General features: G+C 64.9%; 96 protein-coding genes (1 of these 96 cut by a window edge). 74 read left to right on the forward strand and 22 right to left on the reverse strand.

Annotated elements, in window-relative coordinates:
• Positions 1 to 38: 38 nt before the first annotated feature.
• From C1877_RS00980 to C1877_RS00990, 3 genes are read left to right on the forward strand one after another with little or no spacing between them, the layout of a single operon-like run.
• Positions 39 to 962, forward strand: coding sequence for a branched-chain amino acid transaminase (locus C1877_RS00980; RefSeq protein WP_015539136.1), 924 nt, complete (start codon positions 39 to 41; stop codon positions 960 to 962).
• Between the two features lie 14 nt (positions 963 to 976).
• Positions 977 to 2,563, forward strand: a complete 1,587-nt coding sequence (gene cimA / locus C1877_RS00985) for a citramalate synthase (protein WP_015539135.1) — start codon at positions 977 to 979, stop codon at positions 2,561 to 2,563.
• A 1-nt stretch (position 2,564) separates the two neighbouring features.
• The gene (locus C1877_RS00990) at positions 2,565 to 2,867 is read left to right on the forward strand and encodes a YerC/YecD family TrpR-related protein (protein ID WP_015539134.1); all 303 of its coding nucleotides are present in this window, start codon (positions 2,565 to 2,567) and stop codon (positions 2,865 to 2,867) included.
• Positions 2,868 to 2,876: 9 nt separating this feature from the next.
• Here the strand turns inward: C1877_RS00990 and C1877_RS00995 are convergent, their stop codons facing one another.
• Positions 2,877 to 3,839, reverse strand: coding sequence for a hypothetical protein (locus tag C1877_RS00995; protein WP_114568110.1), 963 nt, complete (start codon positions 3,837 to 3,839; stop codon positions 2,877 to 2,879).
• Between the two features lie 223 nt (positions 3,840 to 4,062).
• Here C1877_RS00995 and C1877_RS01000 point away from each other — a divergent pair, with 223 nt between their 5' ends.
• The 8 genes from C1877_RS01000 to C1877_RS01035 all read left to right on the forward strand — a co-directional run bounded on the left by C1877_RS01000 (position 4,063) and on the right by C1877_RS01035 (position 11,963).
• On the forward strand, positions 4,063 to 5,025 hold the full coding sequence (locus C1877_RS01000; RefSeq protein WP_041240092.1) for a DUF5692 family protein: 963 nt from the start codon (positions 4,063 to 4,065) through the stop codon (positions 5,023 to 5,025).
• 99 nt (positions 5,026 to 5,124) lie between these two features.
• Positions 5,125 to 5,823 (forward strand): TetR/AcrR family transcriptional regulator, encoded by a 699-nt coding sequence (locus C1877_RS01005; RefSeq protein ID WP_015539132.1) that lies wholly within the window; start codon positions 5,125 to 5,127, stop codon positions 5,821 to 5,823.
• Between the two features lie 139 nt (positions 5,824 to 5,962).
• Positions 5,963 to 7,033: a C40 family peptidase gene (locus C1877_RS01010; RefSeq protein ID WP_114568111.1), complete on the forward strand. Its 1,071-nt coding sequence runs from the start codon at positions 5,963 to 5,965 to the stop codon at positions 7,031 to 7,033.
• 120 nt (positions 7,034 to 7,153) lie between these two features.
• A complete protein-coding gene (locus C1877_RS01015) occupies positions 7,154 to 7,714 on the forward strand; it encodes an NAD(P)H-dependent oxidoreductase (RefSeq protein WP_015539130.1) in 561 nt (186 codons plus the stop codon).
• A 34-nt stretch (positions 7,715 to 7,748) separates the two neighbouring features.
• Positions 7,749 to 8,744: an HD-GYP domain-containing protein gene (locus C1877_RS01020; protein WP_227153688.1), complete on the forward strand. Its 996-nt coding sequence runs from the start codon at positions 7,749 to 7,751 to the stop codon at positions 8,742 to 8,744.
• A gap of 30 nt (positions 8,745 to 8,774) precedes the next feature.
• The gene (locus C1877_RS01025; protein ID WP_114568113.1) at positions 8,775 to 9,086 is read left to right on the forward strand and encodes a hypothetical protein; all 312 of its coding nucleotides are present in this window, start codon (positions 8,775 to 8,777) and stop codon (positions 9,084 to 9,086) included.
• 65 nt (positions 9,087 to 9,151) lie between these two features.
• Positions 9,152 to 9,709 carry a cysteine hydrolase family protein gene (locus C1877_RS01030; RefSeq protein ID WP_041239123.1) on the forward strand — a complete coding sequence of 186 codons (558 nt, stop codon included), beginning with the start codon at positions 9,152 to 9,154 and terminating at the stop codon, positions 9,707 to 9,709.
• 100 nt (positions 9,710 to 9,809) lie between these two features.
• A complete protein-coding gene (locus tag C1877_RS01035) occupies positions 9,810 to 11,963 on the forward strand; it encodes a molybdopterin-containing oxidoreductase family protein (protein WP_015539126.1) in 2,154 nt (717 codons plus the stop codon).
• A gap of 46 nt (positions 11,964 to 12,009) precedes the next feature.
• On the opposite strand, the gene C1877_RS01040 is transcribed toward C1877_RS01035, so the two are convergent.
• From C1877_RS01040 to C1877_RS01050, 3 genes are all read right to left on the reverse strand, one after another.
• Complete coding sequence (locus C1877_RS01040; RefSeq protein WP_114568114.1) at positions 12,010 to 12,717, reverse strand: NUDIX hydrolase; 708 nt, start codon at positions 12,715 to 12,717, stop codon at positions 12,010 to 12,012.
• A gap of 135 nt (positions 12,718 to 12,852) precedes the next feature.
• Positions 12,853 to 13,602: an NAD-dependent protein deacylase gene (locus C1877_RS01045; protein ID WP_015539125.1), complete on the reverse strand. Its 750-nt coding sequence runs from the start codon at positions 13,600 to 13,602 to the stop codon at positions 12,853 to 12,855.
• Positions 13,603 to 13,719: 117 nt separating this feature from the next.
• A complete protein-coding gene (locus C1877_RS01050) occupies positions 13,720 to 14,184 on the reverse strand; it encodes an Hsp20/alpha crystallin family protein (RefSeq protein ID WP_015539124.1) in 465 nt (154 codons plus the stop codon).
• 1,210 nt (positions 14,185 to 15,394) lie between these two features.
• Between C1877_RS01050 and C1877_RS01055 the strand changes: the two genes are divergently transcribed.
• The 5 genes from C1877_RS01055 to C1877_RS01080 all read left to right on the forward strand — a co-directional run bounded on the left by C1877_RS01055 (position 15,395) and on the right by C1877_RS01080 (position 22,336).
• Positions 15,395 to 16,090 (forward strand): cytochrome c3 family protein, encoded by a 696-nt coding sequence (locus C1877_RS01055; RefSeq protein WP_015539122.1) that lies wholly within the window; start codon positions 15,395 to 15,397, stop codon positions 16,088 to 16,090.
• On the forward strand, positions 16,083 to 17,822 hold the full coding sequence (locus C1877_RS01060) for an FAD-dependent oxidoreductase (protein ID WP_114568115.1): 1,740 nt from the start codon (positions 16,083 to 16,085) through the stop codon (positions 17,820 to 17,822). Before C1877_RS01055 ends, C1877_RS01060 begins: the two co-directional genes overlap by 8 nt.
• Before the next feature lie 1,113 nt (positions 17,823 to 18,935).
• Complete coding sequence (locus tag C1877_RS01070; protein WP_041239117.1) at positions 18,936 to 19,541, forward strand: helix-turn-helix transcriptional regulator; 606 nt, start codon at positions 18,936 to 18,938, stop codon at positions 19,539 to 19,541.
• On the forward strand, positions 19,538 to 20,056 hold the full coding sequence (locus C1877_RS01075; RefSeq protein ID WP_015539119.1) for a metallophosphoesterase family protein: 519 nt from the start codon (positions 19,538 to 19,540) through the stop codon (positions 20,054 to 20,056). Before C1877_RS01070 ends, C1877_RS01075 begins: the two co-directional genes overlap by 4 nt.
• 969 nt (positions 20,057 to 21,025) lie before the next feature.
• Positions 21,026 to 22,336, forward strand: coding sequence for a S41 family peptidase (locus C1877_RS01080; RefSeq protein WP_181813762.1), 1,311 nt, complete (start codon positions 21,026 to 21,028; stop codon positions 22,334 to 22,336).
• A 14-nt stretch (positions 22,337 to 22,350) separates the two neighbouring features.
• On the opposite strand, the gene C1877_RS01085 is transcribed toward C1877_RS01080, so the two are convergent.
• A complete protein-coding gene (locus C1877_RS01085) occupies positions 22,351 to 22,923 on the reverse strand; it encodes a beta-class carbonic anhydrase (protein WP_015539118.1) in 573 nt (190 codons plus the stop codon).
• A 239-nt stretch (positions 22,924 to 23,162) separates the two neighbouring features.
• Positions 23,163 to 23,771: a nigerythrin gene (gene ngr, locus C1877_RS01090; protein ID WP_114568118.1), complete on the reverse strand. Its 609-nt coding sequence runs from the start codon at positions 23,769 to 23,771 to the stop codon at positions 23,163 to 23,165.
• A gap of 744 nt (positions 23,772 to 24,515) precedes the next feature.
• Between ngr and C1877_RS01100 the strand changes: the two genes are divergently transcribed.
• From C1877_RS01100 to C1877_RS01110, 3 genes are all read left to right on the forward strand, one after another.
• Entirely contained in the window at positions 24,516 to 26,006 is a 1,491-nt protein-coding gene (locus C1877_RS01100; protein ID WP_015539116.1) for an aminopeptidase, read from the forward strand.
• A gap of 232 nt (positions 26,007 to 26,238) precedes the next feature.
• Positions 26,239 to 27,630 (forward strand): sodium-dependent transporter, encoded by a 1,392-nt coding sequence (locus C1877_RS01105; protein ID WP_015539115.1) that lies wholly within the window; start codon positions 26,239 to 26,241, stop codon positions 27,628 to 27,630.
• 228 nt (positions 27,631 to 27,858) lie between these two features.
• Positions 27,859 to 29,379 carry an IMP dehydrogenase gene (locus tag C1877_RS01110; RefSeq protein WP_114568120.1) on the forward strand — a complete coding sequence of 507 codons (1,521 nt, stop codon included), beginning with the start codon at positions 27,859 to 27,861 and terminating at the stop codon, positions 29,377 to 29,379.
• Between the two features lie 130 nt (positions 29,380 to 29,509).
• On the opposite strand, the gene C1877_RS01115 is transcribed toward C1877_RS01110, so the two are convergent.
• The gene (locus tag C1877_RS01115) at positions 29,510 to 30,436 is read right to left on the reverse strand and encodes a LysR family transcriptional regulator (protein ID WP_015539114.1); all 927 of its coding nucleotides are present in this window, start codon (positions 30,434 to 30,436) and stop codon (positions 29,510 to 29,512) included.
• Between the two features lie 537 nt (positions 30,437 to 30,973).
• On the opposite strand from C1877_RS01115, the gene C1877_RS01120 reads away from it, so the two are divergent.
• From C1877_RS01120 to C1877_RS01140, 4 genes are all read left to right on the forward strand, one after another.
• Positions 30,974 to 32,230 (forward strand): MFS transporter, encoded by a 1,257-nt coding sequence (locus C1877_RS01120; RefSeq protein ID WP_114568121.1) that lies wholly within the window; start codon positions 30,974 to 30,976, stop codon positions 32,228 to 32,230.
• Between the two features lie 314 nt (positions 32,231 to 32,544).
• On the forward strand, positions 32,545 to 33,882 hold the full coding sequence (locus tag C1877_RS01125; RefSeq protein WP_015539113.1) for a phenylacetate--CoA ligase family protein: 1,338 nt from the start codon (positions 32,545 to 32,547) through the stop codon (positions 33,880 to 33,882).
• 205 nt (positions 33,883 to 34,087) lie between these two features.
• Positions 34,088 to 34,747: a LysR family transcriptional regulator substrate-binding protein gene (locus C1877_RS01130; RefSeq protein WP_015539112.1), complete on the forward strand. Its 660-nt coding sequence runs from the start codon at positions 34,088 to 34,090 to the stop codon at positions 34,745 to 34,747.
• A 359-nt stretch (positions 34,748 to 35,106) separates the two neighbouring features.
• A complete protein-coding gene (locus C1877_RS01140; RefSeq protein WP_114568122.1) occupies positions 35,107 to 36,381 on the forward strand; it encodes an ATP-binding protein in 1,275 nt (424 codons plus the stop codon).
• Here the strand turns inward: C1877_RS01140 and C1877_RS01145 are convergent.
• The gene (locus C1877_RS01145) at positions 36,370 to 38,214 is read right to left on the reverse strand and encodes a lipopolysaccharide biosynthesis protein (protein WP_244909761.1); all 1,845 of its coding nucleotides are present in this window, start codon (positions 38,212 to 38,214) and stop codon (positions 36,370 to 36,372) included. The two genes, C1877_RS01140 and C1877_RS01145, sit on opposite strands and share 12 nt — an antisense overlap.
• Positions 38,215 to 38,869: 655 nt before the next feature.
• On the opposite strand from C1877_RS01145, the gene C1877_RS01150 reads away from it, so the two are divergent.
• The 9 genes from C1877_RS01150 (at position 38,870) to C1877_RS01190 (ending at position 50,383) form a co-directional block, all read left to right on the forward strand.
• A complete protein-coding gene (locus C1877_RS01150; RefSeq protein WP_015539110.1) occupies positions 38,870 to 39,952 on the forward strand; it encodes a 2-oxoacid:acceptor oxidoreductase family protein in 1,083 nt (360 codons plus the stop codon).
• Positions 39,949 to 41,157: a pyruvate ferredoxin oxidoreductase gene (gene porA / locus C1877_RS01155; RefSeq protein ID WP_114568123.1), complete on the forward strand. Its 1,209-nt coding sequence runs from the start codon at positions 39,949 to 39,951 to the stop codon at positions 41,155 to 41,157. Before C1877_RS01150 ends, porA begins: the two co-directional genes overlap by 4 nt.
• A 2-nt stretch (positions 41,158 to 41,159) precedes the next feature.
• Positions 41,160 to 42,080: a thiamine pyrophosphate-dependent enzyme gene (locus C1877_RS01160; RefSeq protein WP_114568124.1), complete on the forward strand. Its 921-nt coding sequence runs from the start codon at positions 41,160 to 41,162 to the stop codon at positions 42,078 to 42,080.
• Between the two features lie 41 nt (positions 42,081 to 42,121).
• On the forward strand, positions 42,122 to 42,916 hold the full coding sequence (gene yaaA, locus C1877_RS01165; protein WP_114568125.1) for a peroxide stress protein YaaA: 795 nt from the start codon (positions 42,122 to 42,124) through the stop codon (positions 42,914 to 42,916).
• Between the two features lie 314 nt (positions 42,917 to 43,230).
• Positions 43,231 to 44,352 (forward strand): protein kinase domain-containing protein, encoded by a 1,122-nt coding sequence (locus tag C1877_RS01170; RefSeq protein ID WP_114568126.1) that lies wholly within the window; start codon positions 43,231 to 43,233, stop codon positions 44,350 to 44,352.
• A gap of 86 nt (positions 44,353 to 44,438) precedes the next feature.
• Positions 44,439 to 45,461 (forward strand): FHA domain-containing protein, encoded by a 1,023-nt coding sequence (locus C1877_RS01175; protein ID WP_041239105.1) that lies wholly within the window; start codon positions 44,439 to 44,441, stop codon positions 45,459 to 45,461.
• 216 nt (positions 45,462 to 45,677) lie between these two features.
• The gene (leuS, locus tag C1877_RS01180; RefSeq protein ID WP_114568127.1) at positions 45,678 to 48,251 is read left to right on the forward strand and encodes a leucine--tRNA ligase; all 2,574 of its coding nucleotides are present in this window, start codon (positions 45,678 to 45,680) and stop codon (positions 48,249 to 48,251) included.
• A gap of 245 nt (positions 48,252 to 48,496) precedes the next feature.
• Positions 48,497 to 49,549, forward strand: coding sequence for an NADH:flavin oxidoreductase (locus tag C1877_RS01185; protein ID WP_114568128.1), 1,053 nt, complete (start codon positions 48,497 to 48,499; stop codon positions 49,547 to 49,549).
• Between the two features lie 189 nt (positions 49,550 to 49,738).
• On the forward strand, positions 49,739 to 50,383 hold the full coding sequence (locus C1877_RS01190) for a SanA/YdcF family protein (RefSeq protein ID WP_114568129.1): 645 nt from the start codon (positions 49,739 to 49,741) through the stop codon (positions 50,381 to 50,383).
• 63 nt (positions 50,384 to 50,446) lie between these two features.
• Here the strand turns inward: C1877_RS01190 and C1877_RS01195 are convergent, their stop codons facing one another.
• Positions 50,447 to 51,997, reverse strand: coding sequence for a helix-turn-helix transcriptional regulator (locus tag C1877_RS01195; RefSeq protein ID WP_181813779.1), 1,551 nt, complete (start codon positions 51,995 to 51,997; stop codon positions 50,447 to 50,449).
• Between the two features lie 211 nt (positions 51,998 to 52,208).
• Here C1877_RS01195 and C1877_RS01200 point away from each other — a divergent pair, with 211 nt between their 5' ends.
• The 11 genes from C1877_RS01200 to C1877_RS01250 all read left to right on the forward strand — a co-directional run bounded on the left by C1877_RS01200 (position 52,209) and on the right by C1877_RS01250 (position 67,026).
• The gene (locus C1877_RS01200; RefSeq protein ID WP_227154854.1) at positions 52,209 to 52,943 is read left to right on the forward strand and encodes a molecular chaperone TorD family protein; all 735 of its coding nucleotides are present in this window, start codon (positions 52,209 to 52,211) and stop codon (positions 52,941 to 52,943) included.
• A 100-nt stretch (positions 52,944 to 53,043) separates the two neighbouring features.
• Positions 53,044 to 55,245: a molybdopterin-containing oxidoreductase family protein gene (locus C1877_RS01205; RefSeq protein ID WP_114568130.1), complete on the forward strand. Its 2,202-nt coding sequence runs from the start codon at positions 53,044 to 53,046 to the stop codon at positions 55,243 to 55,245.
• 1 nt (position 55,246) lies between these two features.
• The gene (locus tag C1877_RS01210) at positions 55,247 to 55,783 is read left to right on the forward strand and encodes a 4Fe-4S dicluster domain-containing protein (RefSeq protein ID WP_114568131.1); all 537 of its coding nucleotides are present in this window, start codon (positions 55,247 to 55,249) and stop codon (positions 55,781 to 55,783) included.
• A 7-nt stretch (positions 55,784 to 55,790) separates the two neighbouring features.
• Positions 55,791 to 56,657 (forward strand): NrfD/PsrC family molybdoenzyme membrane anchor subunit, encoded by an 867-nt coding sequence (gene nrfD, locus C1877_RS01215; protein WP_114568132.1) that lies wholly within the window; start codon positions 55,791 to 55,793, stop codon positions 56,655 to 56,657.
• A 147-nt stretch (positions 56,658 to 56,804) separates the two neighbouring features.
• The gene (locus C1877_RS01220; protein ID WP_114568133.1) at positions 56,805 to 57,452 is read left to right on the forward strand and encodes a 4Fe-4S dicluster domain-containing protein; all 648 of its coding nucleotides are present in this window, start codon (positions 56,805 to 56,807) and stop codon (positions 57,450 to 57,452) included.
• Positions 57,453 to 57,466: 14 nt separating this feature from the next.
• Positions 57,467 to 58,900 carry an NrfD/PsrC family molybdoenzyme membrane anchor subunit gene (gene nrfD, locus C1877_RS01225; RefSeq protein WP_114568279.1) on the forward strand — a complete coding sequence of 478 codons (1,434 nt, stop codon included), beginning with the start codon at positions 57,467 to 57,469 and terminating at the stop codon, positions 58,898 to 58,900.
• The gene (locus C1877_RS01230; RefSeq protein WP_114568134.1) at positions 58,884 to 62,129 is read left to right on the forward strand and encodes a molybdopterin-dependent oxidoreductase; all 3,246 of its coding nucleotides are present in this window, start codon (positions 58,884 to 58,886) and stop codon (positions 62,127 to 62,129) included. Before nrfD (C1877_RS01225) ends, C1877_RS01230 begins: the two co-directional genes overlap by 17 nt.
• A gap of 460 nt (positions 62,130 to 62,589) precedes the next feature.
• The gene (locus tag C1877_RS01235; RefSeq protein ID WP_181813763.1) at positions 62,590 to 64,083 is read left to right on the forward strand and encodes a DHA2 family efflux MFS transporter permease subunit; all 1,494 of its coding nucleotides are present in this window, start codon (positions 62,590 to 62,592) and stop codon (positions 64,081 to 64,083) included.
• The gene (locus C1877_RS01240; protein WP_015539096.1) at positions 64,080 to 64,565 is read left to right on the forward strand and encodes a CBS domain-containing protein; all 486 of its coding nucleotides are present in this window, start codon (positions 64,080 to 64,082) and stop codon (positions 64,563 to 64,565) included. Before C1877_RS01235 ends, C1877_RS01240 begins: the two co-directional genes overlap by 4 nt.
• A gap of 443 nt (positions 64,566 to 65,008) precedes the next feature.
• Positions 65,009 to 65,809: a 4-hydroxy-tetrahydrodipicolinate reductase gene (gene dapB / locus C1877_RS01245; protein WP_114568136.1), complete on the forward strand. Its 801-nt coding sequence runs from the start codon at positions 65,009 to 65,011 to the stop codon at positions 65,807 to 65,809.
• A gap of 212 nt (positions 65,810 to 66,021) precedes the next feature.
• Complete coding sequence (locus C1877_RS01250) at positions 66,022 to 67,026, forward strand: DmsC/YnfH family molybdoenzyme membrane anchor subunit (protein WP_114568137.1); 1,005 nt, start codon at positions 66,022 to 66,024, stop codon at positions 67,024 to 67,026.
• A gap of 91 nt (positions 67,027 to 67,117) precedes the next feature.
• On the opposite strand, the gene C1877_RS01255 is transcribed toward C1877_RS01250, so the two are convergent.
• Positions 67,118 to 68,695 (reverse strand): helix-turn-helix transcriptional regulator, encoded by a 1,578-nt coding sequence (locus C1877_RS01255; RefSeq protein WP_114568138.1) that lies wholly within the window; start codon positions 68,693 to 68,695, stop codon positions 67,118 to 67,120.
• A gap of 223 nt (positions 68,696 to 68,918) precedes the next feature.
• On the opposite strand from C1877_RS01255, the gene C1877_RS01260 reads away from it, so the two are divergent.
• The 6 genes from C1877_RS01260 to C1877_RS01285 all read left to right on the forward strand — a co-directional run bounded on the left by C1877_RS01260 (position 68,919) and on the right by C1877_RS01285 (position 75,690).
• Positions 68,919 to 69,503, forward strand: a complete 585-nt coding sequence (locus C1877_RS01260; protein WP_041239097.1) for a 4Fe-4S dicluster domain-containing protein — start codon at positions 68,919 to 68,921, stop codon at positions 69,501 to 69,503.
• Positions 69,504 to 69,735: 232 nt separating this feature from the next.
• Positions 69,736 to 72,150: a DMSO/selenate family reductase complex A subunit gene (locus tag C1877_RS01265; RefSeq protein WP_015539093.1), complete on the forward strand. Its 2,415-nt coding sequence runs from the start codon at positions 69,736 to 69,738 to the stop codon at positions 72,148 to 72,150.
• Between the two features lie 25 nt (positions 72,151 to 72,175).
• On the forward strand, positions 72,176 to 72,796 hold the full coding sequence (locus tag C1877_RS01270; protein ID WP_015539092.1) for a 4Fe-4S dicluster domain-containing protein: 621 nt from the start codon (positions 72,176 to 72,178) through the stop codon (positions 72,794 to 72,796).
• Position 72,797: 1 nt separating this feature from the next.
• Positions 72,798 to 73,661, forward strand: a complete 864-nt coding sequence (locus C1877_RS01275) for a dimethyl sulfoxide reductase anchor subunit family protein (RefSeq protein ID WP_015539091.1) — start codon at positions 72,798 to 72,800, stop codon at positions 73,659 to 73,661.
• A 361-nt stretch (positions 73,662 to 74,022) separates the two neighbouring features.
• Entirely contained in the window at positions 74,023 to 74,676 is a 654-nt protein-coding gene (gene dmsD, locus C1877_RS01280) for a Tat proofreading chaperone DmsD (protein ID WP_114568139.1), read from the forward strand.
• Positions 74,677 to 74,685: 9 nt separating this feature from the next.
• Positions 74,686 to 75,690 carry a dimethyl sulfoxide reductase anchor subunit family protein gene (locus tag C1877_RS01285; protein ID WP_244909762.1) on the forward strand — a complete coding sequence of 335 codons (1,005 nt, stop codon included), beginning with the start codon at positions 74,686 to 74,688 and terminating at the stop codon, positions 75,688 to 75,690.
• Here C1877_RS01285 and C1877_RS01290 read toward each other — a convergent pair.
• Complete coding sequence (locus C1877_RS01290) at positions 75,581 to 79,012, reverse strand: EAL domain-containing protein (RefSeq protein WP_114568140.1); 3,432 nt, start codon at positions 79,010 to 79,012, stop codon at positions 75,581 to 75,583. The genes C1877_RS01285 and C1877_RS01290 overlap by 110 nt on opposite strands.
• 278 nt (positions 79,013 to 79,290) lie before the next feature.
• On the opposite strand from C1877_RS01290, the gene C1877_RS01295 reads away from it, so the two are divergent.
• Positions 79,291 to 80,649 carry an L-cysteine desulfidase family protein gene (locus C1877_RS01295; protein WP_114568141.1) on the forward strand — a complete coding sequence of 453 codons (1,359 nt, stop codon included), beginning with the start codon at positions 79,291 to 79,293 and terminating at the stop codon, positions 80,647 to 80,649.
• 47 nt (positions 80,650 to 80,696) lie between these two features.
• Here C1877_RS01295 and C1877_RS01300 read toward each other — a convergent pair whose 3' ends face one another.
• Positions 80,697 to 81,953, reverse strand: a complete 1,257-nt coding sequence (locus C1877_RS01300; protein WP_114568142.1) for a putative ABC transporter permease — start codon at positions 81,951 to 81,953, stop codon at positions 80,697 to 80,699.
• Between the two features lie 177 nt (positions 81,954 to 82,130).
• Positions 82,131 to 83,573 carry a helix-turn-helix transcriptional regulator gene (locus C1877_RS01305; RefSeq protein WP_114568143.1) on the reverse strand — a complete coding sequence of 481 codons (1,443 nt, stop codon included), beginning with the start codon at positions 83,571 to 83,573 and terminating at the stop codon, positions 82,131 to 82,133.
• A gap of 272 nt (positions 83,574 to 83,845) precedes the next feature.
• Between C1877_RS01305 and C1877_RS01310 the strand changes: the two genes are divergently transcribed.
• Entirely contained in the window at positions 83,846 to 85,663 is a 1,818-nt protein-coding gene (locus C1877_RS01310; protein ID WP_114568144.1) for an FAD-dependent oxidoreductase, read from the forward strand.
• Between the two features lie 94 nt (positions 85,664 to 85,757).
• Here the strand turns inward: C1877_RS01310 and C1877_RS01315 are convergent, their stop codons facing one another.
• A complete protein-coding gene (locus C1877_RS01315; RefSeq protein WP_015539087.1) occupies positions 85,758 to 85,952 on the reverse strand; it encodes a hypothetical protein in 195 nt (64 codons plus the stop codon).
• Between the two features lie 282 nt (positions 85,953 to 86,234).
• Between C1877_RS01315 and C1877_RS01320 the strand changes: the two genes are divergently transcribed.
• From C1877_RS01320 to C1877_RS01335, 4 genes are all read left to right on the forward strand, one after another.
• A complete protein-coding gene (locus C1877_RS01320) occupies positions 86,235 to 87,314 on the forward strand; it encodes a hypothetical protein (protein ID WP_114568145.1) in 1,080 nt (359 codons plus the stop codon).
• A gap of 572 nt (positions 87,315 to 87,886) precedes the next feature.
• Positions 87,887 to 88,483: a recombinase family protein gene (locus tag C1877_RS01325; protein ID WP_015539086.1), complete on the forward strand. Its 597-nt coding sequence runs from the start codon at positions 87,887 to 87,889 to the stop codon at positions 88,481 to 88,483.
• 18 nt (positions 88,484 to 88,501) lie between these two features.
• Positions 88,502 to 89,563, forward strand: coding sequence for an ATP-binding protein (locus C1877_RS01330; protein ID WP_147274489.1), 1,062 nt, complete (start codon positions 88,502 to 88,504; stop codon positions 89,561 to 89,563).
• Positions 89,553 to 89,843 (forward strand): hypothetical protein, encoded by a 291-nt coding sequence (locus C1877_RS01335; protein WP_114568147.1) that lies wholly within the window; start codon positions 89,553 to 89,555, stop codon positions 89,841 to 89,843. The genes C1877_RS01330 and C1877_RS01335 overlap by 11 nt, the downstream gene beginning before the upstream one ends.
• 126 nt (positions 89,844 to 89,969) lie before the next feature.
• Here C1877_RS01335 and C1877_RS01340 read toward each other — a convergent pair whose 3' ends face one another.
• From C1877_RS01340 to C1877_RS01365, 6 genes are all read right to left on the reverse strand, one after another.
• The gene (locus C1877_RS01340; RefSeq protein WP_114568148.1) at positions 89,970 to 90,689 is read right to left on the reverse strand and encodes a hypothetical protein; all 720 of its coding nucleotides are present in this window, start codon (positions 90,687 to 90,689) and stop codon (positions 89,970 to 89,972) included.
• A gap of 66 nt (positions 90,690 to 90,755) precedes the next feature.
• Positions 90,756 to 91,385 carry a hypothetical protein gene (locus tag C1877_RS01345; protein WP_114568149.1) on the reverse strand — a complete coding sequence of 210 codons (630 nt, stop codon included), beginning with the start codon at positions 91,383 to 91,385 and terminating at the stop codon, positions 90,756 to 90,758.
• Positions 91,382 to 92,674 carry a relaxase/mobilization nuclease domain-containing protein gene (locus tag C1877_RS01350; RefSeq protein WP_147274490.1) on the reverse strand — a complete coding sequence of 431 codons (1,293 nt, stop codon included), beginning with the start codon at positions 92,672 to 92,674 and terminating at the stop codon, positions 91,382 to 91,384. The genes C1877_RS01345 and C1877_RS01350 overlap by 4 nt, the downstream gene beginning before the upstream one ends.
• 2 nt (positions 92,675 to 92,676) lie before the next feature.
• A complete protein-coding gene (locus C1877_RS01355; RefSeq protein WP_114568151.1) occupies positions 92,677 to 93,093 on the reverse strand; it encodes a plasmid mobilization protein in 417 nt (138 codons plus the stop codon).
• A 269-nt stretch (positions 93,094 to 93,362) separates the two neighbouring features.
• Positions 93,363 to 94,271 (reverse strand): ParB/RepB/Spo0J family partition protein, encoded by a 909-nt coding sequence (locus C1877_RS01360; RefSeq protein WP_114568152.1) that lies wholly within the window; start codon positions 94,269 to 94,271, stop codon positions 93,363 to 93,365.
• Complete coding sequence (locus tag C1877_RS01365; RefSeq protein ID WP_114568153.1) at positions 94,258 to 95,025, reverse strand: ParA family protein; 768 nt, start codon at positions 95,023 to 95,025, stop codon at positions 94,258 to 94,260. The genes C1877_RS01360 and C1877_RS01365 overlap by 14 nt, the downstream gene beginning before the upstream one ends.
• A 222-nt stretch (positions 95,026 to 95,247) precedes the next feature.
• Here C1877_RS01365 and C1877_RS01370 point away from each other — a divergent pair, with 222 nt between their 5' ends.
• Positions 95,248 to 95,520, forward strand: a complete 273-nt coding sequence (locus C1877_RS01370) for a hypothetical protein (protein ID WP_114568154.1) — start codon at positions 95,248 to 95,250, stop codon at positions 95,518 to 95,520.
• 71 nt (positions 95,521 to 95,591) lie between these two features.
• On the opposite strand, the gene C1877_RS01375 is transcribed toward C1877_RS01370, so the two are convergent.
• Positions 95,592 to 95,978: a YraN family protein gene (locus C1877_RS01375; protein WP_114568155.1), complete on the reverse strand. Its 387-nt coding sequence runs from the start codon at positions 95,976 to 95,978 to the stop codon at positions 95,592 to 95,594.
• Positions 95,979 to 96,466: 488 nt separating this feature from the next.
• Between C1877_RS01375 and C1877_RS01380 the strand changes: the two genes are divergently transcribed.
• From C1877_RS01380 to C1877_RS01430, 11 genes are all read left to right on the forward strand, one after another.
• The gene (locus C1877_RS01380; protein WP_181813764.1) at positions 96,467 to 96,880 is read left to right on the forward strand and encodes a helix-turn-helix domain-containing protein; all 414 of its coding nucleotides are present in this window, start codon (positions 96,467 to 96,469) and stop codon (positions 96,878 to 96,880) included.
• 260 nt (positions 96,881 to 97,140) lie between these two features.
• Positions 97,141 to 98,145 (forward strand): permease, encoded by a 1,005-nt coding sequence (locus C1877_RS01385; RefSeq protein ID WP_114568157.1) that lies wholly within the window; start codon positions 97,141 to 97,143, stop codon positions 98,143 to 98,145.
• Positions 98,146 to 98,247: 102 nt separating this feature from the next.
• Positions 98,248 to 99,171 (forward strand): permease, encoded by a 924-nt coding sequence (locus tag C1877_RS01390; protein ID WP_114568158.1) that lies wholly within the window; start codon positions 98,248 to 98,250, stop codon positions 99,169 to 99,171.
• A 57-nt stretch (positions 99,172 to 99,228) separates the two neighbouring features.
• Positions 99,229 to 99,594, forward strand: a complete 366-nt coding sequence (locus C1877_RS01395) for a thioredoxin family protein (protein WP_114568159.1) — start codon at positions 99,229 to 99,231, stop codon at positions 99,592 to 99,594.
• A gap of 364 nt (positions 99,595 to 99,958) precedes the next feature.
• Positions 99,959 to 100,189, forward strand: a complete 231-nt coding sequence (locus C1877_RS01400) for an arsenic resistance protein (RefSeq protein ID WP_181813765.1) — start codon at positions 99,959 to 99,961, stop codon at positions 100,187 to 100,189.
• Between the two features lie 160 nt (positions 100,190 to 100,349).
• Positions 100,350 to 100,919 (forward strand): DUF5714 domain-containing protein, encoded by a 570-nt coding sequence (locus C1877_RS01405; RefSeq protein ID WP_114568160.1) that lies wholly within the window; start codon positions 100,350 to 100,352, stop codon positions 100,917 to 100,919.
• Between the two features lie 15 nt (positions 100,920 to 100,934).
• Complete coding sequence (locus C1877_RS01410) at positions 100,935 to 101,165, forward strand: biotin/lipoyl-containing protein (RefSeq protein WP_114568161.1); 231 nt, start codon at positions 100,935 to 100,937, stop codon at positions 101,163 to 101,165.
• Positions 101,162 to 101,953 carry a lipoate--protein ligase family protein gene (locus tag C1877_RS01415; RefSeq protein WP_114568162.1) on the forward strand — a complete coding sequence of 264 codons (792 nt, stop codon included), beginning with the start codon at positions 101,162 to 101,164 and terminating at the stop codon, positions 101,951 to 101,953. The genes C1877_RS01410 and C1877_RS01415 overlap by 4 nt, the downstream gene beginning before the upstream one ends.
• A 37-nt stretch (positions 101,954 to 101,990) precedes the next feature.
• Positions 101,991 to 103,013, forward strand: a complete 1,023-nt coding sequence (locus C1877_RS01420) for a DUF262 domain-containing protein (protein ID WP_114568163.1) — start codon at positions 101,991 to 101,993, stop codon at positions 103,011 to 103,013.
• Positions 103,014 to 103,092: 79 nt separating this feature from the next.
• Positions 103,093 to 103,752, forward strand: coding sequence for an arsenate reductase/protein-tyrosine-phosphatase family protein (locus tag C1877_RS01425; protein ID WP_114568164.1), 660 nt, complete (start codon positions 103,093 to 103,095; stop codon positions 103,750 to 103,752).
• A gap of 67 nt (positions 103,753 to 103,819) precedes the next feature.
• The gene (locus C1877_RS01430) at positions 103,820 to 104,140 is read left to right on the forward strand and encodes an ArsR/SmtB family transcription factor (protein ID WP_114568165.1); all 321 of its coding nucleotides are present in this window, start codon (positions 103,820 to 103,822) and stop codon (positions 104,138 to 104,140) included.
• A gap of 800 nt (positions 104,141 to 104,940) precedes the next feature.
• Here the strand turns inward: C1877_RS01430 and C1877_RS01435 are convergent.
• Positions 104,941 to 105,543, reverse strand: coding sequence for a hypothetical protein (locus C1877_RS01435; RefSeq protein ID WP_114568166.1), 603 nt, complete (start codon positions 105,541 to 105,543; stop codon positions 104,941 to 104,943).
• A 1,791-nt stretch (positions 105,544 to 107,334) separates the two neighbouring features.
• On the opposite strand from C1877_RS01435, the gene C1877_RS01445 reads away from it, so the two are divergent.
• From C1877_RS01445 to C1877_RS01475, 7 genes are all read left to right on the forward strand, one after another.
• Entirely contained in the window at positions 107,335 to 108,591 is a 1,257-nt protein-coding gene (locus C1877_RS01445; protein ID WP_114568168.1) for an MFS transporter, read from the forward strand.
• A 111-nt stretch (positions 108,592 to 108,702) separates the two neighbouring features.
• Complete coding sequence (locus C1877_RS01450) at positions 108,703 to 110,970, forward strand: molybdopterin-dependent oxidoreductase (RefSeq protein ID WP_114568169.1); 2,268 nt, start codon at positions 108,703 to 108,705, stop codon at positions 110,968 to 110,970.
• A gap of 8 nt (positions 110,971 to 110,978) precedes the next feature.
• Entirely contained in the window at positions 110,979 to 111,317 is a 339-nt protein-coding gene (locus C1877_RS01455; RefSeq protein ID WP_114568170.1) for an oxidoreductase, read from the forward strand.
• A gap of 81 nt (positions 111,318 to 111,398) precedes the next feature.
• Positions 111,399 to 113,798: a molybdopterin-dependent oxidoreductase gene (locus C1877_RS01460; RefSeq protein WP_227153576.1), complete on the forward strand. Its 2,400-nt coding sequence runs from the start codon at positions 111,399 to 111,401 to the stop codon at positions 113,796 to 113,798.
• A 2-nt stretch (positions 113,799 to 113,800) separates the two neighbouring features.
• Positions 113,801 to 114,289 carry an oxidoreductase gene (locus C1877_RS01465; RefSeq protein WP_114568172.1) on the forward strand — a complete coding sequence of 163 codons (489 nt, stop codon included), beginning with the start codon at positions 113,801 to 113,803 and terminating at the stop codon, positions 114,287 to 114,289.
• Between the two features lie 42 nt (positions 114,290 to 114,331).
• A complete protein-coding gene (locus C1877_RS01470; protein ID WP_147274491.1) occupies positions 114,332 to 114,763 on the forward strand; it encodes an FKBP-type peptidyl-prolyl cis-trans isomerase in 432 nt (143 codons plus the stop codon).
• Positions 114,764 to 114,985: 222 nt separating this feature from the next.
• Positions 114,986 to 115,343, forward strand: the 5' end (the start) of a protein-coding gene (locus tag C1877_RS01475; RefSeq protein ID WP_114568174.1) for an MFS transporter. 923 nt of this gene lie beyond the right edge of the window; 358 of the gene's 1,281 nt are visible here — the first part of the coding sequence; the start codon lies at positions 114,986 to 114,988; its stop codon lies beyond the right edge, outside the window.

Below are 115,343 nucleotides of genomic sequence, written 5' to 3' on the forward strand. Positions count from 1 at the left end.
GCGGCGGCGTCCGACCCGAGGCGAGAAGGGACGCGATCATGGCCGACATCACCGAAGTGGAGTACATCTGGAAGAACGGGGAGATGATCCCCTGGGCCGAGGCCACCACGCATATCTTGTCCCACTCGCTGCACTACGGCTCCGGCGTGTTCGAGGGCATCCGCTGCTACCAGAATCCCGAGAACGGCAAGAGCCATGTGTTCCGCCTGCGCGACCACATGGAGCGCCTGCACCGCAGCTGCAAGATCGCCTGCATCGAGCTGCCCTACACGGTGGACGAGCTGTGCGACGCCACGCTGGAGCTCATCCGCAAGAACAACCTGCCGTCGTGCTACATCCGCCCGCTCGTGTACCGCGGCTACGGCGTGATGGGCGTCGATCCCACCGGCTCGCCCACCGACGTGGCCATTGCCGTGTGGCCGTGGGAGAGCTACCTGGGCGCCGACGCGCTGGAGAACGGCGTGGCCGTGGGCGTGTCCTCGTGGCGCCAGCGCTCGAACAACGCCATCCCTCCCGCGGTGAAGAGCACGGCGTCCTACATGAACTCCATCTTGGCGAAGCTCGAGGCCAAGGAGCATGGCTACGCCGAGGCCATCATGCTGAACGAGGCCGGCCTTGTGTGCGAGGGCACCGGCGAGAACCTGTTCATCGTGCGCGACGGCGTGCTGTCCACGCCGCCCCTGTCCGACGGCCTGCTGGAGGGCATCACGCGCGACACGGTGCTCTGTCTGGCCGACGACCTGGAGATCCCCGCTATCGAGGAGAGCCTCACCCGTAGCGACCTCTACATCGCCGACGAGGTGTTCATGACCGGTTCCGCCGCCGAGCTCACGCCCATCGGCAGCGTCGACGGTCGCGAGATCGGCAAGCCGGGCGAGGTCACCCGCGCCCTGCAGGACCGCTACTTCGCCGTGGCCTACGGCCAGATCGACGACTACGCCGACTGGCTCGCGGAAGTATAAGCGCGACAAAGGCCATGACCCAGAAGATTCTCACCTACGACAGCACGCTGCGCGACGGGGAGCAGAGCGAGGGCATCACGCTCTCGCTCGAGGACAAGCTGCGCATCGTGGAGCGGCTCGATGCGTTCGGCATCGATGCCATCGAGGGCGGCTTCCCCGCGTCGAACCCCAAAGACATCGCGTTCTTCCAGCGCGTGCGGGAGCTGCCCCTTGCGCACGCGCGCATCGCGGCGTTCGGCTCCACGTGCAAGAAGGGCGTGGCGGCGGCCGACGACCAGGGGCTCGCCGACCTTGTGGCCAGCGGCGCGCCCATCGTCACCATCGTGGGCAAGACGTGGGATGCCCAGGTGACGCGCGCACTGCTCACCACGCTCGACGAGAACCTGCGCATGATCGCCGATTCGGTGGCGTTCCTGAAGGCGCAGGGCCGCGAGGTGGTGTTCGACGCCGAGCACTTCTTCGACGGCTACAAGGCCAACCCCGCCTACGCGCTCGCCTGCGTGCGCGCGGCCAGCGAGGCCGGCGCCCACTCTATCGACCTCTGCGAGACGAACGGCGGCGCGCTGCCGCATGAGGTGGGCGAGATCGTGGCCGCCGTGGCGGCCGAGCTGCCGGGGCAGCGCATCGGTATCCACTGCCACAACGATTCGGGCTGCGCCGTGGCGAACACGCTGGCCGCCGTGCGCGCCGGGGCGACCCAGGTGCAGGGCACCGTCAACGGCTTCGGCGAGCGCGTGGGCAACACCGACCTGCTCACCACGATCGCCGACCTGGAGCTGAAGATGGGCTGCTCCACCGTCGGCCCCGACAAGCTGCGCCAGCTGACCAGCGTGTCGCAGTTCGTGGCCGAGACCTGCAACATGGCCGTGCCCACGCACCATCCCTACACGGGCGCATCGGCGTTCGCGCACAAGGGCGGGCTGCACGCCAGCGCCATCGCGCGGTTTCCGGAAGCCTACGAGCACACGCGCCCCGAGAACGTGGGCAACGCGCAGCGCATGCTGGTGAGCGAGCTAGCGGGCAAGGCGTCGCTCGTGGCGAAGGCGGCCAGCCTAGGCGTCGACCTGGCCGCGCATCCCGAGCAGGCGCAGGCCATCCTCGACGACATCAAGGCGCGCGAGGCGCAGGGCTACTCCTACGAGGTGGCCGACGGCTCGCTCGCCGTGCTGCTGCAGTGGCACCTGGGCACCTACCGGCCGCACTTCACGCTGGAGAGCTTCCGCGTCATCGTGGACGACCACGAGGACACCGGCGCCCGCGCGAAGGACGCCATGAGCGAGGCCACCATCAAGATACACGTGGGCGACGAGCGCTTCGTGGCCACGGGCGAGGGCACCGGCCCCGTGGGCGCGCTCGACAACGCGCTGCGCCTGGCCATCACGCAGTTCTTCCCCGAGGTGGCGGGCATGGAGCTGGTGGACTACAAAGTGCGCATCCTCGACGAGAACGTGGGCACGGGCGCCATCACCCGCGTCGTCATCACCACGCGCGACGCCGAGGGCACCTGGGGAACCATCGGCGTCTCCGAGAACATCATCGAGGCGTCATGGAACGCACTGGTCGACTCAATAGAGTACGGCCTGATGAGAATGGGGAAGTAGCATGAGCGATCTCAGGACGCCGGAGGTGGAGGACCTGCTGCGCGTGTTCGCCGCGCTCGATGACGAGGACACCGTCTACACGCTGCTGGAGGACTTGTTCACCATCCGCGAGATCAAGGAGACCTCGCAGCGGTTGGCCGTGGCGCGCCTGCTGGATGCCGGCAAGTCCTACGCCGCCATCGAGGAGGCCACGGGCGCCTCGGCCACCACCATCGCGCGCGTGTCGAAATGCCTAAGCTACGGCTCCGGCGGCTACAACGCCGCCCTCAACGCGCTGGACGACGCTCAGGCCTCGGGCCGGTAGGCGCGCCCGTCACCCCGCGACGGGCGCGGCGTCGTCGTCCGGGAGCGCTGGGGCCTGCGGCTTGCCCGCAGCCGGCGCGGGCAAGGCTACCGGGTCGCCGTACTCGTCGATCGTGCCGTTCGCACGCCCTTCCAGGTAGACCGCGCGCGCCTTGCCGCGCCGGAACGCCACGTCGGCACGGCCTGTGTGCAGCTGGTAGCAGTACCAGAACACGAACGGGATGCCGATGATACCGTTGAACAGGCCCCATCCTGCCATGAAGTCGGGGTTGAACCACGCGGCGCTGTTCATGATGGTGGGGAACAGCAGCGGGAAGCAGCTGCGCAGCAGAAGGTGCGCGCCCAGCGTGTAGATGCGCCCGGTGATGTAGAGCTCCGGCCGGCGCATGACAATGGGGTACAGCTCGGCCGCCGCCAGGATGCAGCAGGTGGACGCGAAGAACTCATGGCCCTCGGCGTACACGAAGCAGGCGTTCCAGGTGGTGTAGAGGAAGTTCCACATGGGCACGGTGTAGGAGAGGATCTCGCCGTGGCTGGAGGTGTCGTACTTCCAGAACTTGTCGCCGAACGGCATGGTGACGCACAGGATGAAGCCGGCGAGCGCGTTCATCATGTTGCCCATCTGCACGTCGCGCAGCGTGGCCTCGGCGATGTTGCAGAACACGATGCCGTACAGCACCCAGCGCACCCAGCGCTTGCGCATGGTCCGCCAGAACGGCGTGTCCTTCTGCTCCACGGCGGCGATGCGCCCGAGGCCGGCGAAGATGAGCGGCAGGATGACGGAGAGGTTCTTGGCCCAGCGGAACCAGTCGTCCCCGGGGATGTTGGCTATCCATAGCGGAATGGTGACGAGCGACACCACCCACACCCACATCGACGTGCGGTAATGCCGTCGCATGAACTCGGTGAGCAGCATGAGCAGCACGGTGTAGACAACCATCGAGATCGGCGTGACCCACACAGGCACGGTCATGGCGAAACCCCTTCCCCCGGTGAAGCGGCAGCTGCCGTGGAACGGCATGCGATGCCGGCAACGTTGACGCCGCCAGTCTAGCATCGCCGGCCATGCCGCTTCTTTCACAAACCGCCCTCCCGTGTGAAAGACTTCGCCTGCGAGCGCCCCGTATACTGCGGGCAAACGCGCGGTGGGCGAGGGGCTCATACGTGCACGGACTCGCATGAAGGGGGCGATCCTCGTGGGTATCCTGTACCAGGCCGAAGATCCGCTGTACTGGGCCATCTGGCTGTTCATCCTGTTCGCACTCATGGCGTTCAACGAGCTGGGGCGCGTGAAGCTGTGGGCCGGCATCGCGCTGTTCGCGGTGGTGCCGCTCGTGCTCACCGTCTTCGTGTGGCCCACCACGGCAGCGCCCGGCAACCCGTACGGCACGGGCACGTGGTTCAACTGGGTGAAGACGTACTCGGCGCTGGCGGGCTGCCTCGGCTTCATCGCGCTGCGCTTCGTGAAATGGCGCGGCGCGGACGGCCGCACGCACCACCTCTACGAGAAGCGCTGGGCGCTCTGCTTTCCGCCGCTCATCCTGGCCATCAACATCGCCGAGGCCGTGATCCGCGACTTCCAGGTGTTCGGCTTCGGGTTGTGGCAGGGCGGCATCGTAGAGAACCTGTGGACCATCTCCGGGCCGTGGAACATCATGAACGGCATTGCCGGCATCCTGAATATCGTCACCATCTGCGGCTGGTTCGGCATCTTCATCTCGAAGGACTCCGCCCGCGACATGATCTGGCCGGACATAATCTGGGCGTGGATCATCGCCTACGACCTGTGGAACTTCGCCTACACGTACAACTGCATCTCCGACCACTCCGCGTACTGCGGCCTGGCGCTCTTGCTGGCGTGCACCATCCCCACGTTCTTCATCAAGAAGGGGGCGTGGCTGCAGCATCGCGCGCAGACGCTCGGGCTCTGGATTATGTTCGTGATGACGGTGCCGCAGTTCGCCGACGTGCTGGCGCCCATCCCCACCACGCACAATCCCGCGGCGTTCTTCGCGGTGAGCCTGCTCGCGCTCGCCTCGAACGTGGCGCTGGCCGTGTTCCAGTTCCGCCGCATCCGGCAGCGCAAGCTCAACCCGCTCACCGACGAGCTGTACGTCGACACCAAGGCCTACCAGCGGGTCGTGGAGGAGAACAGCTAGGCCGCGCGCATGTCCGGCGCCTCTTCCCTCCCGTATAATGGACGCGTGCAGGAGCACCCCGCGCGCGTCCATGCGCGCTTCGGAGCGAGGGGAGGGGCCATGCGGCTGGGCACCAGGCAGACCAGATACGCGCCCGTGCAGCGCGAGTGCGGTCGCTCGCTCGCCGAGAGTCGGCGCCTCACGGGGCCGGCCGGCGACATCATGCTGGCGGCGCGCTCCCTGTTCGAGCGCCAGGGCGTGGCGAAGACCACGGTGAAGGACGTGGCCGCCGAGGCCGGCGTCACGCGCGAGCTGGTGTACTACTACTTCGAGAACAAGCAGGCCGTCGTGGACGCCGTATTGGACGATTACGTGGAAGACCTGGTGGAGAGCGTCATCGTGTGGAACGAGTCGCGCCGGTTCGGTGACACGTCGGGGTCGCTGCGCGCGTGCATCGCCACGTTCCGCCGCGCGCTCTACGACGCCGAGGGCAACCAGCGCCCCATGATAGCCGTGCTGGAGGAGCTGGGCGTGCGCGACGCATTCGACGTGCGCGCCGTGCGCGAGACGGTGGACTGCATCAACGGGAATATCGTGGCCGAGTACGCGGCGTACCATCAGGTGGAGATAGAGTTCGTGTACGAGATGTTCTGCGTGGTCATCTTCGGCCTGGTGGGCCTCGTGAAGATCAACCCCGCCATCTCCGACGAGGCGCTCATGAAGGTGGTGGAGCAGGCGCTGCATCTGGACATGGAACCGCTCGACGCTCCCGACGAGATACGCCACCCCAACCCACCTGCGGCTACGTGCGAAGCGTGAAGATTGGCGCGCGCGTTGCCGGGGCGTGTTATAGTCGTCACCGACGCGTTGACTGTGGAACGCCTGGCATTTATATGCTTTGACCTCGTATTATACCGAGCGAGGCGGCGTATCCCGGATCGCGAGGGAGGTTTGACGAATGAGCGAATCCACGCGCGGCCTTGACCGCCGCACGTTTTTGACAGGCGCTGCCGCACTGGGCGCGGCCGTGCTTTTGAAGCCGGCTCTGGCGTTCGCCGAGCCCACCGCCGCCGACAAGCTGGCGGAGGCCGACGCCGTCCGCGCGCGCATCGTGGACATGCAGGCGCAGCTGGACGTGGTCACGGAGCAGTACTACAAGGCGCTCGACGAGCACGCGGCTGCCCAGCAGGCCGTTGCCGATGCCCAGGCGCGCATCGACGAGGCGACCGCGCAGATCGCCGGATTGCAGGAGAAGCTGGGCTCCCGGGCCCGCAGCATGTACCGCACCGGGCAGTCCTCGGTGCTCGACTTCATCATGGGCGCCACCACGTTCGAGGAGTTCGCCCAGAATTGGGATCTGCTGGAGAAGCTGAACGACAACGACGCCAGCTTCGTGCAGCAGACGAAGGACCTGCGCGCCGAGGTCGAAGCCGCCAAGGCAGAGCTCGAGCGCCAGGAGCAGATTGCAGCCGAGGCGGCTGCCGAGGCCCAGCGCATCAAGGAGGACGCCGAGCGCTCGGTGGCGGAGCTGCAGGCGCTGCTCGCCCAGCTGGACGCTGAGGCCCAGTCGCTGCTTGCGCAGGAGCAGGAAGCGGCACGCCAGTCCGAGATAGCCGCGGCGCGCTCGCGTTCGTACGGCTACTCGGGCACGACGTCGCCCGTTCCATCCCAGGGCTCCGTGGTGGACTACGCGCTCTCGCGCATCGGCTGCCCCTACGTATGGGGTGCGGCCGGGCCGGATGCGTTCGACTGCTCGGGCCTGGTTCGTTGGGCGTATTTGCAAGTGGGCATGTCGCTTCCGCACCAGACCGAGGCGCTGTACAACGCGGCGAAGGCTCGCCTTCCCGTTTCCCAGGCGCAGCCCGGCGACGTGCTGTGGGTGGGCTACGGCGACGGCTACAACGGCCACGTGGGCATCGCCTGCAATGCGGGCGGCACCCACTACGTGCATGCCCCCACGTTCGGCGCCCGCGTGCGCGATACCGACGGCCTTGGCTGGGCCGGCTTCACCCATGCGCTGCGGTTTTAGGCCGCCGCTCGGCCCGGTTCGCTTTTCGCATTGCCCGCACCCGCGCCGCTCCCGGCGCGGGTGCGCTATTATAGGATGTGCGCCCTCGGAGGCGCACGATGATATACCGAAGGAGCTTTCATGACTACGCTGTTCGTGAACGCCTGCATGCGCGGAGAGGACTCGCGCACGCTCGCACTGTGCCGTGAATACCTGCAGGACAAAGAAGAGGTCGTCGAAGTCGACTTGGCCACGCTCGGCCTCAAGCCGTTCGACGCCCAGATGGTGGCCTACCGTACCGAGAAGCAGAAGGCGAAGGCATGGGACGATCCCATCTTCGACCTGTCGCACCAGTTCGCCGAGGCCGATGAGGTCGTCATCGGCGCGCCGTACTGGGACCTGTCGTTCCCGGCGGCGCTCAAGGTGTATATGGAGCATGTGAGCGTGTGCGACATCGCGTTCCACTACACCGAGGACGCGCGGTGCGAGGGCATCTGCAAGGCGGACCGCCTCACCTATATCGCGTCGTGCGGCGGGTTCGTGGAGGGCGCGAACTTCGGCTACGAGTACTTCTGCGGCATCGCCAAGATGTTCGGCATTCCCGAGACGCGGTTCGTGGCCGCCGAGGGGCTGGATATCGTGGGTATCGATGTGGAGGCCCAGATGGACAAGGCCCGAGCCCAGATAGCCGCGCTCGACTAGCATGTCGTCGGCCGCCCATGACGCCGAGGGCCTCGTGGCCCTTGCACCTCCGCGCCTCGACCATCCGGTCCGGTTGTCCGACTACCTGGGTGCAGCCGGCGCGACCGTGATGATCCAGCGGGCGCTCAACTGCGTGGATTCCCGGTTGGTGGATCACGGCCTGCGGGTGGGCGCGATCATGGACGCCATGCTCGAGGCGGCGGGGTGGGAGCCGGCAAGGCGCCGCGACGCGTGCCTCATGGCGCTCATGCACGACATCGGCGCCTATTGCACCGAGGAGATCGATCGGCTCGTGGAGTTCGAGTCATGCGACGTGTGGGAGCATTCGTTCTACGGCTACCTTTTCTTCAAGGAGCTCTCGCCGTTGGCCGGCTATGCCGAGGTCGTGCTCTACCACCATATGCCCTATCGCCTGTTCACCGACCAAGATCCGGCGGTGCGTTTCCTCGCGCAGGTGCTGCAGGTGGCCGACCGCGTGGACATGCTGTTGCTGGAGCGTCCCCGGGCAAGCGCCGAGGAGGTGGCGCATGCGCTGGGGAGCGCTCCTGCGGGCCAGTTCTCGTTCGAGGCGACGGCCCTGTTCCAGGAAGCGGAGCGGCGCGCAGGCCTGCTCGGGCAGCTGCGCGGCGGTTTCGATGCGGGGGATGCGCTGCGCAAGGTGTCGGCTGCGGCCGATCCTGATGCCGCTGCGGCCTTCCTCGACATGCTCGTGCATGTCATCGACTTTCGCAGCCGCCACACCGTCACCCATACGGTGACCACGGCCTGGACGGCCTACGAGATAGCCCGCCGCCTGATAGCCGACGAAGCCGAGAGGGGCCGTGTGTACTGCGCCGCGCTGCTGCATGACGTGGGCAAGATCGGCATCCCGCTCGGCATTTTGGAGAAGCCGGGGCGCCTCGATGCCCGCGAGATGGCCGTCATGCGCACGCATGTGACCTTGACCGAGTCGATCCTGGCCGGTTGCGTGCCCAATGACATCGCCGCTGCGGCGGCCCGACATCACGAGAAGCTCGACGGCTCGGGCTAGCCGCGCGGCCTCGCGGCTGTCGAGCTGAAGATGGCGGACCGCATCATCGCAGTGGCCGACATCGTGAGCGCGCTGGTGGGCACCCGCAGCTACAAGGAGGCGTTCCCGAAAGAGCGGGTGCTGGAGGTGCTGGCCGACCAGCGCGACCGCGGGTTGATCGACGGTTCGTGCGTGGCGGTGATGGTGCGCGATTACGACGAGGTCATGGCCGTGGTGCAGCGCGCATGCCTTCCCGTCGCGGCGTTGTACGAGCGCGTGCAGCAGGAATACCGCTGGCTTTTGGACCAGCTGGCGCGCCATGAGGCGGAGCCTTTGACGGAGCCGGCCGCGCCGGTCGGCTGAACGGCGGGTACCGTGCGCCGCTCCAGGCCGATAATGACGGCCAGATGAAGGGGAGGAACAGGATCATGAAACGTTTGCTCATGGTGGTGGACTACCAGAACGACTTTGTGGACGGGGCCTTGGGTTTTCCCGGTGCCGAGAAGCTGGAGAAGCCCATCGCCGACAAGATCGCCGCGTACCGCGAGGCGGGCGACGAGGTGGCGTTCACCTTCGACACGCACCGGCGCGACTACCTTGACACGCAGGAGGGGAAGAACCTCCCCGTAGCGCATTGCGTGGAGGGCACGCCCGGCCACGACCTGTACGGCCAGGTGGCGGACTGCCTGCGCGACTCCGACACCGTGTTCTGCAAGCCGGCGTTCGGCTCGGCCGCGTTCTTCGAGCGCTGCCGCCAGTCGCAGCGTGCTGCCGACGCGGTGGGCAAGCTGCCGTTCGCGAGCATAGAGATCGTGGGCCTGGTGTCCAACATCTGCATCATCTCGAACGCCGTGCTGGCGAAGACCGCCTGCCCCGAGGTGCCCGTCATCGTGGACGCCGCCTGCACGGCCTCGTTCGACCCCGACCTTCACGAGAAGGCCCTCGACGTCATGGAAGGCCTCCAGATACAGGTGATCAACCGCTAGCAGCGCACCGTGGCGCGCCCTTGCGCCTGTGGCGTTGCGCGCGTATATTCTGCCTAGACGGGGGGATAGCGTGCCGGTGGACGACGTGCGAGGGGGAGCCATGGAGACGAAGTACACGACCTGCGTGTTCTGCGACGGGGGCTGTCGGGTCAAGGCCGAGGTCGACGGGGATCGGCTGCGCGTGCTGCCGGCTGATCCGGCATTCCCGGCCATCTGCCCGAAGGCGGGCATGGTGGATGCGTACCGCCTGCATCCCGACCGCGTGACCGTGCCGCTGAAGAACGTGGGCGAACGCGGCGAGCCGCAGTGGCAGGAGATGTCCTGGGACCAGGCGCTCGACGAGATAGCCGCGCGGCTGCGGGCGGTGGCGGACGCTTACGGCCCGGAGGCCGTGGCGTTCGCCGAGATGCCGCTCAACATGGGCTTCGGCGGCATCACCCGCCGCCTGATGAACTGCCTGGGCACTCCCAACTACACGGCGCCGGTGGCGCTGTGCATGGGCAACACCGCCCAGGTGCACCGGGCGGTGTACGGCTGGTTCGCCGGGGCGGACTGGGAGCGGACCGACTGCATCGTCTACTTCGGGCAGGACCGCGACCGCGAGCGCTGGCCCGGCGAGTACCTGGCTCTGAACGCAGCGCTCGAGCGCGGGGCGGTGCTCATCGAGGTCGACCCCCGCGAGACGGCCACGGCGAAGCGCGCGCACTACCACCTGCGCATCCGCTACGGCACCGATGCGGCGCTCGCGCTCGGGTGGATCAACGTCGTCATCGGGGAGGGGCTCTACGACCGCGCCTTCGTGGAGGGTTCGTGCACGGGCTTCGACGAGCTGGCCGCTCGGGCGGCGGAGTACCCTCCCGAGCGCGTGGCCGCCCTCTGCGGCATCGACGCCGAGCTCGTGCGCGAGACGGCGCGCGTGTACGCGCGGGCGCAGGCGGCCATCATCCCCTGGGGCGTGGTGGGCGACATGCAGCGCAACTCCACGTCGCTATTGCAGGCGCAGTGCATCCTGCGCGCCCTCTGCGGCTTCGTGAACAAGAGCGAGTCGGTGTGCGGGCCGGCGCTCGGAGGCGTGGGCAACGCCGAGCTGGCCGCGTTCGAGCTGCTGCCATCCGAGAAGCGCGCCCTCCAGCTGGGGCGCGGCGCCCATCCGCTGCTCACGTTCGCGGCCTCGGACCTCTACCGTCAGGCCAACGAGCGCGAAGGCGTGCCCTACGAGCCCGACCTGCTGGCCGAGTCGTGCGCCTGCGATCCGGCATCGCTGTTCGCCGCCATGCGCGGCGAGGGCCCCTACCCCGTGAAGGCCTTCTTCTCCGTGGCGAACAACACGGTGATGAGCTATGCGAACCAGCAGGGCATCGTCGACGCGCTCATGAACCAGGACCTCGTGGTGGCCTTCGAGCATTGGCTCACGCCCACGGCGCAGCTGGCCGACTACGTGCTGCCGGACGATATGTGGGCCGAGCGCGACGTGTTGGGGTCGCCGTTCGACGTGGGGCCGGCCTTCTCGACGGGGCAGGCGTTCCGCAGGCCGGCGGGCCAGTGCAAGAGCTGGTACTACGTGGTGAAGGGCCTGGCCGACCGCCTGGGCTTTGCGGAACGGTTCCCTTGGGCGAACGAGCACGAGCTGTACGATTGGCGGCTGGCGCCGCTCGGCCTCACGTGGGAGGACGCGTGCGCGCGGGCGCCGGAGCCCCTCCTACGCGAGCTGGCTGCGCCGGGACGGTTCGTCACGCCTTCGGGCAAGGTGGAGCTGGCCAGCTCCGTGCTGGCCGAGCTGGGCTTCGACCCGCTGCCCTCCTACGAGGAGCCGTCCGATCCCGGCTGCGAGGCCGCGCCGGAGGGAGCGTACCCTTACGTGGCGTTCGCGGGCTTCCGCGAGCGGAAGTCGTACAACACGAACCTGCACCAGATGCCCGAGCTGCGCGCGCAGGAGCCGGAGCCGCGGTTCTTCGTCAACCCGGCCGATGCGGCGGCCGAGGGCATAGGCGAGGGCGCCTGGTGCGTGGTGGAGACGGCGTACGGGCAGGTGGAGCTGTTGTCCCACCTGGATGAGGCGCAGCCTGAGGGCACGCTGCGCGTGCCGCACGGCTGGTGGAAGCCCGAAACGGCCCCGGGCGTCGCGGCCGGCTTGAGCGGCGCCTGCCTCCACAACGACGGCATGCTGTTCCCCGATGCGGATTGGAACCTCGATCCCGCCCAGGGCGTTCCGAACCTGCGCGGCGGCATCCATGCCCGCGTGAGGGCGAAGTAGCGGGCGGGCGTCGCTCGCTACTTCGCCCCAGCTGCTCGCGCGCCCCCTAGCGGCGGCGTGCGAACGCCTCGAGCACGAGCTGCGCGCGGGTGCCGATGGGCGTGTCGTTCTCGGCGAGGAAGCGCGGGACGTCGGCGATGGGCAGCAGGAACGGCTCGATGAGCTCGGCCGGCTCGGGTTGCGCGTCGGCCACGCGTTCCACCTGCGCGAACACCACCTGCACCGTCTCGTCGGTGAGGCCGGTGGACGAGAAGCCCGCCTGCGGCAGGGGGTCGAGCGCCGCGGCGCCCAAGTCGGCGCGCAGCGCGTAGCCCGTCTCCTCGCGCAGCTCGCGGTCCACGGCTGCCGCCAGGTCCTCGCCCGGGTCCACGAGCCCGGCGGGGAACGCGATGCACCAGCTGTTCAACGGATAGCGGAACTCGCGGATGAGCAGCAGCCGGCCGTCGGGCGTCTGCGGCACGATGCACACGGCGTCGGATGCCGCGCTCTCGCCGCGCGCGTGCGCCTCCAGCTCGGCGCGGTACGCCTCCGGCCCCTTGCGCGAGGCGCTCTCGTACTCATAGGTCGAGCCGTCGGGCATCGTGTACGTCAGCACGTACTTCTTTATCCAGCCGTCGGATACTTGGCGCAGGCCGGCGAACGTGGGCGTGGGCGAAGCGGCGCTGGCGGTGGGGGCATTTGTGGCGCTGGCGGCTGCGCTGGTGGTGCCGTCGATAGTGGGGGCGGCTGGGGAGTCGCTGGTGGTCTCGGGCATGGGGTTGCTCCTTCTCGGTAGCTTGACGTGCCGTCCCTCCGCGTTTCCGGGAGCAGGCGCCGATGTTTCACGTGAAACATTCGTTCGTGCTGTCGCGTTGCTCGCGGTGCGCGGGACGACGGGTCGCGGTTGCGGCTAGAAGTCGAACACGTCGCCCACGTTCGCGGCCAGGCAGAGGTCGGCCTGGCGGTCGCGCGGGGTGGGGGTGCGGTTCACGATGACCAGGTGGTCGCCCTGGAAGAAGTCGATGAGGCCCGCGGCTGGGTACACGGCGAGCGACGTGCCCGCCACCACCAGGAGGTCGGCACGGGCGATGGCGTCGACGGATGCCTGGAGCGTGTGCTCGTCGAGCGCTTCCTCGTACAGCACGACATCGGGTTTCACGATGCCGCCGCACGCGGGGCAGCGCGGAACGCCGTCGGCGGCCTCGTCGCGCAGGCGCAGCAGCTCGTCCACCGGGTACGCCGCGCCGCAATCCATGCAGAAGTTCCGCAGCACGCTGCCGTGCAGCTCCAGCACGCGCTCGCTGCCGGCCTTCTGGTGCAGGCCGTCGATGTTCTGCGTGACCACGGCGGACAAGGTGCCCGCCTGCTCCAGCTCCGCCAGCTTCCGGTGCGCGCGGTTCGGCTGGGCGTCCAGCGCGAGCATGCGGTCGCTGTAGAAGGCGAAGAACTCCGCCGGATGCGCGTCGAAGAAGCTGCGCGAGATCATCTGCTCGGGCGGATGGGGGTACTTCTGCGCGTACAGCCCGTCAGGGCTGCGGAAGTCGGGGATGCCGCTCTCGGTGGACACGCCCGCCCCGCCGAAGAACACCATGCGCCCCGGCTTCGTCTCGTCCACCCAGTTCCGGAACGCCTCGATCCCGCGCCGCGCCTCGTCGTCCATGGTCCCTCCTCGATAGTGCTGCGAATGGCTTGCGTCCCATCATAGCAGGAAGGCGACCTCGCGGTCGCCTTCCCTTGGTGCGCCGAGCATGCGCACTGGCTGTTGTGCCTCGTAAGGCTAGCCCTCGATGGCGATGGTCTTCTTCTCCTCGAGCTTCGGCTGCTCCTGCTTCTTCGGCACGGCGATCTTCAGCACGCCGTCCTCGAACTTCGCCTTGATGTCGTCTTCCTCCACGTCGTCGCCCACGTAGAACGTGCGGCTGCACTTGCCGCTGAAGCGCTCCTTGCGCACGTAGGTGCCCTGCTCGTCCTTGTCCTCGGACTCGCCCTGCGTCTGCGCGTTGATAGTGAGGTAGCCGTCCTTCAGCTCGGCCTGCACGTCGTCCTTCTTGAAGCCCGGCAGGTCGATGGTCAGCTCGTAGCCGCCGTCCGTCTCCTTGATGTCGGTGCGCATGAGCGTGGGCGACATCTTCTGCATCGCCTGCATCGGGGCCGAGGCCGCGTTGAAGAACGCGTCGAACGGGTCGGTCATCAGCTCGCTAAGCAGGTTGCGGTTCCTCCGCATGGGTACCATCATGGCCATACTAATCACTCTCCTACGTGTCGTGCGAGGCTTGGGCTCTCTCCGACGGCGCGTCCGGCTTGTTGGCCGGCCTGGGTCGATTGAGAAAACCTAAGCCTCTTTCTGTGCGGTTTTCTCTGTACATGACTGTTATAAAACGTTGTATTAGCACTGTCAAGCAACGAGTGCTAAAAGTTACGGTTTCGTCAACTTCCGAGGGCGAAAGCGAAGGCGCCCGCAACCCTCGTCCCAGAATAGCCCCCGTCGCGCCGACCTTCCCGCCCGCCCGTCCGGAACCCCCAAAGCGAAACCCCTTCGCCACAACCCTGTCATGCGGAAGCTCCCTTGGGATGATAGAGAAGGATAGGAGACGGGGTTGCCGGTCTTGTTTCAGCAAGAACTGGTTCCTTGGACGGTTCGGGCTTCAGCGGGCATCCGACTGCCGAAGATGAATGTGGAATGCAGGTATGGATGTGCTCAAGATATCGATATAAGTGGCATGCGCTTTGGTTTTTTGCTATCATGCAAGACGAGCCGCAGGGAGCTGTTGACTCCCCACGGCTCTCGAATCGCTTCGGCGGTTTGGTTTCTTTTACTGCTCCTTGCCCTTACGGACGGGGAGCCTTTCTATTATAGCCGCAGCTAGGTGCACTGCGCTGGCGATCAGCTCAAGGATTGCCGTAAGCAAAACCAAATCGGTCATGGTTGCCACCTCCTTCCCGTTTCGCCCCTGCAAGAGGGGATAAGGTTGGAGAGGGATGTGGCACCGCGCCGCCTCTGCGCTCCGTTCCCCCATCCTACTGCCGCAACCTTGCCGGGCGACCGCAATATCGCCGTCGGGGAGTCGCCCCGATCTTGCCCGGATCTTGCGAATCCGCCGCGCGGGCCTTGCCGGTATCTTGCCTATCCGCCATGTACACCTTGCCGTTTTCTTGCACGCCTCTGGCGCGGTTGCCGCTTGGTGCGTCGACGCCCTTGCGGCCGTAGGCGAAACGAGGCCCCGCTGCCGTTGCGGCGAGTGGTTTCGGCCGTGTACCCCCTCATCGGCAACGGGCGGCTGCTTCTTCGGAGGGCGGATTCCCCTATGTGCCTCTCCCTTTCCAATTAAACCTTTCACCAGCCAAAACGTAAAAATGCCCCCACGGGGGTAATGGTCGGTTGTCCCGCTGGCCTGCATGATGTGGCCGAAGGGTTTCACCGATCGAACCAAAAAAAGGAGAAGGAGGAGGACATGGTCGACAAGGAAAGCGCCAACGGCGCGAGCGGGGCTCCGAATGCCCCGGCTGCTCCCGGTGCCGACAGCGCCCCGGGCGCCTCGGGAGCCCCTGGCACCCCGGCTGCCGGTACCTCGCAGGAAGCCGATCCCGCCGCCCCTGCGCCGAAGCGCGTGCGGCGTGGGGCCATCGTGGCCGCCGTCATCGTGGCGGTGGTGCTGGTGGCCGGCATCGGGGCATGGGTGTGGCACGAGCAGCCGAGTTTCTGCAACGCCATCTGCCACAGCCCGATGGACAAGTACGTGGAGACGTACGGCGCGGGCGACCCGGGCATGTTGGTCACGCAGCACGCGGCGGCCGGCGACACGTGCCTGAGCTGCCATGAGGCCGAATTCGCCACGCAGGTGTCCGAGGCAATGGCATGGGTGTCGGACAGCTATCCGATGGACGAGGCCACGGGCATGCTGGCCACGGGCAAGGAGTTCGCCACCGAGGAGTTCTGCGCGCGCAGCGGCTGCCACAGCATGGACGAGGTGGTTGCCGGCACCTGGGGCTTCGAGGGCAACGACGAGAAGTACAACCCGCATTCCAGCCACCAGGACTATGCGCTTGAGTGCGGCGACTGCCACAAGGTGCACGAGAAGAGCACGCTCGTGTGCAACGAATGCCATGCGTTGACCGCGCCCGAGGGATGGGAGGCCCCTAATGAGTAACGAGCGCAGCGGACTCTCGCGCCGCAGCTTCCTCAAGGGAGCAGGCATTACCGCGCTGGGCGCCGCAGCGGCGGGCGCGCTGGCCGGGTGCGGCAACGGCTATGCTGTCGATGCCGCCGCAGCTCCGGCCAACGCGCGCGTCGGGGAGGCGGGCACGCCTTCCTGGCTTGGCTTGGCGCCCGAGGTGCCCGAGGCCGACATCGTCGAAACGCTGGACGTGGAGGTGCTGGTGGTGGGCTGTCGCACGGGCGGGCTGCCGGCCATCATCTCCGCTGCCGAGAACGGCGCGCGCGTGCTGGGCATCGACCGCGTGTCCAAGGTGGCGAACCCGCGCGAGGATATCGGCGCCATCGACTCCGCCCTGCAGAAGGCGTCGTTCGCAGAGTACTCCCAGTTCGAGATCGACAAGATGGAGGCCGTGGAGGACATCGTCCGCTATGCCAACGGCTTCATCAACTACGACCTGGTGAAGCTGTGGGCGAACGAATCCGGCCCTATGCTGGACTGGATCACCGGCATCGTGGAGCGCGACGGCCGCATGGTCATGAACTTCGAGGGATCCATCGGCACGACGGGACAGGGTGCGCGCGACAAGGCGTGGGCCACCGGCCATAGTCCTGCGAAGACCGCGCTTTCCAAGGACGACAAGAGCTTCAGCTTCGGCGTATCGCTCATGGAATACGCGCAGGAGAAGGGCGCCGAGTTCCGTTGGAACACCGAGCTGGTGAAGTGCGAGCAGGACGGCTCCGGCCGCGTGACCGGCGTAATCGCCCGCGATGTCAACGACCGCCACTACCTGCGCATCAACGCCAGCAAGGGCGTCATCCTGTCCACGGGCGGCTACGGCAACAACCTTGAGATGATGGAGGCGCGCCAGCCGTGGAACCAGGCGCTGCGCATCGCGGCTCCCGGCAAGGGCGGCAACCCCACGGGCGACGGGATCAAGGCGGCTCTGTGGGCAGGCGGCCAGATGGACCCGCTCGGCGCGGCATGTACGTTCAACCGCGCGTGCTGCAAGCCCGACCAGACGGCCGGCAACGGCACAGTGGGCGAGTGGTTCTGGTTCGGCGAGCAGCCGTTCATGAAGGTGAACCTGAACGGCAACCGCTTCTGCAACGAGTCCGGCCCCTACGACTACATGCTGCATTCGGCCTATATGCAGCCGCACCACACATACTGCGATATCTGGGACGCGAACTACGCCGAGCAGGTGCGCCAGATGAACGAGGTGGGCTGCTGCCGCCTGTACCCGTTCGACAACGGCGCGCCGTCGAACCGTACCATCGAGTCCATGGCATCCGAGTTCGAGAAGCTTATCGAGGCCGGCTACATCCAGCAGGCCGACACCATGGAGGAGCTGGCCGAGAAGCTGAACATCCCCGTGGAGAACACGGTGAAGTCGTGGCAGCGCTACAACCACCTCGCCGAGCAGGGGCGCGACGAGGACTACAACAAGGAAGCGTACCGCCTGATGAAGCTGGACACGCCGCCGTTCTACGGCGTGCGCACCGGCGCTTGGTTCCTGGCCACGCTCGATGGCGTCATGATCGACACGGATATGCATCCCGTGCGCGAGGACGACACGCCGGTGGAGGGCCTGTACCTGACCGGCGACTGCTCGGGCGGCTTCTTCAGCGTGAGCTATCCGAACCTATTCACGGGCCTGGCCTGCGGACGCACGATGACGTTCGGCCGTCGCGCCGGCATGTTGGCGGCCACGGGGCAGGCGTAGGGTCTGCCGGTTGCATCCAGGCCGGCGATCACGGCCAGGCAAATCTCTGCGGCCTTCGGGCGGTGCGCTTTCCCTTCGCACCGCCCGTACCGCACGGCGGCGCCGTGCGCCCCGTGCCACCCACCAATCCCTGCGGCGGCTCGGCTCCTTTCCCTCTTTCGCCCGAGCCTGCTGCTTTCCCTCCCTCTGGCGGCGCCCCGCTACTCCTCCGGGGCGCCGCTGCCGGTAGCAGCCGGCTGCTGCGACTTAAGGCAGGTCCTTGCGCGCCTTTCGATGAAACCTCGCATGCTACAATGGCGGGCATGACCGCCTCTTCGGAACAAGCTCCCTCCCTGTTCGCCGCGCCGTTCTGGCGGGTGTGCGCGGCACTTCTGTGCGTGCTGCTCACCACGTCGCTCATGAACGTGGTGGTGTTCCCGCGCTTTGACGCGGTGTTCACCTACGCTCGCGACGCGTCCGTGCTGGCCAACGCTACCACGCTCATAGCGGTGGGCCTTGTGGCCACGTTCAGGCCGCAGCTTCTGCGCATGCGAGCGCTCACGGCGGGATGCCTCGTGCTGCTTGCCATGGGCTCGGCACTGCTGCCGGTAGGGCTGTACACAGGCAGCGCAGTGGCGCTCACTGCCGCAGCCTGCGCGCTGTCCATCGGGCGTGGATGGGCCATCGTGATGGTGGGCGCGGCGGCATCGCGCTTGGGAGTGCGCCAGGCGGGGGCTTGCAACGCGTTGGCGTTCGTCGCGGAATACGCGGTGACGGCCCTGGTGTGGGTGATTCCGGCAGGAGCCGGCACGGTGCTGGTGTGGCGCCAGGCGCTGCCCGTGCTGCAGGCCACGGAAAGCGGCGAGGCTCCGGCCGACTTCTCCGTGACCCAGCCTTCCACGTTCCTGCCGCTGGCCAGCCAGCTGTTCGTGTGCCTGTTCCTGTTCCGCGTGGCGTTCGGCTACTCGCTGCGCTTCGGCGAGGTGGGCGGCGTGCCGGTATCCGACTTCCTGGGCATCGTGCCCGTGGCCGCGGTGGCGCTGTACGTGCTGCTCTCGCGGCGGGCGTTTCCGGCCGATCTGCTGGCGCAGGTTTCGGTGCTGCTGGTGGTCGGCCGGAGGCGCATACGCGGCGGTGGGGAGCGTGACGCTGCTCGCGGCCGGCAATGCGCTCTTCGACATGGTGGCGTGGCTCGTGCTCATTGCCGTGGCGGGGCGCAACCCGCGTGCGGCCGTGGCCACGTTCGCCTGGGGCCGCGGTGTGTCCGGGCTGGGTTCCACGGCGGGCGCGGCGCTGGGCGTGTGGTCGAACGACCTGTTCGGCGCGGGGTCTCCGGCGGTCGACTTCGTCACGGGCGCGCTCATCCTCGTGTTCGTGGGGTACGCGCTCATCGGACTCAAGCATTTCAGCTTCGCCGAGACCATTGCGGGCGTCACGCCGGTGGACCAGGCGGTTGCGAAGTCGCCCGAGCAGGAGTTCGCGGAGCGTTGCCGCACGCTGGCCGAGCGCTACGGCTTGAGCCCGCGCGAGCTGGAGGTGTTCATGATGCTGGCGCGCGGGCGCGACCGCGCTTACATCCAAGAACAGCTGGTCGTGTCGCGCAACACGGTGAAGGCCCACGTCAAGCACGTGTACGCCAAGCTGGACATCCACACGCACCAGGACTTGATCGACCTGGTGGAAGAGGAGCGCGTCGAAAGCGGGTGCGCGTCAGGCGCGTCAGAAAGGAGTGCGATATGACCGTCATCGGGATCATCTCGGATACGCACGGGCAGCTGTCGGAGGCGGCGTTCGCGGCGCTCGCGGACAGCGACCATATCATCCACGCGGGCGATATCGGCAACCCGGCCATCCTGCGCGAGCTGGAAACGCTCGCGCCCGTGACGGCGGTTCTGGGCAACAACGACTTCGACGAGTACGGGCAGGCGGTCGGCCGTTTCGCGCGCCCCGTCATCGACGGCGTGAGGTTCCTGGTGGCCCACTACCCGCGCGACGTGAAGATCAGCTTTGCAGGCTCGGGGGCGCTCGCGCCGGGCGACCCTATCCCGCAGGTGTGCGTCCATGGGCACACACACGTGCCCGAGATCGTCACCGGGCCCGAGGCGCGTCCGGCCACGTACGTCGTGTGTCCCGGCGCCGCGTTCCGCCCGCGCGGCGGGTTCCCCCGCTGCATTGCCAAGATCGACGTGTCCGACGGCTGCGTGAACAGCGTGCGCGTGGAGGCGCTCACCGGAGAGACGCTGCTGGAGGCGTGAGGCGCGGGCGCTTTCCGCTTGCCAGGCGCGCCTGCTGGCAGGTAATGGTTGCAAGTTCGGCGGCTTCGAAGGTGATAGGGGTGCAAGGGGGGCTTCGCGACGGAAGAGCGGGTTCCTCGTACAGCGAGGCGAGGTTCTGCGTGCGGACGGGGCGCAGCAAGAGACGTTCTGTCTTTCTCGGAATGTCCTCCTGCTTCGTGCCCCCCCCTGCTTCGTACCCCCCCTGCTTCGCCGCCGTCCTTGCATCTGTCGTCGGTGGGCTCGCATGGGCCCTTCGGTTTGGTGCTGCACGCAGGCTGACGAAATGCGCGCTGCCCTGGCGCATGCCATTAACAGCGGAGGCTGGCTTGGGGAACCCCTGCCATGACGCGGAAACGGCCGGTTTCTGTCAAAAAAGGGCCGGTTTGGCAATCGCAGAGAGCGGCAGGTGCCGGATTCCGGGGATGACGATGGGGCTGCGCAAGCGTTTCCCCAGGTGGCGCTTCGTCCGAATAAACATAGCAAGACAGTATGGATTGCTAAACCGCCTTCTTTTTGACCATTCGGGAGCGCGGCGGGTTCTTGAACCGCGGGGCGCGGAGGCGGAATGAGCTCCCGGCGAGAAAATCGCTGCAAACCTGGAATTGGCCGCATTTGACCTTCTGCGCGGAGCGTCCCGATCGTCCTCCGTCGCCAGCTCGGCAGTATCCGATGTCTATCATAGCGGGTCGATGCAGCGAGACAGGGAGCGTGGCGAAGCATTGCGCTGGGGCGTAAAGCGCTTCGAAGGGAGCCGCACGGCACGGGAGCTCATGATGGGGCTTTTCGGAAGGCACTGCTCGCCCTTATGCGGAAAGGAGGGCTTGGCCGCTATACTAGGGAAAAGGAGGGTCGGCGGAAAGCAAGCGCCCTGAAGGCTGGACGAAGTCGCCGTGCGAAGGGCAGATGGCCTGCGAACAGGGCGCGAACGCGGCGAGGAAAGGTGACGGCATGGCGGAAATGTACGGCGCGATAGCGCGCGCGGTTGCCTGCATCATGGATGCGGACTACGCGGGGCAGCCCGAGAGCGCCCCGTGCAGTGACGCGCAGTCGTGGCTGGCCGCGCTCGCGGAGGCCGAAGCGGCGGGTGCGCTCGACGACGACCTGTTCGTGCAGCGCATAAGGCAGTACCTGGCAGGGTTCCAAGATCCCGGCCTGGCGCTCGAGGCGTCTGCAAAGGCCGATTTCCATCCGATGACCTGCGGATTCTCGGTACGCCGCCACGGCGGCGCGCTCTACGTGACCGAGGTGCGTGAAGACGGCCGCCTCGCGCCCGGCGACGCCGTGGTCCTGCTTGACGGCCGGACGCCGGACGAACATCTGGCCAGCCTGCCGGGCAACCCCGTGAACGGCGACGATCCCGAGCGCCAGCTTTGGGACGAGGAAGTCGCGCGGTGCGCGCACCTGCTCGTGCGCCGCGCCGACGGTACCGAGGAGGACCTGCCGGTGGAGCGCTTCCCGCGCCCCGGCCTCGCGGCGAGCCTGCGACCCCCGACCGTCGAGGTCCGCGAGGGCGCGGGCCCGCACGGCAACGAGCGGGCGGTGGTCATCGCGGCGCACCACTTCGCGGACGCGTCGGTGCTGCAAGCGATGCAGCACCGCTTCGACGAAATCCAGCGCGCCGACCGCGTGATCGTAGACGTCCGCGACGCGGAGGAGGGCATGATCGGCAACGCGTTCGGCCTGATGGCGCTCTTCTTCGACCGAGAGGTCAACCTGAAGGACCTCATGGGCCAGCAGATCGTTTACACGCGCTACACCGAGCGCAACGCGCGGCTGCGCGCACGGCAGCTCGCGCGCCTGCTGAAAATGAGCGACGAGGCGGGGAAGGCCTGGGTGCAGGCCGAGATCGACCACGTGGCCGCTTGCGCGGGCCAAGGCTTCGTGAAGGAGGCGGAGTTCGAGGAGGACATGCTGTTCCCGCCGGCCCCCGCGGGGCAGAAGACGCTGCTGCTCACCGACGTGCGCACGAGCGGTCCCGCCGAGCGGCTGGCGGCCATCGCCCGGCGCGCCGCCGCGCAGGGCTGCGGCAAGGTGCACTCCGTGGGCCGTGCGACGCGAGGTGGCCTGGACTACGCGAACCTCGTGGTCGCGCCCCTCGACGAGAGGTTCTCGCTCGTGTATCCCATAGCCAAGACGGAGGACGCCCACGAAGGCTGCGGCCTGCGGGGCCGGGGCCTCGCGCCCGACGTGCATGTGCCGTTCACGCCCGAGGAATGCATGCGCGATCTGGTGCTGAAGCGGGCGCTTGTCGAGCCGTAGGAGGTTGCTGCCCGCTACGCCACCGGCACCAGCTCGCCGGTGACGGAGTCCATGACGAAGCCGGCCACGCGCACGTGGGGCGGCATGACGGGGTGGTTAAGGATGAGGTCGACGCTCTTGCGCACGGACTCCTCGGTGTCGCCGAAGCCGGCGAGCCAGCGGTCGAAGTCGATGCCGCAATGGCGCGCGAACTCGATGCGCTCGTCCGACACGCCCAAGCGGCGCATGCTGTCGATCATGGCCGCCCCGCTCATGTGCTGCGCCCCGCAGTTCGTGTGCGCCACCACCATGATGTCCTCCACGCCCAGCTCGCACACTGCGATCAGCAGCGAGCGCATGACGCTGCCGAAGGGATGCGCCACCTCGGCGCCGGCCACCTTGATGATCTTCGCGTCGCCGTTCTTCAACCCGAGCGCCGCTGCCAGAAGCTCGGTGAGCCGCGTGTCCATGCACGACACCACGGCCAGCTTCTTGTCGGGGTACTTGTCGGTCGCGTAGCGTGCGAACTCGCCGCCCGCCACGAACGCCCGGTTGTGCGCGAGCACGCTATCGATGGTTCCGCTCTCGGTTCCGCCCGCTTGATCCATGGCGCTCCCTTCCCTCTGTTTTTCGCTCGCTTCCATGGTAGCTCATTTGCCGAGGGGTAAAGAAGAACAAATGTTTCACGTGAAACATTCGGAAAGGGGCGGTTGCGCACGGCCGAAAGGGGGCGGCGGCCTTCGCAACGCCCGAATCTCCGCGCATACGAGAGCGACCGCCGGGGTGGCGGTCGCTCTCGGGGAAATTGCGCGCTCGGCGGGAAGGCGAGCGCAGCTGCTTGCGCGGCTTAGAACGCGGTGAACGTGGCCTTCGGGCAGAAGCAGATGGGGCACTTCTCGAAGTCCTCGCCCTTGTGGATGTAACCGCAGATGGGGCAGAGGTAGAACGCGTCGTCGTCGGCGGCGTCCAGGTCGTTGTACGCGGCCAGGTAGCGCTCGGCGTGCACGGACTCGGCGAGCTTGGCGCGGGTGAACACCTGCACGGCCTTCGCATTGCCCTCTTCCTGGGCCTTCTTGATGAACGCCGGGTACATGTCGGACGTCTCGTAGATCTCGCCGCAGGCGCCGGAGATGAGGTTCAGGTCCGTGGCCTCGCCGGAGCAGTCCGGGGCGGTGGGCTTCTCGAAGTCGGGCTCGACCTCGCTCACCAGGGCGTACTCCAGGCCGATGTGGATCTGCTCGGCGGCGCTGGTGGCCTCGAACAGGCGCGCGATCTGGTCGTAGCCCTGCTCCTTGGCGGCCTTGGCGAAGGCGGCGTACTTGGCGGAGGCGCCGGTCTCGCCACCGATGGCGGCCTTCAGGTTGTCAAGCGTGGTGCCGACGGCGGTCTCGCTGCCGGTGGCGATGCTGAAGTTGTTGCAGTTGTCAGCGGTGGGAATCTGGGCGCGTACCTTCATAGGTGCATTCTCCTTCTCGTCTGTTCGTGCTCGCATTGCTTCTCTTAATGAGAATCAATCTCAATAAGCATCATACCGCGGAGAAGAACCCGATGCAAGAGGATAATCGAATTCGCCCGCGCCTCCTTGGAACATTCACAGTTTGACCCCGGGGAAGAGCGCGGGGAGGGTGGCAAGAGGGGGTGCGGGAGTTAAGCGCGAGAGGCCAAGCGTGGGGAGAGCGGGCGGGAGGAGGACAGGCGCGGAAGGGTGGTGTGGGAAGGTCACGCGAGGAGGGCACGCGAGGAGGGCGGGGAGGAATCGCGGGGAGGGATCGCGAGGGGGGCGCGAGGGGGGCGCGAGGGGGGCGCGCGAGGAGGGCGAGGAGAGCGCACAAGGGGAAACGGGCGCGGGTGTAGGTTGCTCCGAGAGGGCGCTCTGCGGCTCCTTGCCTTCTTTCGGCACAGTAATGACAGCTTTTGTACCGGTAGCCCGTTGGAAACGGTTCCGTGGTACGTGATGGGAGAAAAACGTTAGGTGTTTTCCCTGTTCAAAGAGAATGGGCTCGATGGTCGGGCAATTGGCATGTCGAAAACCGGTGAAAACTGTGCTTGAAGCGCCCTATGGCGCAGCTCGGTGCGCCGCGGAACAGGCGGCGCCTTCTCTCTGCAAAGAAACGATGGCAATCGGCGTTTCGGCGGCGCATTTGGCGGATAATAGGCGTGATCGAAGAAAACCGGCGCACCCGATGCGAAAGGACGAACCATGGAACACGACGTGGCGTGGAAGAAGTACGACGAGGCCGATCTTGAGGCGCTCGAGCAGCTGACGGCCGAGTACATTGACTTCATCTCGGACAATAAGACGGAACGCGAGTGCGCAGCCGCCGCCATCGCGCTGGCCGAGGAGCGCGGCTATCGTCCGCTCGACGAGGCGGTGCGCGAGGGCCGCGCGCTGCGTGCCGGCGACAAGGTGTGGGCGCAGGCGCACGGCAAGGCGCTCATCCTGGCGCACCTGGGCTCGGCGCCGCTCGCGGAGGGCTTCAACATCCTAGGCGCGCACCTCGACTCCCCGCGCCTAGACCTCAAGCAGAACCCGTTCTCGGAGAGCAACGGCCTGGCGCACCTCGACACGCACTACTACGGCGGCATCAAGAACTACCAGTGGGTCACGCTGCCGCTTGCGTTGCATGGCGTGATTGCCAAGACCGACGGCACCGTGGTCGAGGTGAACGTGGGCGAGGACGCGGGCGATCCCGTGTTCTGCGTGACCGACCTGCTCATCCACCTGGCGGGCAAGCAGATGGGCAAGAAGGCGAGCGAGGTCGTGGAAGGCGAGGATCTGGACATCCTGATAGGAAACCGCCCGCTGGTCATCGAGAAGGACGATGCTGACGGCGCGGATGACGGAGATGCCGCCGCGGGCGTCGACCCCGCTGCCACCGAGGTCGACGCTGCCGACAGGCCGGTGTACGAGAAGCTGGCCGAGAAAGAGCCGGTGAAGGCGTTCGCGCTCAAGCTGCTGGCCGAGAAGTACGGCATTGCGGAGGAGGATTTCCTGTCGGCCGAGATCGAGGCCGTGCCGGCCGGGCGCGCCCGCGACCTCGGGTTCGACCGCAGCATGGTCATCGGCTACGGGCAGGACGACCGCGTGTGCGCCTTCACGTCGCTGGCGGCGCAGCTGGCGCTGGCCGACGCTGCGCTGGAGAAGACGGGCATGTGCGTGCTGGTGGACAAGGAGGAGATCGGCAGCGTGGGCGCCACGGGCATGGCGTCGCAGTTCTTCGAGAACACCGTCGCCGAGATCATGGAGCTGGCCGGCGAGGGCGGTCCGCTGCCGCTGCGCCGCGCGCTGGCGGCGTCGAGCATGCTGTCGTCCGACGTGTCCGCCGGCTTCGATCCCGCCTACGCCGCCGCGTTCGAGGCGAAGAACAGCGCGTATCTGGGCCGCGGCTTGGTGTTCAACAAGTACACGGGCTCGCGCGGCAAGAGCGGCTCCAACGACGCGAGCGCCGAGTACGTGGCGCGCATCCGCCGCGTCATGGGCGATGCGGGCGTGTCGTTCCAGACGGCCGAGCTGGGCAAAGTCGATGTGGGTGGCGGCGGGACCATCGCCTATATCCCCGCCAAGTACGGCATGGACGTCATCGACTCGGGCGTGCCGGTCCTCTCGATGCACGCCCCGTGGGAGGTCACGAGCAAGGCCGACATCTACGAGGCCTTCAAGGGCTACGAGGCGTTCCTGAAGAACGCGTAAGGACGAGCGAGGCGCGCGCCGGCCCAAGCGGCCGGCCGCGCCAGGGCATTGCCAGCCGGGGCGTGCGCCGCCGCCTTCCGCAGCATGCGCTTTGGCCGAAGATCGGGGCCGGGGCATCGTCGCGGCGCTCCACCTCGTTGGCGTGGCCGCTGTTTTCCGCTACACTGCTCGCATTTGACCGTGCGCGTCCCGGCGGCTGCCGAGGGCGCTCCGCATAGAGCGAGGACGATCGATGGCTCGAGAGAAATTCGGATCCCGGCTGGGGTTCATCCTGATCAGCGCCGGGTGCGCCATCGGGCTTGGGAACGTGTGGCGCTTCCCCTACATCGCCGGCGAGTACGGTGGCGCGGCGTTCGTGCTCATGTACCTGCTGTTCCTGGTGGTGTTCGCGTTGCCTATCCTGGTGATGGAGTTCGCGGTGGGTCGCGCCAGCCAGAAGGGCATCGCGCGCAGCTTCGACGAGCTGGAGCCGGCGGGCGCGAAATGGCACCGCTTCAAATGGCCGGCGCTCGCGGGTAACTATCTGCTCATGATGTTCTACACCACGGTGGCCGGCTGGATGATCGTGTTCATGCTGTTCAGCGGCACGGGAACGTTCGAGGGCCTGGACGCGCGCGGTGTCGAGGGCGTGTACAACACGATGCTTGCCGACCCGGTGCAGATGGTGGCGTTCATGCTGGCCGTGGTGCTGATCGGCGTGCTGGTGACGCGCGCCGGCCTGCGCAACGGCGTGGAGCGCATCACGAAGGTGATGATGATCGCGCTGTTCGCCGTGCTTGCGGTGCTCGTGGTGCGCGCGGTCACGCTGCCCGGCGCGCAGGAGGGCCTCGCGTTCTACCTGATGCCCGATTTCGGGAAGCTGTTCGCCGGCGGCTGGGGAACGTTCGCCGATGCTGTGTTCGCGGCCATGGGGCAGGCTTTCTTCACCGTGTCGGTGGGCGTGGGATCGATGTCCATCTTCGGCAGCTACATCGACAAGCGCTACCGTCTCACGGGCGAGGCGCTGCGCATCGCGGGGCTCGACACGCTCGTGGCGTTCATGGCGGGCCTCATCATCTTCCCCGCGTGCTTCGCGTTCGGCGTGGAGCCGGGAAGCGGCCCGGGGCTCGTGTTCATCACGCTGCCGAGCGTGTTCTCGCAGATGCCGTTCGGGCAGCTGTGGGGCACGCTGTTCTTCCTGTTCATGAGCTTCGCGGCGCTGTCCACGGTGATCGCGGTGTTCGAGAACATCATGAGCTTCAGCATGGACGAGTGGGGCTGGTCGCGCAACAAGGCGTGCCTCGTGAACGGGGTGGCGCTGGCGCTGCTGTCGCTGCCGTGCGTGCTGGGCTTCAACGTGTGGGCGGGCGTGGAGGTGCCGGGCATCGGCAACATCCAGGCCATCGAGGACTTCCTCATGTCGAACAACGTGCTGCCGCTGGGCGCGCTCGTGTTCCTGCTGTTCTGCACCACGCGTCGCGGCTGGGGCTGGGACGCGTTTCTGCGCGAGGCCGACACGGGCGAGGGCGCGCGCTTCCCCCGCTGGGCTCGCGGCTACGTGCGCTTCGCGCTGCCGGTGCTCATCCTGGCCGTGTTCGTGGCCGGCTACGTGCCCATCGTGCAGGTGTGGCTGGGGATGGGGTAGGAAGGCCGGGCGGATCGGGGCATTCTCGGGCTTTTGCGTCTCTGGGCATGTTTTTCTCCATATTCCCTGGGATCGTTCGCATGCGCGCCCCTCCCGTGGCTATAATAGCGGGTAACACCTAAGCAACGGATGCTTGACGGGCTTCGGCGGTCTATGCCGCGCAGCGCCGATCGTATCCGCGCCGCAACCCGCCCGCGCAGACCGCGCCGACCGCAGATGGAGGAGTTCATGGCCTACTATTTCGATGAGCCGTCCCGCACGTTCAACGAGTACTTGCTGGTACCCGGTTACTCGTCGGCAAAATGCATCCCGCAGGATGTGAGCCTGAAGACGCCGCTCGTGAAGTACCGCCGTGGCGAGGAACCGGCCATCTCGCTGAACATCCCCATGGTGTCCGCCATCATGCAGGCCGTGTCCGACGACGGCATGGCCATCGCGCTGGCCACCGAGGGCGGCCTGTCGTTCATCTACGGCTCGCAGAGCATCGAGGATCAGGCGGCCATGGTCGCGCGCGTGAAGGACTACAAGGCCGGCTTCGTGACGAGCGATGCGAACCTCTCGCCCGAGATGACGCTCGCCGACGTGGTGGCCCTCAAGGACAAGCACGGCCACTCCACCATGCCCGTGACCGAGGACGGCACGGCGCACGGCAAGCTGGTGGGCGTGGTGACGGACCGCGACTACCGCCTGTCGCGCATGTCCATGGACGAGAAGGTGGCCAGCTTCATGACGCCGCGCGAGAACATGATCGTGGCGCCCATGGACACCAGCCTGAAGGTTGCCAACGACATCATCTGGGACAACAAGCTGAACTCGCTGCCCGTGGTGGACGACGAGGACCACTTGATGTACCTGGTGTTCCGCAAGGACTACGACTCCCATAAGTCCAACCCCAACGAGATGCTGGACGCGCACAAGCGCTACCAGGTGGGTGCGGGCATCAACACGCGCGACTACGCCGAGCGCGTGCCGGCGCTGGTGGAGGCCGGTGCCGACGTGCTGTGCATCGACTCTTCGGAGGGCTACTCCGACTGGCAGAAGTTCACGCTGGAGTGGATTCGCGAGCATTACGGCGACTCCGTGAAGGTGGGCGCGGGCAACGTGGTGGACGCCGAGGGCTTCCGCTTCCTGGCCGACGCGGGCGCCGACTTCATCAAGATCGGCATCGGCGGCGGCTCCATCTGCATCACGCGCGAGCAGAAGGGCATCGGCCGCGGCCAGGCCACGGCCACCATCGAGGTGGCGAAGGCCCGCGACGAGTACTTCGAGGAGACGGGCGTCTACATCCCCATCTGCTCCGACGGCGGCATCGTGTACGACCATCACCTCACGCTGGCCCTGGCCATGGGCGCCGACTTCGTCATGCTGGGCCGCTACTTCGCCCGCTTCGACGAGAGCCCCACGAACAAGGTGAACATCAACGGCTCCTACATGAAGGAGTACTGGGGCGAGGGCTCCGCGCGTGCCCGCAACTGGCAGCGCTACGACCTGGGCGGCGACAAGAAGGGCATGTCGTTCGAGGAGGGCGTGGATTCGTACGTCCCCTACGCCGGCACGCTCAAGGACAACGTGGACCTCACGCTGTCGAAGGTGAAGTCCACCATGTGCAATTGCGGCGCCTTGACGATTCCCGAGCTGCAGGAGAAGGCGAAGCTCACCGTGGTGTCGTCCACGTCCATCGTCGAGGGTGGCGCCCACGACGTGGTGCTCAAGGACAAGACGCCCTACGTGAGCAGCTCTATCCACTAGGCAAGACCTTCACCCCTCCGGGAAGTTCTGCACAACAGCGTGTGGCCCGCCGGCCTCGGTTTTCAACCGAACACGGCGGGCCACACGCGCTTCATAGGTTTTTCGTTGACGGAAGGAGCGCGGCGCCCTTCTAAGCGGGTCGCGCTTCCACGCTCGGGTTCGCCTCGATGATGGCGTGGAGCTCGTCGATGTAGCGCAGCAGCAGGGGGCTCGGGCGGCGCTCGTTGTGCATGATGTAGCCCACCTGCATGCGCTCGTCCACGTCGAGCGGGATGCTGGCGATGCCCGACTGCATCTCCGCCGACAGCACGCCCGTGGACAGCGTGTAGCCGTTGTGGCTGGTTAGCAGGTTCGTGAGCGTGCCGCGGTCCGAGATGCGGATGTTGCGCGCGTGCGGGAGGTAGCTGAGCGGCTCCTCGGAATAGTAGAACGAGTTCGCCGTGCCCTGCTCGAACGAGTAGCGCGGGAAGGGCTCCAAGTCCTCGGGCGCCAGCAGCTGCGCGCCGGCCAGCGGGTGGTGCTCGCCCACGAACACGTGCACGCGCGCGTCGAACAGCGGGGCGTACGCCACGTCGGCATCGTCGAAGGCCTTCTGCAGCACGCGCCGGTTGAAGCCGTCGGTGTAGAGCACGCCCACCTCGCTGCGGAACGTGCGCACGTCGTCGATGATCTCGCCCGTGCTGCTCTCGCGGAGGATGAACTCGTAGTCGTCCCCCTCGCACTGCTCCACCACGTTCACGAACGCCTGCACGCTGAACGCGTAGTGCTGCGTGGACACGGCCAGCCGCAGGTGCTTGTCCGTGCCGGTGGCATAGCGCCGCTCCAACATGTCGGCTTGCTCGATGACCTGGTGCGCGTAGCCCAAGAGCTCCGTGCCGTCGTTCGTGAGCGTGACGCCGCGGTTGCTGCGCGTGAACACGGTGATGCCCAGCTCCTGCTCCAGCTCCTTGATGGCCGTGGAGAGGTTCGACTGCGAGGCGTAGAGGTTCTGGGCGGCGGCATTGATGGAGCCGTACTCGGCAATGGCGATAAGGTAGCGAAGCTGCTGAAGGGTCATGGCGGGCTTTCCTTTCTTGCGACTCCGGCGTCTTGGGGGAAGATGCCCAGTCGCTCGGCAGTCCTGGCTCGCACAAACCGTCCACAGGACGGTTTGGCTCGTGCGGAACTCGCTTGGTGGGCATCTTCCCCCAAGACGCCTTCAACCTGAAGGAATGCTGCAGTAGCGAGGGGACAGCAGCTTGCGCTGGGGGTGAGGGGGTCAACCTGCGAGAGCCTTTTTAATTCTAGCTTGTTATCTGATGAAGCGGTAGCGGGATTGAGGGTTTTTACGGTAGCTTATGGGGAGCTCACGAAAAGTGGGCGCCTATGCCGCGCGGCTTCGCTGGCTGTGCTCGCTTATAATTCTGTGCGCTCTCTAGCTACCCCTGTATGAAAGCACGGTTTCTCACTCTGAACGCCATACGGTTCGCCAGGGGCTTTCGGCGACAATGGGGGCGAAGGATCGCCGTCCTGCGGTTGTTCGGCGTTTATCGTCGCGGTCGGGGCAAAGGGGGCCTGTAAGGGCGGCGTCGAACTCGCACGGAGGGGGAGCACTATGCCTGAAACGACGGTTGCCCGCGTCAAGTCCGAGCGCATGCGCACATTGGCGTGCTCGACGTTCGCCCTGCTGTTCCTGGGGCTCATCTACGCGTTCTCCATGTTCGCGGCGCCGATGGGGGAGGCGTTCGAGCTGGAGAAGGGGGCGATAGGCCTCACGTTCAACATCATGATGATTGCGTTCTGCATCGGTGCCGTGATAGGCTCACAGGTGGAGCGGCGTATCGGCGTGAAGGGGGCCATCGTCATCGCGGCTGTGCTGTTCTTCGTCGGGTTTGCGGGCACCGGGCTGTTCGCGAAGGGGAGCATCGCGGTGGTGTACCTGTGCTACGGCACGCTGGGCGGCTTGGGCGTGGGCATGGGGTACAACACCATCGTGTCCACAACGAACCTGTGGTTTCCCGACAAGGTGGGATTCTCGTCAGGCGTGCTCATGATGGGGTTCGGCCTGGGGTCGCTCATCCTGGGGACGCTCTCGGTGAACCTGATCCCGCTGTTCGGCCTGGGTCCCGTGTTCGTGGGCGTGGGCGCGGCCGGCGGCGTGGTGGCGGCCGCGGCGGCGTTCATGCTGCGCCGGCCGCCCGAGAACATCGTGGCGCTCATGGCGCCCGAGCAGGCGGCGGCCCGCGACGCGGCGGGCGGGGACGGCGCCGACGAGCGGTTCCTGCTCAAGACGCCCATCCTGTACCTGTTCTGGATCTGGGCCGTCATCGTGGTGGCCATCGGCCTGGCCACCATCGGCAACTGCGCGGCGAACGCGCAGCTCGTGGGCATCGACGCCGCCTTCGCCACGCTGCTTGTGGGCCTGGTGTCCACCTGCAACGGCTTGGCGCGCGTGGTGGTGGGGATGATCTACGACCGCACGAACGTGAAGGTGACTATGTTCGTGGACGGCGCGGTGGCGGCCGTGGCCTGCGGCTGCATCATCGGCGCGTTCGCCACGGGCACCCCGGCGCTCTACATCGCGGGCGCGCTGTGCTGCGGCTTCGCCTACGGCGGCGAGCCGGTGGTGGCGTCGGCCTTCGCCCGCCAGCGCTACGGGTCGGCGAAGTACCCGCTCAACCTGTCGGTCATCAACACGTCCATCATCTACGGCTCACTGCTGAGCATGGCCGCTCAGGCGCTGGCCGGCGGCGTGGACAGCCCGCTCGCCGTGTTCACCATCTTGGGCGTGCTCTCGGTGGTGGCGCTGGTTGACGTGCTGCCCTTCTCGAAAAAGTGGGACGCCGACCTGCGGGCAACGCGCGCGAGGTAGCCTGCGGGGCGAATGCGCGCGGTGCGGTGTCGTTCACTTCCGCACCGTGCCAAGCTATCGGTTTTTGCGATAGCAAAGCATCAGAACAACGAATGACTTAGAAGGTTGTATTCGCCGCCGGTTAGTGGTTTCATGCAATACGCTGCTTTTACCTGCGAAAGCCCAGATAGCGAACGAATGTTTCAAGTGAAACATTCGGCGCGGGCAGACAGGTACGGAAACCGCAAGCGGGCGCTCGGCGCTCGGTCGTGCAGGCGTCGCCCGTCGCGGGCGTGCAAGCAGCGGAGGAAACAAGAACCGATCAAGGAGCAACCATGGCGAAGGACATCCCCGTATCCCAGAAATACTACGATCCGGAGATCGAGTGCATGCCGCGGCCCGAGCTCGAGGCGCTGCAGCTGCAGCGCCTGAAGGACATGGTGGCCTACGCATACGATAACACGGTGTACTACAAGCGCGCGTTCGACGAGGCCGGCGTGACGCCGGACGATATCCGGACGCTCGACGACATCGCGAAGTTCCCGTTCATCGACAAGAAGACCGAACGCGAGACGCAGCACGTGGGCAGCTTCTTCGGCGAGATGTGCTCCGTGCCCGAGGAGGAGGTCATCTTCATGGCCACCTCGTCCGGATCCACGGGCGTCCCCACGGTGAGCCCCTTCACGCAGGAGGACTTCGACCTGTGGCAGGACACCGAGGCGCGCCTGTTCTGGCAGGCCGGCATGCGCCCGAACGACCGCTACGTGCACGCGCTCAACTTCGCGCTGTACGTGGGCGGTCCGGACGTCATCGGCGCGCAGCGCCTGGGCGCGCTGGCCATCTGGGTGGGCGCCGTGCCCTCCGACCGCCTGCTGTTCGTGCTGAAGCAGTACCAGCCCACCGTCATCTGGACGTCGCCGTCTTACGCGTGGCACCTGGGCGAGGTGGCGAAGGAGAAGGGCTACGACCCGCGCACCGACTTCAACATCCACACCATCATCGTGGCCGGCGAGGCGGGCGGGTCGATTCCGTCCACGCGCGAGAGCATCGAGAACCTGTGGGGCGCGAAGGTCGTGGACTTCTACGGCCTGTCCGACATCTACGGTGCCTGCGCCGCCGCATGCGAGGCGCACGACGGCCTGCACATCGTGGAGGACCAGATACTCGTGGAGACGGTGGACCCGACGACCGGCGAGGTGCTGGCGCCGGGCGAGACGGGCGAGCTGGTGTACACCACCCTCATGAAGAAGGCGCGTCCCATGATCCGCTTCCGCACGGGCGATATCGGCTACGTGTCCACCGAGCCGTGCGAATGCGGGCGCACGCTGGCGCGCATCCACATCACCGGCCGCAAGGACGAGATGTTCATCGTGAGCGCCGTGAACGTGTTCCCCACCGACATCGAGTACGTGGTGCGCGGCCTGGACGGCCTCACCGGCGAGTACTCCATCCGCGTGTACGAGCAGGACTTCACCTGCAAGTACGAGGTGTCCGTGGAGCGCGCGCTGGGCAGCGATGAGCCCTACGACGAGGTGGCGAAGCGCACTATGGCCGCCATCAAGGCCCACGTGGGCGTGCGCCCGCAGAAGGTTATCGTGTATGATGCGGGCAAGCTGGGCACGTCATCCGAGCACAAGGCGTCGCGCTTCATCGACGAACGCGGCTGCCAGTAGGTTCCGCCGTTCCGCCGTTCTGTCGAACGGCGGAACGGGCCGACGCTGCGGCCGGCTGTGGCACCGAATCTTCGCGTGCTGGGGAAGGCTCACGTACACAAAGTACGCTTCGCCTTCCCCATCCCACGAATCTTCGGCACCACAGCCGCCCTCGCTGACTGATTTGGACCCACGAGAAGGAAATCTTGTTGAAAGGATTCCACCTATGACCACTGAAACCACGTTCGCCGTTTCCGGCCAGCATTACCTGTTCAACGTGCAGACCTTCGCCCACACCGTGCTGGCGCTGGGCGGCGACGCCTATGCCTACGCGCTGCGCGACCGCACCACCCAGGGCGTCATCGACGACGTTGCCAGCGGGAAGAGCGAGCTGGGCGTGCTGTTCCAGACCTCGGCCACGGCCGACGAGGTGAACGCCGCGCTCGACGCCGCGGGCCTCGAGTTCGTGGAGCTCATCCAGTCGGCCCCGCGCGTGGCGCTGCCGGCGAGCCACCCCATGGTGAACGCCGCGAGCCTCACCCTCGAGGACATGGAAGACTACCCGTACCTCTACTTCGAGCAGGACGAGGACTCCCCGGTCGCCTTCGCCGAGGAGGCGCTGGCCGGCGTGCCGCGCGCGAAGAGCATCGCCTGCACCGACCGCGCCTCGCTCTCGGAGCTGATCGTGGCCCTGAACGGCTACACGGTGACGAGCGGCATCCTGGTGGGCATCTCCGACGGCGCGGGACTCAACACCGTGCCCCTAAACACCGACGTGCAGCTGCACCTGGGCTACGTCGTGCGCAAGGGCGAGCAGCTGGGCGAGACGGGCCAGCGCTTCGTGGACACCCTGAAGAAGAACCTGGAGAGATACGCGCGGTTCTAGGGTTCCGGCAGCCTCTCGGCTGCCGGAACTAAGTCGACGCTGCGGCCGGCTGTGGCACCCGATCTCGCGGCGATGCCGGAGGCTCGCGTACCGAAGTACGCTTCGCCTCCGCCATCCCCTCGATCTCGGGCACCACAGCCGCCCTCGCTGACTGACTACGCCAGCCGGGGTGCCTCCTCTCAAGCGCCTGCGTGCTCGCTACGCGCTTTCCGGGAGCATAAGTCGGAAGCTGCGCTCTTTGCCTGCCAACCTGCGAGCCAACTCCTTTCCGCTGGTGCAAAGTTTGTTCATTGTAGTTGACAAAACATAGCAATCAAGCTAGTTTGTCAACTACAATGAACAAACTTGGAGGTCTCCCTATGATCGAACGCCCACTCTATCTCGACAGAATTCGACCCTTCATCGGCAAACCCATTATAAAAATCGTCACCGGGGTACGTCGTTCGGGGAAATCGACTCTTCTTCAGCTTGTTCGCGCAGAGTTGCATTCCCAAGGCGTGCCCGAGGAGTGCATGCTTGATATAAACCTAGAGGTATACGCGAACCGTCACCTCAAAAATCCCAACCTGCTTTATGAGCAAGTGAAAGCATGGGCGGATTCGTTGGGCGGCGAGCAGGGGTATCTTTTCCTCGATGAGATCCAAGAGGTCGAGTCATGGGAGCAGCTTGTTCCCGGCTTGCAGACGGAATTCCTTGTCGATATCTATCTTACTGGCTCGAACGCCCACTTTCTTTCAGGTGAGTTCGCCACGTATCTTAGCGGGCGTTACGTTGAGTTCGAGGTATTCCCGTTCTCGTTCTCGGAATTTGTCCGCCTCCGGGCTGATGACGGGGTGGTCGAGAGTATGGACGAGGCGTTCGATATCTACCGCGTGCTGGGAGGTTTTCCCTTCCTCTCGTATTTGGGGTATGCGCCCGATCCTTGCCGTGAATATCTGCTCAGCATTTACGACACCGTGGTTTTGAAGGATATGGTGGAGCGAGAAAGCATCAAAGACGCGTCGCTGTTGGGGGAGCTGCTTCCGTTTTTGATTGCGAATGTAGGCCATACTTTCAGCGGCCGCAGTATCGAGCGTATGCTGGAAGGCGAGAACATTTCTATATCCATTGGTTCGGTGCTCAAGTACGTGCAGGTGGCTTGTGATGCCAACCTTTTGTACCGTGCGTCACGTGTTGACGTGATGAGCAAGAAGGTCTTTAAAAGCCAAGAGAAATACTATCTCGTGGACCAAGGTTTGAGGGAGGCGGTGTACGGAAACAATGATCGCAATATCGACCAAGTGTTGGAGAATATCGTGTTTCTCGAACTGCTTCGCTATGGATGGAGCGTGACTGTGGGCGACAAGCCTATGTCTACTTCTGACAACGGCAAAAATCTCTCGGTGAAATCGGACAGCCCCTCACGCGAGATAGACTTCATCGCCTCAAAGGGGTCACGCAAGCTGTATTTGCAAGTGTGCTACTTGCTAGCCGACGAGTCGACGATCGAGCGCGAGCTCAAACCGCTAGAAGAGTTGAGGAGCGATTATCCAAAGTACGTGCTTTCACTCGATGAAGTTGATCGGAGCCAGAAGGGCATCATCCATCGAGATATTCGCGCCTTCCTTCTCGATTCCCACAACCTACTGCGGTAGCGGCCCCTCGTCGTCGGGGGCGCCGGCCGCTCCGAGGGCGTCCGCCGCAGCGCCCTCCTCGGCGCGAGCCCGCGCCTTCGCGTGAGCGGCCGCGCGGGCGGGGGACATGCCGCGTGCGGCCTCGCCCTCGGCCTCCAGCTCGGCCTCGATCGCGCGCACGCGAGCCTTCTCGTGGGCGGCGGCGCGCGCGGTGGTGGAGCGCCCGTGCGCGCTCGGGCTGGGGGCGATGGCGCTGCCCTCGGTCTCCGTTTCCTTGGAGAAGCCCAAGCGGATGCTCACGTACTCGCTCACCAGCAGCACCAGCAGGATGCACATCACAATGAGGTAGCCGATAACCGCGCCCGGCAGCCCGGTGAAGTTCACCAGCAGCAAGGGCACGAACAGCGAGAACCCGAACGTGATGATGTAGAGCTTCGTCACGGCGCGCTGTCGCCGCAGAACGGTGATCGCCTGGTACAGGAAGTCGATGGCCGCCGTCACGCCGCCCGCGGCGATCATGATGAACGGAAGGCCGCGGAACTGCTCGAAGTCCAGCCCGTACAAGAAGCTCATGACGGGAATGCCGATCCATCCCATGACAAGGGCCGTCGCTCCCGTGTAAGCCACGATGATCACCATGATAAGGACGATGATCAGGTCGAACTTCCGCCGCTTCTCGGGGTCGCTCCACGCCTCGGCCATGCGCACGAGGAGCGGCTTGTAAATGAGCCCGATAGTCAGCAATATGCCCTGCGCCGGAAAGTACAGCGCGTTGAAGTACAGCTGGTTGTCGTAGGAGAGCACGCCCTCCATGACGAACTTCGGCATGTTGTCGATGAGCGCGTACAGAAACAGCGCCAAAAACAGGGGGAAGCACTGCTTGAACAGCCGCGCGACGCTGGAGGGGCTCACGCGGCGCGATTTCGGCGTTTCGAACAGGGCCAGAGGGAACGTGAGCACCACGAACGACAGGGCCGCGGCCACGGCCATGACGATGCACGCCACCGGCAGGTTGCGGGTGATGAGCAGGCAGAGAGAGAACGCCACGAGCACGACGACCGAGCGGAACGCCTGCGAGGCGCCGGCCAGGTACAGCTTGTCCACCTGCTGCAGCCGCCCTTCGTACACGTCGGCCAGGCCGTCCACCATCTTGTACACGTATACGCCCAGGCTGATGGTGAACATGTCCTGCGCGTACCCGCGTATCGAGCAGTACGCCACGCCTACTGCCACCATGAGGGCGCAGGTTATCCAGCGGTTCAGCTGGTAGTCCGAGAAAGAGTGCGCCTCGTCAAGGTCCGACACCTGGTAGGTGCGCACGCCGTAGTTGGCCAGGAACATGAGCAGCATGCCCGTGACGAACGCCATGGAGAACATGCCGGCCTGCTCCACGCCCACCAGCTGCGTGACCACCACGGTGAGCACGGGGAACACCATGCCCCATGCGCCGATGCCCAGGGAGTTCCACACGTAGTCGCGTGTGGTGCGGTGCGCGGCGTACTGCTCCTCCTGGGCGGCCAGCGAGCGCTCCGACACGGCACCGAGCAGCCGGTTGCACCAGTGGTTCACCGTGCGCGTGACGAAGTTGGGCTTGCGGGGCTTGCGCGCCTTGGCGTCGCGGGCTCCCCGTCCGGTTTGGTCGCGGCCGCTCTCGCCGAGCGATGCATTGTTGCGCGTTCGGGCGTGATCGCCCTTCGCGACGGCCTCCGTCGAAGGCCGGCCGTGCTTGCCGCGCGCGACGTCCTCGCCGGATGCCGGCACGACGTTTGCAGTCTCGCCTGAATCGACGGGCGGCTGGCTCGTTGTCGGGCGTTTCCTGCCGTACGCGGGGCGGTCCATCACGGTGTTCGCCAACTCCTTCGCATGCCTCTTCGTCCGATCTCTCTTCGAGCATTATATAGTTCGCGCACGGCCGCGCCTCTAAGATTCATAGCAGCAGCAAACGGCGAGGTGGGGCGGTGCTGGGAAGGAGCGGGGAGAGGCGCGATGCTGCGGGATGCGGCGGTGGGGTGCAGCGTTTTTCCCCGAGAGATGTCAGAAAATAACCGGTTTGGCAATCGCTTTTGCAGCAAACAGCGCCCAGCACAAGGCGAGTCGCAGCATTTCGCCTGGTCGAGTATCGCGCTGTAGAAAAGAACCCGATGCCAGGATTGCCAAACCGGTCGTTTTTTGGCACAGACAGCCGGAAAAGCGTCATTTCCCGTGGAGCGCCCCCATCGGGTGGTGGTGGCGCGCGGAACGCGGCACGTGCGAAGTCGCCCCCTTGTGGAGCTCTTCGCGCACGGCCGTGCCTCTATGACTCATGGCGGCAGCAAACGGCGAGGTGGGGCGGTGCTGGGGGCGGGCCGGTAGGTGCGCGAAGGCGGACGCGTCGCCCGACAGCAGGTCGATGAGCGGGCAGATACCCACTTGCTGAATATTGGGGCAGGCGGACGGGCGTGTTGCTGCTTAGACGCGGCGGCCGCGCTATACTGGCACGATCATATGCAAGCAGAGAACGGGAGAAGGCATGATCGAGGTACTCTGGCACGGCCGCGGTGGGCAGGGTGCGTTCACAGCGGCGCGGCTGCTGGGTGCGGCGGCGTCGATGGCCGACGGGAGGCACGCGCTGGCGTTTCCCTCGTTCGGGCCCGAGCGGCGTGGCGCGCCCATGCGCGCGTTCACCAAGATGGACGACGTGCCCATCGGCGACCGCAGCGCCGTTGCGCAGGCTGACTACGTGGTGTACTTGGACGACACGCTGCTCGGCGACGGGTGGGAGTGCGAGCTTAAGCCCGGCGGGCTGGTGCTGGCGAACAGCACGCGCACGTTCGACGACCCGCGCATCGTGGCGCTTGACGCCGACGGCATCTCGACCGCCGTCCTCGGTCGGCCTATCCCCAACACGGTGTTCCTGGGTGCGCTGGCGGCGCTCTGCGACCGGGTGGAGTTGGCCGACGTGGAGGAGGCCGTCCGTCAATATATGCCTGCGAAGCTGCATGCGAAGAACATCGAGATCGTGCAGGCGGCGAGGGAGGCCGTCTCCCGTCGCGACGAAGGCGGGTCGGCTCGTCGTCCTGAGCGGGTGGAGCAAGCCGAAGGGTCCCCTGTGGCGTCGGCGGAAAATACCGCGACGGCGCCCCAGCGTCCCGCATCCCGCATCCCCACGCTGCGCTCCGGCGCGCTCGACCCTGCCGAGTTCGCGCATTCCACGTGCTTCGAAGGCGGCTACCTCACGGTGAAAAACGCGGGCTGGCGCAACATCCGCCCTGTGATCGACGCCGCCGTCTGCACCGGCTGCCTTCAGTGCTACCTCTACTGCCCGGATGGGGCGGTTTATAAAACAAGCAGGTCAGATGCGGTCAACGAGGGTTCGTGTGGCGCTTCAGATTGCAGCGAAAGCTTTCCGAAGCGTGCTTCTGCACGTGAGGAAAGCTTGGAGCTGCAAGATGGAGTGCCACACGAAGCCGCAGCGTCGGGTCGTTCCGCCGTTCGTCAGAACGGCGGAATCGAGATCGATTACGACTTCTGCAAGGGGTGCGGCGTGTGCGCGAAGGCGTGCAGGTTCGGCGCCATCACGATGATCCCCGAAAGCGAGGCGGATGCCCGATGAAGCGGTTCCTTTCCGGCGACGAGGCCCTCGCCGAGGGCGTGCGGCTGGCGCGCCCGCAGGTCATCTCCGCGTATCCCATCACGCCGCAGACGGTGGTGGTGGAGCGCCTGAGCGAGATGGTGGAGGACGGCTCGCTCGCCGCCGAGTACGTGCATGTGGAGTCCGAGCACTCGGCGCTCTCGTGCGCCATCGGCGCGTCGGCCACGGGCGCGCGCACGTTCACGGCCACGTCGAGCCAGGGCCTGCTGTACATGGCCGAGTGCCTGACCTACGCGTCGGGCGGCCGCTTCCCCATCGTCATGATGAACGCGAACCGCGCGACCGCCCTGCCGTGGAACATCTACGGCGACCAGCGCGACTCTCTCTCGCTGCTCGATCACGGCTGGATCCAGGTGTACGCCGAGAACAACCAGGAGGCGCTCGACCTGGCCCTCATGGCCTACGCCGTGGCCGAGGACCCCGCCGTGCGCACGCCGGTGATGGTGAACCTGGACGGCTTCGCGCTCACGCACACCTACGAGACGGTGGACGTTCCCACGCCCGAGCAGGCCGACGCGTTCCTGCCGCCCTACGACGGCGCGGGCAACAGCTTCGACTTCGAGAACCCGGTGAGCATCGGCTTCTCGGCGGGACCGGACTACGATCGCTACTTCAAGTACTGGGAGCATCGCGACATGCTCGAGGCCGTGCCGCGCGCCATCAAGGAGGCGGAGGCGCGCTTCGCCGAGGTGTTCGGGCGGCGCTATTCCGGCATGATCGAGTGCGTGGCCTGCGACGATGCCGACGTGGTGCTGGTGACGCTCGGTTCGGTGGCAGGCCTCGTGCGCGGCGTGGTGGAGAGGCTGCGCGCCCAGGGCGTGCGCGCCGGCATGCTGCGCATCCGCTACTTGCGCCCGATGCCGAGCGTGCTCGTGGCCACCGCGCTTGCAGGCGCGAAGGCCGTGGGCGTGCTGGAGAAGGACGTCTCGTTCGGCGCGGAGGGCACGGTGTACACCAACGTGAACTCGGCGCTGCAGCAGGCAGGCGCACGCGTTCCCACGTACAACTTCATCGGCGGCCTCGGCGGCGACGACATCTCGGAAGCGCAGGTGGAAGGCATGTTCCGCGCGCTCGCGCAGGCGGCTGACGGCACGCTCGACCTGCCGCACGTGTCGTTCTTGGGGATCGACTCGCCAGCGGACGCCGTCTCGGAAGGAGGTCGATAGCCATGGTCGTCAACGTCAAGAACATGATCGACGACGAGCTGTTCTTCGGGCACAAGGCGTGTGCGGGCTGCGGCGGGTCGCTCGCCCTGCGCGCCGCACTCAAGGTGCTGGGGCCGAACGCCGTGGCCGCGCTGCCCGCGGGCTGCATGAGCGCCGTCGGGTTCAACTTCCCGCAGCTCGCCTTCGCCAACAACGCCATGATCACGCCCTTCGCCGCCACGGCCAGCGTGCTCACCGGCATCGAGGCTGGCCTGCGCGCGCAGGGCAAGAAGCCCGACGACTGCACGGTGGTGGGCTTCGCCGGCGACGGCGGCACGGCCGACATCGGGCTGCAGGCGCTCTCGGGCGCCATCGACCGCAACGACGACGTGCTCTACATCTGCTACGACAACGAGGCGTACATGAACACGGGCATCCAGAAGAGCTCGCTCACCCCGTTCGGCGCCAAGACCACCACCACGCCGGCCGGCAGCAACGTGCACGGCTGCCTCACGCAGAAGAAGAACCTGTTCGAGATCGTGGCCGCGCACGGCATCCCCTACGCCGCCACGGCGAGCGTCGGCTACCTGAACGACTTCATCCGCAAGGTGGAGCGGGCGCGCGACGTGCACGGCACGCGCTACATCCACGTGATCGCCCCGTGCCCCACCGGCTGGGGCTGCGGCGTGGACGAAACCGTGGACATCGCGAAGGACATCGTGGATACGGGGCTCTGGTACCTCGCCGAGTACGAGGGCGAGCGGGTGTCCGGCCAGCCCGGCGGCCGCTTCCGTCTGAATCGCGACCCGAAGCAGTTCGCCAGCGTTCCGGCCTACCTGCGCCGCCAAGGCCGCTTCCGCGCGCTTTCGGACGACGAGGTTGCCGCCGTCGAGCAGGGCCGAGACGCGAAATGGGAGGTCATGCGCAGGGAATGGCGCGGCTGACATCCGGGTCGTGCAGCGGAAACAACGAAGGGGGAGGGGCCATGCGCTTCATCGTTTCGCCGGCCAAGAAGATGAGCGTCGTCGATGACTCCTTTGCGTGCCGCAGCCTGCCGCAGTTCATCGACGATGCGGAGCGGTTGCTCGGCGCGTTGCGCGCGCTGTCGTACGACCAGGCGAAGGAGCTCTGGGGATGCAGCGACGCGCTGGCGGAGCTCAACTTCGAGCGGGTACGTACCATGGACCTGCGGGCCGAGGGCGCGCTGACGCCGGCGGTGGTTGCCTACGAGGGCATCCAGTACCAGCACCTGGCGCCGCGCGTCATGGACGAGGCGCAGCTGGCCTACGTGCAGGAGCACCTGCGCATCCTCTCGGGCTTCTACGGCGTGCTGCGCCCCCTTGACGGCGTGGTGCCGTACCGCCTGGAAATGCAGGCGAAGCTAGCCGCGGGCGACGCGCCCGACCTCTACGCCTTCTGGGGCGACCGCCTCTACCGCACGCTTGCCGATGAAACCGACGTCATCGTGAACCTTGCATCCGTCGAATACGCCAAGGCCGTCCTCCCGCACGCTAAGGCGGCGGGTATGCGGGCGCCGCGCATCGTCACCTGCTTGTTCGGCACGATCGACGCACAAGGTCGTCTCAAACAGCGCGCCACCGCCGCGAAGGCCGCCCGCGGCTCCATGGTGCGCTGGTGCGCCGAGCACAACGTCCAGCATCCCGAGGGCTTGTGCGCCTTCGACCAGCTCGGCCACGTCTACGACGAGGCCCGTTCCACCGACGACTGCCTCGTGTTCGTGCAGGGTCGAGCTTGCGGGACCCTGCCACGGCTTCGTTAGGCGGTTCCTAGAGAACTTCATCTCGCCGGGGGTGTTTCCGAACGATTCCATTTGGATCCTTCGCCCGTGTCGGCAGCGACCTTCTGCAAAGTTGCGCAACCCGCGCATGCGCCTCAACAGGCTATAGTGCGATAAAGGGAGGCTCCCGTAAACTAAACGGCCCGCATGATCGGCCATAACTCCAGAGCAACTAAAGCGGTTCGCGTGCAACCGCCTGCGTTGGCGTCCCTTGCTTGAAGCGAGCCTGCGTGAGGGTCCCGTACGGAGCGCGCGTCTTGACAGCTGATGGCGCGTCGGCGAAATGGAGGGTGGGTATGCATGTCCATTCTGCACATCATCTCGACTCCTCCGCAGCGCCCCAGCCTTTCCTGTCGATCGAGCTTGTGTCGAGAAACAGCCGTTCAAGCGTGCACGTATGCCGTTTCTCGGACGTGCTTCAGAACCGTGCCTACTGCCTGAAAACGCTGTGTGCGGACGGCCGCTACTTGGAGCATCAGAGAAACCTGCTCGCACGGTTGGTTGCAGGCTCTCGTGAGGGCTTGGCAGGGGGGAGAAGGTCCTGTGCGGTAGCGAGCAAGCGCGCGGCGAAGGGAGGAGCCGCCGACGGCAACGCGGAGGGGAGCGGGGTGCCGGCCTTCAGCGCACGCTTCGCGGCGACCGGGATGCTTCACGACTCGCGTTTGCGCCCTTCGCACGGGAAGTGGCTCTACTTGGTGTCTGCTTGGGCCGAAGGCATTCCCCTTTCCCGCGTTATAGCGCAACGCACTCGCGAGCGTCGGCCGCTTCTGCTGGCGGACTCGTTGTCGCTGCTGCTCGCAGTGGCAATCGACCTGCGCGACCTGGGACGCTGCGGCGGGGTTTCCGGCACCGTCCTCATCCATCAAGACCTGAAGCCCTCGAACATCATCATGGCGACCTCCCCTGTCGAGCGGGCTACCGTCATCGACCTCGATACGGCTTTCTTTCTGGGCGAGCCGACAGATGCCGTGCCCTGCGGCTCATATGGCTACACGGCTCCGGAGGGCATCATGCGCACGCCCGGATGGGAGAACGAGAACCTGGACGTGTTCTCTTTCGGCATCGTGGCGCATGAGGTGCTCACAGGCCGCTGGCCGTACCCTTTTCCGCCGCGCCTGCGCGACGACCTCTCTTTCTGGAAGGCTTACTTTCGCGGGGGAGGCGGTCTGCGCGTCGATCCCCGTCTGCCCGGTGATGTGCGCCAGCTGGTTCGGTCGTGCGTTTCGCTCGATCCTGGCCTGCGCCCGAGCTCGTCCGAACTGATCGAGCAGGTAGGTCGGTTAGCGGCTCTTTATGCTGGTTCCAACGCGTCTTGCTCCCTTGCCGCCTCCGCCGCGCCGCTTCCCACGCCCGTGTCGGCATACCCTCCCCTGCTTGATTTACCGCCCGATGAGCCAAGCAAAAGTGTTGCGCAATAGGCCGACCTCGCCAAGACGAATAACCTAATAACGATTTACCGGTGCAAACGTATGCTTGACAAAGCAGTTGAGATAAAGGGGACAAGGTGCGGCTGACGACGAACACCGAACAGACGCGGTCATTCGACGTGTCGGGCGAGGATCGGGGATGGCACACGGCGTTGTACTATTTTGCCGAGCATATCCGATCGCTCTCGCGCGGCCGGGTGAACCACAAGGTCCTCTATTCCTACCTTGGGACGAACGGCCACTACATCAACCACGACAATCCCACCATCAGGAAGCGCACGGCAGCGGTGCTGTCGCGACTCGTCCACTCGCGACGCTACGTGGAGGACTTCCGCGCCAGCTACGAGAGGAACCCGCAGGTGTTCGACGACGCGGCGCGGCTGCTGTGCGCCGACCTCTGCGATGGCGCCGACTGCAATATCGAAGACCTTGTCTTTTACTTCTGCGGCCCCTTGTGGAACGACGTGCAGCGTGGGTTGGAGCACGAACGCGAGGATGGGCGTGTGGAGTTGCGCCTCGATCGCATTGCAAACGAGATGAGCTCGTTGTTCGCCTGGTGCGGAAAGCAGCCTGCTGCGCGCAGCGAAGATCTGCTGGCCGTGCTTGCGTCCTCGTACTTCCACCTCATGACGTTCGGTTATTTGGACGAGCGCTTCATGTGCGAGCTGGCCGACGAGACGCCCCTCACCATTCCAGAGGGCAATAACGACGATCCGAATCGGGTTGCTCGGCGCGAAGACTGCGCCTGCCTTGTCAAGTACGCAAGCGACGAGCCGGACGCCTTGGACAACTGGTGGACCGTCGTGTCAGCCCATCCGTTCTCCATCGGCCGTTACACCGATTGCGACATCATCGAGACGAACCCCTGCGTTTCTCGCCGGCATTGCCGTATCGTCGGAGAGGGTGGACGATGGCTTCTGGAGGACCAAGGCTCGGTCCATGGGAGCCGCGTGCTGCGCGAGGGTCATGTTGTGTACGACAGCGCTCGCGACGGTGCCGGGTCGTTCGAGCTCGCGTTCGGCGACCGCCTTGTGCTGGCCGGTGCGTCCTCGTACTGGTTCGGAGGCCTGCTCGTCGACGGCTGCCACGCGCGGCGCTGATCGGGGTTCCTGCGGACTCGCAGCCAAGACCCTGGTGCCGCGGGACTTTGATCTGCCTGATCGGCTCGAATTTGCATGGAGAACCCCCGGTGCAGGGGAAAATCACTATAATGGGAGCATTCGCGAATCTGAGGCCCTCCGCGCGGACGCGCGTGGGCGGCATCGCCCTGCTGCGGCACCTGCCCGGCGGGCGAGGACCTGACGAGGAAAGCAGCCATGAAACCTTACAACCCGCATGAGATCGAGCCCCGCTGGCAGAAGGCGTGGGCCGACGCCGACCTGTACAAAGTGACCGAGGACCCCTCTAAGCCGAAGCGTTACGTGCTCGAGATGTTCCCGTACCCCTCGGGCGACATCCACATGGGGCACGTGCGCAACTACACCATCGGCGACGTCATCGCGCGCTACTCCAAGATGCGCGGCTTCGACGTGCTGCACCCCATGGGCTGGGACGCGTTCGGCCTGCCGGCGGAGAACGCGGCCATCAAGCACCACAGCCATCCGGCGAAGTGGACCTATGAGAACATCGACACGCAGAAGGCGTCGTTCAAGCGCATGGGCTTCAGCTACGACTGGGACCGCACCGTGGTGGCGTGCGACCCCGAGTACTACCGCTGGGGCCAGTGGATCTTCCTGCAGATGTGGAAGAAGGGCCTGGTGGAGCGCCGCAACAGCCCCGTGAACTGGTGCCCCAACTGCGAGACCGTCCTCGCGAACGAGCAGGTGACGGAGGGCCAGTGCTGGCGCTGCCATGGCGCGGTGGAGAAGCGCGACCTCACGCAGTGGTACCTCAAGATCACCGACTACGCCCAAGAGCTCTTGGACGACCTGGACCAGCTGGACGGCTGGCCTGAGCGCGTCAAGCAGATGCAGGCCAACTGGATCGGCCGCTCCGAGGGCGCGGAGGTCACCTTCACGCTGTGCGGCCCGGACGGCGAGGCGCCGGCGGAGCCGACCGAGGACGACCTCATCACCGTGTTCACCACGCGCCCCGACACGCTGTTCGGCTGCTCGTTCTTCCTGTTGGCGCCCGAGTACAAGGGCCTCATGGACCTCGTGGCCGGCACCGAGTACGAGGCCGGCGTGCGCGAGGTGGTGGAGCAGGCCGCCAAGGTGAGCGCCGTGGAGCGCGCCCAGGGCGACCGCGAGAAGCACGGCGCGTTCACCGGGCGCTACATGGTGAACCCCGTCAACGGCGAGAAAGTGCCCGTGTGGGTGGCCGACTACATCGTGAGCGACTACGGCACCGGCGCGGTCATGGCCGTGCCCTGCGGCGACCAGCGCGACTTCGAATTCGCGCGCAAGTACGACCTGCCCATCATCCCCATCATCTTGGGCGAGGACGATCCGCTGTTTCCCGAGCTCGACGGCGTGCAGGAGCGTCGCGTGACGAGCGTTGACTGGGATCACGCCTACGACGCCGAGGGCGTCCTCGTGCAGTCCGGCAAGTACACCGGCATGACAGGCGGCAAGCACAGCCCGGCCGTGGACGCCATCATCGCCGACCTCGAGGCGCAGGGCCTCGGCCGCACGAAGGTGGAGTTCCGCCTGCGCGACTGGCTCATCAGCCGCCAGCGCTACTGGGGCAATCCCATTCCGGCCGTCCACTGCCCGGAGTGCGGCCTGGTACCCGTGCCGGAAAGCGACCTGCCGGTGCGCCTGCCCGAGGATATCGACCTCGCCGCCGGCGAGACGCTGGCCACGCACGAGGCGTTCGTGAACACCACGTGCCCCGTGTGCGGCGGCCCGGCCAAGCGCGAGACGGACACCATGGACACGTTCACGTGCTCCAGCTGGTACTACCTGCGCTACACCGACCCGCACAACGACGAGCTGCCGTTCGCGCCCGAGAAGGCGAACCGCTGGCTGCCGGTGGACCAGTACATAGGCGGCATCGAGCACGCCATCCTGCACTTGCTGTACAGCCGCTTCTTCACGAAGGTGCTGCGCGACCTGGGAATGGTCGACTTCGACGAGCCGTTCGCGAACCTTCTGTGCCAGGGCATGGTGAAGGACGAGCACGGCGAGACCATGAGCAAGTCGAAGGGCAACGTCATCGCTCCCGAGGACATGATCGCCGAGTACGGCGCGGACGCCGTGCGCGCGTACATCCTGTTCATGGCCCCGCCCGACAAAGATATGCTGTGGGACGAGGGCGGCTTGGCCGGCATCTACAAGTTCATGAACCGCGCGTGGCGCATCGTGTGCGACCTGGTGGGCCAGGCGGGCGACGAGGCGCTCTACCAGCCGGGCGCGAGCGAGGCCGAGGGCGTCGAGGCGCTCAAGACCCTCGTGCGCGAGCGGCACCGCGTGGCGGGCAAGGTGGTCGACGACTTCGACCGCAACAACTTCAACACCGCCATCGCCGCCATCATGGAGCTGTGCAACGCGGCGGCCGACTACCTGCGCAAGTGCTCGCCCGAGGAGCGTGCGGCCTGCGAGGGTTCCCGCGCTATCGATCCGGAGGTGGCCGAGGTCATCGTGAAGCTCATGGCCCCCATCGCCCCGCACTGGGCCGAGGAGCTGTGGAGCGCGGTGCTCGGCCGCGAGGGCTCCGTGCACACGCAGCCGTGGCCCGAGTTTGACCCCGAGCAGGCCAAGGCCGACGAGGTGGAGCTGGCCGTGCAGGTGAACGGCAAGGTGAAGGCCAAGATCACGGTGGCCGCCGATGCTGCGGAGGACGACGTGAAGGCCGCCGGCCTCGCCGCCGTGGAGGCGGCGCTCGCAGGCAAGGACGTGAAGAAGGTCGTCCTCGTCCCCGGCCGCCTGGTGAACATCGTGGCGAAGTAGCGGGCATCCTGTTTCGTATTCTGGCTGCAGAGGGCATCCCGGGCGTGTTCGGGATGCCCTCTTCCTCTTCAGGCGGGGGAGCTTGCACCATGAACCGCCCTCGGGAGCAAGTGGCAGTTCATGAAGCCCGGCAGAGGCGGTGTCTTGGCGTACGGGGCTCCCGATTACATGCCGCCTTGCGCGGCGAACTGCTAGAATCATTGCATTCATCCGCTGAAAACGGGCACGAGGAGAGCGAGGGCATCATGGGCACGCTGTTCGAGGAGATGTGCATCGGGAGCCTGCGAGCGAGGAACCGGTTGGTGCGGGCGGCAACCTACGAGGGGTTGGCCACCGACGACGGGCACCTCACGCCGGAGCTGACGGCGGTTTGCGAGGAGCTGGCGGCCGGCGGGGCGGGCACCGTCATCTTGGGGTACGCGTACGTGACGCCCGACGAGCAGCCGAACCCGCGCATGCTGGGAATCTACGACGACTCGTTCGTGCCCGAGTACCGCAAGCTGGTGGAACGCCTCCATTCCTACGACGCGCGCGTCGTCTCGCAGATCGTGTACGGAGGCTCCGCAACGAAGCTCGATCCCCCGAGCGCGCGCATCCTGGGTCCGTCGGCGGTGCCCAACCCCAAGACGGGCATCGTCCCCGTCGAGGCCTCGAGGGGCGACATCCGCCTGCTCGTGGAGTCGTTCGCCGCGGCAGCCCGTCGTGCGCGCGACGCGGGGTTCGACGGGGTGGAGCTGCATGCCGCCCACGGCTACCTGCTGAGCCAGTTCCTGAACCCGCAGCTCAACCGCCGGACGGACGAGTACGGCGGCCCTGTTGAGAACCGCGCGCGCATCGTCGTGGAGGCGCTTGCGGCCATCCGGCGGGAGGCAGGCGCGGAATATCCCGTGCTCGTGAAGCTGAACAGCTCGGACGGCGTGGAGGGCGGCCTGACCGAGGACGACAGCCTGGAGGCGGCGCAGCTGCTGGTGGAAGCCGGCGTTTCGGCCATCGAGGTGAGCGGCCCGTGGCGTGCCTGCCGCGCGCGCGATTTCGACGGCGAGCCGTTCTTCGCCGCCTACGCGCAGCGGCTGGCGCGGGCCGTGCCGGTGCCGGTGATTCTCACGGGCGGCAACCGCCGCGTCGACGCGATGGAGCGCTTGGTCGACGAGGGCATTGCCGGGTTCGGCCTGTGCCGTCCCCTCATCTGCGAGCCCGACCTGCCGAAACGCTGGGCGGCCGACCCGCAGGCGGTTCCGCGCTGCGTCTCGTGCAACGGCTGCAGCGCCACGCCGGGCCACCGGTGCGTGCTGCGCTAGCTGGCTGCGCGAAGAGCGGCCGGACGCCGCAGAGCGTTCTTGCCGGCATCGAGACATCGGTTCAACCGTTGTTTGTGGACAAGTCCGTGAGATTCGATGGCGGCCGTGTTGCGGCAGCCTGCCGCTTGGGCGCGTTTGCTATCATCAAACGTTATGACACGTAACAAGAAACATGGATGGTTGAGGCGTATGGTCGGGTTCGTGGTCGGGTTCGTGGTCGTTGCGGCGTTGATCGTGGCGGGAACGAACCTCGCCACGGTTGCCACGACGAAAGACGCCATCGTCGACACCGAGACGGCCGCGGCTTTCGGTGCCGATGCTATCGTGGTGCTGGGTGCCTCCGTGTTCGCCGACGGCACGCCGTCGGGCATCCTCCAGGACCGCCTGGACGACGGCATCGCGCTGTACCGTGTGGGCGCCGCGACCAAGATGATCATGAGCGGCGACAACTCCACGGTGTCGTACAACGAGGTGAAGGCCATGAAGGACTACGCCATCGCCCAGGGCGTCCCCAGCGAGGACATCTTCTGCGACCATGCGGGCTTCTCCACTTACGAGAGCATGTACCGCGCCAAGCACGTGTTCGGTGCCGAGCGCATCGTGGTGGCCACGCAGACCTACCATCTGTACCGGGCCCTCTACTCCGCCCGGGGTCTGGGCGTCGAGGCCCTGGGCGTGCCGAGCGACTACCACGCCTACAGCAAGCAGACCCAGTACGACCTGCGCGAGATCCCCGCGCGCACGAAGGACTTCTTCAAGACGCTGTTCAAAGCCCCCTCGACGTTCGTGGGCGATCCCATCAGCCTGAACCAGTCGGGCGACGTGACGGACTAGCGCGCCGAAGGGTGACGGGGCGGGCATGCAGCGGGCGCGATGCGCGCCCGTGCTGGCGCCTTGCTACCCGTACCGCTCGATCAGGTCGATGACCTGCTGCTTCGAATGGAGGTCGGTCTTTTCCAATATGCGGCGGATGTGGGTGCGCACGGTGCTCTCGGACACGAAGAGGGCCTCGGCGATCACCTTGGCGGAGCGGCCGCGGGCCAGGAAGGGCAGCACCTCGGCCTCGCGGCGGGTGAGGCCGTAGTCTTCGACGATGGCGGCGTAGAGGGCCTGCTCGGCATCGTCGGCGGCCGTCGGGGTAGGGGCTTCGGGTGCGGCGGGTGACGGTGCCGGTTCCGGTGCTGCGGGAGCGGTCGCGGCTGGCATGGCGGGCGCCCCTCCGACCTGCGGCGGGACTGCCACCCCGTCCAAGTACGCATCGCCCTGGTTTTTGCCGTCGCCTGCCGCCAGGCGGCGCTTGCGGCGCAGCGCGTTGAACAGCCCCAACATGACCAGCACGTACAGCGCGCCGATGGACACGCCCACGATGAGCGCCGACGGCTTGCCCGGCACGAGCGTGATGAGGAACCCGATGCCCATGCCCACCAGGCGCAGCAGCACGGACAGCGAGCGCACGATGCCGCCCACGATGTAGCCCGACACGGCGAAGTCGTAGGAACAGGCCGCCACGAGCGACCAGATGATGACGTCGAACAAGCCGTAGCTGGCGCTCATGATGATGTTGAGAGCCACGGGGTTCGTCTCCCAGAAGAACGGCAGCACGGCGAACAGCACCACGATCACCGGCACGATGATGCGGTAAGCCAGGTCCAGGTTGATGCGCGTGCGCGCGTACAGCACGAGGCCCACGAGCGCCGCAGCCACCGCAAGGTTGGCCACGAGAGGGCTGAGGTGCGCCTCGTTCACCGACCCCACCGAGAACACGGTGAGCTCCCATACGAAGCCGAACAGGCACGAGAGCACCAGGCTGGCCACTATCAACCCCAGCAGCGAGCCCAGCGCGGCAAGCGAGCGGCGCGTCCCGCCCGAGGGCGCGGCGCGACCGTCCGGCTGCTCCGCTCGGCACCGCAGCAGGCATGCGTACGAAGCCAAGGGCAGCGGCAGCATGAGCACGATGGCGGGCACGCCCAGGTTCTCGCTCAAGAGCGACACGGCCAGGAACAGCGCAGCGGTGAGCAGGAACGTCACCGGCAGGTAGAACGACGTGCGCGCCGGATGCATGCGCCCGTAGCAGTCGGCCCAGCTTCCCCAGAACAGGCCGTAGCCAACGCCCGCCACCACGGCCCCGCCCAACAGCAGCGGCAGCAGCGCGCCGCCTCCTGCGCGCCCGGCGGCGAACACCAGCAGCAGGCCGGCGACCACGAGCACGGGCAGGGGCCAGATGGGCAGACGGTCGATGCGCACGGGGTCGTTCTCGACCCAGGCGGCCACCGCCAGCATGGTGGTCATGTTCGCAACGAACGACACGATGACCACCAGCGACTCGTATTCCGGCGTGTTGGCGGAGCCCGATAACAGGATGGAGCTGCGGAACGTGAGCATGCTGCAGGCCCAGAAGAAACCCATGCCCACATGGCGCAGGCGCATCGTCTTCCACACCATGCGCATGCTGCGCCGATCGCGTGCGACGGACACCGGTTCCCCTATCTCGTATGGTGCCGTAGAGGTGACGAGCGCGTAACGCCTTCGCTTCGCCCGTTTCGACACGTTGCTTTCAACAAAGCGTTTAGCAGGGGAAAGGGGCAAATCATCAATTATTGATGACAACCGTTTCCCGCCTCGCGCCTACGATGGGGGCATCGAGGAAAGGATACCCGCCGTGGACGCGACTTCGAACGTAGTCACCGTATTATCGCTCATTGCGCCTTTGTTTTCCGTTCTCACCGAAGCGGAATACGGCGACGTATCCAAAATCGCCATGCAGCCGGAGGTGCGCGATGCGGCAGCGGTGCTCCTCGATGGGGCGGGCCGGAAAGCAGTGTGCGCGGCCGAGGACGATGCGGCGAGCCCGTTTCCCGACGAGGCGTTCTCAGGCGGAGCCGGAGGCGCCCTCTTCCCGCATCCTTTCGCGCTTCCTTCGTGGGAGGTGCGCTCAACGCTGCAGAACGAGGTGCTCCTTCCCGGCATGCCGCTGGCAGCGCTGCCGGTGGAATCGCTCTACAAGCCGTGGTCGTCCGCACCGGGCAACGCCTTCGGCGCCCAGCGCGGCCTGTACCTGGGCGATGCGGCGCGCCACCTGCAAAGCGTGTACGCGACGCTCCAGATAGAGGTTCCCGCGCATTTCGCCGCCACGCCCGACCATCTGGCGCTCACGCTCGACCTGCTGGCCCTGTTTTTGCAGAACGGCAATGCCCAGGCGGCGTCCGACGTCGCCCGCGACCACCTGGACTGGCTGGACGACTACGACGCCGCGCTGTGCCGCAGCGCCGATGGGGCCGCCCGCTCCGAGCGGCTCGACAACGCCCGCCGTGCGGCGCTCGCGGAGGGCATCGCCCACCTGCGCGCCCTCGTCGCGCTGGCCGGGCGGGCTGCGACGAAGACAGGTGCAGGGTGAGGCAGGGGGACGGGATGATGCTCCGTCGTGGATAGGGCGTCATCCCGCCCCCTGCCTCACCAAAACCGATCAGCATGAAAAGACGAAAGGGAGGAATGGGATGTTCGAAGACGTTTCAAGGCGAACGTTTCTGAAGGGGACGGCCGCCACGGCCGCCCTCGCCGCCGCGGGGTCGCTCTCGCTCGGCGCCTGGCGCGCCGAGGCGCAGGCCGCCGAGGCGGATGGCGCGGCGTCCGGCGAGGTGAAGACGGCGCCGTCGCTCTGCAACGGCTGCTCCAGCAAATGCGGCCTTGTGGCTACCACGGTGGGCGGCAGGCTGTACACGCTCAAGGGCAGCGAGGTGCACCCCTACTCGAAGGGCCGCATCTGCGGCCGCGGCCATGGCTTGGCCCAGTTGGCGTACTCGGACGAGCGCGTCACGCAGCCCCTGCGCCGCAAGGAGGGCGGCGAGTTCGAGCCCATCGACTGGGACACGGCCTTCCGTGAGATCGGCGAGAAGGTGCAGGCCATCATCGCCAAGGACGGCCCCGAGTCCCTCGCCATCATCCAGGACCCGCGCCCGTCGGGCAAGTACTACTCCAAGCGCTTCATGAACGCGCTGGGCAGTCCGAACGTGTACGCGCACTCCTCGTCGTGCAACCTGTCGAAGGAGAGCGCCTACCAGCAGACCATGGGCGCGTCGAACTACTCCACCGACTTCGCCAACGCGAAGATGGTCATGTTCATCGGCCGCAGCTACGGCGACGGCATCCGCCCCTCGTCCGTGCAGAGCCTCGCATCGGCCAAGGAAGCCGGTACGCGCATCGTGAGCGTTGACCCGCGCCTCAACAACTCCGGCATCTTCTCGAGCGACTGGGTACCCATCAACCCGGGCACCGACCTGGCGTTCATCCTGGCGCTCTGCAACGTGCTCATCGAGGAGGACCTCTACGACCACGGCTTCGTGGAGCAGAGCACCGCGGGCTTCGACGAGTTCGCCGCCCAGGCCAGGAACTACACGCCCGAGTGGGCCGCCAAGATCATCGACGTGCCCGCCGAGCGCATCCGGGAGTTGGCGCGCGCCATGGCGAAGGCCGCCCCCGCCGCCTCCATCGAGGCGGGCTGGCGCGCCGTCATCGGCTGCTCGTACCAGAACTCTTTCGAGACGGCCCGTGCCGCCTCGGCCGTGAACGCGCTCCTGGGCTCCTACGGCGCCAAGGGCGGCGCGCTGCTCACGTCGTCGCCGGCGGCCGGCAAGCTGGCTGACGCCCGCTTCGCCGACCCGCCGAAGCCCCAGGCCAAGCGCGTGGGCAACAAGGAGTACCCGCTCGCCCTCGACAGCGCCGGCACGAACCTGGCCGCTCTCAAGGCGGCGCTCGACGGAACCATCAAGGGCCTCTTCTTCTACAACTCCAACGCCGCGAAGGGCTACGCGCAGCCGAAGATGTGGACGGAGGCGCTGCAGAAGGCCGAGCTCGCCGTGACCATCGACGTGCAGATGTCCGAGACGGCGCTGCAGTCCGACTACGTGCTGCCCGAGGTCACGTACCTGGAGCGCCTGGAGCTGCCCGAGTGGATCGGCGGCAAGAAGCACTTCGTGGGCATGCGCACCGTGGCCATCGACAAGGTGCTGCCAGACGCCAAGACCTGCGACGAGATATTCAACGGCCTGGCCGAGGCCTGCGGCGTGGGCGAGTACTTCCAGTTCACAGCCGAGGACCTGGCCGCCGCTCAGCTGGCCACCGTGGGCGTGGACCTCGACACCATGAAGCGGGAGGGCGTGGTGGAGCTGCCCGACCCCAACTTCCAGTACGGCACGCCGAAGTTCAAGACGCCGTCGGGCAAGTTCGAGTTCTCCTCCGAGGCCGTGGGCGCTGCGGGCCTGAACCCGGTCATCGGGTGGATCCCGCGCAAGGTTACGCCGAAGGATGGCGAGTTCGCCATCGTGGGCGGCAAGCAGGGCATCCACTCCCATACCATGACGCAGAACATCGCCTGCCTGAACGCCATCTCGCGCGAGTACCACATGGAGCGCCTGTGGATATCCGCCCAGGACGCCGAGGATTTGGGCGTGCAGACGGGCGACACCGTGGAAGTGGCATCGAGCGAGCACGTGGGCCAGGTGGAGGCCCGTGTGACGCAGCGCCTCAAGCCCGGCGTGGTGTTCCTGCCCACGCACTACGGCGGCGACTCGCCGGCCCAGACGCGCGCGTACCGCTACGGCATCGCGCTCACGGATTTCATCCCGTTCGACATGGAACCGGGCGTGGGCTCCATGATGAGCCAGGAGGTTGCGGTTACGGTGAAGAAGGTGGAGGCATAACATGGCACGCTACGGAATGCTTATCAACACGAAGAAGTGCGTGGGCTGCTACGCCTGCCGCCTGGCCTGCCAGGCCAAGAACCATCTGGAGCCCGGAGAGTCGTTCATCAAGTTCCACGAGCTGGAGACCGGCACGTACCCGAACGTGTACAACGAGATCGTGCCCACCCAGTGCCAGCACTGCGAGGACGCGCCCTGCGCGGCCGTGTGCCCCACGCATGCCACGTACGTCACGGACTCCGGCGTGGTGCTGGTGGACCCGGAGAAGTGCATCGGCTGCAAGTACTGCATGGCCGCGTGCCCGTACCAGGCCCGCATCGTGCAGGAGTCGACCGGCGTGGTGGAGAAGTGCCGCTTCTGCTGGGAAAACGGCGAACCGGGCAACCCGCCCGCCTGCGCGGGGACGTGCATATCCGGGGCGCGCGTGTTCGGCGACCTCGACGACCCCGAAAGCGACATCTCGAAGGCTATCGCGCAGTACCATGCGCAGCCGCTCGCAAGCAACCTGACCGCTTCCAAGATCTACTACGTGAGGTGATGAAACCATGGTTTGGGGACCTTTGATTGCCTGGTACCTGTTTCTGGCCGGCGCATCGGCCGGGGCGTTCCTGACGGCCGCGTTCGTGGAGGCCAAGTATCCCGACAGCAACAAGATGCGCATCGCCGGCCGTATCATCGCGCCCGTGTTTGTGGGCATCGGCCTGCTCATGCTCATGATCGATGCCGAAGCGGGCCTGCACAACCCTTTGCGCTTCTTCTGGCTCGTGTCGAACCCGGGCTCGGTCATGACGCTGGGCGTGTACTTCATCTGCGTCTATATGCCGGTAGCCTTGGCGGCGGCTGTTCTTGAGATACTGAAGAAGAAGGTGCCGAAGTGGCTCACGTGGATCGGCATCGTGTTCGCGTTCGCCGTGGCGGCTTACACCGGCTTCTTGCTGGGCGTGGTGAAGGCGTACCCGCTGTGGAACAACGCCATCTTGCCCATCCTGTTCGTGGTGTCGGCGCTGTCGGCGGGGCTTGCGGCCACGTCGCTCGTGGGCCTCGTCACCGACCGCGAGCGCTTCGAGCACATGTGGCTCATCAAGAAGTCGCACGTCATCCTGTCGGCCATCGAGATGGTGGTGCTGTTCACCATGCTCGTCATCGTGAGCGCGGGCAGCTTCGAGGGTGCGGCATCGGTGAGCTCCCTGATAGCGGGGCAGTACGCGCCGGCGTTCTGGGGCGGCATCGTCATCCTGGGCCTCGTGGCGCCGTTCTGCATCGAGGGCTACCCGGTGTTCATCGCGAAGCGGGTGGAAACGTCCACCACGTCGCTGGTGGTGAGCCTCATCGGCGAGGCGGGCGTGCTCGTGGGCGGCTTCCTGCTGCGGCTGCTGGTTATCCTGGCCGCGCTGCCCGTCCTGTTCCTCTGACCTTTCTCGGCCTCGGCCCGTGTCCCCTCGGCAGCCGACGGCCGCTACCGCAGGCGGTTCCCTTTCCCCCTGGAACCGCCTGTTCTCCTTTGGGGCACCGCGGCCTTTCGGGTCGTGGTGCTCCCCGTTTAGGAAAGTAGGTGCCGCATGGAAGATTCCTCCCGCCCGCATTGGGGCATGGTCATCGATCTGGCGAAATGCGTCGGGTGCGACTCGTGCACCGTGGCGTGCAAGGCGGAGAACCGCACGCCGCCCGGCATCACGTACAACGTGGTGCTGGAGCGGGAGACGGGCGCGTACCCCAACGTGCGCCTCGAGGCGCTGCCGCGCCCGTGCATGCAATGCGAGAACCCGCCGTGCGTGTCGGTGTGCCCGGTGCAGGCCACGTACAAGGGCGACGACGGCATCGTGGTGATCGACGCCGACCGCTGCATCGGCTGCAAGTACTGCATCGCCGCGTGCCCTTACGGCGCGCGCTCGGCCGACGAGGGGTCGTCGTACGGCGTTGAGATGCAGGCGGCCGATCAGGTGACGGCGCCCGAGTACGGCGTGGAGCGCGGCGCGCGCGGGAAGTACGTCGGCACGTACGGCACGGTGCGCAAGTGCACGTTCTGCGCGCATCGCCTTGCCTGGGGCGAGGCGCCGGCGTGCTGCGAGACGTGCATCGGCGACGCGCGGTATTTCGGCGACTTGAACGACCCGGAATCCAAGGTAGCGCAGCTGGCGGCCTCGCCGCGCGCCTTCCGCCTGCGCGAAGAGCTGGGCACGAACCCGTCCGTCTACTATCTGAAATGATCGAGGTGAGGGCTATGGGATCTGATGCGCACAAGGCGCGCCGCCGGTTCGGGCTGGGCTCGCCGTTCCCGCGCCGCGTCACCGCCGGGTGGGCCGTCATCGTGGGCGTGCTGCTGGTGGCCGGCGCGTACTTCATGTTCGACCGGCTGGCCAACGGGCTGGGCATGGCCGGGGCCACGAACGCCGTGCCCTGGGGCTTGTGGGTGGTGGTGTACATCTGGTTCTCGGGGCTGGCGGGCGGCTTGTACCTGCTGTCGGCGCTCGTGTACCTGCTGAGGCTGCCGCGTTTCGCGCCCATTGCGCGCCTGTCGCTCGGCTTGAGCGTCGTGTCGCTTGTCGTGTCGATGATCTTCATCGGCATCGATCTGGGCGCTATCCGCCATTCGCTGGGCACGCTGCTGTTCTTCCACTGGTCGTCGCCGCTGGCCTGGGAGATCAAGGCGTACCTATTTTTCATGGCGGTGGCCGTCGTGCAGTTCGCGCTGGTGCTGTGGAACGACAAGCGTGCGGCCGCCGATGCGCGCACGGCGGACGCAGGCGGCGGGGATGGGGGCGCGGTTGCGGGCGCGTCGAGCGCCGAGGCGCTCAGGCGGCGCGGCAACGTGAACCTGGCGATCCGCGTGCTGGCCGGCGTGGGCGTGGCCACGTCGTTCGTGGGGCCTCCGGGCGGCACGGGCATGTTCTTCGCCGCGGTGAAGACGCGCGGGCTGTGGGAAGGCGGCGTCACGTCGGTGCTGTTCTACGTCATGGCCATCGTGACGGCTGCGGCGTTTCTCATCGTGGCGTACCGGTTGCTGGCCCGCTTGCGCGGGGCGCGGCCGGACGGTGGCGTGCTCGCAGGATTGAACCGTGTGCTGGCCGCGTCGCTGCTCGCGTTTGCGTTCTGCGTGTTCTTTCAGGTGGCCCCGGCTTTGCTGTCGGGCGACCCGGCGGTGGCGGCGCCCGTGCAGGTGATGGTGGCGGGTTCGTTGGCGCCGCTGTTCTGGGCGGGCGAGATTGGCCTGGGACTGGTGCTGCCGGCCCTGCTGCTGGCGGTGGGCGCCGCGCGCTCGCGCGCAGGGCGCGCCGATGGGCGCGGCATCGCCGGCGGCGCGTGGGCCGTGGGCGCGGCGCTCTCGGCGATGGCAGGCATCCTCGCGTTGCGCTACGTGCTGGTGGTGGCCGGGTTCTCCGTGCCGCTGCTGGACGGCATGCCCCTGCCGGCGTACGTGCCCAGCGCAGGCGAGGTGATGGTGGCCCTGTTCGTGCTGGGTTTGGCCGTCGGTTGCTACGGGCTGGCCGTGCGCCTGCTGCCGCTCGAGCGCGTGGGCGCGAGCGAAGGCGAGGCGCAGGTGGAGAGCGCGTATGCGGACGCGGGCGCGGATGCGGTGCTCGGTGCGGCGTCCGGCGCGTCGCCGCGCGATGAGGTTTCGACGGGCAAGGAGGTGCGCGATGGAGGTGCAGCGTAAGGACGAAGCGCAGCAGGGCGCCGGCATGTTCGGCACGCCGTCGCGACGCGCCGTCGTGGGTGCGGGCTGCGCGGTGGCGCTGGGCGTCGTGGCAACGGGAACCGGATTGGGGGCTTACATGGAAAACGACGATCCTTTGACCGACAAGCCGCACGGACGCGGCAACGCCACCGGCGCGTACGCGGCCGACGACGTGATCCTGTCGATGTGCAACAACTGCAACACGTACTGCACCATCAAGGTGCGCGTGGCCGACGCGGCCGACGGCGCGGAGGCGAACGAGGGAGCCACGGCGCTCGTGCGCAAGATAGCGGGCAACCCGTACTCGCCGCTCAATTCGCAGCCCTACGCGCCCGTGCCCTACGAGACGCGCCCGGAGGACGCGCTTTCGCCCGACGGCGGCATGGCGGTGGCGGGTCGCGCGACGAACGGCGGCATGATCTGCCTCAAGGGCCAGTCGGGCATCCAGCTGGCGCACGACCGGTTCCGCATCACGAAGCCCCTGCGACGCGTCGGCGCGCGTGGCGACGACGAATGGGAGACGGTGGACTGGGACACGGCGCTCGACGAGATCGTGCACGGCTCGCCGACCTTGGGCACGCCGGGCATCGCCGAGTGGTACGCCTGGGCGCCGAAGAAGCAGGTGGAGGCCGACGTCACGCTCGTTGAGTCCGGCGCGATGACCCAGGGCGAGTTCGACGCGAAGTGGGCCGACGTCCTCATCGACACGAAGCACCCCGACCTGGGCCCGAAGTCCAACCTGTTCTGCTCGGCCGGCGGCGACCGCATGTTCCTCATCGGCGACCGCCTCACGCAGAACGGCTTCGGCTCCGTCAACAACTTCAACCACGGCGGCGTATGCGGCATGACGGGCGTCATGGCCAACGTGCGCACGCATCCCACCACGAAGCACAAGCGCATGTACGCCGACATCGACCATTGCGAGTGCCTTATCATCTGGGGCACCGAGCCCATGACGGCGAACAAGGGGCCGTCGTGGCTGGCTCCGCGCCTGTCGGCGGCGCGCGAGCGCGGCATGAAGCTCTACGTGGTGGACCCGCGCCAGGGGCGCAGCGCGTCGAAGGCCGACGCGTGGCTGCCCGTGATGCCCGGCAAGGACGCCAAGCTGGCCTTCGCCCTGATGTCGTGGATCTTCGCGAACGAGCGCTACGACGCCCGTTACCTGGCGGCGCCCGGCAAGAAGGCGGCCGCAGCGCTGGGAGAGCCCACGTGGTCGGACGCGACGCATCTCGTGGCCGTCGATCTGCCGAACCGGCCCATCGTCACGGCGAAGGTGCTCGGCCGCGCCGGCGAAGCCGGTGCCGACGGCGAGCCCATGGCGGAAGACGCGCGGTTCGTGTTCGTGGACGGCCAGCTCGTGGCTGCCGACGCCGTGGAGGGCGCGGCCGACCTCCTGGTGGATGCCGAGATCGAGATCAAGGGCAAGCCGTCGCGCGTGAAGAGCGTGTTCGAGCTGTTGAGCGAGCGCGTGGGCGAGCGGACGCTCGAGGAGTACGCCGCCGACGCGGGCATCGAGCCCGCCGTGGTGGAGGAGGTCGCGCGCGAGTTCACGAGCCACGGCAATCGCGCCTGCGTCATGAGCTATCGCGGCCCGGCCATGCACGCCAACGGGTTCGACGCGGTGCGCGCGGTGGGCTACCTCAACTTCCTCATCGGCAACCACGATTGGAAGGGCGGGCACCTTGCCGCCGGTGCCAAGTTCGCCCCGTTCACCGGCCGCTACGACCTGCAAACCGTGCCGGACGCGCACGCGGGCTGGGGCATTCCCATCACGCGCCAGAAGACCGAGTACGAGAAGACCAGCTACTTCAAGCAGGACGGCTATCCCGCGCCGCGTCCGTGGTACCCGCTGCCGGGCAACCTCTCGCACGAGATCGTGCCCACCCTGCGCGCCGGCTACGTGTACGACCACCTGGGCGCGCTGTTCATCCACCGCCATTCGCTCGTGGACTCCACGCCGGGCGGCCAGCGCCTGGGCGACGTGCTGGGCGATCCTGCCAAGATCAACCTTCTCGTGTCGTTCGACGTGGAGATCGGCGACACGTCGCGCTTCGCCGACTTCGTGCTGCCCGACAAGACCTACCTCGAGCGGTTCAGCCAGGAGTCAATCTACCCCAACCAGCAGTACCAGCTCATCCAGCTGGGGCAGCCGGCCGTCCGCACCTACGAGGGCCCGCGTTCGGTGGAGGACGTGTACCTCGACCTCATGCAGCGCCTCGGGCTGCCGGGCGCAGGCGAGGCCGCCGTGCCGGTGGGCAAGGGCGGCACGGACGGCGCGGCGGCGCTCTCGACCGAGTACGACTACTGGTTGAAGATGGCCGCGAACATCGCGTACGCTGGCGAGAAGCCGGCGCCCGACGCCGATGCCGACGAGCTGGCCCTGTTCGAGCGCGCCCGCACCCGCGCGCTGGGCGACGCCTTCGACCTCGCGGCGTGGAAGGCCGCGGTTACCGAGGAGGAGTGGCCCAAGGTGGTGTACGTGCTCAACCGCGGCGGGCGCTTCGCCTCGGCCGACCCGGCGAAGGGCGACGGCTACGAGGGCGACCTCATCAAGACGCGGTACGCCGGTCTGTGCGCGTTCTACGATCCGAAGACGGCCTCGCTGAAAAACGCCCTGAGCGGCGAAAACTTCGACGGTTTGGCGCACACGGCTCCCGTGTCGCTGGCCGACGGCACGCCGATGGGGCGCTCGGTCGACCGTCCGCTCGCCTTCGTCAACTGGAAGGCCCGCACGAACGGCACGCACCGCACCATCGCCTCGTCGTGGCTGCGCGAGCTGACCACCGAGAACTTCGTGTGGATGGCCCCGGCCGATGCCGCCGCGCGCGGGCTGGCGAACGGCGACGCCGTGGAGATCGTGGGCCCCGAGGGCATCTTGGCCGGCCACGTGCGCGTGACCGAGGGCATTCGCCCCGGCGTGGTGGGCGCGAACTACTCGTTCGGCCACCAGGGCTACGCCGCCCGCGCCGTGCGCATCGACGGCGAGCCCGTAGAGCCTGCGCCCGACTACCTCGAAGAGGAGGGCATCCTCGACGGCGATGAGCCCGGCAAGCAGAAGACCGGCTTCGCCGGCGGCCGCGGCCGCGGCTTCTGCATGAACGAGCTTCTGCCCGAAGACGGCACCCAGGCGGGAGGAGGCGGCGTGTGCGACCCCGTCGGCGGGGGAGCCGCTCAGTTCGACCTGTGGGTGGACGTGCGCAAGGCGTAGGAGCGCCTTCTGCCGGATGGCGCTGGGCGGGTCGTGCGTTCGACGCGACCCGCCCAGCGCTGGTTTCTGGCTCCCTATTTCGGAGAACGTGGCATGAGAGGCGTTGCGTTTTTTGCCGGAACTGTGGAAATCGCTTGGAGCGACCTGCTTTCTCGAAGATACGGGGGTTTCGGCTTCCGGTATACTTGCCCGCTGTGAAATCGCTTCTGCATATACACGAACGCTATTCCTGCTCACGGCAGCTTTCGCGCCGCCGCACGCGCACGGCCGCGTTCCGCTCGACGGGCGAGGTCGGCCCGGGCGTGTGGCAAGGCTGGCGCTGAACGAGCTCGCTCGGGTGATGCGCGTCCGCTGACGCCTCCCCGCAACCTTCTTTCCCCTGAAACCTCATAGTCGACGCCCGCCGCCGCTTCGGCACGGCTCGGCGTCCGACGCGTTCGCAAAGGAAGTTGATGCGCTCTTGAACGAGCAACAGTTGATAGCCCGGCAGCACAAGGTGACCCGCAAGGAGATCACCGTCATCGGCATCGTGCTGGCCGGCGCGTTCCTCGCCATCCTGAACCAGACCGTCCTGTCTCCGGCCTTGCCGAAGCTCATGGACGCGTTCGCCATCTCGGCCGGCACCGCGCAGTGGGTGACGTCCATCTACATGCTGGTCAACGGCATCATGGTACCCATCACCGGGTTCCTCATCGACCGCTTCTCCACGCGCAAGCTGTTCTTCGCGTCCATGGCGGCGTTTATCGTGGGCACGGCGCTGTGCGCGGCGGCGCCGAGCTTCGAGCTGCTCATCGTGGGCCGCATCCTGCAGGCGGCGGGCGCGGGCGTGCAGCTGCCGCTCGTGGGCGTGGTGCCCATGCTCATCTTCCCGCCCGAGAAACGAGGCACGGCCATGGGCATGGCCGGCATCGTGATGAGCTGCGCGCCGGCGGCCGGCCCCGTGCTGGCGGGCGGCATCATCGACGCGTGGGGCTGGCGCATGATGTTCTGGTCGATGATCCCGCTCGCCGTCCTCGTGCTCGTCGTGAGCTTCTTTCTGCTCTCCAACGTGGGCGAGCTCAAGCGCCCGCACCTCGACGTGCCGTCCATCGTCCTGTCCACGTTCGCGTTCGGCGGCCTTTTGTACGGCTTCTCCAGCGCCAGCACGCTGGGTTGGGGCAACGCCGTGGTCGTCGGCAGCATCGCGGTGGGCGTGGTGTCGCTCGCGTGGTTCGTCCGCCGTCAGCTGCATCTCGACGAGCCGCTGCTGCAGCTGCGCGCCCTCAAGACGCCGACGTTCGCCTACTCGGCCGTCATCGTGACGGTGGTGAACTCGGCGCTGGCCGTGGGCAGCGTCATTCTGCCCATCTACCTGCAGAACGTGCTGGGGCTCACGGCGTTCGAAACCGGCATCCTCATGACGCCGGGTGCCGTGTCCACCATCTTCCTGAGCCCGATCAGCGGCATGCTGTTCGACAAGTTCGGCCCGCGCGTCATCGCCATCGTGGGCCTGACGGGGCTCACCGCCTCGCTGGCCGCGCTGTCCTTCGTCGACGACAAGACGACGGTGGCGTATCTCGTGGCGTTCTACGTCATCCAGTCCTCGGGGCTCACGCTGGCGAACATGCCGGTGACCACCTGGGGCATCAACGCGCTGCCGAACGACATGATCGCGCACGGCAACGCCATCAGCAACACCGGCCGCCAGGTGGGAGGCGCGGTGAGCACGGCGCTCATCGTCACCGTGATGACCATGGTGACCGCCGCGAACGCCGAAGCGGGCCCGGTGGCATCCACGGCGGCGGGCATCGACGTGGCGTACGGCATTTCCGCGGCGGTCGCCGCGATTGCGCTGATCGTCGCCGTGCTGAAGGTGCACAATACGAAGAAGCGCGCAGTCGCGACGCCTGCGCCGCAGGCCGAGGCGCCGCGTGCGGTCGATCTGGAAGAAGCTCGGGAAGGAGCCGGACGATGAACCGTACCATCGGGGATATCATGGAGCGCGACGTGTACACGTGCCGCTACGACCAGAACCTCGGCGAGATCGTGGCCCTGTTCAATGAGCTGGGCACGAGCGGCCTGGCCGTCATCGACGAGGACCGGCACGTGGTGGGGTTCATCAGCGACGGCGACATCATGAAGGCGGTGGCCGCGCAGAAAACGCGCTCCATCTTCGGCGGCGGCTACGCCAACATGGTGCTGTACGACAACGAGTCCTTCGAGGAGAAGGCCCGCGCGCTCAAGCACCGCAACGTGATGGAGCTGGCCGTGCAGAAGGTGCTGTGCGTCACGGCCGACCAGTCCATCGGCGAGATCGCCGACGTGCTGGCGAAGAAGAAGTTCAAGAAGGTGCCGGTCATCGACGAGGACGGCAGGCTCGTCGGCGTGGTGAGGCGCGCCACCATCACGCGCTACCTGTTCGACGTGCTGTTCGGCGAGGAGGGCGCCGGGGAATAGGGCCGCAGGACCGGAGTTGACCCGGCGGCGATATGGCCGAAGCCTGGGGCGATATGGTTGCAGCTCGGGGCGATAGGGCGGTCGCTGTTCGGGGCGGCACCGTGGCTATCGCGCGGGGCCAATGCCCGAGGCCCGCGCTCGTTGGTTGCCGAAAAGTCCTTCCGACGCACACTATTCACCAGTTTTTTACAGTTTTCCGCCCCTGAGGCGTGGGACTGGCCGAGCTTTGAGGAATGGGCCGGGGAAATGCCTGATGGCGAAACCGCGAAAAGCGGGTAGCGTCCAAATTCTGCAAAAATCGGTGATTAGTGTGCGCCGGAAGGCAGCCCGACCCCGCCTTTGTCGACTCGCCATAGGCCTTTCGCCGCCTGCACCCCTTATACTTGCGAAAACGAGCAGCGCGCCTGTTGGCGATGCTGCCACACGGTGGGAAGGAGCGCGGCATGAAGGTGATCGTCGTCGGGTGCCACGGGCAGATGGGCCAGCCCATCTGCCGTTTCGTGGACGAGCGCGAGGGCATGGAGCTGGTGGGCGGCGTGGGGCCGGCCGGCCGAGACTACATCGGTCGCGACCTCGGCCAGGTGGCAGGCCTCGGGCGCGACCTGGGCATCCCCGTGGCAGACGACCTTGCATCCGTCATCGACGAGTGCGACACGCTCATCGACGTGTCCAGCGTGGAGCAGTGCCTGCGCACGCTCGACCTGGCCGTCGAGCACGGCAAGGCCCTCGTCACCGCGAGCACCGGCTTCACGCCCGAGCAGTTCGCGCGCTTCGAGGCGGCGGGCGAGCGCATCCCCGTCATCTTCAAATGCAACACCTCCAAGATGGTGAACGTCATGCTCGCGCTCGTGGAAACGGCCGCGCGCGCCCTTGCAGACGAGTGCGACATCGAGATCATCGACCAGCACGACCGCGACAAGCTGGATGCGCCCAGCGGCACGGCCGTCATCATCGGCAACATGATCGCCGAGCTCAAAGGCACCACGCTCGACGAGCTGGCCGAATACGGCCGCGCAGGCCACGGCGCGCGCAAGCCCGGCGGCGTGGGCTTCCGCTCGCTGCGCGCCGGCGACATCACGAGCGACCACAAGGTGTACTTCGGCGGCCTGGGCGAGCGCCTGGAGATCACGCACTACTCCTACAGCGACGACTGCTTCGCCCGCGGCGCCGTCGATTGCGCCCAGTTCCTCGACGGCAAGCCCGCCGGCGTCTACTCCATCAAGGACGTCTTCGGGTTGCGCTGAACGCCTCTCGGTCCTCGGAAGGTCCTTTCGGGGCTCCTCCCGGGACGCTGCACGCTCTGAGCCGCACCGGCCTTCGCATCGCGGGACCGCTTCGGGGCGGCAACGGCTCAGAGGAATCGCGGATAGCCTCGGAAGCATCCTTGGGCGAGCGCCTACGATAGCCGCGGATAACGGCATTCGAAGGAGCCTAGCGCTTCAAGGAGGTTGGTTCTATGGATCTGGTGTATCTACAACTGCCGCTCGTGTTCTTCACAGCGGCCGCGCCCATGGCCTCGGGCGCGTTCATCGGCTTGGCCATTGCGTTCCTCACGACGCGCTTCTCGGCGGAGACCTTGCGGCGTATCGACCGATGGACGCTTTTGCCCCTGGTCATTTTGGCAGTAGGTGTGATCGCGGCCGTCGCGTTCATGAACACGCCGCAAAGCGCGCTTCTGGTTATCCAGGGGATAGACCCCGGGGCGTTCGGGTTCGCGGTGTTCATGGCCGTGGCGTTCGCCGTCGTGGCGCTGGTGTACTGGATCGTGGCCATGGTCGGCCGGCTGTCCGACGGCGCGCGCAAGGCGTTCGCCACGGTGGTCGCCGTGCTGGCGGTGGTGTACTCGGTGGCCATTGGCGCGGCCTACATGATGTCGGACGTCCCGCTGTGGGCCTCGATCATCGTGCCCCTCGGGTTCGCCGGCTTCAGCCTGGCAAGCGGCGTGCCGCTGGGCATGCTCATGCTGGCTGCTGCGAGGGCCCTTCCCGAGGCGCGCGAGACGCGCTTCGGCACGGCGGCGCTCGTCACGGCGCTCGTGGGCGCGGTGGTGTCTATCCTCGCCATCACGGTCCAGCTCATGAACGCCCAGGCCACAGTGGCCGCGATCTTCCCTGGCGCCGATGCCGTGCCAGGCGCCTGGGTGTACCTTATCGTGTCCATCGCCGGGTTCGTGGTGGCGCTCGCCTGCATGCGCGGGGCGTTGAGCGGGCCGCGCTCGGGCCGCTCGGCGGCGCCCCTTGGCAGCACGGCGGGCGCTGCGGCCATGCCGTGGAACAGCGTCGATTCGGCAGCTGCCAGCCCGGCGGCCGAGGGCAACGTGGTCCCCGACCTCGAGGCGCGCTATCGCAGGCAGGCTGCGACCGATGCGACCAAGGCTGTTCCCTACCTGGTCCTGGGCAACGTGGCGGTGCTGGCCGCGCTCGTGGCCGCCCGCGTGCTGTTCTACGCCATGCAGTTCTAAAGGCGCTGCGTTCGCAGGGCGAATTCAGGGGCTGCGTCGCATTCGACGCAGCCCCTTCCGCGCGGTCGGCGCAGGCGCCCTGCGAACTGCCCTAGTCCCCCAGCTCGCTCGGGTCGAACGAGTCGATGAGGTCCAAAAGCTCCTGCTTCTTGTGGATGTCCAGCTTGGTGTAGATGCGCTTGGAGTGCGTGCGGATGGTGTTCTCGGACACCACGAGGTCCTCGGCGATGCGGGCGACGGTATTGCCGCGCGCGATGAGCTCCATGACCTCGGTCTCGCGTGCGCTCAGGCGGTAGTGCTGGCGCAGCAGCTCGGCCTGCTTCGAGATGCGGTCCTGGTAGAAGGGCTCGCTTGCCACGGGCGTACGCTTCGCCTTCGCGACGGGGGCTGCCTTCGCAGCGGGCGCGGCCTTGGCAGCGGGCCGCGCCGCCTCGCCGGCGGGTCGCAGCGCCACCAGCTCGATGCTCTCCGCGTCGCTGCCGCGTGCGAATATCCGGCGGAACCCGCCCTGTCCCACGAAGTACATGAGCCCCAGCAGGTACACGGCCACCAGCGCCACCACGGCCACCGGCTCGATGCCGGTGACGGAGATCTGCTCGGCGAACGACCCGCCGATGAACCCCACGTCGTGCAGCGCGTACACCACGCCGCCGAAGAACCCGTACACGAACACGGGGTTGATGCCGCGGTCGCGCGATGCCTGCGCGCACTGTATCATCATGAGCACGATGGCCACGCTGTACACGGCGTACAGGATGGCCGCGAGCCACTGCGCATACGCCACCATGAGGAACGGCAGCAGCAGAAACGACGTGATGACGAACGGGAACACCACGCGGTAGGCGCCCACCACGTTCATGCGCAGGTTCTTGAACTGCCACAGCACCAGCACCGTGACCGCCGCCACGAGCGAGCCGGCCATGGACAGCACGTTCACCAGCGCTCCCACCTGCGGTTCGCCGATGGCCAACGAGCGCATGATGCCCGTGCAGAACCCGAGCGCTCCCACGCAGAACGCGCTGCGCCAGTAGTCGCGCACCACGGTGCGGTACACGTGCGGGTGGTCGCGCGGCACGTCCTCGAACATGGGCTGGTCGCGGTCGATCTCGCGGCTTTTCAAAACAATGGCCAGGCCGAACAGCGGCAGGAACACAAGCGGTATGAGGTAGGCCGTCACCGCCTGCGGTATGAGGTACAGCGCGAAGTACATGACGGCCGCATAGGCCGTGCCCACGATGAGGTCGCGGTTGCCGTGGTCGGCATCGAAGCTGGCGAACAGCCGCTGCCACAGCATGAAGAACCCGGCCGAACCCAGTCCCAGCAGGCCGCCGCCTACCACCACGAGCGGAAGGGCCCAGGCGTCCAGGTAGATGGCCGCAATGAGGCAACACCAGCCAAGGAAGTAAGGCGCGGCGGCCAGCATGACCATGAAGCGCCGCGTGGGCCCGGGCAGGAAGTACACGCCGAAGGCGCTGGCGAAGTAGCTTGCCGAGAACACGAGCGATTGCGCCAGGAAGAACCAGAACACGATCTCGGGCGTCTGGAACTCCAAGGGCAGGAACGGAAACACGCCTCCCCATACGCCGGCGGCATTGATGGCCAGGAACAGCGCGTAGCCGAGCGACGTGACGTTCGGCTTCAGTATGCGGATGACGGCTGCTGGCTGCAAAGGGCTCCCCCGGGTTTTATCGGACATGCGACGAGAGACAGGAGTGCAGTATAGCCGATTGGGCTCGCCCGTGCCTGCCGCAGGGCCGGGGCACGCGTTACGCCGGGGCAACGGGGTGCCCACGGTTCGTTGAATGCTCTGGTGATCGGCACCGTTGCAGAAGCGGTGCCCGATACCATGACGTGATGGGTTGTGGAGCGGAGGGGATGATGAAAGGAACAACGTGCCCTATGGATTTCACGTCGACGCCGTGCGCTGCGTCGGATGCCGCGCCTGCGTCGACGCCTGCTGTGCGCAGTGCCGCGTGCCGGACGAGCTATCCTGCCGCACCGTGACCTCCTACGAAGGCGGCGTTTGGGAGGAGGCGCCCGACGGCACCTGCTCGCTCATCTTGTTTGCGTACTTCATCTCGGTAAGCTGCCTGCACTGCGCCCGCCCTGCCTGCATGGCTGCTTGCACGGAGGAGGCGTTGCGCAAGCAGCCGGGTACCGGCCTTATGAGCGTGGTGACCGCCCTCTGCACCGGGTGCGGGGACTGCGCCCGGGCGTGCCCCTACGGTGTGGTGAAGATCGACCCGCGCCATGGCGTGGCCGTCATCTGCGATGCCTGCGCCGCCGTCATAGAGGCGGGCAAGCAGCCCGCTTGCGTGGAAGCCTGTCCCGAGGACGCGCTCCATTTCGGCGAGATGCGCGACCTCCGCGCCGCCTATGGCGAGCTGGCGAGCATCCCGCCGCTGCCTCCCGCGGACGCCACGTACCCCAGCCTGGTGCTCACGGCGCCGCCGGCACTGTTGAGCGCCCTGCGCTGACGGTTGGGGCGGCGGCGGGGAGCGCTGTCACATACACCCTCACATGCAGGCAGTTGACCTGCGAATACTCAAAGTTCCCACATTTTATGTGACACGCGTTTTCTCCGATAAGGGTATGGTAGGCCCCGTTATGGAGCCGTTTCCGTCTTGGGGGGAACCCGAAAGGCGGACCGGCAAGGCGTCCCGCGCGGGAGGCGCGGGACGCATCGAGGACTACCGAAGGGGGAGTGTCATGTCAGACATCATGCCGAGTCTGAGCCGCCGTACGTTCATGAAGACGACCGGTGCGCTCGGTGCGCTGGCAGCCGTGGGCGGCAGCGTGGCCGCCACGAACACGCTCTTCGGGGCGGGCGTGCCGCAAGCGCATGCCGCCGCCGAGGAGACCGTCACGTGGGGCCACTGCGCCATCAACTGCCCGGGCCGCTGCAGCCTGAAGTTCCACGTGCAGGATGACGAAGTGGTGTGGGTGGATACCTACACGAGCAAGGACGCGGGCTTCGACGACCCGCAGCCGCGCGCCTGCCTGCGCGGCCGCAGCTATCGTCGCTGGCTTGCCAGCCCCGACCGCATCAACTACCCCATGAAGCGCGTGGGGAAGCGCGGCGAGGGCAAGTACGAGCAGATCAGCTGGGACGAGGCCATCGACCTTGCAGCCACGAAGCTCAAGGAGGTCATCGACAAGTACGGCAACGAGGCCGTGTACGTGCCCTACGCCACCGGCGTGTCGGCCACCACGTCGCGTCCGTTCAACCGCTTCCTGAACCTCGTGGGCGGCTACCTGAACTTCTACAACAGCTACTCCACGGCGCAGATCTCCTGCATCACGCCCTACATGTACGGCTCCAAGGGCAACGGCGGCAGCTCGTTCAAGACGGCGGAGGACGCCAAGCTCGTGCTCATCTTCGGCTCCAGCCCCACCGAGACGCGCCAGGGCGGCCTGACCACGCACTACGACTGGGTGCACCTGCGCGAGCGCACGGGCGCGAAGATCTACATGATCGACTACCGCATGAACGACTCCATCTCGGGCCATTCCGAGCAGTGGCTGCCCATCAACCCGGGCACCGATGCGGCGCTCGTGGCCGGCATCGCCCACTACCTTATCAAGAACGACCTGGTGGACCTGGACTTCCTGCACACGTACTGCCAGGGTTACGACGAGGAGACCATGCCCGAGGCCTATAAGGGCAAGAACCTGTCCTACTACTCCTACATCATGGGCGAGGGCTACGACAAGGTGGAGAAGACGCCCGAGTGGGCTGCCAAGATCACCGGCATTCCGGCCGAGCGCATCGAGGAGCTGGCCGAGGAGATCGGCACGACGAAGCCCCTCTACGTGAACCAGGGCTGGGGCCCGCAGCGCCGCAGCAACGGCGAGTGGACGGCCTGGGCCATCATGGCGCTGCCCTGCCTGGTGGGCCAGATCGGCCTGCCTGGCACGAACAACGGCACCCGCGAGGACCGCACGAGCCCGGCGAGCGTGTCCATGGACGCCGGCAAGAACCCGGTGAAGACCTCCATCCCGTGCTTCCTGTTCACCGATGCCATCGACCATGGCACCGAGATGACGGCGAAGAACGCCGGCGTGAAGAACGCCGACGCGCTCAAGGTGAACATCAAGTACATGATCAACTACGCCGGCAACTGCCTGACCAACCAGCACTCCGACATCAACAAGGCGCACGACGTCCTGGCCGACGAGAGCAAGTGCGAGTTCATCCTGGGCATCGACACGGTCATGTGCGACTCGCTGAAGTACTCCGACGTCATCCTGCCCGACCTGTTCCGCTTCGAGCAGACCTCGCAGATCTCCACTGGCTCCGACACGGGCTACATGATCACGGGCACGGCCTGCACGTCGCCCAAGTTCGAGCGCAAGACCGCCTACGAGATGGCCACGCTCATGGCCGAGAAGTTCGGCGTGGCCGACGAGTTCACCGAGGGCAAGACCGAGGAAGAGCGCATCAAGGAGCAGTACGAGAAGGCGCGCGAGAAGAGCCCGAAGCTTCCCACCTGGGATGAGGCCGTGGAGATGGGCGTGTACATCGAGGAGCACGCGCCGGTGGTGTCCATGAAGAAGTTCCGCGACGACCCGGTGGCGAACAAGCTGGACACGCCGTCCGGCAAGATCGAGATATTCTCCGAGAAGCTGCTCGAATTCACCGAGGGCTGGGAGCTCGAGGCCGACGACACGCTGCCCGGCTTGGACACCATGCCCCCGATCCCCGTGTACCTGCCCGAGTGGTACGGCGTGGAGAACACGACCGACGAGTACCCGCTCGCGCTGTCCGGCTTCCACTACCGCGGCCGCATCCATAGCTCGTGGGGCTTCATGCCCGAGCTCAAGGAGGTCAACCCGCAGGAAGCCTGGATCAACCCGGTGGACGCGGAGCCCCGCGGCATCGAGCAGGGCGATACGGTGCGCGTGAAGAACGAGTTCGGCGAGATCGAGCTGTTGGCCAAGGTCACGCCCCGCGTGGTTCCCGGCACGGTGGCGGTTTCCCAGGGCGCGTGGCACGACGCCGACATGGCGGGCGACCGCGTGGACAAGGGCGGCAGCATCAACACGCTCACGACCCAGCGTCCCTCGCCCCTGTCGAAGGGCAACCCGCAGCACACGAACATCTGCGAAGTCGTGAAGGCATAGCGGCGAGGAAAGGAGAGGATAGATCATGACGCATTACGCATTTTCTTTCGACGGCACTCGCTGCACCGGTTGCAAGACCTGCGAGATGGCCTGCAAGGATTACAAGGATCTTGACCTGGGCGTCGCGTACCGCAAAGTGTACGAGGTGACGAGCGGCGAGACGGTGAGGGACGCCAACGGCTGCTTCACCTCCACGTGCACGAGCTACCCGCTGTCGCTGTCGTGCAACCACTGCGACGACCCGGCGTGCACGAAGGTGTGCCCCACGGGCGCCATGCACAAGGATGCGGAGACGGGCCTCGTGTCCGTTGACGCCGACAAGTGCGTGGGCTGCGGCTACTGCCACATGGCCTGCCCGTACAACGCGCCGAAGGTGGACCGCTCCAAGGGCCACTCCGTGAAGTGCGACGGCTGCGCCGAGCGCGTGGCGGCCGGCGAGAAGCCGGTGTGCGTGGAGGCCTGCCCGGCCCGCGCGCTCGACTTCGGCACGGTTGAGGAGATGTCCAAGGTAGGCGAGCGCGGCAACATCGCGCCGCTGCCCGAGCCGCACTACACGAACCCGAACCTGTTCATCAAGCCTTCCGCGGATGCCAAGCCTGCCGGCAGCGCCGACGGCAAGGTCGTCAACCCCCTGGAGGTGATGTAGCATGGAGGCCGCATTCGCCGAACTGCCTCTGGCGCTGTTCACGACCCTGGCCCCGATGGGCGCCGGCGCCTTCATCGCGCTCGCGCTGGCCTTCTTCACCACGACGTTCACCGACGACCAGGTGAAGAAGATCGACCGCATGACGCTCATCCCGCTCGTCGTGGTGCTCGTGGGCTTCGCCGCCTCGTTCTTCCACCTGGCCTCGCCGCTGCACGCGGCCGGCGTGTTCGCCGGCATCGGCTCCTCGCCGCTGTCGAACGAGATCCTCGTGGGCTCGCTGTTCGTGGTGCTGGCCCTGGTGTACGTGATCCTGGCGCTGGCCGGCAAGCTCTCCGGCGCTGCGCGCAAGGGCCTCGTGGCCGTGGTGGCCGTGGCCGCCGCCGTGTTCGCCTGCTTCACCGGCATGGCCTACATGATGGAGACCATCGCCTCGTGGAACTCGCCGCTCGTGGTGGTGCAGCTGCTGGGCTTCGCCCTGCTGGGCGGTATGCCGCTGGGCACGCTGGTGCTGGGCCTGGCGGGGGCGCTGCCTGACGCGCTCAAGGGCTCGTTCAAGACGGCCGGCATCGTGGTGGCCGCAGCCGGCGCGGTGCTTGCCATCGGCGGGTTCTGCGTCCAGGTCATGGGCGTGGGCGGCATGGAGAATGCCCTCGTGTCCGGCGCCGACCTCGTGGCCGACGTCACCATCTACCTTGCGGTGGCCGTGGCCAGCCTCGTGCTGGCGGCGGCGGGCACCGTGGCGGCGCTCCTGGGCAAGAGCCCGGTGGCAATGGCCGGCTTCGGCGCGGTCATGGCCGTGATCGGCATCTTCGTCGCCCGCCTCGTGTTCTACGCCGTGCAGCTCTCGGTGGGCCTGAGCTTCTAGCGCACCACCTTGCTGGTAAGGAAGGGAGCGCTCCCTTCCTTACCAGCCGGCCGGGTGCTTGCGCGCCGGGGCTGCCGCCCCGGCGCATCCGGTCAACCTCGCAAGTTGCCGAATGCGCCGGACGGCTCTCCCGATACGCGCGTCGCCGACCGGCTTGCAGGAAGGGTACGCCCCCCCCCGACCGGCTTGCAGGGAGGGTACGCGCTCCCCCTTCGACCAGCTTGCAGGGAGAGCACGCGCTCCCCCTTCGACCGGCTTGCCGGGAGGGTACGCGCGCACGGTTCTGAAACGAAAACTTTGACGGAGGCAAGGTACGCTACAATGTGGCGTACCTTGCTGGTTTCGACGGAGGGGACGAACTATGGACGAGAACATGCAGGACGGCTCGGACGTGCTCGAGGGCATCGCCTTCGTGGGCGAGACGCTGGGGCCGTTCTTCCTTCAGGACCCGAAGACGGGCGAGGCCGGGGCGGCGTTCCAGGCGTTGGCGGCGCTCGACGTGGACGCGGCCGCTGCGGAGTGGCCGTTCGCGGGCGAGGCCGAGGCGCGCGCCTGTCTGGCGCTCATGAAGGAGGGCCTTGCGCACGGCATCGAGGACGACGACCTGGTGTGGGAGTACCGCCGCCTGTTCGTCGGCCCGGCGCCGAAGCCGGCGCCGCCGTGGGGATCGGTGTACACCGACCGCGAGTGCGTCGTGTTCGGCGAGAGCACGCTCGCCCTGCGCGCTTGGATGCGCGCCCAGGGCATCGCGCGGCTCGTGGACGATAAGACCCCCGAGGACCACATCGGCCTCATGCTCGTGCTCATGGCGTGGATCGCCCGCAACCAGCCCGCCGACCTGGACGACTACCTGCGCCTGCACCTGCTGCCGTGGTCGCCGCACTTCCTGGACGAGCTGGCCGAGGCTGCAAAGCAGCCGTTCTACGAGGGCCTTGCCCGCCTGGCGAAGGCGAGCCTCGAGGGCATCCAGTCCGAGCGCGCCCTCGACGTGGCCTACCCGCGGTTCTACCGCTAGGAGGGGCTCATGCTGTCGGGGATGGGCACGGCGCTGGGCGAGATCACGCTCGTCCTGTTCACGACGCTCGCGCCGTCGGGCGTCGTCGCGTTCATCCTCATGGGCCTGCCGCTTCTGCGCGCGGACCTGGCTGCCGACGCGCGGCGGCGCATCAACCAGTTCCTAAGCATTCCGCTCGTCACTGCCATGGTGGGGCTCGTGGCCTCGGCCACCCACCTGGGCAATCCGGCGAACGCCCTCTACGTGTTCCTGGGCGTGGGCCGCAGCCCGCTTTCCACTGAGGTGTTCTGCGCCGTGGTGTTCCTTGCGCTGGCGGGGGTGTACTGGCTCTACTCGTTCGCGGAGCGCCCGCGCGTCGGCCTGCAGCGCCCCTGGATGGTGCTGGCCATGGCGGCGGGCATCGTGTTCGTCACGTCCGTGGCCTTCGCCTACAACGCCGAGACCATCGTATCGTGGTACACGGTGTACGTGCCGCTGAACCTGTGGCTGAACGCGTTGGTGGGCGGCCCGGTCCTTGCGCTCGTGGGCCTGCGTGCCGCGCGTTGGGAGCCGGCGTGCGGCCGCTTCGGACGCGCGGCGCTGGCGCTGTCGACGGCGGCCCTTGCCGCGAACCTCGTGTCGTTCGGGCTGCAGAGCGCCAGCCTGCCGTTCATCGAGAACGCGTTCCTCGCGGCCTCCGACCTCGTGCCGTATTACGGCCTCATGATCGCCGCGTTCGGCGTGCTGGCGCTTGCGGGTATCGGCCTGGACGCGCAGGCCCTGCTCGGCCGCACGCAGGGGGGGCGGCCGTCAGCTGGGCGTCGCGCGCGCGGCCGCGGCGTGCGCGCTCGTGCTGGCCGGCATCTTCGTCATGCGCTTCGCGTTCTACATGATGCACCTGACGGTGGGGCTGGGCGTGTAGGCTTTAGTCGGCATGGGGGGACGGGGTGCCCGGATCGTAGAAGCAGAAGTGCGCCTTGCCCTGCGACTTCGCCCGGTACAGCGCCGTGTCGGCGCGGTCGTACACCGTCTTGAAATCCGTTCCCTGCTTGGGTACGAGCACCACGCCGGCCGAGGCCGAGAGCTCGATGGACGTGTCACCCCTTACCTTCGTCGTCCACGGCTTGCCGCAAAGCGCGCCAACGCGCCGCGCCAAGCTGGCCTGCGTGATATCGTCGCAGTACACGATGAACTCGTCGCCGCCCCAGCGGCACACCAGGTCGTTCTTGCGGAATGCGCCGCGCAGATGGCTCCCCGCGTCCGCCAGCGCCGTGTCGCCGGACAGGTGGCCGTAGCGGTCGTTGATCAGCTTGAAATCGTCCAGGTCGATGATCACGAAGGCGCCTGCCGTTCCCTTGCGCAGCGTTTTCGCCAGGGCCTCCGGCAGCAGCGCTGCGCCGGTCTGGCGGTTCAGCAGCCCGGTGAGCGCGTCGTGGCGCGCCTTGTCCTCCAGCTCCAGCTCCCGGCGTTTGCGCCGGTCGATATCGGTGACGGTCAGATAGGCGTACACGTCGCCGCCCTCCTCGAGCCGGACGAGGCGGAAGTCCAGTTCCATCCAGCGCTCGCCCTGCTCGTCTTGCTGGCGGTACTCCAGCGAATCGAACAGCACCCCGTCCTCGAAACGCGCGAGCATGGCGTCGAAGTCGAGGAACGACCTGACCGCCGCCTCGTCCTTCACGGTATGCACCGTGCGCCCGATGCGCTCGGCCGGCGTGGTGTCCGTCCAGTCTTCGAGCTGGGCTCCCGAAGCCCGCCTCCATGCCTTCCGATCGGCGGCGTTCAGGAAGCTCTTCGTGCACAGGTTGACGCACCAGTGGTCCACGGCGCGGCCCTTCAGCATGTCGAACAGGTTGCCCTCCGGGTCGCTTTCGGCAGAAGCGGTGCTCGGTGCAGCTGGGGATGGATCGAGCTCCCTCTGGTCCGTCACGTCGGCGAGCGAGGCGAAGAAGATGCTGCGCTCCTGCTCGCGCCGCAGGAAGAACACTTTCAAGTGCAGCCACATAAGCTCGCCGTTCAGGCGGTAGCGCCGTATCGTGCCCTCGGCGCCCGACACCGGGTGCTGCTCGGCCTGCTGGAACAAGCTCATGATGAGGTCTCGGTCATCGGGGTGCACCTGGCGGAAGATGAACCGCTGGCGCTCGTGCAGGTCGATGGCGTTGCAGCCGGTCACGCGATAATACGAGTTGTTCACTTGCAGCAGCTCGAAACGATCGGGGTAGACGGCGTACACGGCCATGCCCCCGAGGAGGTTGTCGACGAGCGTGTGGCTCGTCACGTTTTCGTTCAGCAGCGCATCCAGGTCGATAAGATCCATGAGCGGGCTCAGCACGCCGCGGAAGTCCACGGCATTGGGCTGGCCGAGCAGGGCCTCGATCTGCTCGGTGTCCATGGGGCGGTGGAAGTAGTAACCTTGGGCGTAGTCGCAGCCGATCTCCTGGAGGAAATCCACCTGCTCCTTCGTCTCGGCACCTTCGGCGATGATGCGCAGGTCCATGAGGCGGGCCATGGACACGACGGCTTCGAGGATGCTCTCGCTGCGCTGCGTGTCGTCCTCGCGGTTCAGGAAGCCCATATCGATCTTCAGGACGTCCACGGTGATGTCCTTCAGCATGTTGAGCGACGAGTAGCCGCTGCCGAAGTCGTCCATGAGGATGGTGAAGCCGAGCGCTTTCAGCTGGCGCACCGCCTCGGCCATCTTTCGGTCCTCGGCATAGGCGCTCTCGGTGATCTCCAGCTCAAGGAGACGGTGGTCGAGGCCGTAGGTGCTCACCAGGTCCTCGAGGGTCTCCACCACGTCGATGGCGTACAGGTCGGCCCGCGAGATGTTCACGGACACGGGGATGGGCCGGTTGCCGCGGTCGATCCACGAGCGCAGGTTCCGGCACACCTCGTCCCACACATACAGGTCGAGGCTGGCGATGAACCCGTTGCGCTCGAGCACGGGGATGAACGCCCCCGGCATGACGATGCCGCGCTCGGGATGCTGCCAGCGCACGAGCGCCTCGAGGCCCACGATGCGCCCCGTGCGGGTGCTGCACTGGGGCTGCCAGTACGGCACGAACTCGCGGTTCTTCAGCGCCTGTTTCACTTCCAGCAGCAGCTTCGCCTCGTTCTCCAGCTTCTCGGACATGGAATCCTCGTACCAGGCCACGCGCTTGGCGTAGGCGTTCTTGACCGAGGCCATGGCCAGCATGGCATAGTCGCAGGCGGTGCTGACCGACCCTCCCGCCTCCTCGATGGGGCATACGCCGATGGCGGGACGGAACCCGATGGTGTCCTCGGAGTCGAAGGGCGGCAGCTTGAGCTGGCCGTCGATGGAGTCCTCGGCTATCACGCCGCAGGGCAGCACGAGGGTGAAGTCGTCGCCTCCCAGGTAGCCGGCCACGCCGCCATGGCGCTCGGCAAGGCTGTCGAGGCGGGCCGCGATGGAGCGCAGTATCTCGTCGCCCGCCTCGCGCCCATGCCACTCGTTGAACAGCTTGAAGTGCTCGATGTCCAGATAGGAGGCATCGAAGCGCTGGCCGGGATGCGCTTTGACCAGTTTGTCGGCCTTCTCGTAGAACGTGGAGGCGTTGTAGAGGCCGGTGAGCCGGTCGCGCTCGCGCAGCTGCCGTATCTGGGCGGTTTCGACGTGCTTGTTGCGGTTGCGCACTTCGGCATCGATGTCGGCGATGAAGCACATGACCACCGTCTCGCCGCCCTCTCCGCGCTTGACGGGCACGACGGTCTGCGCCACCCAGCCCCAGCTGCCATCGTAGCGCAGTTTGCGGAACTCGTCGCGCAGCGCGCCGCCCGCCTCCTCGATGCGCGCGAGCATGGTTCCGAAGTCCCAGAACCGCTCGAACCGCTCGCGGTCCTCGGGGCTTATCATATTCTCCCGCACGTCGTCGAACATAGCGTCGAGCTCGCCGGAGAGCGGCGGCATGACGTACTTGCCCGGCTCGTGGTAGAGTACCCGGTACGTGCCGTCCGTCAGGTTGATCTCGAACAGCTCGTCGTAGGACGAGGGCTCCCTCAACGTGGAGAACAGGCTGCGGCTCCGGTCGTCAACGGGCCGGCCCGAGAACAGCACGCAGGGGCCGCGGTCGAACCAGTCAACCTCGAGGCAGGTGATCTCGAACCATTGGTCGCGCCGCGCGCTGAAGATGACGGTCTGGGCGGCATCCCCGTCCCCGTGCCAGGGGCAGTCGATGCAGGGCTCGCTCGAGCCGCGGAACGACTCGTAGCAGAGGGAGCCCACCTGGCCGCGCGGGAACGCGCGATGGGCGGCCTGGTCCATGTACACCACGCGATAGTCGCGGTCGATGACATAGGTGTGCCGGCGCATGGATGGGTTCCCTGAAGCGCTGTCGCCCATGTACCTGCTCCTAACCGAAGTAGCCGATCTCCCCATGACGGACTGGTGCCGCAAGAGAGCAACCCCCATTGTATCTCCTTGCGCAGGCTGGTGTCTTGCAAAAGGCGAAAGGCTATAGAAATAGTCGGGTATTGCCGCACCGATCGTGCCCGTTCAATGCGTTAAAGACAGCTTCCCCACGATCACCGCGGCCTCTCGCCAGCGTCGATGCAGAGTCCGGCACCCGATGGGGGCCGCGTGCTATCATGGGGGAATCGCAACCGGCGGGAAGGCGGAGCATGGATCGGACCGACGAGCGCTACGGCGCCTACGTTTCCATCTTGGAAGAAGAGCTTATCGCGGCGATGGGATGCACGGAGCCCATCGCCATCGCGTTGGCGGCGGCGCGGGCGCGCGAGCTGCTGGGCGTCGAACCCGCCCGCGTGCAGGTGGCGGCCAGCGGCAGCATCATCAAGAACGCGAAGAGCGTCGTGGTGCCCCACACGGGCGGCCTCAAGGGCATCGAGGCCGCGGCGGCGGCCGGCATCGTGGCGGGGGAGGCCGCCCGCGGGCTGGAAGTGATCGCCGACGTTTCGCCGGCCGACGTGGAGAAGGTCGTCGCCTACCTGGAGGGCACCCCCATCGCGGTTGAGCGCGCGGACTCGGGCCTTGACTTCGACATCGTCGTGCAGGTGTTCGCGGGGGATGGTGCCGAGGGGGCGGCGGCCGCGGCGGAGGGCGCCGTCGCGCGCCCCGGCGCGGCGGATGCGGGCGCCCCGGCGCGCCGCGCGCTCGTGCGCATCGCCGACTTCCACACGAACATCGTGCGCGAGGAGCGCGACGGCGAGGTGCTGCGCGACGCCGCTCCTGCGTCCGAGGGCGGCGAGGCCGAGGGCATGACCGACCGCGGCGTGCTCTCGATGGCCGGCATCTGGGACTTCGCCATGACGGTGGACCTGGACGACGTGTGCGGGCTGCTGGAGCGGCAGGTTGCCTGCAACGCAGCGGTGGCCGACGAGGGGCTGGCCGGCGATTGGGGCGCCAACATCGGCAGCGTCATGTTGGGCGCCTACGGCGACGACGTGAAGGTGCGCGCCTGCGCCTGCGCCGCCGCGGCGTCCGACGCGCGCATGAGCGGCTGCGAGCTGCCGGTGGTCATCAACTCGGGCAGCGGCAACCAGGGCATCACCGTGTCGGTGCCGCTCATCGTGTACGCGCGCGAGCTGGGGTCGAGCGACGAGCAGCTCTACCGCGCGCTCGTGCTCTCGAACCTCGTGGCCATCCACCAGAAGACGGGCATCGGGCGCCTGTCGGCCTTCTGCGGCGCCGTATGCGCGGGCGCGGCGGCGGGCGCCGGCATCGCGTACCTGGACGGCGGCGGCTACAAGGAGGCGTGCCACGCCGTGGTGAACGCGCTCTCCATCGTGGCCGGCATGGTGTGCGACGGCGCGAAGCCCTCGTGCGCCGGCAAGATAGCCTTCTCGGTGAACGCCGGCATCTTGGGCTACGTGATGTACCGCGACGGCCAGCAGTTCTACGGCGGCGACGGCATCGTGAAGAAGGGCGTGGAGAACACCATCGACTCCATCGCCCGCCTCGGCCGCGACGGCATGCGCGCCACCAACGACGAGATCATCAGGATCATGCTGGGTTCGTAGGGGAAGGAGCAGGGAGACGGAAAACCTCCCCTGCCTTAGCATCCGTCTCAGTTCGCGCGGGTGGCGTTGGAGGGGTCTATCGACATGCTCTGGAAGCGCTCCTGCATGTACTCGTTGTCGAAGTTGCGGTCGAAGAACTGGGCCATGGCGGTCTCGGCCGGCTTGCCGGCCATGCGCTGGTACCAGCAGTCCAGCGACAGCAACGTCATGGCGCCGTCCACGATCATGAGGGCCGCGCACACCGTGGTGACGGCGTAGCGCCAATTCCAGGGTATGAGGTTCACCAGCTTCAGCATCCAGGGCAGGCACAGCTTGATCCACACCACGCCCAGCACGCCCCACATGGCCATGAACATGCCGTTGGTGCGCCCGTCGATGGACAGGAACGTGCCCGAGTAGTCCCAGGCCACAATGCCGAAGGCGAACTGCATGAACCAACTGGTCAGGTATTCGAATGCCCCGCCGATGACCGCGCTCACCAGGAAGATGAGGACGACGTTCTTGTCGTGGAAGCGGTTGAGCGCCACGGTCATGAGCACGGCGCCGAACCCGTAGATGGGCGAGAAGGGCCCGAACAGCAGGCCGGCACGGTCCTGGTAGTGGCCGGGGTCGACCACGACGAAGTGGTACACCGTCTCGATGATAAGGCCCAGCACGCAGCAGACGGTGAATATCCAGAACAGGTTGAAGAAGTTGAGGGCAATGAACCCCTTGCCGGTCTCGTCGCGCCCGAGCGTGCCGTCCTCGGCGTCCTCGCGCGTCTCCATGTCGCGCAGCTTGCGTTGCAGCTCGCGCTCGTCGGCAAGCGACGGGTCCAGGTAGCTGGTAAGCACCACGAGGAACACGATGAAAGCCACGAAGAACAGCACGGTGCCGTCCAGGCCGAAAAGCATGATGTCACACAGGATGCCGGCTACCATGAGGCCGGTGAGCAGCTCGGCGGTCTGCGCCGCAAAGCGCCGCTTGTCGCGCAGCAGGCGGATGCCGAACACGATGAACGCCACGGTGAGCAGGGCCAGGATAGCCAGCAGCGCGAAGAACAGCACCGTGGAGGCCGTAGAGTCGTCTGCGAGCGCGCCTTCGCGAAACGCGATCACCATGGCCACGATGACGAACCCGATCATGGGCAGGATGGCGACGCCTGCCACGATGCACAGGATGGCGAACACCTTGAGCGGCAGGGGGATCTTCTTCTTGAGGGTTGCCGCCGCCTCGGCTTCCTGGGACGTCAGCGCCTCTATCTCGGCTTCGAGCTTGGCTTCCGCCTCGGTGCTGCGCTGCCCCTCGCGGTGGTTGTGCATCATCGGTACCTCTCGTGCCCATGCCGACGCGCACCGCGCCGGCCCCGTCCAGCTTGCAGGCACCCACGATACCATAACCCGATGGGCGGACGGTTACGGGGCGGATGATGCGCATCGTGCGCCCATGAGCGTGGGCGAGGGTTGAGGCCGTTGCGTGCGACGGGCACCGCGCGGCACGCTTTAGGCGTTGCGCGTCTCGGCCTCTATGAGGTCGATGAGATCCTGCTGCGAGTGCACGTCCACCTTGCGGTAGATGCTCTTCACGTGGCTCTTCACCGTCTCGTCGCCAATGACCAGCTCCTCGCGGATGTAGGCGCGGTTGCGGCCCTTCGCCAGCAGGAACAGCACCTCTATCTCGCGCGGCGACAGGCGGCAGCGCCGGGCGATGCGCGTGCCGGCCTTCTCGAAGTCGGTGGCGGCGTCGGCCTCCTCCATGGGCTTCACGTAACCCCAGCCCGTGCTGGCCTTCCCGCTGCCCAGGGCGAACAGCGCGATGATGAGGATGGCGAAGATGATGCCCGCCGAGAGCATGGCCATCCCCAGGTCGGTGTCCACCACGTTCACGGCCAGCGCCGCAGCGATTGACCCGGCGAACTGGCCCAGCTGGATGGACAAAAGCCCCCATCCCGCTATCCAGCCGGCCGGCACGCCGCGCGAGGCCAGCACGGGCCACAGCGCCCACAGCACGATGTAGAAGTACTGGTAGCCCGCCTGGTGCACCGCCGTACCGATGACGTTCCACGGCTCGTGCAGCGGCAGGAACAGGAAGCCCGCCGCCATGAGCGGCAGGGCCACTTGGTACGTCAGATGGTCGAAGTCCATCTTCGCCCAGCTCATGGTTGCGAAGATGGCCACGGATCCGCCGACGATGGCCGCGATGTTCAGCAGGTCGCGCACGGCCAGCCAGTCGCTCTCCACGGGCGCCATGAGGCCTTTCATCGCGCCGAACGACACGCCGAAGAAAAGCGCCACGGTCACGAGCCGCAGCGGCGGGCGCGCCTTCACCCGCATGTTGCGCTCGCGCCGGGGCAGGCGGGGCACGCTGCGCTTGTAGTGCAGGAAGCAGCCCATGCTCGCCGCCGGCAGCAGGGCCACGGCCAGCTGGGCCGCGTCGACGGGCAGCAGCCGGATGGCGAAGTACGCGACGGCGGCGATGAGCAGGGCGACCACGGAGTAGTTCACGGTGCGCTTCGATCCGAGTGAGGCGAACAGCTCGGCCCACAGTACCACGACGATGGCGCTGCCCACGCCTGTGACCAGCGCGCCTGCAAGATAGACCGGCGCGGCGGCCCCGCCGGCGGCGACGAGCACCGGGTGAGAGAGCGCGAGCGTCCCCGCCGCGGTGAGCGCGCCGCCCGCATGGGGCAGCCAGCGCACGTCGGCCAGCGGGTTGCGGAAGTACGACAGCATGAGCAAAAACGCGATGGTCACGACGTTCGCCAGCAGCGAGACCACCCACAGCGGCTCGAGCGCGAGCGGGCCGGCCAGGCCGCTGAAGACGTCGAGCAGCGTTCCCTCGCCGTAGAACAGCGAGCTCCAGAACACGCACCATATCCAGATCCAATGCGCCGCGAACCCCAGCAGATCGGGCGTGCGCCACAGCTCGTCCTTGAACGACGGCATCGCCGCCCCCTCCCGTAGCAACCCGAGGCGCATCGGACGCGCCCCGGCTGATCTCCCCGTGCTCATTATAGCGCCTCGATCGCGTGCCGCACCCTGCTCGCGGGCATCCCCCCAGCAGGGGGAAATGCACGTGGGGAGGCATTTCCCCCTGCCTGCGGGTTGATGACGGGCAGCGTCGGTTTTAAGGTGGGCTCACGGGCAGCGGCAACGCTGCGTTCCGGCGCGCAAAAGGGGCGCGCCGGGTTCGCGAGTCAAATCAAGGAGGGATTCTCATGGAGGAAGAGAAGGGTATGGGGAAGAAGGGCCTGTCGCGTCGCGCGTTCCTGGGCCTGGGCGGCACGGCGCTCGCCGGTGCGGCCATGGCCGGCATGGCCGGCTGCGCGCCCCAGTCGAAGTCTGACGCCAAGGCCGATGCCGCCGCGGGCGGCGAGGGCGGCGTGCCGGTGGCGGAGAGCGGCGCCTCGGCCGGCCCCGACGTTGCCGGGAAGCACAGCTGGGAGATCGCGCCCGAGCCCATCGCCAAGGACAAGATCAAGGGCACGGAGGAATGCGACGTGCTCGTGATCGGCGCGGGCCTCGCGGGCTGCTGCGCCTCCATCTCGGCGCTTGAGAAGGGCGCGAAGGTCATCACCATCGACAAGAACCCCGAAACGGTGGTCGCGCGCGGCGTGCACATCGCCGGCTTCCACACCAAGGTCCAGCAGAAGCTGGCGGGCGAGGGCCTGGTGGAGGAGCCCGACTACAACAACGTGGTGCGCCGCTGGATCAACTGGGCGCAGGGTCGCGTGAAGGAGCCCTTGCTGTGGGAGTTCGCGCACAAGAGCGGCGCGTGCTTCGACTGGCTGTACGACCTGGCCACGAAGAAGGGCCTCGAGGCGCTTCTGTGGGACGGCTACTACAAGGGCCCCGACTACACCGAGTACCCGGTAACGCACATCTTCTACCAGGCCGACAAGTACGAGGAGACCGTGAACTTCACGTTCTACCAGGGTTCCGGCGTGGGCGACGTGTACGGCAACGCGGTGCTGGTGCCGGCGCTGTACGAGACCATCGCCGACATGGGCGGCGAGATCCGCTGGGAGACGAAGAGCGAGCAGCTCGTGCGCGAGGGCGACGGCCCCGTGACGGGCGCTGTCGTGTCCACCGGCAAGGACGAGTATACGCAGATCAACGCCAAGTCGGTCATCATCGCCTCCGGCGACTACGCGGCCGACAACGAGATGTTCCAGTACTATTCGCCCATGACGGCCTACGCCATGGACGGCCGCTTCTACAACCCGCCCGACTGCGACACCGGCGACATGCACAAGCAGGCCATCTGGGCCGGCGGCGCCATGCAGAAGTCCGAGCCGCACGCGGCGGTCATGCACCTGGACTTCGGCGCGGCCAGCTACGGCTTCTTGCACGTGAACTGGGAGGGCAGGCGCTTCAAGAACGAGGACGTGAACACCCAGTCCAAGAGCGTGACGAAGGCCCTCCAGACGAAGAAGGACGCCTGGACCATCTACGACTCCCACGGCCTGGAGCAGGTGAAGGCCCAGATGGACGCTGGTTTGGGCGGCGGTCTGCAGTGGGGCCAGCTCACCCAGCCGGTGGGCGGCGAGTACAACCTCGAGGCCCAGAAGAAGGTGCTGGAAGGCGAGCTGGAGAGCGGCCAGACGGTCGAGGCGAACACGCTTGAAGAACTGGCGGAGAAGATGGGCGTGCCGCCCGAGAACCTCGTGGCCACGGTCGACCGCTACAACGAGCTGTGCGATCTGGGCAAGGACCTCGACTTCGGCAAGCGCCCCGAGGTCATGGGCAAGGTCGTCGACCCGCCGTTCTACGCCGGCAAGCTGGTGGCCAGCATGCTCACCATGTGCGGCGGCCTGCGCACGAACCTGGACGCCCAGGTGCTCGACGCCGAGGACCAGCCCATCGAGGGCCTGTACGTGTGCGGCTCGGCTGCCGGCGAGTTCTTCGGCGCGGGCGACTACCCCACCTACGTGCCGGGTATCGGCCACGGACGCTGCGTGACGTTCGGCCGCATCGCGGGCATCAACGCCGCAGGCGGCAACGCCGACGAGGAGATCCCGAGCCTCGACCTCTAGCCATGGGGCAGGCGAGCGGGCGTCGTGCCCGCTCGCCGCTCCTTTTCAGGGCCGCCGATCCTCTCCCTCCCGATCGGCGGCCTTTTTGCGCGACCTAGCGCCCGTAAGGGTCCCAACCGCCGGGCGGCGTGACCTTCTCGGCCTGTACCACCGCCGAGGCGTACTGGATGCGGGCGACCAGATCGTGCTCCGCCTCCGACACGTCCTCGTAGTCGTCGCGCGAGCGGAAGAGGGCGTACACGTCCTCCATGAGCGCTCCGATGGTGATGTGCTCCTCGCCGTCGTGCATGGGAATCCCCCGTCCCTCGCCGACGCTCCCCAGGGACCGCCGACGCCGTAGTGTGCCAACCGTTCCAGTATAGCCGATATGTAACCTGCTGAATACGCTGACGCTTATAGCGGTTGTCTGCTGCGTGCTTCGCTCGACGGTTTGCCTGCGGGTGATGGGAGCGCAACGGTTGCGTCACGCTCGCCATCCACCCGTTCGGCGGCCTGCGGCCGGGGCGACAATGCAGCGGATACCGAACCATCCCGCGGACGCGCCCGTCCGCGGTCGACGAAAGGAACCGCCATGCCCGCATCGATCCATCCCGAACTGAAACTGAGCATCGTGCTCGACGAGGAGAGCTTCCAGGGCGACGCCGACGCCGAGATCGAGCGTCGCTTCACAGCCGTTGCGCCTACGGAGGTTGTGCGGGCCGAGAAGGGCTCGCAGCGCGCGAACGTCATCGAGTTCGATGTCGGGATGAACGCGGTGGACGAGGATGCGGAGGACCCGCTGTGGGAAGGCGCGCTCACCACGTGGCTCGACGAGGAGTTCGTCGAGACGTCGGCCCTGGTGGCACGCGAGAACGATGCGCGCCGCAACAACGGCGACCCCGTGCTGCCCTTCTCGTGGGCCGAGGTGCGCTTCGGCGCGGGCCCGGCCATCGCCGTGCGCATGGTGGAGTCGTCCATACCGGAGGCGGCCGCCGGCTACGTGGGGCGGGCGCGCACCCTGCTGCGCGCGGGTGCCCTGGGCGCGGACCCCATCGAGGTGATCCGCATTCCCGCCTGCGCGAGCATCGCGGCCCAACGGCAGGACGCCGGCGCGGCGCAGGGCGGCGCGGGTGCGGGCGATGCTGCCGATGCGGGCACGACGGCGGCCGTGCGCGCGATCGGCAAGGAGGAACGCGGCTCGTCGTCGGCCTCGGACATCATCGCGGCCGTGACGGAGGCCGCCGGCATCGACGACGAGGCGCGAAGCGGCTGGGCCGCCGCCGACCCCGATGGCGAGAACGCCTGGGAGGGCTCCGCGCGCGAGGCCGAGGAGCCGACGCGCGCCGAGCTGGACGACGCCGTGGCCGAGGCCGAGGCGGCGCTGCGCCGCGGCGACGACCCGGCCGATGTGGCGGCCGAGGAGGCGGCCGTCGATGTCGAGGAGAGCGCACCTCCGGCCTCGGTTGTCACCGACGAGCCTGCGCAGGGCAAGTCCTCGATGTCGGACGGGCGGGGCCGCGAGGACTTCGGGGTTGACACCTCGGGCGAGTCCTGCGCACGGGAAGGCGGCGAGGTGCCGAGCACGCTGGACTACCGCATCTGGAACGTGGCCTACGCCGACGGCACGTCGGTGCGCTTCGACTCCGTCCTGGGCGAGGCCATCCTGGACTAGCGAACGACAGAGGGACGGCGGGCGCAACCGCGCGCCCGCCGTCCCTCGCGGTTCTCGCATTGCCGGAAAAATGCGCCCTAGTCGAATTTTGCTATCATATCCCATGCGCCTGATGCGGGAAAGCATGCAGCCCCGCAACCTGCAACGCGTTTTTGTTTCCGATACAAGTTAGGTAACTAGCCTTCGGCATGATGCGATTGAGACGGTCGGGGCCTTGCGGCGCGTCCGGCGGGCCAGAATTTCCAGGGCCTTCGTCGATCGTTTGCAATGAGGCCCTCGCCGTTTCAAGCGCTTTAAGCGCGCAAGAAAACCTTTCGTCGCTGTTTCGAAGCCTATATACCATCATGATCTTTGCGCGCGGCGCCGAACCAGCCCTTTGGGGAGTCAGGGCCTCATCGTCCAGCCAAGGCTCTTGTCGCGTCGCCTATCGCGGGCCATGAGCCCCCTTCCAGCAACAAGAAGTCAACGGAAGGGCGGCTGGATGCTTCGGGCTGGCAATGTTCATTTCCGCGCGGGAGTTTTCATGTCATGGTGCGAGGTGCCGACCGCTCTCGAAAGAGAGGAAGGTAGCCATGACGGTATACGGATACGCACGCGTTTCAACAAAAGATCAGAACCTCGACCGGCAGCTTGACGCCTTGGCGCAGTTTCCCGTCGAGGAGTCGTTGGTGTTCACGGATCACATGAGCGGCAGGGATTTCAACCGGCCCGGATACAAAAAGCTGTGCGAGCGGCTCAAGCCGGGCGACGTGGTGGTTGTCAAGAGCATCGACAGGCTTGGAAGGAATTACGACGAGATCCTCGAGCAGTGGAGGACGCTGACGAAGCGGAAATCGGTCGATGTCGTCGTGATCGATATGCCCTTGCTCGACACGCGCGTCGTCGACAAGGATGTCACCGGCGTTTTCATTGCCGATTTGGTGCTGCAGCTGCTTTCCTATGTCGCGCAGGTTGAACGCGACAACACCAAGCAGCGCCAAGCGGAGGGGATCGCCGCCGCTCGGGCTCGCGGCGTGCGGTTCGGTCGCCCGCCCAAGCGCGTTCCGGACGATTTCGGACGGGTGCGCGAGCTATGGCGCGCAGGCGAGATCAGCGCCCGGGAGGCCGCACGACGCCTCGGAGTCTCCCGGAGCACGTTCGAGAAGTGGGCCAACTCGGCGGCGGCTTAGAGCCGCATGCATATTTCTTTGGTCGAAAAGGTGGAGGATAAGAAACTGGAGTCTTTTGATTATCGGTCGGCTGTCGAGAAAGTTCAGGCCGCGGTAGTGAAATGCCTTCCTCCTACCGTCGCCGAGGACCGTCGGGTCTCGGCGGCAATTAAACATCTGGAAAAGGAGATTTGTGACGTTGCTCACGATTGCAGGCGCCAGTATTTCTCGGGTCCATATCTCCGGAATCGATTTGTTGATATTTTTCTCGAGAAAAAGGCCTCGATCAGCGATGCCCAAGCAACCAGAAAGCAGCAGATAGATCTGTTTAACGAAGCGTTTAGCCATGAGACCCTGGGGATCAGAAAACGAGTTTCTCTGGTTAGGACGTTGATTAAAGTTTGCGACGGATTTGAGCCATATTACGAAAAACATGTATTTGCTGACGGCGAGAGAGCAGAATCCTTTAAGTTCATGCGCGAACTGTGTGTTGAACATCCTATTGACTTTATGATTCGAACGATAAACGACTGCGTTAAAGTGATTCCGGGTCTCGGTCAATGCACTAGGGATAATCTCTGGGATTACATAGGATCTTTTTGTTTTAGCGAAGAGGGATATAGGAAAGGGTCTGACTGGGAACGCCTTTACGACAAGCTGAAAGCTTTTGAACTCAATTACGAAGAGCGCTCTTCAATACGCTTTGACTCTGGGGATGGGGTTTACCGAGATATTAAGAGCCTCTCGCCCGGTACTCAGACCAACATATTGATCGAGTACATTGTTCACAAAGATACCAGCCTGCCCCTGCTTATTGATCAGCCTGAGGACAATGTCGACAACCAGACAATATACAAGGACATTAGAAATTGGTTTTTAGGGCTCAAGTCCACAAGGCAAGTAATTGTCGTCACCCATGACGCGAATATCGTAATCAACGCGGACGCCGAGAATGTGATCGTGGCGAAGCAACCTTCACCCGGACATTTTGTCTATGAGTATGGCGCCCTCGAGTATGGAAAGATCATAGATAAGGCTTCGGTTATCCTCGACGGAGGAAAGGATGCCGTGAAGAGAAGGCTTATGAAATATGGAGAGTAAAGACATAACCGTAACGCTCGCTCCGGGTCACGAAGTGACTCTGACAACCGATGCGCCAGACATCAAGGGGCTCGTCGACGAAATTGTGAAGGTTAAAGACATTTTTGACCCAGATGAACTCAAAATTGACTGCGAGCACGAAGAGTTTGACAAGAAAAGCTTTAAGGAAATCGTTCTTCTGGCGACAAAAGATTTCTTAGAAGCTCTGCGTCTTGATGAGGAGGCTTACAGGTCCGCCCTGACCGAGCTCATCGAGAGGGGCCAAGAGAGCCAAAACTGAGGTTCTGGCCCAACGTTTGCAATTCAAGGGATTGTGCAGCGCCCGATAGGAATGAGGAAGGCGAAATCGCTGTTTGCTGGATTTGCAATTGTCTAGCGAAGACAATTAATAATGCTTGGGTTCCGGTTAAAATGCTTTTTCCCAATGGCCTCCAACAACAACGGTCTCCCAATGCCCTTCCTCGCGGTGCTCGATGGTCTCTTCGCCGACCTTCACCCGTTGAACTTCGCTGTGGTAACCAGAGCCTTCTCCGGCGAGCATGTGCTGCTTGTTGTGTGCCGACGTGCTTCCCGTGATGTCGGCGCCGCAGACGTCGCAGATCGATCTCTCGATGCTCTCGTAGACGGGGGCCGTTTCGACCCATGCAGCTCTGTCGACGACCCAGATTCTCTCGGTGTCCTCGACCCAGGTCTTTTGGGAGTAGCTAGGGCTATTTTCTTGCGATTTAGCGGAGTCTTCCGTCGAGATTGAGGTGCTCGCATTGACCTCATCGACGACGGTGGCGTTGCCACCCGCTACTGCTTGATCGGCTGCTATGGATTCTTTTGCAACTTGGATTTCCGATGGACGGACATCAGGCGCGCATGGTTCGGTATCGCTGAGTTTCACCCCGGCGTTTCCTTGATCGGCCGGGTTGTCGCCCGATATGCTCGTGCCTTCAGCGGTTATTTGTTCTTCCGTCTTTCTGCTTTCAGAAGACAGGTTGATCTGGTGCGCGGCAATCGCGGGGAAGCATGCCGCGGCTATGAAGACCACCGCGGCGCAGCCTGCTATGATGGTCGTCTTCTTTTTGTTCTTGAAGACAGCAAGTATCTTCCCCTTGATTTTCTTGGGCTTGTCATTCATCCCGCACTCCTCTACACGAATCTGAACACGGCTCGGATCAACCAGCCGAAGAACCCTACCGTCGCTTTAATCAGGAACCTCATCGTCTAATCCTTTCATCCACTCGCACCCTACGTCCTGGGTTCCGTCTTCCTTACCGGGATGCCGCTCTCCAAAGGAGCCGGGGGGCGAGGCGCTTATGGCCAGCGCCTCGTCGTACGCTCCGAGTCCGAAGCCGAACCTCGAGCAGATCTCTTCGGGTGCCGCCACCGAAGCGCCGGGCATGCGGGACAGGATGCCGAAGAGCTCGACGGCGCACTGCGCCTTGCTCTTCTGAGAGGCGTCGCTGATGCACAGGTCGACCATCTGCTTGAACTTCGCCGCGTCCACGAGCTCTCCTCCCACGCGGAACGCGAGCTCTCTTTCATCGGCCTTTATTTGGACCACATGCGAAACCTCTTCCTTCTCCGCGAGCAGGAACTGCCATCCTCGGCTCCTTGAGGCTCTGGGCGTCCCCTCCTGGGAATCGAGCTGCGCCGCTCCCGGGGAGATGTCGTAATGATGGATGCAAAGCCACAAGCCCGTCTGCCCCAGACGGTCGAACCTCAGCTCGTAGTTCGCGAGCATCGCGTTGCTTCCGAAGGGCTGCGCGGCGGTGAACCGCCCGTCGTCGAAGACGTCGACCCTCCCGTTGTCGTATGTGATGACTACCTTCATCGCTGGCGCTCCTCCCTCCTTTCGCGCGGCTGCTCGCGTTGCGGGGTGTTTCGCTCGGAGCCCGATGGTTCGCCCGCCCAGCTTCCTTTGCCGCTGGCGCGATCGCTCCTTCGGCTGACGTCGTGGAGCGGGAGCGCCCTTCTCTCCTTCAGGAAGTCCCTCGCATGCTCCAGGGCCTCAATCTCCTTTCGGATGCGGGTTTCCTGGCTGGCGGGAACTCCGTTTCGCAGCCTGCCTCGTTGCGCCGCGATCGCGCTGTCGGCAGCGTCGAGGGACATGATGCGCCATTTGCTGCAGACCTCTAACGCATTTGAGAGCGAATCCAGCTCGTCGAGGTCCTTGAGTTCGACTGCCTTCCTGGCGAGGCGCAGGAGCTCCCGCGAGGATGCGTCCGGCAGGTGCTCTGCCCTCGCTCCGAGGAGCCGTCTCTCCAGCGCGGCCTTGCCGAAGGATGCGCCCAGGCGCTCTCCCGATACGCGGCGGGCGGGCGCGTCGGCGAGCGAGAAGATCCAGTCTTGCCTGCGCGCGCGGGGGGAGTTGTCCTCGATCCCGACTCCCATCATCACGAGGATGCTGCGGAACTCCTGCTCGTTTCTGGCAAGGCCCTTCGCGATGCCCACCCTGTTCCTGATGTCCGCCACCCACGAGTAGCCGCCCGCCGCCTCGGCCCTTCGCTCGGCTCGGCTGCGGTAGGTCTCCTGCAGGGTGCGCGCTTTCGCTCTGGGCTCGCCCTTGTTTGCCGCGAGTCGCTGGAAGCCCGTGCTGGGCTCGGGCCTTTCGTTGCTGAGCGCCCTGAGTCCCCGCTCGGCCGCCATCTCCTGGAGCGCCCGGTTGAGATCGAGGGGGTTGTCGGTATGCATCCTCCTGCCTGTGACCACGTTCGTGTTGTTCACGACGATGTGCGCATGGGGGATGCGGTTTTCGTTGTCGTCGTGGTAGATGATTGCGATGTGGTGCTCGGGAAAGAAGTGGAGCGCCCATGCGTGCGCCAGCTCCCTGAGCTCATCGAGGCTCACTTCGTCTTCCGGGGAGGGAGACAGCACGAAATGCTTGAAGGTGCGGGCCCTCTTCCCGTTCCATGGATCGTCGTTGCCGCATTCGGCTCTGAAGGCGTCCATTTCCGCCGCCCAATCGAAGGGCTTCCCGAATTCGGGCTCGCGCATGAGGTCCGCGTCCGGCGTCTCGGAGAAATTGAAGAAGTCGCGCGCGAGCGCGCGCCCGTTCTTCTCGAGGTACCTTTGGACCGGGACGCAGTTTCCGTGTCCCGATATGGGCTTCAGCACTGGCATCCTCACCACCTCGCGAACATCGCGGTCTCGAGCCGTGACATCTCCTCGCACAATTTTTCCTGCCGGGCGTTCACGGCATCCAGCTTCTCGCGGATCTCCGGGAGGGCGATGTCCAGGTACTCGTACCGGAGCTTTCCGTGCCGCAAGTAGTAAGAGATGGAGTTGAGCGCATGCGTCGCCTGGTTCAGGTTCGTGCCGAACCGGCGCATTTCCTTGTGGATGCGCGATATCTCCTTGGCGTCGACGACGACCAGGCGGACGTTAGACCAGTGGATCTCGCTGGCGGGAAGCTGCGCCAAAAGGCGGATGAGGTCGGATCTCGTGAGGCCGCATTTCTCGGCGATCTCGTCGATGTGGGCCCGCTCTTCCGGGGTCATGCGTATGTGGAAGTCCGCGGTCTTGGGGTTTTTCTTGCTCATGGGCGAAACCTTTCGCTTAGGGGCCAGCGGGGGCTCCCCCGCGACGAGGAAGCCGGGTCTGTCGGGCTTGCCCCGGCAGGCTGGGCGACCGAGCCGGTTCTCCGACCCGTTCGCGATGCGAAGGGAGGAGGCCGGCGCTTGCCGTGGGTCTGTATCTACGGGAAACCATTGGAAGGGATTTGTATCCCTTCCATGGGCTACTTGCTAAACCCGGGGCTCACGGCCGATGGAGGAGGCGTCCTTATCCGCCGCGAGCCCCTGCCGAACGCCTAGAGGAGCCTTCCCAGCTCCTCGGCATGCCTGGAGATGGCCTCGATCATGCCTCGGTCCGCCTGTGGGAGGGGCGTTCGGTGCCTGGAGAGGAACTTCTGGATCTCCCTGTCCGCCCGGCGCAGCCGGTCGTCCGCGTCGGCTCCCCTCGCGGTGTTCCTCCGGATGAAGTCGGTGGTGTCGCGCTTGCCGTATCCGCCTTCCTCGGCCCATTGGACGTGGAGTCTCATCTGCTCCTTTTGGGGCACTTTGACGAGCATCTTGATCGCCTGGCTCGAAAGGGCCCCCTCGTCCGCCAGCTTCCTCCATCCGAGGGAGAGGTCGTTCTCGATCGTCGAGGCGAGCGCCTCCTGCCTCCGGATCGACTTGCCCGAGACCTTCCGCCCCGTCTGGCTGCTGATGATCTCCGCCTTGATGTCTTCGGTCCTCATGCCGGAAAGGCGCGGGTCGCTTCCTCTCATGCGCTCGACCTCGGCCCCGAGCGCCCGCGTCGCGGCGGCGCGCTCCGTGACGGTGAGCTCCCTCGTGAAGTAGTTGGCGGCGTGGAGGAGCGCGATGGCCTGCTCGTCGGTGACGCCCTCGACGATCCGGCACGGCATCCTCGCGTAGCCCTCGTCGTGCGCGGAGAGGAGCCGGTACGCGGCCATGCGCCGGTGCCCGGATATCATCTGGAAGCCGCCGTCGGGAAGCTTCCTGACGAGCGGGATGTCCGTGAGCCCGTCCTTGCGTATGGACTCGGCAAGCCTCCCGATGGCCTTCTCGTCCATCGAGTAGACGGCGTTTCCGGGATGGTCGGCGATGTCCGAGACCTCTATCTCCTCTATGGGGAAGCGCCTCCTGGTGGCGGCGCTCTCGTCGAGGAGCCCGGCGATGGTGAAAGCCTTCGCGGCGTCTTTAGGAGAGCTCACGGTCCACCTCCTCGGCGAGGGCGAGGTAGTCCTGCGCGGGCCTGCTCGACGGGGCGTAGTCGACGACCGGCTTCCAGACCCAGGAGCCTTCGCCGACTTTGGTCGAGGAGTGGATGCTCGTCTCGAACTGCCTGCCGGCGAAGAACCTGTCGAGGATCTCGGTGCCCGTCGCGTTGCTCCGCGTCTGGCGCCCAGGGACGCACGTCCGCAGGATCCTGAAGTTGGGGGTCGGGAGCCGCAGCGCGTCGCTGACCCGCCTCATGGCGTTGACCGTGAGGGCGGTCCCCCTCATGACCGAGCCGTCGAGCTTGACCGGGATCACCACCATGCCCCCCGCGGAGGCGGCGATGTAGGCGTTGACCGCCAGCCGCTTCATCACCGGCGAGCAGTCGATGATGGCGAGGTCGTAGTCTCCCGCCGCGTCGGCGAGCGCGAACTTGAGCGTCTGCTCGTGGAGCAGGAGCTCGTTCTGGTCGACCAGGTCGATGATCGAGGGGATCACCGAGAGCCCCTCGACATCCGTTTCGAAGGCGAGGTCCGCGACGGGGGCGTGCCCGTAGAGCAGCTCGATGGCGCTCCGCCCCTCCTCTTCCGCTTGGCCGTAGAGGCCGAAGTAGTCGGTCGCCGACGCCTGCGGGTCGAGGTCGACGAGGAGCACGCGCCGGCCTTTCGACGCGAACACGGACGCCAGGTTCACCGCGGTCGTGGTCTTGCCGACGCCCCCTTTGTAGTTGCTTATGGCTATCGTCTTCATCTCCGGCCTTTCGGGTGGCTTTCAATAACAGTACGAAACTGTACTGTATCCACAGTTTAGCACATAACAGTACAGAAACGTACTGCTATGTTCGAACGAAGAGGCGCATGAGGCGCGGTCTGCGGGTGAGATCCGCGTTAGGTTCGCGTTAGGTCCGTGCGAGATCCGCGGGAGGCGGGGCCTGTACAATGCGCGGGAAGGCTCTTTCGGATAGGGGGTCCGATGCTTAGCGAAGAGGAATATCGCCGGCTGCGGGAAGACCACGAGGTGGCCCATTTCCGGGCGGACCTGGCCCTGTCCGATCCGGAGGGCTACAGCCTGGAGGAGAAGGCCGAGATAATCGAGGGCATGCGCTCGAGCACCGAGGAGGTGGAGCGGGCGATGCGCGAGGACTTCGAGTCTATGCCCCCCGAGACGAGGCGGCGCATGTTCGAGATGCTCGCATCCTCGGGCCCCGGCGCGAGGGGCTTCTGGAGCCGCCTGCTGCTCGGCTGAGGCCTTCCGTATATTAGCCCCTCGGGGTTTCGGTCCCCGAGGGGCTGATCCGATGCCGGCCCGAAAGGGGCTTAATCGGCCGAATCGGCGAACTCCCCGCAGCCGAGGGCGTTGACGTGGTGCCTCAGCAGGGCGCGCTTTTCGTCGATGACCATCAGGGCTATCAGGTCGAACCGGACGGTGACGTCCGCGAGCTCCTCGGCATGCTCCGCCAGCCACCTCGCCGCCGCGATCTCCATACGCTGGCGGCAGCCGACGGGGTCCTCCTCGGGGAGGCCCTTGTCGATGCCCTCGCGGGCGGCGACGTCGATGAACACGATCGCGTCCCCGTCCCTGGCGACCAGGTCGACCGAGATCCCCTCTTCGGCGGACCAGGCCCTGTCGAGCACCTCGTAGCCCCGGCGGTCCACGAACTTGGCGGCTGCCTCGATGGCGCGTTCCTGAATCTTCTCTGTCATGGCTGACCCCTTTCGGTTTCGGGCTGGGCCCCTTGCCCAGCGCCTTGCGGCGCGAAGGGCGCACGGGTTCCGACGCCATGCAAGGGAGGAAGCGGAGTCGGCCTGGTCGAACATCCCCCGATGCCGGTTTTCGGAAAATCTTTTCGTCTTTCAGAAGAACATCTTTAGGGAAGAATTTCCGAAAAGCGCCGCGGCCCTTGCGTGCGCGCTCGGGTTCCGTGCGTTACTCGAGCATCCGAAGGCGTTAGGTGAGGGGCGTGCGACGGGAAGGGGGCGGCCTTCCCGGAGAGATGGGGCGTCCGCCTGCGGACGGGGGCGTGCGGCGGACCCGTGTGGCGGGCTGCGGGACAGGGGCTTATAATCTAGAGCGAGAATATCGGGCTATTCGGCGCCGTGGGCGGCGCCTCCCATGAGGACGCGTCGGGCATCGATCCGGGCTTTCCCCGAAGTGCCGCGCGGATGCCTGCATGGAGCGAGGAGCGGTCTGGTTGAGCGTAGGGAAAAGGATAAGGGCGGCGCGCGAGGCGGCGGGCATGACGCAGGCGGAGGTCGCGAAGGCGCTCGGGGTTTCGGAGGCGTCGATAAGACTTTACGAGCTCGGGAAGAGGAAGCCCAATCCCGAGGTCTTAGAGCGTATCGCCGCGGCGGTCGGCATCGACGTCCAGGCCCTGAGGGAAATCGAGGTCGAAAGCGTCCGCGATGCCCTGGAGGTGCTCTTCCGCCTCGAGGACGCCTGCGGGGTGACTCCCAGGCCGGACGGCACGCTGCGCATCGACCGCATGGCCGAGCATGCCCCGAAGATGGTGACCGCCATCGAGAAGTGGGCGGAGATGAAGCGCCGGCTCGACGAGGGCGAGATAGGCGAAGCGGACTACGAAGCCTGGAAGAGCCGGGTCAGGTGATCTCGATGCCCGGGTGCATTTTGCCGGTGACGGCCGAGCTCGCCTTGGGGCCTATCCTCCTTCGGCAACGGTGGTTATCGTGGGGCATGCGCACTTGCGATTGATCTCGCCTCAATAGTCGTCGCCCCAGAAACCGTTTACTCGTTCTTGCGTCGACTTTTCTTTCTAGCAGAAATACGCCCCTTTACATTTCGATTTCTTTCGATATATTGGCATACGGACAATATATCGAATATTTTCGAAATGAAAGGCGGGACATCATGGAGGCGATAGGATCGTTCCTCATGGACCAGGTGCTGAAGATGGAATGGCTGAGCGAGCTCGTCACGGGGCTGCTCGCGTCGGCCGGCGTCGACACGGCGTCGCGATGGGGAGGGAGCCTGCAGTTCTTCCTCTACGACACCGTCAAGATCGTGATCCTCCTATGCGTGATGATATTCGTCATCAGCTACGTGCAGAGCTTCTTCCCGCCGGAGCGGAGCAAGCGCATCCTCGGGCGCTTCAAGGGGATCGCGGGCAACGTCATCGGCGCCCTGCTCGGGACGGTCACGCCGTTTTGCGCCTGCAGCTCCATCCCGCTGTTCATCGCGTTCACCCGCGCGGGGCTGCCGCTGGGCGTCACGTTCTCGTTCCTCATCTCCTCGCCCATGGTCGACCTTGCCTCCCTCGTCTTGGTCATGAGCATCTTCGGGCCGCAGATCGCGATCATATACACCGTCGTGGGGCTCGTCATAGCGATAGCGGGCGGCGCCGTCATCCAGCGGCTCGGCATGGACGACCAGATCCAGGAGTTCGTGCGGGCGGAGGGTCCGGCGGGAACCGACGAGGAGATGATGGACGTTCGCGACCGCCTCGCCTTCGCCGCGTCGTCGACGGCCTCGACCTTCAAGAAGGTGTTCCCGTTCATCCTCGCGGGCGTGGCTATAGGCGCGCTCATCCACAACTGGATCCCGCAGGAGATCATCGAGGCCGTTCTCGGCGACGGCAACCCCTTCGCGGTGGTGCTCGCCGCAATCGTCGGCGCGCCGATCTACGCCGACATCTTCGGAACGCTGCCCATCGCAGAGGCGCTCTACGCGAAGGGCGTGGGGCTGGGAACCCTGCTCGCCTTCATGATGAGCGTGACCGTGCTCTCCATCCCTTCGCTCACCATGCTCTCCCGCGTGGTGAGGCCGAAGCTGCTGGCGACGTTCGTGGGCGTGTGCCTCGCGGGCATGATCGCGAGCGGCTACTTGTTCAACGCGCTGCAGCCGCTGTTCGCCTAGGGAGGGCTCTCATGTGCCGATGCAAACGGAGGTTCCGATGCCGGTCCGTCTGACGCTGCCGAGCTGTCGCTTTGACCAGACGGAACCGAAAGGAAGGAAACCATGGACATCCAATCAACCCTCATCTCGGCCGGGCAGACGTTCCTGATGCTCTTCGGCGAGCTGTTCGCCCTCTTCATAGGCATCAGCTTCCTCGTCGCCCTGCTGCAGGTCTACGTCTCGAAGGAGCGCATCAAGCGCCTCCTCACGAGGCCTCATAAGGTGACCAACGCGCTCCTGGGAGCGGCGCTCGGAGCGGTCACCCCGTTCTGCTCGTGCTCGACCATCCCCGTTCTCGTGGGCCTGTTCAGAAGCGGCGCGCCGTTCTCCGGGGCGATCTCGTTCCTTCTGACATCGCCCGTCCTGAATCCGGCGATCCTGGCTCTGCTGCTCGTGTTCTTCGGGCCCGTCCCGACCGCCGTGTACGCCGTGCTCGCCTTCGCGTTCGCGGTCGTCGCCGGGCTCGTCCTGGACGCCCTCGGGTTCTCCCGGTACGTGAAGAACGTCTCGATTCAAGGTGGCGCCCAGGACGGCGCCACCTGGGAGACCCTCGAGGGGACGTTCTGGCAGAAGCAGCGCCAGGCCGTGCTGATCTCGCTTAAAGAGGCGGTCGGCCTGTTCAGGGGGGTCGTCGGATGGCTTCTGCTGGGCGCGGGCATCGGCGCGTTCATCTACGGGTTCGTGCCGCAGGAGCTGCTCGCCGGCTTCGCGGGGGCGAACGACCTGTGGGCCATCCCCTTGGCGGCGGTCGTCGGCATCCCCATGTACATCCGCGCGGAGACCATGATCCCCATCGCCGGCATCCTCATGGGCAAAGGGGTGTCCGCCGGCGTGGTGATAGCGCTCATCCTGGGCGGGGCGGGCGCGAGCATCCCGGAGGTGTCGCTGCTCAACAGCATCTTCAAGAAGCCCATGGTGGCGACGTTCGTGCTGTGCGTGTTCATCGTCGCCACGGCGACGGGGTTCGCCTTCACGATCCTGCTTTAGTAGAAACCTTCCGCCGGAAGGGCGGTCGGAAATAAGAAACGAGAGAAAGGACTGGAAATGTCGATCTTCGGAAGCCTGTTCGGAAAGAAGGACGGCGGGAGCCACGGAGGGTGCTGCGACATGCGCATTGTGGAAGAACCCACCTGCGACTGCGGCGGTGCTTGCGATTCCGCCTCGGATTCAGGCGATGGAACCGTCGTTAAGGTCATGGGGCCCGGATGCAAGAACTGCCATCAGCTTCACGAGAACGCGCTTAAGGCGGTTGAGCGAATCGGCAGGCCGATCAAGGTCGAATACGTGACCGATCTCGCCGAGGTAGCGGCCGCGGGCGTCATGTCCACCCCGGCGCTCCTCGTCGACGGGAAGGTCGTCTCCGCCGGCAAGGTGCTTTCCCCTGCGGAGATCCAGAAGATGCTGCGATGACGAAAGCCCCAGCCCTCTCCTCCAGAGCGAGGCTGCTCGCGGCGATCGCCATCATTGTCGTGGTGGTCGCCGCCCTTGCGGCGCACCGGGGCGCATTGACCTCGGAGCAGATGGAGGCTTTGCTATCGGGTATGGGGGCCTAGCATGGATGAGATACTGGCTCAAACCTCGTCTCTAATAAGGGGGGGGAGCCCCGCCGTCGCCGTCTGCGCGGCATTCATCAGCGGGGTGCTCACGTCGTTTACGCCATGCTCGCTCTCGGGCGCCTCGCTCGCCATAGCGTACGTCGGCGGTGTAGAGCAGAAAGGAACGGCGAAATCTTCGGCTCTCGCTTGCGTTCGCCCTCGGAAGCTCACTCGCCTTCGTGGCTAGGAAGGTCGGGACGGATTATCCCAGCATGGCGTCGGTCGCCTTCACCGCGACCGGGAATAATTTCGAGCTCACCATAGCCGTCGCGGCTGCGACGTTCGGGCTTGCATCCGGCGAAGCGTTCGCCGCGGTCATCGGCCCTCTTGTGGAGGTGCCTGCATTGATATTGCTCGTGAATGCCTCTTTGCGCTTGAAGGCCGCATGGTATGAGAAGCGACCGTTGTAGGAGCGGCGCGCGGTGATCGGGACGTCTTCGTCGGAGATGCAGGGCGTCCCTTTGGATTTCGTACCCTTGCAGGATGCGGGGATTCGGCCTCGATTCCTATTGACTCTGGCTTTTTCCCGACATAACATATCGAATGATTTCGATATGTTAGGAGGGATGGATGGACAACTTGTCTTGGGTCGTGGACGAGTGCATCGGCGAGCTCGGAAAGTCAGTCGCTCCCTGCGATCTGCTCGAGAGGCTGTTCGCCGATCCGCGGTGCCCGGCTTTCGGTGCGGATCATCATTTCATTGTCGGCGCGTGCCTGCTGACAGCCCTAGCGAGCGCAAAAGGGGATAGTGGGGAAACGTTGCTGTCCCGGCTTTCGGAACTGGGCGTGCGCTCGTCGTCTGTCCCCGGCGCTGCGTGCGCGCGATGGGGAGTGTGCGGTGCTGGGGTATCTGCGGGCATGGCGTACGCGATCGCCTCGGGTAATGAGCCTTTGAAGGAAAACGGCTGGGCCGAAGGGCAGAAGATGGTGGCCCTCATCGGGCTCGCGATAGCCGACGCGGGCGCTCCGCGCTGCTGCAAGAGGGATTCGAGGATCGCCGTCGAGGTTGCGGCCGGCATCTTCGAACGGGACTTCTGCGTATCGTTCCCTTCGCCGGAGCCCCGGAAAGCGCGCTGCGCCTTCTCGGAGGCCAATGCCGTTTGCCTGCGTGAAAACTGCAGCTATTACGAAAACCGTTAGATCGAGGTGATTTTCATGGATGGATCCCAAGGCACCCCCATCGTTGTATCGGAAGGGTTCCGCCACATATTCTGGCTCAAGGCCCCTGGCGATCATGTTAAGGCGGGGGAATCGGTGGCCAGCATGGAAGCCGGGAAGGGGACGACGTTCGTCGCCGCTCCCGTCGAGGGGACGCTCGGGGACATCGTCGTTCCTACAGGGAGCACGACGAAATCAAACGAGCCCATCGGCTTCATTCTGCCATGACGGGCGAAGCCCTTCTCGGCTTGAAGATCGGCGAATGCGCCAGCCCGTTTGGAACCGCGGCGGAGAACCTTGCCTTCGAACAGCTGCTCGCATCATGCCGGACCCCTTGCTTCGTTACGCATAGGGATCGCGCTTGCGTTTCGATAGGCTTCAATCAGGACCTCTCGGCGGAGGTGGATGTATCCGTCGCACGCAGGATCGGTGTCGACATCGTTAGGCGTCCGACGGGGGGAGGCGCTGTCTACCGCGACGATGGGTGCATATGCTATTCGTTCGTGGTGCCCGATCGCTATTCGCGGATGCCGGTCGATCTCGTCGCGGAAGCATTGCGGACGCTTGGCTTCCCCGTCGAGAGGACCGGCAGGAACGATCTCTTCCTGGAAGGGGCGAAGGTGTCGGGCTTCGCATGGGAGGCCATCGGAGGCATGTCGGTGGTGCACGGGACCCTTCTCCATTCGACCGATATAAACGTCATGGACCTTCTCGTTGGCCGGAAGAAGGGCAAGTACCGCGGCACCGCCATGGCATCAGCGCATTCCCGCGTAGCCAACCTGTCCAGCATCAAGCCGATGGGAAGCCCCGACGAGTTTCAAGTCGCATTGCATCGGAGGATATGCGACCTGATGAGGGAGCGCGGCGCCGAAGTCTGCTCGTTTCATCTGGGTGACGAGCAAAGGGAATCGGTGGTAAAGATCTCGCCGAGTTTCGTCTGCCGTCCGTCGGATCGCGAGGCCATCGCCGAAAGCCTTGCATGCCGCGAACGCGAACGAGGGCCGCTCGAATGCTGAGGCCCTCATATGCAGTTCATCAAGAAAGGGGACTGTTGTGATTACCGAGCAAAAGATGTTCTTGGATGTTTTGGGGTCGGAAAACGTGCAATACGTCATCCCGGTTTTCCAACGCGTGTACTCATGGAGCAAGGATCAATGCGACGAGCTGTGGGGGGACATTCTCCGCGCCGGACGTACTTCCAACACGCATTTCATCGGCACGCTGCTGTATTCGGTGGACCCCGACGACGGCAGCGGCGTGACCCGCCTGTCGGTCATCGACGGCCAGCAGCGCACCGCGACGCTCACGCTCCTGCTGGCGGCGCTGGAGCGCCGCCTTCGCGAGACGGGCGCCAGCATCGGGCATGTGGATGCGGACTTCGTGCGCGACAACCTCCTCTTCGTCGGCGGCGAGCACAAGCTCGTCCTGTCGCGTACCGACCGCAAGACGCTGTTCGCCATCTTGGACGGGGGAGAGCTTCCCGAGCGCGTCTCCGAGCGGGTGGTCGAGAACTTCGAGTTCTTCTGCGCGAAGACGAGGGAGGAGGGATTCGATCCGGGCGACCTGTGGGCGGGCATGCAGCAGCTGCTGCTGATATCGGCCAACCTCACCGACGAGGACAACCCGCAGCTGATCTTCGAGTCGCTCAACTCGCGCGGCACCCCGCTGACCGTCGGCGATCTCGTGCGCAACTACCTGCTCATCGCCGAGGACCGCAGGGAGCAGGAGCGCCTGTACGAGGAGTACTGGAAGCCCATCGAGCTGATGTTCGGCGACGACCCCGGGTCCGAGAAGCTCAACGCCGGCATCCGCATGTGGCTCACGATCCGCTTCGTCAAGGAGCGCATCCGCGACAAGAGCCAGACCTACAGCGTCTTCAAGGCATACATCGAGGACGAGTACGACGGGCCGCTCGAGGACCTGCTCGTGGAGCTGAGGAACTTCTGCCTGATGTGGTCGGAGAACTACAAGGACCACGACATCATGACCGGCTCCAAGGAGTTCCGCTCGTGGGACTGGGCCAAGGGCAAGCGCACGACGCTCGTCCCGCCGCGTGCCAGCCAAGGCGGCTTCTAAAAGGCGAGTATTCGACAGCGGGGCGAGATCGTTGATCCGATAACGCAAGCAAAGGCGCTCTCGAGAGAAGGACGGCATAATGAGCAAAACCTGGTATCCCATCATAGACGAGGCAGAGTGCATAGGATGCGGCGCATGCCTCGCCCTCTGCCAGCTTGGGGTCTACAAGGCGTCGATTGGGAAAGAGGCCCCCGATGTCGTCTATCCTGTGGGCTGCGTTCATGGATGCAAAGGATGCGGGAGCCTCTGCCCTGCATCCGCGATCTCCTATCACGGGGACGACGGCTCGGCGGGCATCGACTACTCGTTCGAGACCTACAAGCCCGAGCTCTCATGTCCGGGCAAGCCCAAGGTCGCATTCGTGTGCACGCACAACGCTTGCCGAAGCCAGATCGCTGAGGCCCTCGGTAGGAAGCTCGCCTCCGACGTGTTCGAAAGCTATTCGGCGGGAACCGAACTTAGGGACTCCATCAACTCCGATGCGCAAAGGCTGATGCTGGAGAGCCATGGCATCGATATGGCGGGCTGCGGGCAGCGCAGCAAGTTGGTCGCGGACATCCCCGCGCCCGACGTGGTTGTGTTCATGGGATGCGAGGTGAGATGCCCCAACGTACCTAGCGAGTATTCGGAGGATTGGGGCATTGCCGATCCCACTGGAAAGGGGGATGGCGAGTTTCTGGAAGTCATCGAGGAAATCGAGCGAAGAGTCCTCATGCTGAAGGAGCGACTTTCCCGTTAGCGGAATCCCGTTTTCTCAAGATGGTAGTATGATTAGCCGAAGCGACGTGCCGCATAGGAGGACACCCATGGACCACGCGAAAAGCAACAGCGAACCCTTGCAATCCCCCCGCCTTTCCGACGATGCCTCCATCTTCAAAGCGCTCGGAGATGAGAGGCGGCTTCGGATAATGCGACAAATCGCGTCTCAGCCTGGCATATGCTCCTGCAAAGTGCTGGCGGAGCACGAGATGTCGCAGTCGACGCTTTCTCATCATATGAAGCTCCTTTGCACGGCCGGGCTCGTCAAATGCGAGAAGGATGGGAAGTGGATTCACTATACGTTGGACCCAGATGGCATCAGGCGGGCGGTCGAGACATTGAAAAATCTTGAGGAAGCGACGCGGTAGCTTGGCGAGTATGCCTAGCCGATGTATGCGACTCTTCTCATATCGGCGGTGTTGTCGTCGCCAAGGCCGTCGCGCTTTTCAGCGCGGCTGCGAATCGAGGGGTGCGATTCGTCGCTGATCTTACCAATCTGTCGCCGTGCCCTTTTCACTCCGTCCTCTCTTCGAAGCCTATGGGGGCTTGGAGCACGTTCCCGACGATTAACCCGGCCTTCTCGACGGAAGGTGATTGCGTTTGGGAGATGAAGGGGTGGCATCCAAGAAAGCAGTCTGGCAACTTATACGCGATGGGAAGGCTATGGATCTCTGATTGAAAAAGCGCTCTAGACGATTTCGTTAGCTTGTTTAGTCATGTATGTTCTCGGTCTGACAGCCCAGCGACCGTACGGTTCTGTCGGGATGGATAACGCAATGTTTCCCCAGTTCGCATGCTTGGTCCGACCATATTGAGGGACTTCGTCTCTTTGCTTTTGGGCAAATTTTGGGCAAATAATTGGAAAACCGCCGAAAACAAGGGCATCCGCACGATGCTTTTCGGGCGGTAGAGAAGTAGCGCTGAGGTGAGCTCTTGCGCCGGGTTCTGTCCCGTTTTGGTCGCGATTTGCAAATGGTCCGACGAATATGAATTTTGGTGGCGCTTCCGAAGCAACCGTTTCGGGACTCTCTTAATCCCGAAACGGTGGATGGGTGCAGGGGGCTTGCCTCCTGCTGCAGGACCGGGGCGCGCAGCCCCGGCGCGATCGCGATCGGGAGAACGATGGGAAGGGAGCCGCCGGAGGGGGCGGCTCCCTTCGCGCTTACGCCTACTCCCTCGGGACGATGAGGGCGGTGTCGGATTCGATCCTGTTGTTCGGGTTCCAATTCCAGTCGCCGTCGTGGTCGTATCGGGCGACGAGCGGTGTGCCCTTTTCGGAGCGGGCCACCACGGGGTAGTGCTCCCATCGCCCGTCGAAGTCGCTCACCCAGACCTCGTCTCCGATTTCGAGCTCCGAGGAGGGGATCTCTTCGGCGTCGAGGAGGTCTCCGAGCCGCTCGCCTTCGGGCATCGCCTCGTCGAAGGCCCGGAGCATGCCGTCGAAGTCGTGGGAGCTCTGCTCGACGAATCCTTCGTAAGGGAGGATCCGGTCGGCGATCCTCCATCCTTCGATGACGTAGATCCCGTTGTCCCCGGGATTCATATGCTTGTCGTCGGAGTAGGGCATGATGCCCACGCTCAGCGTGACTCCGAAGAAGTTGCCGGCGACCTGGCAGAGCCTCGCCCATCCGTAGTCGTCCGAGCTCGGCGGGCGGTAGCCCTTGAACTCGCAGTACCGAAGCAGCGGCTCGACGGTGTCGCGCCCTCCGTTCCAGTGCAGGTACAGCCCGATCTTCCTCTCGGCGGTGGTGATGACGGCTCGGTTTCCCATGACGATCCCTTTCGGCTTTCGGCCCGCCCCTTTGGCTGGCCTCGTGGCCTGGGGCGCGCCCCGGTTCCCGGGGGCGTCAGCGGAGGGAAGCGAAAACCCGCGAGGGCCCTGAGCTTCCGAGCGTTTGGCCGACGGGCCTTTCGCGCCGCTGGCGCGCATGGCAAGCACCTGCGATAAGGGGCGGATGGTTCTAGAGCAAGGAGGCATAGTGCGACGAGCAGGGTGTTCCCATAATTTTCCCAAGCGTCAATCCGACGCTCAGCTAGTGATTTGGCAATGCTGACGCAGGCCTCGTTCAGGGTTCGCTTCCGACTGTCTACAGCGCGGCTCGCTAAGTCGCGTATGGGATCTTGTCTCTCAAGATCGCGTATATCACAACCTCTTGCTGCTCTGCCTGGACGCGCTGACCGACGATATAGACGTTCCCGACTGGCGGTCTTGGGCGCTACACCGCAGTGCGATGCGATGTGGTCGTGGTCGGAGAAGTCCTCGATCCTGATAAGATGACCAGCTCAGAGGCCGTCCTGGGTCGATGTCCGGGATGGTCATGGGGTATTCGTGGGTGGCGTCCTCGACGAGCGTGGCGGTCGTCTCCGCATCGAGCCTCTAGGCCTCCGTTTCGTTTTCCTTGTCGGCATTAATGCGCGGATGCGTGCTACTCCATGATAATGCCCCCTGACACGTTCTCCCGGCGGTGTGGCTTTCACTTTCGGGTGGGAGAGCCTCCGGAATTCTGCAAGGGCGGATCCCATGGGTTTATTCTGCCTTCGAATCTCCTTCACGCTCTTTGATTTGCCGCATATGCCCCTTGGACCCGTTTCTCCTTGAGTCTAATCTTCTTGCAGGTTGTCGGGATCGGCCCTGATGCGCTGAGTGGGGGAAGGCGGGGCAATCGTTGGGGGCGCGTTCGAATCCGCACCAAGAATTCGATGCCTCACGAAGGATTCCTTCATGTACAAGCGGAATGGGCGATGTCCAATGGGTTCTGGCTAGAGACTGCGAGTGGGAGCGGCTCTCAGGTGCGGGTATTCTGCTGCGGATGTGGTTTTACTGCGGGCCGCCCAGGGTTTCATTGTTGGGAGACGGGCGAATGAAACGGATTTCCGGATCGTATCCGACCTGGCAGAACATCGGAATAAAAGGGTTTCGGAGCTAGTTCTCAGCTTCCTTTGGTGGCCAAATGTTCGCTGTCGTCATCGAGGGTCTGATCAAGGTTGCAGCGAGAGCATGGGCTTGCTTGCTAGGCAAGTAGTGCGATCTCATTAAGGCGAGGTCCGAATCGGTCTTCCAGATCGGATTAACCATGTTTCCAAAAGAGGGGATAAAGGGTGCGACATCTTCAGTAACAACAGTAGTTTCGCCATCTTTAGAATACGAGCAGTTCGAACAATTCAGCCAGTTCCCATGGGGTATATACCAGCTGATGGCTGCCGTGTTTTGTGACGTAATGGAGAACGCTTAGAGAGAGGAAATGTTATGTGCTTTAGACCCGCAGGCGTTGATCAGTTCATTGAATGTTCGAGTTGCGGAAAGCAAATCAACATGGTTATGGGCGTAGCTCCTGAAGAGTGTCCGTTTTGCGGCGCAAAAACCGACGGCATGGAGAGGAGAAACGGATCTCCGGTTGCCGCTCCTGCCGCCCCCGGTGCGCCTGGGATTCCGGGGGCGCCCAAGCCTCCGGCGGCTCCCGGGATGCTGAACTGATCAAAGCATCCCTTGTGTTTCCCGGGGGTATTTCAGCCTCATTAAAACGAAACGGTAGCGGGCGGCATGCTTTAGGAGGGGAAAAGTATGGGGGCTGCATTAAAGGCAAAGAGCGTATATAAGGGTCGTTCACCGGCGATATATTGCTGGTTCGTGACGCTGATCGTCTGGTTGACCGGCGTTGCGATGCCTCTCAATATGCTCAAGGTTTCGATTTTGTCTCCGGTATTGATGCAATCGTTTTCGATTGGAACGGATGCTATGAGCTGGGTCATGGCGATGTTCTACATTATCGCTGCGATCCTCGCTGTTCCCGGAGCGGTCATTGTGGGGAAAATCGGCTATCGCTACACGTTCGTCCTTTCATTGCTGTTTGCGGTAATCGGCGGTTTCATCGGCACCATCGCAACGGATTTGACCGTCTTCATATTGAGCAGGGTGGTTGAAGGCGTTGGTTTTGGCCTGGTTTCCACTGCAGCGGTACCTGCTATTTCTGGGTGGTTTTCCCCGGAAAAGCGGGGCGTCCCGCTAGGGATTTGGGCAATGAACGTCACCATGGCTTTCCTGGTGGGTCCAAGCCTTTTTTCGAGAATGTTCGAAGCAACGGGGGACTACCATTTCATATGGGGTGTTTGCCTTGCGTTTAACGCAATCCTGCTCCTCGTCGTTCTCATCTTCTATCGAGACGCTCCGTTTAGCTTTGATTCGGACGGCGAAAGAGGACGATCTGCCGGAGAGGCAAGCGCGTCGAGCCATTTTGCGAATCTCAAGCGCGTTGTGAAAAACCCTGCAGTATGGATCCTCGGCCTTGTCTTCCTGTGCGAAGAGATTCCTTTTCTGGGAATGTCCAACTTCTTGACAACCTATGCAACGCAGGAGACTGATATCTCGATGACTGCCATGTCCGCGATTATATCGGTAATGGCTGTCGCGGGCTGCTGCGTGAATCCTTTAGCGGGCAAGCTTTCCGATGTTCTGGGAACCAAGAAAAAACTAATGGTGCTCAGCTGCATTGGGGGTACCGCATATGCCTGGATGGTGTTCCAGACGACAACGGTCGAGGGGTTTGTCCCGGTGATTGCGCTCAATGCCATTGCCGGTGGAGTGATTCCCGTAATGATATGGTCCTCCATCCCCAAAGTCGTCAAGCGCCCCGAAGATATTGCTTCGGCAACGGCAATCGTGCTGTTCTTCCAGCAGCTGGCGGCTTTGTTCGGATCCCGAATTCTCGGAATGGTAGTCGAACATTTCGGAAGCTTTTCAATTGCTGGTCAGTACGTCATGGCACCGATTTTCGCACTAGGCCTCGTTGTCGTGTTCGCCGGATGGAAAAAGCTTCCGTAGATCTAACTCAAGTTACCCCTGCGCAGCGTTTATTGCGAAATGCCCTCGTTTCTTTCGGTATGGAAATCGCGCTTAAAGAAAGCGGAAAATCGGAGAGGAGAAGAATAGGGAATGGACGAGAAAAGCTGGATTACTGAGCTTGGAGACGGTACTCATCAAGTTCGCACATGCGTATGGTCGCCGCCGGGAGACCATCCAGTTGGATGCGGCATCGTCGTAACCGTCAAAGACGGAAAGCTTGTGAAAGTCGAGGGCGATCCGAATCACCCCATCACGCACGGAAGACTTTGCCCGAGATGTATCGCTCTCGACGAAGTCGAGTACCATCCAGATCGAATTCTGCATCCGATGAAGCGAGATCGCGCGGATCGCGGTAAGGATAAATGGGAGGTGATTTCCTGGGATGAAGCTTATGACCTTATAGAGTCAAAGGTGCGCAAGTACTGGAAGGAGCCCGGCCCTCAGGGCATTCTGACCTTCACCGGCACCGGACGCGAAATAACGATGTATTCGGCGGCGTATTGCCATGCGATCTTTATGTCCCCAAACTACTGCATGACCCTCAGCGGCGGTGCTTGCTACGGTCCGCGTTGCACCATAGCAAACTTCCAGCTTGGCGCGGGCTATCCCGAACTTGATTACGCGGCGTATTTCCCGGACAGATATGAGGATCCGCGTTGGGAGCTTCCAAAGTATGTCTTGGTGTGGGGAAAGGATCCTATTAACTCTAGCCCCGACGGCCTGTTCGGTCACGCGCTTGTCGACCTGATGAAGCTTGGATCAAAGCTGATCGTCGTTGATCCTCGCGTTACATGGATCGCCGCGCATGCTGAATACCATCTCCAGCTTCGCCCCGGTACCGATACGGCCCTCGGCCTTGGCTTGGCTCATGTCATTATTGCCGAGAATTTGTACAACAAGGAATTCGTTGACAAGTGGTGCTATGGATTCGACGACTTTGCAGAGTGGGTGGAGGATTGGACGCCCGAGCGTGCCGGTGAAGTTTGCTGGGTAGATCCAGAGCTGATTCGTGGTGCGGCACGTGCGTTTGCGATGAATAGTCCCTCGTCCGCCTTGTGGGGTTTGGCAATCGATCAGATGACCAATGGCCAGCAAGCCGGGCACATCTTCCTCGCGATTTGTGCGCTTTGCGGTTATCTGGATATTCCTGGCGGTCTTACGCTTGCTCGTCCGTCTAGCTTTACGGGCAAATGGCGCTATGAGACCGTCAACTCGGTTCCTGATGAGATTCGTGCGAAAAGAATGAGGGATCCCGAGGGCAAGTATTCATGCTGGGATGCTGCGGGTCCGGGTCCCTTGCCGGACGTGACGCTCAATTGCTTGGAACAGGATAACGCTGTCGATGAGTATAAGATGAGCTATTGGTTCGGCACGAATCCCCTTGCATGCATGGCTGCGTCGCCGAAACGCTGGGAGAAGGCCCTGAACAAGCTCGAGTTCAACGTGTCGCAAGATATCTTTATGAACCCATCGATCATGGCTTTGTGCGACCTGGTTCTTCCGCTCACGACGTCTATCGAACATGAGGGTATTGTGATGCCGCATTTCGGTCGCAATACTCATTTCTTGGGTGCGATGAACAAGGCTGTCGATTCCGGTGACTGCAAGAGCGATGTTGAAATCATGCTCGAGCTTGGTCGCCGCCTTCGCCCCGAGCTTTGGCCATGGGAGACCCCTGCGGAGTTCTTCACCGAGCAGTTGCATACTGCGTACGATTGGGGTTTCGAAGATTTGCAAGATATGGTTGTATTCCAGCAGCCCTTCGAATATCGCAAGTACGAGTCCGGCAAGCTTCGTGCCGATGGGAAGCCCGGTTTTGACACCCCAACCGGTCTGGTTGAGTTGAAGTCCTGTATCTATCCCGCTTTTGGAGAGCAAGCTCTTCCGTATTTCGAAGAGCCGTATTACAGCCCATACAGCGATAAGATTTCCCAAGGGGTCCGGGAGGCATTCCCTCTCGTTCTTACGTCTGGCGGACGCCATATCGCCATGTTCCATTCCGAGCACCGCCAAATACCTTCGCTACGTTCGATGAATCCATGGCCGCTTGTCACCATTCATCCCGACACCGCGTCGAAGTACGGTATCTCCGATGGCGATTGGGTCGAGATCTCCAATCCGCTTGGCACTTGTGTTCAGAAAGCGAAGCTCAGCACGACGATTGATCCTCGTGTTGTTCATGCGCAGCATGCTTGGTGGTTCCCCGAGCAGGATGGCGAGGCGCCGAATCTGTTCGGTGTTTACAAATCGAACATCAACAATCTTGTGCCTCATGAGTGCGTCGGCATCACAGGTTACGGAGCTCCATACAAGAACGTGATCTGCAATATTCGAAAAGTCGATAGCCTGGAAGGTTAGGGATTGTCATGGGCAACAAAGCAATGGTAATCGATTACGGATACTGCACCGGCTGCGGATCCTGCGAGGTCTCGTGCCGTAAAGAGAAGGGGCTGAGCCTCAACGAATGGGGCATCAAAGTTTCCTCTATCGGCCCTCAGAAGTTTGATGACGGTCGCTGGGAATGGGACTATCTGCCCACCCCGTCGCGTTTATGCGATCTATGCGTGTCGCGTATCGAAGAAGGTAAGAAACCTTTGTGCGAGCTTCACTGCCTCGCCTCGGTCATTAAGGTTGTAGACGTCGAAGAGTCATCCAGCATCCTTGCTGAAAAGAACGGCGGAAAGGTTGTCGTCTATCTCCCGTAGTTATGTTGGCTGATGAGGCTGATAACTGCTGTAGATGCATGAATGGACGAAACAAAAGGGAAGCGAGGGAAGGAGAGATCTGTGGAGAAGGGGTATCAAGACTGGCGCGACAATCCTACGATTCGCCCTTGGCATCCGGATCGATTAAACGCGCGTAGCGAATTCACGATCAGCGAGGATGAAAACGACCTCAATAAGCCTTGGCGCTACGAGGAGGACGGATTGACGGTCACGCGTACAAGCCCGTGGTCCCCCCCGGGCTGCCATCCGGTAGGCTGTACGCTGAAGCTTTACACCGATGAGGGCGGAAAGCTCGTCAAGGTTGAAGGCGATGAAAACAATCCGGTTACGCAGGGCCGTCTGTGTGTACGCTGCATTACGCTCAAGGATTATATCTACAACCCGAGTCGCATACTGCATCCTATGAAGCGCGATCCCGAGAAGCGCGGTGTCGCAGATGCGTGGGAAGAGATAACATGGGACGAGGCGTTCTCTCTCATCAAGAAGCGCTACGACGAGATCACGGAGCAGTACGGACGCGAGTCGATTGTCGTCTTCGCCGGTACCGGTCGCGAGGGCGGTACGATGGCTCCGTTTGGTAGCCGTATGCTCTGTACGCCTAACTACTGCTATTCTCAATCCGGGTACGCTTGCTATGTTCCGCGAATGGCAGCCTCGTCGTATTTGCTGGGCGCTGCATATCCTGAGATCGATTACGCGGGCGGCTTGCCGGGTCGTTACGATGATCCGGAATACGAGATTCCTGAATGCATTGTCGTTTGGGGCAAGGAGCCGCTCGCCTCGAATCCTGACGGCTTGTTCGGGCATGCGGTCATTGACCTTATGCGCAGGGGGACGCGTCTGATTGTCGTTGATCCGCGCAAGACGTGGATGTCTTCACGTGCGGATTATTTGCTGCAGCTCCGTCCGGGCACCGATACGGCACTTGCGATGGCATGGTTGAACGTCATCATCTCCGAAGGGCTTTACGACAAGGAGTTCGTCGAATACTGGTGCTATGGCTTCGAAGAGCTTGCCGAGCGCGTTAAAGAGATGACTCCGGCGAAGGCTGCGGAGATTACGGGTGTTCCCGAGGAGAAGATTGTTGCTGCTGCCCGTATGTACGCAACGGCAACACCGGCTTCGATTGCATGGGGCCTTGCTCTCGATCAGAAGGCAAACGGCATGCAGGCGGGTCATTGCATGATCGCTTTGATGGCTATCTGCGGGAACATCGACGTTCCCGGTGGTATGCGAATCGGCGATAAGACGATGGGTCTGAACGAAGCCGGATTCGGTTTCGAAGAGGGTTTGGGCAAAGAGCTTATTGCGAAGATGATAGGAGCAAAGGAGTATCCCGCGTACTGCGGATTGATCCTTAACTCTCATTGCGATTTAACGCTGCGTGCCATGGAGACGGATGATCCGTATCCGATCAAAATGGGTTTCTATGCTGGAAACAACTTGCTCTCCTGCACGTCTGCGGAGCCCGAGCGCTGGATGAAGGCCATCAATCGCTCGATGGAATTCGTTGTCGGCTTTGATACGTTCATGACGCCGTCTACGCAGGCAACATGCGACGTGTTCCTGCCGCTTGCGACCATAGCGGAACGCGAGGGCGTCGTTCAGACGCACTACGGCTCGTCCCCGGTAACCATGGGGTTCATGAACAAGGCGGTTACACAGGGCGAGGGCATGTCGGACCTCGAGCTCTGCTATAACCTCGGCAAGGTTCTCAACCCGCACTTGTGGGAGAAATATGACTGCGTGCGTGACTTCATCGAGCATTTGCGTCTCGGCAGCAAGTACAGCTTCGAGGATATCAGCAAGGAGGTTGTCCTTCAGCGCTACGTCGGCTATCGCAAATACGAGACCGGCCTCCTTCGTCGTGATGGAAAACCCGGCTTCAATACGTCGACTGGCCGCGTTGAGTTGTGGTCCTATGCGTTCCAGAGATTTGGCGAGGATCCGCTTCCGTATTACGAGGAGCCCCAATACAGCCCGCGTGCGACACCCGAGCTTCTCGAGCAGTATCCGTTCGTGCTGACGACGGGTGCTCGTCCGTTCGCATTCTTCCACTCCGAGAATCGTCAGATTGCGTATTGTCGCGAACTCAACCCCGATCCGCTGATTGAGATCAATCCTGAAACGGCGAGAAGTATCGGCGTCTCCGACGGTCAGTGGGTCAAGGTCAGCAACCAGTTCGGCAGCTGTGTGCTCAAGGCGAAGATCACCCCAATCGTAAAGGAGGGTGTCGTTCACGCCCAGCATGCCTGGTGGTTCCCTGAGCAGGACGGAAACGCTCCTTATCTGTATGGCACGTTCCGTTCGAACATCAACAACCTTGTACCGAACTTCCACTTCGGCAAACTCGGCTTCGGCGCCCCCTTTAAGTGCTTGCTGTGCAACGTCGAGCCCATTAAGGAGAACTACGACACCGATATGAATCTTGTCTGGGAGAAGTTTGGGGAGTTGGTGTAACGATGACGACTTACGGTCTGCTGATTGACTACGAATACTGCACGGGGTGCCAGTCTTGCGAGGTTTCATGCAAGGAAGAGCACGGTTATCCGGTAGGCAAATGGGGCATTCGTGTCGTTGATGAAGGTCCTTGGGAGATCGATGAAGATCATATGAACTGGAACAAGATTCCGGTGCCTACAGATCTGTGCGACTTGTGCGTTAATCGTACTGCGAAGGGCCGCGAACCGATTTGCGTGCACCACTGCCTTGCGGACGTTATGAAGTACGGTCCGGTAGAAGAGCTTGCGAAGCTCATGTGCGACAAGACCAAGCAGGTTCTGTTCGTCCCGCAATACAAGCCGTACGAGGCCCGCGGTGAATTTGTTTCCAAACGCTTCAATGACGCAAACAGAAGAAAAGCTGCCGCGATGGAGGTCGAGGCAACGGGTCATATCGAATTTGCAACGCATCGCGATGACTCTGATGTGCGTACGGTTGACCTCGATTAAAGGTTTCGTTGCGGTGCGACGAAGTGGAGAGAGGTGTCTTTCATGGATAGTGAGCGCGTAGGAAGGGCGGCTTTTGTCAGGTACCGCGGAGGCGCTGTTGGCGATGATCTAATTGACGATTGCAGCCAAGGTGAACCTGTGCGTGTGGTTTTGGGCGTCGGCGAGCTTCCGAAGGGAATGGACAACGAGTTTATCTCGATGGAAATCGGCGAAGAGCGTACTGTCCGCATTCCCTATGATTTGGGGTTTGGCGCACATGATCCGAATGGCGTCCAGACGTATCCTCGCACGTACATCGCTAACGGGGAGAAGCTGAAAGAGGGCGATTTTTTTGCTTGGACGAACCCAGTGAGCGGATCTCCTATTCCTGTGAAGGTAATCCATGCAGACGATTTACAGGTAACTATCGACTTCAACCATCCTTTTGCCGGCAAGGATCTGACCTACTGGCTGCAATTGGTCTCGATGGAGTAGTCAAAGTGTGCCTGTTCTGCGTGGGATGCGGGGCATGCCCTCGCGCAAATTTCGAGGCATCTCTTGCTGAAGAACTGGAAGCTCGTCGTTCGTCCTCTGCTTCGAACGACGAGCGGTTTGAAATGGAAAAGAGAACTCCTGTCTTAAGGCCTCCTGGGGAAAACAAGAGGTTGACCTGCGAAGAGCCGAAGAGGCAGGAGGTTTTAAGGGAAAGGGGATGAAATGACTTCCGAAAAGAGTGGAAAAATGCACTACGCATGGCTGATTTTCATAGGGTGCTGTTTCGTCAACGCCGGCTCGATGGCGGCGTCGATCAGTATCGTTGGCGTATACATGCTGCCCGTTTCTCAATCAATAGGAGTTGGTCCTGGCGACTGGATGCTATGGATGACGATTTGCTCGATTGTCTCCGCGATAGCTACGTCTTTCTGGGGGCAGGCGATTCAGAGCAGGAACATTAATGTGGTGACCTCGCTCTCCGCTATACTTCTTGCTCTAGCCGTATTCATGTTCTCTTTTGGCAACAATGTCATGTGGTTTTATATTTGGGGGGCGGTGATCGGCCTTGCCGTGCCGTGCA

Origin of the sequence: Gordonibacter pamelaeae (genome assembly GCF_003340385.1) — a bacterium.
In the GTDB taxonomy this organism is placed as follows: Bacteria; Actinomycetota; Coriobacteriia; order Coriobacteriales; family Eggerthellaceae; genus Gordonibacter; species Gordonibacter pamelaeae.

What these genes read in the sequence shown, in the direction of transcription:
- C1877_RS00980 (WP_015539136.1), top strand. Translation starts at nt 39, where the DNA reads ATGGCCGACATCACCGAAGTGGAGTACATCTGGAAGAACGGGGAGATG.
- cimA (WP_015539135.1), top strand. Translation starts at nt 977, where the DNA reads ATGACCCAGAAGATTCTCACCTACGACAGCACGCTGCGCGACGGGGAG.
- C1877_RS00990 (WP_015539134.1), top strand. Translation starts at nt 2,565, where the DNA reads ATGAGCGATCTCAGGACGCCGGAGGTGGAGGACCTGCTGCGCGTGTTC.
- C1877_RS00995 (WP_114568110.1), bottom strand. Translation starts at nt 3,839, where the DNA reads ATGACCGTGCCTGTGTGGGTCACGCCGATCTCGATGGTTGTCTACACC.
- C1877_RS01005 (WP_015539132.1), top strand. Translation starts at nt 5,125, where the DNA reads ATGCGGCTGGGCACCAGGCAGACCAGATACGCGCCCGTGCAGCGCGAG.
- C1877_RS01010 (WP_114568111.1), top strand. Translation starts at nt 5,963, where the DNA reads ATGAGCGAATCCACGCGCGGCCTTGACCGCCGCACGTTTTTGACAGGC.
- C1877_RS01015 (WP_015539130.1), top strand. Translation starts at nt 7,154, where the DNA reads ATGACTACGCTGTTCGTGAACGCCTGCATGCGCGGAGAGGACTCGCGC.
- C1877_RS01025 (WP_114568113.1), top strand. Translation starts at nt 8,775, where the DNA reads ATGGCGGACCGCATCATCGCAGTGGCCGACATCGTGAGCGCGCTGGTG.
- C1877_RS01030 (WP_041239123.1), top strand. Translation starts at nt 9,152, where the DNA reads ATGAAACGTTTGCTCATGGTGGTGGACTACCAGAACGACTTTGTGGAC.
- C1877_RS01035 (WP_015539126.1), top strand. Translation starts at nt 9,810, where the DNA reads ATGGAGACGAAGTACACGACCTGCGTGTTCTGCGACGGGGGCTGTCGG.
- C1877_RS01040 (WP_114568114.1), bottom strand. Translation starts at nt 12,717, where the DNA reads ATGCCCGAGACCACCAGCGACTCCCCAGCCGCCCCCACTATCGACGGC.
- C1877_RS01045 (WP_015539125.1), bottom strand. Translation starts at nt 13,602, where the DNA reads ATGGACGACGAGGCGCGGCGCGGGATCGAGGCGTTCCGGAACTGGGTG.
- C1877_RS01050 (WP_015539124.1), bottom strand. Translation starts at nt 14,184, where the DNA reads ATGGCCATGATGGTACCCATGCGGAGGAACCGCAACCTGCTTAGCGAG.
- C1877_RS01055 (WP_015539122.1), top strand. Translation starts at nt 15,395, where the DNA reads ATGGTCGACAAGGAAAGCGCCAACGGCGCGAGCGGGGCTCCGAATGCC.
- C1877_RS01060 (WP_114568115.1), top strand. Translation starts at nt 16,083, where the DNA reads ATGAGTAACGAGCGCAGCGGACTCTCGCGCCGCAGCTTCCTCAAGGGA.
- C1877_RS01075 (WP_015539119.1), top strand. Translation starts at nt 19,538, where the DNA reads ATGACCGTCATCGGGATCATCTCGGATACGCACGGGCAGCTGTCGGAG.
- C1877_RS01080 (WP_181813762.1), top strand. Translation starts at nt 21,026, where the DNA reads ATGGCGGAAATGTACGGCGCGATAGCGCGCGCGGTTGCCTGCATCATG.
- C1877_RS01085 (WP_015539118.1), bottom strand. Translation starts at nt 22,923, where the DNA reads ATGGATCAAGCGGGCGGAACCGAGAGCGGAACCATCGATAGCGTGCTC.
- ngr (WP_114568118.1), bottom strand. Translation starts at nt 23,771, where the DNA reads ATGAAGGTACGCGCCCAGATTCCCACCGCTGACAACTGCAACAACTTC.
- C1877_RS01100 (WP_015539116.1), top strand. Translation starts at nt 24,516, where the DNA reads ATGGAACACGACGTGGCGTGGAAGAAGTACGACGAGGCCGATCTTGAG.
- C1877_RS01105 (WP_015539115.1), top strand. Translation starts at nt 26,239, where the DNA reads ATGGCTCGAGAGAAATTCGGATCCCGGCTGGGGTTCATCCTGATCAGC.
- C1877_RS01110 (WP_114568120.1), top strand. Translation starts at nt 27,859, where the DNA reads ATGGCCTACTATTTCGATGAGCCGTCCCGCACGTTCAACGAGTACTTG.
- C1877_RS01115 (WP_015539114.1), bottom strand. Translation starts at nt 30,436, where the DNA reads ATGACCCTTCAGCAGCTTCGCTACCTTATCGCCATTGCCGAGTACGGC.
- C1877_RS01120 (WP_114568121.1), top strand. Translation starts at nt 30,974, where the DNA reads ATGCCTGAAACGACGGTTGCCCGCGTCAAGTCCGAGCGCATGCGCACA.
- C1877_RS01125 (WP_015539113.1), top strand. Translation starts at nt 32,545, where the DNA reads ATGGCGAAGGACATCCCCGTATCCCAGAAATACTACGATCCGGAGATC.
- C1877_RS01130 (WP_015539112.1), top strand. Translation starts at nt 34,088, where the DNA reads ATGACCACTGAAACCACGTTCGCCGTTTCCGGCCAGCATTACCTGTTC.
- C1877_RS01140 (WP_114568122.1), top strand. Translation starts at nt 35,107, where the DNA reads ATGATCGAACGCCCACTCTATCTCGACAGAATTCGACCCTTCATCGGC.
- C1877_RS01150 (WP_015539110.1), top strand. Translation starts at nt 38,870, where the DNA reads ATGATCGAGGTACTCTGGCACGGCCGCGGTGGGCAGGGTGCGTTCACA.
- porA (WP_114568123.1), top strand. Translation starts at nt 39,949, where the DNA reads ATGAAGCGGTTCCTTTCCGGCGACGAGGCCCTCGCCGAGGGCGTGCGG.
- C1877_RS01160 (WP_114568124.1), top strand. Translation starts at nt 41,160, where the DNA reads ATGGTCGTCAACGTCAAGAACATGATCGACGACGAGCTGTTCTTCGGG.
- yaaA (WP_114568125.1), top strand. Translation starts at nt 42,122, where the DNA reads ATGCGCTTCATCGTTTCGCCGGCCAAGAAGATGAGCGTCGTCGATGAC.
- C1877_RS01170 (WP_114568126.1), top strand. Translation starts at nt 43,231, where the DNA reads ATGCATGTCCATTCTGCACATCATCTCGACTCCTCCGCAGCGCCCCAG.
- leuS (WP_114568127.1), top strand. Translation starts at nt 45,678, where the DNA reads ATGAAACCTTACAACCCGCATGAGATCGAGCCCCGCTGGCAGAAGGCG.
- C1877_RS01185 (WP_114568128.1), top strand. Translation starts at nt 48,497, where the DNA reads ATGGGCACGCTGTTCGAGGAGATGTGCATCGGGAGCCTGCGAGCGAGG.
- C1877_RS01190 (WP_114568129.1), top strand. Translation starts at nt 49,739, where the DNA reads ATGGTCGGGTTCGTGGTCGGGTTCGTGGTCGTTGCGGCGTTGATCGTG.
- C1877_RS01195 (WP_181813779.1), bottom strand. Translation starts at nt 51,997, where the DNA reads ATGCGCATGGTGTGGAAGACGATGCGCCTGCGCCATGTGGGCATGGGT.
- C1877_RS01205 (WP_114568130.1), top strand. Translation starts at nt 53,044, where the DNA reads ATGTTCGAAGACGTTTCAAGGCGAACGTTTCTGAAGGGGACGGCCGCC.
- C1877_RS01210 (WP_114568131.1), top strand. Translation starts at nt 55,247, where the DNA reads ATGGCACGCTACGGAATGCTTATCAACACGAAGAAGTGCGTGGGCTGC.
- nrfD (WP_114568132.1), top strand. Translation starts at nt 55,791, where the DNA reads ATGGTTTGGGGACCTTTGATTGCCTGGTACCTGTTTCTGGCCGGCGCA.
- C1877_RS01220 (WP_114568133.1), top strand. Translation starts at nt 56,805, where the DNA reads ATGGAAGATTCCTCCCGCCCGCATTGGGGCATGGTCATCGATCTGGCG.
- nrfD (WP_114568279.1), top strand. Translation starts at nt 57,467, where the DNA reads ATGGGATCTGATGCGCACAAGGCGCGCCGCCGGTTCGGGCTGGGCTCG.
- C1877_RS01230 (WP_114568134.1), top strand. Translation starts at nt 58,884, where the DNA reads ATGGAGGTGCAGCGTAAGGACGAAGCGCAGCAGGGCGCCGGCATGTTC.
- C1877_RS01240 (WP_015539096.1), top strand. Translation starts at nt 64,080, where the DNA reads ATGAACCGTACCATCGGGGATATCATGGAGCGCGACGTGTACACGTGC.
- dapB (WP_114568136.1), top strand. Translation starts at nt 65,009, where the DNA reads ATGAAGGTGATCGTCGTCGGGTGCCACGGGCAGATGGGCCAGCCCATC.
- C1877_RS01250 (WP_114568137.1), top strand. Translation starts at nt 66,022, where the DNA reads ATGGATCTGGTGTATCTACAACTGCCGCTCGTGTTCTTCACAGCGGCC.
- C1877_RS01265 (WP_015539093.1), top strand. Translation starts at nt 69,736, where the DNA reads ATGTCAGACATCATGCCGAGTCTGAGCCGCCGTACGTTCATGAAGACG.
- C1877_RS01270 (WP_015539092.1), top strand. Translation starts at nt 72,176, where the DNA reads ATGACGCATTACGCATTTTCTTTCGACGGCACTCGCTGCACCGGTTGC.
- C1877_RS01275 (WP_015539091.1), top strand. Translation starts at nt 72,798, where the DNA reads ATGGAGGCCGCATTCGCCGAACTGCCTCTGGCGCTGTTCACGACCCTG.
- dmsD (WP_114568139.1), top strand. Translation starts at nt 74,023, where the DNA reads ATGGACGAGAACATGCAGGACGGCTCGGACGTGCTCGAGGGCATCGCC.
- C1877_RS01285 (WP_244909762.1), top strand. Translation starts at nt 74,686, where the DNA reads ATGCTGTCGGGGATGGGCACGGCGCTGGGCGAGATCACGCTCGTCCTG.
- C1877_RS01290 (WP_114568140.1), bottom strand. Translation starts at nt 79,012, where the DNA reads ATGGGCGACAGCGCTTCAGGGAACCCATCCATGCGCCGGCACACCTAT.
- C1877_RS01295 (WP_114568141.1), top strand. Translation starts at nt 79,291, where the DNA reads ATGGATCGGACCGACGAGCGCTACGGCGCCTACGTTTCCATCTTGGAA.
- C1877_RS01300 (WP_114568142.1), bottom strand. Translation starts at nt 81,953, where the DNA reads ATGATGCACAACCACCGCGAGGGGCAGCGCAGCACCGAGGCGGAAGCC.
- C1877_RS01305 (WP_114568143.1), bottom strand. Translation starts at nt 83,573, where the DNA reads ATGCCGTCGTTCAAGGACGAGCTGTGGCGCACGCCCGATCTGCTGGGG.
- C1877_RS01310 (WP_114568144.1), top strand. Translation starts at nt 83,846, where the DNA reads ATGGAGGAAGAGAAGGGTATGGGGAAGAAGGGCCTGTCGCGTCGCGCG.
- C1877_RS01315 (WP_015539087.1), bottom strand. Translation starts at nt 85,952, where the DNA reads ATGCACGACGGCGAGGAGCACATCACCATCGGAGCGCTCATGGAGGAC.
- C1877_RS01320 (WP_114568145.1), top strand. Translation starts at nt 86,235, where the DNA reads ATGCCCGCATCGATCCATCCCGAACTGAAACTGAGCATCGTGCTCGAC.
- C1877_RS01325 (WP_015539086.1), top strand. Translation starts at nt 87,887, where the DNA reads ATGACGGTATACGGATACGCACGCGTTTCAACAAAAGATCAGAACCTC.
- C1877_RS01335 (WP_114568147.1), top strand. Translation starts at nt 89,553, where the DNA reads ATGGAGAGTAAAGACATAACCGTAACGCTCGCTCCGGGTCACGAAGTG.
- C1877_RS01340 (WP_114568148.1), bottom strand. Translation starts at nt 90,689, where the DNA reads ATGAATGACAAGCCCAAGAAAATCAAGGGGAAGATACTTGCTGTCTTC.
- C1877_RS01345 (WP_114568149.1), bottom strand. Translation starts at nt 91,385, where the DNA reads ATGAAGGTAGTCATCACATACGACAACGGGAGGGTCGACGTCTTCGAC.
- C1877_RS01350 (WP_147274490.1), bottom strand. Translation starts at nt 92,674, where the DNA reads ATGCCAGTGCTGAAGCCCATATCGGGACACGGAAACTGCGTCCCGGTC.
- C1877_RS01355 (WP_114568151.1), bottom strand. Translation starts at nt 93,093, where the DNA reads ATGAGCAAGAAAAACCCCAAGACCGCGGACTTCCACATACGCATGACC.
- C1877_RS01365 (WP_114568153.1), bottom strand. Translation starts at nt 95,025, where the DNA reads ATGAAGACGATAGCCATAAGCAACTACAAAGGGGGCGTCGGCAAGACC.
- C1877_RS01370 (WP_114568154.1), top strand. Translation starts at nt 95,248, where the DNA reads ATGCTTAGCGAAGAGGAATATCGCCGGCTGCGGGAAGACCACGAGGTG.
- C1877_RS01375 (WP_114568155.1), bottom strand. Translation starts at nt 95,978, where the DNA reads ATGACAGAGAAGATTCAGGAACGCGCCATCGAGGCAGCCGCCAAGTTC.
- C1877_RS01385 (WP_114568157.1), top strand. Translation starts at nt 97,141, where the DNA reads ATGGAGGCGATAGGATCGTTCCTCATGGACCAGGTGCTGAAGATGGAA.
- C1877_RS01390 (WP_114568158.1), top strand. Translation starts at nt 98,248, where the DNA reads ATGGACATCCAATCAACCCTCATCTCGGCCGGGCAGACGTTCCTGATG.
- C1877_RS01395 (WP_114568159.1), top strand. Translation starts at nt 99,229, where the DNA reads ATGTCGATCTTCGGAAGCCTGTTCGGAAAGAAGGACGGCGGGAGCCAC.
- C1877_RS01405 (WP_114568160.1), top strand. Translation starts at nt 100,350, where the DNA reads ATGGACAACTTGTCTTGGGTCGTGGACGAGTGCATCGGCGAGCTCGGA.
- C1877_RS01410 (WP_114568161.1), top strand. Translation starts at nt 100,935, where the DNA reads ATGGATGGATCCCAAGGCACCCCCATCGTTGTATCGGAAGGGTTCCGC.
- C1877_RS01415 (WP_114568162.1), top strand. Translation starts at nt 101,162, where the DNA reads ATGACGGGCGAAGCCCTTCTCGGCTTGAAGATCGGCGAATGCGCCAGC.
- C1877_RS01425 (WP_114568164.1), top strand. Translation starts at nt 103,093, where the DNA reads ATGAGCAAAACCTGGTATCCCATCATAGACGAGGCAGAGTGCATAGGA.
- C1877_RS01430 (WP_114568165.1), top strand. Translation starts at nt 103,820, where the DNA reads ATGGACCACGCGAAAAGCAACAGCGAACCCTTGCAATCCCCCCGCCTT.
- C1877_RS01435 (WP_114568166.1), bottom strand. Translation starts at nt 105,543, where the DNA reads ATGGGAAACCGAGCCGTCATCACCACCGCCGAGAGGAAGATCGGGCTG.
- C1877_RS01445 (WP_114568168.1), top strand. Translation starts at nt 107,335, where the DNA reads ATGGGGGCTGCATTAAAGGCAAAGAGCGTATATAAGGGTCGTTCACCG.
- C1877_RS01450 (WP_114568169.1), top strand. Translation starts at nt 108,703, where the DNA reads ATGGACGAGAAAAGCTGGATTACTGAGCTTGGAGACGGTACTCATCAA.
- C1877_RS01455 (WP_114568170.1), top strand. Translation starts at nt 110,979, where the DNA reads ATGGGCAACAAAGCAATGGTAATCGATTACGGATACTGCACCGGCTGC.
- C1877_RS01465 (WP_114568172.1), top strand. Translation starts at nt 113,801, where the DNA reads ATGACGACTTACGGTCTGCTGATTGACTACGAATACTGCACGGGGTGC.
- C1877_RS01470 (WP_147274491.1), top strand. Translation starts at nt 114,332, where the DNA reads ATGGATAGTGAGCGCGTAGGAAGGGCGGCTTTTGTCAGGTACCGCGGA.